Annotated in this window: 103 protein-coding genes, 2 tRNA genes and 1 pseudogene (2 of these 106 cut by a window edge); 55 read left to right on the top strand and 51 right to left on the bottom strand. The window is 65.1% G+C overall.

Annotation, left to right across the window (positions count from 1 at the left end):
• From IEY49_RS07950 to IEY49_RS07910, 9 genes are all read left to right on the top strand, one after another.
• Positions 1-974 carry the 3' portion of a DNA double-strand break repair nuclease NurA gene (locus IEY49_RS07950; RefSeq protein ID WP_189006374.1) on the top strand. The gene continues 73 nt to the left of window position 1, outside the view, so 974 of the gene's 1,047 nt are visible here — the last part of the coding sequence; the start codon falls outside the window, past its left edge; its stop codon occupies positions 972-974.
• Between the two features lie 41 nt (positions 975-1,015).
• Entirely contained in the window at positions 1,016-2,788 is a 1,773-nt protein-coding gene (locus IEY49_RS07945) for an ATP-binding protein (RefSeq protein ID WP_189006581.1), read from the top strand.
• Between the two features lie 5 nt (positions 2,789-2,793).
• Positions 2,794-3,291 carry an ATP-binding protein gene (locus IEY49_RS07940; RefSeq protein ID WP_189006371.1) on the top strand — a complete coding sequence of 166 codons (498 nt, stop codon included), beginning with the start codon at positions 2,794-2,796 and terminating at the stop codon, positions 3,289-3,291.
• A gap of 26 nt (positions 3,292-3,317) precedes the next feature.
• Entirely contained in the window at positions 3,318-4,283 is a 966-nt protein-coding gene (locus IEY49_RS07935) for an RluA family pseudouridine synthase (RefSeq protein WP_189006368.1), read from the top strand.
• Positions 4,284-4,698: 415 nt separating this feature from the next.
• The gene (locus tag IEY49_RS07930; RefSeq protein ID WP_189006365.1) at positions 4,699-6,507 is read left to right on the top strand and encodes a DEAD/DEAH box RNA helicase; all 1,809 of its coding nucleotides are present in this window, start codon (positions 4,699-4,701) and stop codon (positions 6,505-6,507) included.
• A 254-nt stretch (positions 6,508-6,761) separates the two neighbouring features.
• Complete coding sequence (ilvB, locus tag IEY49_RS07925; protein WP_189006362.1) at positions 6,762-8,510, top strand: biosynthetic-type acetolactate synthase large subunit; 1,749 nt, start codon at positions 6,762-6,764, stop codon at positions 8,508-8,510.
• The gene (ilvN, locus tag IEY49_RS07920) at positions 8,507-9,106 is read left to right on the top strand and encodes an acetolactate synthase small subunit (RefSeq protein WP_189006359.1); all 600 of its coding nucleotides are present in this window, start codon (positions 8,507-8,509) and stop codon (positions 9,104-9,106) included. The genes ilvB and ilvN overlap by 4 nt, the downstream gene beginning before the upstream one ends.
• A 66-nt stretch (positions 9,107-9,172) precedes the next feature.
• Positions 9,173-10,183: a ketol-acid reductoisomerase gene (gene ilvC / locus IEY49_RS07915; protein ID WP_189006343.1), complete on the top strand. Its 1,011-nt coding sequence runs from the start codon at positions 9,173-9,175 to the stop codon at positions 10,181-10,183.
• A 211-nt stretch (positions 10,184-10,394) separates the two neighbouring features.
• Positions 10,395-10,991 carry a hypothetical protein gene (locus tag IEY49_RS07910; protein WP_189006340.1) on the top strand — a complete coding sequence of 199 codons (597 nt, stop codon included), beginning with the start codon at positions 10,395-10,397 and terminating at the stop codon, positions 10,989-10,991.
• Positions 10,992-11,160: 169 nt separating this feature from the next.
• On the opposite strand, the gene IEY49_RS21400 is transcribed toward IEY49_RS07910, so the two are convergent.
• From IEY49_RS21400 to IEY49_RS07895, 3 genes are all read right to left on the bottom strand, one after another.
• Entirely contained in the window at positions 11,161-12,669 is a 1,509-nt protein-coding gene (locus tag IEY49_RS21400) for a sensor histidine kinase (protein WP_229780695.1), read from the bottom strand.
• A gap of 27 nt (positions 12,670-12,696) precedes the next feature.
• Positions 12,697-13,821, bottom strand: a complete 1,125-nt coding sequence (locus IEY49_RS07900) for an acyl-CoA dehydrogenase family protein (protein WP_268239016.1) — start codon at positions 13,819-13,821, stop codon at positions 12,697-12,699.
• Positions 13,822-14,123: 302 nt separating this feature from the next.
• On the bottom strand, positions 14,124-16,589 hold the full coding sequence (locus tag IEY49_RS07895) for an EAL domain-containing protein (RefSeq protein WP_189006337.1): 2,466 nt from the start codon (positions 16,587-16,589) through the stop codon (positions 14,124-14,126).
• Positions 16,590-16,979: 390 nt separating this feature from the next.
• Here IEY49_RS07895 and IEY49_RS07890 point away from each other — a divergent pair, with 390 nt between their 5' ends.
• From IEY49_RS07890 to IEY49_RS07875, 4 genes are all read left to right on the top strand, one after another.
• On the top strand, positions 16,980-18,524 hold the full coding sequence (locus tag IEY49_RS07890; RefSeq protein ID WP_189006335.1) for a 2-isopropylmalate synthase: 1,545 nt from the start codon (positions 16,980-16,982) through the stop codon (positions 18,522-18,524).
• 216 nt (positions 18,525-18,740) lie between these two features.
• Positions 18,741-19,232, top strand: a complete 492-nt coding sequence (locus IEY49_RS07885) for a hypothetical protein (RefSeq protein ID WP_189006333.1) — start codon at positions 18,741-18,743, stop codon at positions 19,230-19,232.
• Positions 19,233-19,256: 24 nt separating this feature from the next.
• Positions 19,257-19,559 carry an antibiotic biosynthesis monooxygenase family protein gene (locus IEY49_RS07880; RefSeq protein ID WP_189006330.1) on the top strand — a complete coding sequence of 101 codons (303 nt, stop codon included), beginning with the start codon at positions 19,257-19,259 and terminating at the stop codon, positions 19,557-19,559.
• A gap of 44 nt (positions 19,560-19,603) precedes the next feature.
• Positions 19,604-19,960 carry a hypothetical protein gene (locus tag IEY49_RS07875; RefSeq protein WP_308424646.1) on the top strand — a complete coding sequence of 119 codons (357 nt, stop codon included), beginning with the start codon at positions 19,604-19,606 and terminating at the stop codon, positions 19,958-19,960.
• Positions 19,961-20,131: 171 nt separating this feature from the next.
• Here the strand turns inward: IEY49_RS07875 and IEY49_RS07870 are convergent, their stop codons facing one another.
• The 7 genes from IEY49_RS07870 to IEY49_RS07840 form a co-directional block, all read right to left on the bottom strand.
• Positions 20,132-21,829, bottom strand: coding sequence for a VanW family protein (locus IEY49_RS07870; protein WP_189006324.1), 1,698 nt, complete (start codon positions 21,827-21,829; stop codon positions 20,132-20,134).
• Between the two features lie 153 nt (positions 21,830-21,982).
• Entirely contained in the window at positions 21,983-23,224 is a 1,242-nt protein-coding gene (locus tag IEY49_RS07865) for an aspartate aminotransferase family protein (protein WP_189006321.1), read from the bottom strand.
• Positions 23,221-24,159, bottom strand: a complete 939-nt coding sequence (locus IEY49_RS07860) for a DMT family transporter (protein ID WP_189006318.1) — start codon at positions 24,157-24,159, stop codon at positions 23,221-23,223. The genes IEY49_RS07865 and IEY49_RS07860 overlap by 4 nt, the downstream gene beginning before the upstream one ends.
• The gene (locus tag IEY49_RS07855) at positions 24,156-24,797 is read right to left on the bottom strand and encodes a pyridoxamine 5'-phosphate oxidase family protein (RefSeq protein ID WP_189006315.1); all 642 of its coding nucleotides are present in this window, start codon (positions 24,795-24,797) and stop codon (positions 24,156-24,158) included. Before IEY49_RS07855 ends, IEY49_RS07860 begins: the two co-directional genes overlap by 4 nt.
• Positions 24,794-25,375 (bottom strand): YfiT family bacillithiol transferase, encoded by a 582-nt coding sequence (locus IEY49_RS07850; RefSeq protein ID WP_189006312.1) that lies wholly within the window; start codon positions 25,373-25,375, stop codon positions 24,794-24,796. The genes IEY49_RS07855 and IEY49_RS07850 overlap by 4 nt, the downstream gene beginning before the upstream one ends.
• Complete coding sequence (locus tag IEY49_RS07845) at positions 25,372-25,812, bottom strand: GNAT family N-acetyltransferase (RefSeq protein ID WP_189006309.1); 441 nt, start codon at positions 25,810-25,812, stop codon at positions 25,372-25,374. Before IEY49_RS07845 ends, IEY49_RS07850 begins: the two co-directional genes overlap by 4 nt.
• A complete protein-coding gene (locus IEY49_RS07840) occupies positions 25,809-26,162 on the bottom strand; it encodes a cupin domain-containing protein (protein WP_189006306.1) in 354 nt (117 codons plus the stop codon). The genes IEY49_RS07845 and IEY49_RS07840 overlap by 4 nt, the downstream gene beginning before the upstream one ends.
• A gap of 20 nt (positions 26,163-26,182) precedes the next feature.
• Between IEY49_RS07840 and pdxR the strand changes: the two genes are divergently transcribed.
• Genes pdxR through IEY49_RS07820 form a run of 4 tightly spaced genes read left to right on the top strand, consistent with a single transcriptional unit; the run spans position 26,183 to position 30,082 of the window.
• Positions 26,183-27,670, top strand: coding sequence for a MocR-like pyridoxine biosynthesis transcription factor PdxR (pdxR, locus tag IEY49_RS07835; protein ID WP_189006303.1), 1,488 nt, complete (start codon positions 26,183-26,185; stop codon positions 27,668-27,670).
• A complete protein-coding gene (locus tag IEY49_RS07830; RefSeq protein ID WP_189006300.1) occupies positions 27,667-28,083 on the top strand; it encodes a hypothetical protein in 417 nt (138 codons plus the stop codon). The genes pdxR and IEY49_RS07830 overlap by 4 nt, the downstream gene beginning before the upstream one ends.
• Positions 28,083-29,252 carry a glutathionylspermidine synthase family protein gene (locus IEY49_RS07825; RefSeq protein ID WP_189006297.1) on the top strand — a complete coding sequence of 390 codons (1,170 nt, stop codon included), beginning with the start codon at positions 28,083-28,085 and terminating at the stop codon, positions 29,250-29,252. Before IEY49_RS07830 ends, IEY49_RS07825 begins: the two co-directional genes overlap by 1 nt.
• Positions 29,249-30,082, top strand: coding sequence for an ion transporter (locus IEY49_RS07820; protein WP_189006293.1), 834 nt, complete (start codon positions 29,249-29,251; stop codon positions 30,080-30,082). Before IEY49_RS07825 ends, IEY49_RS07820 begins: the two co-directional genes overlap by 4 nt.
• Positions 30,083-30,180: 98 nt before the next feature.
• Here IEY49_RS07820 and IEY49_RS07815 read toward each other — a convergent pair whose 3' ends face one another.
• The 3 genes from IEY49_RS07815 to IEY49_RS07805 form a co-directional block, all read right to left on the bottom strand.
• On the bottom strand, positions 30,181-30,753 hold the full coding sequence (locus IEY49_RS07815) for a cob(I)yrinic acid a,c-diamide adenosyltransferase (RefSeq protein WP_189006290.1): 573 nt from the start codon (positions 30,751-30,753) through the stop codon (positions 30,181-30,183).
• A 78-nt stretch (positions 30,754-30,831) separates the two neighbouring features.
• Complete coding sequence (gene malQ, locus IEY49_RS07810; protein WP_189006287.1) at positions 30,832-32,337, bottom strand: 4-alpha-glucanotransferase; 1,506 nt, start codon at positions 32,335-32,337, stop codon at positions 30,832-30,834.
• A 115-nt stretch (positions 32,338-32,452) separates the two neighbouring features.
• The gene (locus tag IEY49_RS07805; protein ID WP_229780693.1) at positions 32,453-33,595 is read right to left on the bottom strand and encodes an N-acetylmuramoyl-L-alanine amidase family protein; all 1,143 of its coding nucleotides are present in this window, start codon (positions 33,593-33,595) and stop codon (positions 32,453-32,455) included.
• 159 nt (positions 33,596-33,754) lie between these two features.
• Between IEY49_RS07805 and IEY49_RS07800 the strand changes: the two genes are divergently transcribed.
• Positions 33,755-34,423, top strand: a complete 669-nt coding sequence (locus IEY49_RS07800) for a hypothetical protein (RefSeq protein ID WP_189006284.1) — start codon at positions 33,755-33,757, stop codon at positions 34,421-34,423.
• A 71-nt stretch (positions 34,424-34,494) separates the two neighbouring features.
• On the opposite strand, the gene IEY49_RS07795 is transcribed toward IEY49_RS07800, so the two are convergent.
• Entirely contained in the window at positions 34,495-34,962 is a 468-nt protein-coding gene (locus IEY49_RS07795; protein WP_189006280.1) for an Rrf2 family transcriptional regulator, read from the bottom strand.
• Positions 34,963-35,030: 68 nt separating this feature from the next.
• Positions 35,031-35,885 (bottom strand): DUF1028 domain-containing protein, encoded by an 855-nt coding sequence (locus tag IEY49_RS07790; protein WP_189006277.1) that lies wholly within the window; start codon positions 35,883-35,885, stop codon positions 35,031-35,033.
• Positions 35,886-36,080: 195 nt separating this feature from the next.
• On the opposite strand from IEY49_RS07790, the gene pyrF reads away from it, so the two are divergent.
• The 3 genes from pyrF to IEY49_RS07775 all read left to right on the top strand — a co-directional run bounded on the left by pyrF (position 36,081) and on the right by IEY49_RS07775 (position 39,087).
• On the top strand, positions 36,081-36,887 hold the full coding sequence (gene pyrF / locus IEY49_RS07785) for an orotidine-5'-phosphate decarboxylase (protein WP_189006274.1): 807 nt from the start codon (positions 36,081-36,083) through the stop codon (positions 36,885-36,887).
• 101 nt (positions 36,888-36,988) lie between these two features.
• Positions 36,989-38,185 carry a branched-chain amino acid ABC transporter substrate-binding protein gene (locus IEY49_RS07780; protein ID WP_189006271.1) on the top strand — a complete coding sequence of 399 codons (1,197 nt, stop codon included), beginning with the start codon at positions 36,989-36,991 and terminating at the stop codon, positions 38,183-38,185.
• A gap of 212 nt (positions 38,186-38,397) precedes the next feature.
• The gene (locus IEY49_RS07775) at positions 38,398-39,087 is read left to right on the top strand and encodes an HAD family hydrolase (protein WP_189006268.1); all 690 of its coding nucleotides are present in this window, start codon (positions 38,398-38,400) and stop codon (positions 39,085-39,087) included.
• Positions 39,088-39,475: 388 nt separating this feature from the next.
• Here the strand turns inward: IEY49_RS07775 and ppsA are convergent, their stop codons facing one another.
• Positions 39,476-41,851, bottom strand: coding sequence for a pyruvate, water dikinase (gene ppsA, locus IEY49_RS07770; protein ID WP_189006265.1), 2,376 nt, complete (start codon positions 41,849-41,851; stop codon positions 39,476-39,478).
• Positions 41,852-41,980: 129 nt separating this feature from the next.
• Between ppsA and IEY49_RS07765 the strand changes: the two genes are divergently transcribed.
• Positions 41,981-42,796: a pyruvate, water dikinase regulatory protein gene (locus tag IEY49_RS07765; protein WP_189006262.1), complete on the top strand. Its 816-nt coding sequence runs from the start codon at positions 41,981-41,983 to the stop codon at positions 42,794-42,796.
• Positions 42,797-42,806: 10 nt separating this feature from the next.
• Here IEY49_RS07765 and pgi read toward each other — a convergent pair whose 3' ends face one another.
• Positions 42,807-44,441, bottom strand: a complete 1,635-nt coding sequence (gene pgi / locus IEY49_RS07760; protein WP_189006259.1) for a glucose-6-phosphate isomerase — start codon at positions 44,439-44,441, stop codon at positions 42,807-42,809.
• 239 nt (positions 44,442-44,680) lie between these two features.
• On the opposite strand from pgi, the gene IEY49_RS07755 reads away from it, so the two are divergent.
• Both IEY49_RS07755 and IEY49_RS07750 read left to right on the top strand, forming a co-directional pair.
• A complete protein-coding gene (locus tag IEY49_RS07755) occupies positions 44,681-45,958 on the top strand; it encodes a thiolase family protein (RefSeq protein ID WP_189006256.1) in 1,278 nt (425 codons plus the stop codon).
• 61 nt (positions 45,959-46,019) lie between these two features.
• Entirely contained in the window at positions 46,020-47,390 is a 1,371-nt protein-coding gene (locus IEY49_RS07750; protein WP_189006253.1) for a 3-oxoacid CoA-transferase, read from the top strand.
• A gap of 173 nt (positions 47,391-47,563) precedes the next feature.
• Here the strand turns inward: IEY49_RS07750 and IEY49_RS07745 are convergent, their stop codons facing one another.
• Positions 47,564-48,205 (bottom strand): TetR family transcriptional regulator, encoded by a 642-nt coding sequence (locus tag IEY49_RS07745; RefSeq protein ID WP_189006250.1) that lies wholly within the window; start codon positions 48,203-48,205, stop codon positions 47,564-47,566.
• Positions 48,206-48,428: 223 nt separating this feature from the next.
• Here IEY49_RS07745 and hpf point away from each other — a divergent pair, with 223 nt between their 5' ends.
• The 3 genes from hpf (at position 48,429) to IEY49_RS07730 (ending at position 50,619) form a co-directional block, all read left to right on the top strand.
• Entirely contained in the window at positions 48,429-48,995 is a 567-nt protein-coding gene (gene hpf / locus IEY49_RS07740) for a ribosome hibernation-promoting factor, HPF/YfiA family (RefSeq protein WP_189006247.1), read from the top strand.
• Between the two features lie 152 nt (positions 48,996-49,147).
• Positions 49,148-50,242: a butyrate kinase gene (locus tag IEY49_RS07735; RefSeq protein ID WP_189006244.1), complete on the top strand. Its 1,095-nt coding sequence runs from the start codon at positions 49,148-49,150 to the stop codon at positions 50,240-50,242.
• A gap of 2 nt (positions 50,243-50,244) precedes the next feature.
• Positions 50,245-50,619: a hypothetical protein gene (locus IEY49_RS07730; protein ID WP_189006241.1), complete on the top strand. Its 375-nt coding sequence runs from the start codon at positions 50,245-50,247 to the stop codon at positions 50,617-50,619.
• Here IEY49_RS07730 and IEY49_RS07725 read toward each other — a convergent pair.
• On the bottom strand, positions 50,591-51,364 hold the full coding sequence (locus IEY49_RS07725; protein ID WP_189006238.1) for a class I SAM-dependent methyltransferase: 774 nt from the start codon (positions 51,362-51,364) through the stop codon (positions 50,591-50,593). The two genes, IEY49_RS07730 and IEY49_RS07725, sit on opposite strands and share 29 nt — an antisense overlap.
• 216 nt (positions 51,365-51,580) lie before the next feature.
• Between IEY49_RS07725 and tsaD the strand changes: the two genes are divergently transcribed.
• From tsaD to IEY49_RS07710, 3 genes are all read left to right on the top strand, one after another.
• Entirely contained in the window at positions 51,581-52,609 is a 1,029-nt protein-coding gene (gene tsaD / locus IEY49_RS07720; protein WP_189006570.1) for a tRNA (adenosine(37)-N6)-threonylcarbamoyltransferase complex transferase subunit TsaD, read from the top strand.
• Between the two features lie 83 nt (positions 52,610-52,692).
• Positions 52,693-55,302, top strand: coding sequence for a preprotein translocase subunit SecA (gene secA, locus IEY49_RS07715; protein WP_189006235.1), 2,610 nt, complete (start codon positions 52,693-52,695; stop codon positions 55,300-55,302).
• Positions 55,303-55,425: 123 nt separating this feature from the next.
• A complete protein-coding gene (locus tag IEY49_RS07710) occupies positions 55,426-56,613 on the top strand; it encodes a cysteine desulfurase-like protein (RefSeq protein WP_189006219.1) in 1,188 nt (395 codons plus the stop codon).
• A 114-nt stretch (positions 56,614-56,727) separates the two neighbouring features.
• Here IEY49_RS07710 and IEY49_RS07705 read toward each other — a convergent pair whose 3' ends face one another.
• On the bottom strand, positions 56,728-57,933 hold the full coding sequence (locus IEY49_RS07705) for a 23S rRNA (cytosine(2499)-C(5))-methyltransferase (protein WP_189006216.1): 1,206 nt from the start codon (positions 57,931-57,933) through the stop codon (positions 56,728-56,730).
• A 77-nt stretch (positions 57,934-58,010) separates the two neighbouring features.
• On the opposite strand from IEY49_RS07705, the gene IEY49_RS07700 reads away from it, so the two are divergent.
• The gene (locus IEY49_RS07700; RefSeq protein WP_189006213.1) at positions 58,011-58,925 is read left to right on the top strand and encodes an Ig-like domain-containing protein; all 915 of its coding nucleotides are present in this window, start codon (positions 58,011-58,013) and stop codon (positions 58,923-58,925) included.
• Positions 58,926-59,001: 76 nt separating this feature from the next.
• Here the strand turns inward: IEY49_RS07700 and IEY49_RS07695 are convergent, their stop codons facing one another.
• From IEY49_RS07695 to IEY49_RS07685, 3 genes are read right to left on the bottom strand one after another with little or no spacing between them, the layout of a single operon-like run.
• Entirely contained in the window at positions 59,002-60,198 is a 1,197-nt protein-coding gene (locus tag IEY49_RS07695) for a thiolase family protein (protein ID WP_189006210.1), read from the bottom strand.
• The gene (locus IEY49_RS07690; RefSeq protein ID WP_229780692.1) at positions 60,191-61,393 is read right to left on the bottom strand and encodes an alpha/beta hydrolase family protein; all 1,203 of its coding nucleotides are present in this window, start codon (positions 61,391-61,393) and stop codon (positions 60,191-60,193) included. Before IEY49_RS07690 ends, IEY49_RS07695 begins: the two co-directional genes overlap by 8 nt.
• A 17-nt stretch (positions 61,394-61,410) precedes the next feature.
• Positions 61,411-63,771 carry a 3-hydroxyacyl-CoA dehydrogenase/enoyl-CoA hydratase family protein gene (locus IEY49_RS07685; protein WP_189006204.1) on the bottom strand — a complete coding sequence of 787 codons (2,361 nt, stop codon included), beginning with the start codon at positions 63,769-63,771 and terminating at the stop codon, positions 61,411-61,413.
• A gap of 278 nt (positions 63,772-64,049) precedes the next feature.
• Here IEY49_RS07685 and IEY49_RS07680 point away from each other — a divergent pair, with 278 nt between their 5' ends.
• From IEY49_RS07680 to IEY49_RS07670, 3 genes are read left to right on the top strand one after another with little or no spacing between them, the layout of a single operon-like run.
• Positions 64,050-64,451 (top strand): hypothetical protein, encoded by a 402-nt coding sequence (locus IEY49_RS07680; RefSeq protein ID WP_189006202.1) that lies wholly within the window; start codon positions 64,050-64,052, stop codon positions 64,449-64,451.
• The gene (locus IEY49_RS07675) at positions 64,451-65,209 is read left to right on the top strand and encodes an SRPBCC family protein (protein ID WP_189006199.1); all 759 of its coding nucleotides are present in this window, start codon (positions 64,451-64,453) and stop codon (positions 65,207-65,209) included. The genes IEY49_RS07680 and IEY49_RS07675 overlap by 1 nt, the downstream gene beginning before the upstream one ends.
• Positions 65,206-66,408, top strand: a complete 1,203-nt coding sequence (locus IEY49_RS07670; protein WP_189006196.1) for a zinc-dependent alcohol dehydrogenase — start codon at positions 65,206-65,208, stop codon at positions 66,406-66,408. The genes IEY49_RS07675 and IEY49_RS07670 overlap by 4 nt, the downstream gene beginning before the upstream one ends.
• Before the next feature lie 265 nt (positions 66,409-66,673).
• Here the strand turns inward: IEY49_RS07670 and IEY49_RS07665 are convergent, their stop codons facing one another.
• From IEY49_RS07665 to IEY49_RS07640, 6 genes are all read right to left on the bottom strand, one after another.
• Positions 66,674-67,516, bottom strand: coding sequence for a DUF4384 domain-containing protein (locus IEY49_RS07665; protein ID WP_189006193.1), 843 nt, complete (start codon positions 67,514-67,516; stop codon positions 66,674-66,676).
• Positions 67,517-67,983: 467 nt separating this feature from the next.
• Positions 67,984-68,928, bottom strand: a complete 945-nt coding sequence (locus IEY49_RS07660; RefSeq protein WP_189006190.1) for a ferritin-like domain-containing protein — start codon at positions 68,926-68,928, stop codon at positions 67,984-67,986.
• Positions 68,929-68,994: 66 nt separating this feature from the next.
• The gene (locus IEY49_RS07655) at positions 68,995-69,939 is read right to left on the bottom strand and encodes a ferritin-like domain-containing protein (protein ID WP_189006187.1); all 945 of its coding nucleotides are present in this window, start codon (positions 69,937-69,939) and stop codon (positions 68,995-68,997) included.
• Positions 69,940-70,257: 318 nt separating this feature from the next.
• Positions 70,258-70,509, bottom strand: coding sequence for a hypothetical protein (locus IEY49_RS07650; RefSeq protein WP_189006184.1), 252 nt, complete (start codon positions 70,507-70,509; stop codon positions 70,258-70,260).
• Positions 70,510-70,618: 109 nt separating this feature from the next.
• Positions 70,619-71,851 (bottom strand): DUF790 family protein, encoded by a 1,233-nt coding sequence (locus tag IEY49_RS07645; protein ID WP_189006181.1) that lies wholly within the window; start codon positions 71,849-71,851, stop codon positions 70,619-70,621.
• Complete coding sequence (locus IEY49_RS07640) at positions 71,838-73,241, bottom strand: DEAD/DEAH box helicase family protein (protein WP_189006179.1); 1,404 nt, start codon at positions 73,239-73,241, stop codon at positions 71,838-71,840. The genes IEY49_RS07645 and IEY49_RS07640 overlap by 14 nt, the downstream gene beginning before the upstream one ends.
• Before the next feature lie 435 nt (positions 73,242-73,676).
• On the opposite strand from IEY49_RS07640, the gene IEY49_RS07635 reads away from it, so the two are divergent.
• Entirely contained in the window at positions 73,677-74,063 is a 387-nt protein-coding gene (locus IEY49_RS07635) for a hypothetical protein (protein WP_189006177.1), read from the top strand.
• Between the two features lie 730 nt (positions 74,064-74,793).
• Here the strand turns inward: IEY49_RS07635 and IEY49_RS07630 are convergent.
• Entirely contained in the window at positions 74,794-75,276 is a 483-nt protein-coding gene (locus IEY49_RS07630) for a site-specific integrase (protein ID WP_189006174.1), read from the bottom strand.
• Between the two features lie 84 nt (positions 75,277-75,360).
• Here IEY49_RS07630 and IEY49_RS07625 point away from each other — a divergent pair, with 84 nt between their 5' ends.
• Positions 75,361-75,903 (top strand): M23 family metallopeptidase, encoded by a 543-nt coding sequence (locus IEY49_RS07625; protein ID WP_189006171.1) that lies wholly within the window; start codon positions 75,361-75,363, stop codon positions 75,901-75,903.
• 12 nt (positions 75,904-75,915) lie between these two features.
• Here the strand turns inward: IEY49_RS07625 and IEY49_RS07620 are convergent, their stop codons facing one another.
• The gene (locus IEY49_RS07620) at positions 75,916-76,125 is read right to left on the bottom strand and encodes a hypothetical protein (protein ID WP_189006168.1); all 210 of its coding nucleotides are present in this window, start codon (positions 76,123-76,125) and stop codon (positions 75,916-75,918) included.
• Positions 76,126-76,296: 171 nt separating this feature from the next.
• A complete protein-coding gene (locus IEY49_RS07615; protein WP_189006165.1) occupies positions 76,297-76,527 on the bottom strand; it encodes a hypothetical protein in 231 nt (76 codons plus the stop codon).
• A gap of 82 nt (positions 76,528-76,609) precedes the next feature.
• Here IEY49_RS07615 and IEY49_RS07610 point away from each other — a divergent pair, with 82 nt between their 5' ends.
• From IEY49_RS07610 to IEY49_RS07605, 3 genes are all read left to right on the top strand, one after another.
• Positions 76,610-77,143 (top strand): hypothetical protein, encoded by a 534-nt coding sequence (locus IEY49_RS07610; protein ID WP_189006162.1) that lies wholly within the window; start codon positions 76,610-76,612, stop codon positions 77,141-77,143.
• A gap of 104 nt (positions 77,144-77,247) precedes the next feature.
• Complete coding sequence (locus tag IEY49_RS21875; RefSeq protein ID WP_373291875.1) at positions 77,248-77,481, top strand: ubiquitination-like system serine protease family protein; 234 nt, start codon at positions 77,248-77,250, stop codon at positions 77,479-77,481.
• 506 nt (positions 77,482-77,987) lie between these two features.
• A complete protein-coding gene (locus IEY49_RS07605; RefSeq protein WP_189006159.1) occupies positions 77,988-79,322 on the top strand; it encodes an NPCBM/NEW2 domain-containing protein in 1,335 nt (444 codons plus the stop codon).
• 179 nt (positions 79,323-79,501) lie between these two features.
• Here IEY49_RS07605 and IEY49_RS07600 read toward each other — a convergent pair whose 3' ends face one another.
• The 3 genes from IEY49_RS07600 to IEY49_RS07590 form a co-directional block, all read right to left on the bottom strand.
• Entirely contained in the window at positions 79,502-79,726 is a 225-nt protein-coding gene (locus IEY49_RS07600) for a hypothetical protein (protein ID WP_189006156.1), read from the bottom strand.
• A 130-nt stretch (positions 79,727-79,856) separates the two neighbouring features.
• Positions 79,857-79,931: transfer RNA gene (locus tag IEY49_RS07595), tRNA-Val, on the bottom strand.
• A 6-nt stretch (positions 79,932-79,937) separates the two neighbouring features.
• A tRNA-Ile gene (locus tag IEY49_RS07590) sits at positions 79,938-80,013 on the bottom strand.
• Between the two features lie 82 nt (positions 80,014-80,095).
• Here IEY49_RS07590 and IEY49_RS07585 point away from each other — a divergent pair.
• Entirely contained in the window at positions 80,096-81,436 is a 1,341-nt protein-coding gene (locus IEY49_RS07585) for a glycogen synthase (protein ID WP_189006154.1), read from the top strand.
• Between the two features lie 3 nt (positions 81,437-81,439).
• Here the strand turns inward: IEY49_RS07585 and IEY49_RS07580 are convergent, their stop codons facing one another.
• From IEY49_RS07580 to IEY49_RS07560, 6 genes are all read right to left on the bottom strand, one after another.
• Positions 81,440-82,144: an alpha/beta fold hydrolase gene (locus tag IEY49_RS07580; protein WP_189006151.1), complete on the bottom strand. Its 705-nt coding sequence runs from the start codon at positions 82,142-82,144 to the stop codon at positions 81,440-81,442.
• 223 nt (positions 82,145-82,367) lie between these two features.
• Complete coding sequence (locus IEY49_RS07575) at positions 82,368-82,859, bottom strand: alpha/beta hydrolase (RefSeq protein WP_189006148.1); 492 nt, start codon at positions 82,857-82,859, stop codon at positions 82,368-82,370.
• A 73-nt stretch (positions 82,860-82,932) separates the two neighbouring features.
• Positions 82,933-83,829 carry a VOC family protein gene (locus IEY49_RS07570; RefSeq protein WP_189006145.1) on the bottom strand — a complete coding sequence of 299 codons (897 nt, stop codon included), beginning with the start codon at positions 83,827-83,829 and terminating at the stop codon, positions 82,933-82,935.
• A 72-nt stretch (positions 83,830-83,901) separates the two neighbouring features.
• Positions 83,902-84,333 carry a DoxX family protein gene (locus IEY49_RS07565; protein WP_189006143.1) on the bottom strand — a complete coding sequence of 144 codons (432 nt, stop codon included), beginning with the start codon at positions 84,331-84,333 and terminating at the stop codon, positions 83,902-83,904.
• An 88-nt stretch (positions 84,334-84,421) separates the two neighbouring features.
• Complete coding sequence (locus tag IEY49_RS21655; RefSeq protein ID WP_268239011.1) at positions 84,422-84,547, bottom strand: hypothetical protein; 126 nt, start codon at positions 84,545-84,547, stop codon at positions 84,422-84,424.
• Positions 84,531-84,887: a MarR family winged helix-turn-helix transcriptional regulator gene (locus tag IEY49_RS07560; protein ID WP_229780691.1), complete on the bottom strand. Its 357-nt coding sequence runs from the start codon at positions 84,885-84,887 to the stop codon at positions 84,531-84,533. Before IEY49_RS07560 ends, IEY49_RS21655 begins: the two co-directional genes overlap by 17 nt.
• Positions 84,888-85,047: 160 nt before the next feature.
• Here IEY49_RS07560 and IEY49_RS07555 point away from each other — a divergent pair, with 160 nt between their 5' ends.
• The 4 genes and pseudogenes from IEY49_RS07555 to IEY49_RS07540 form a co-directional block, all read left to right on the top strand.
• Entirely contained in the window at positions 85,048-85,869 is an 822-nt protein-coding gene (locus IEY49_RS07555; RefSeq protein ID WP_189006140.1) for a hypothetical protein, read from the top strand.
• Between the two features lie 35 nt (positions 85,870-85,904).
• Complete coding sequence (locus IEY49_RS07550; RefSeq protein ID WP_189006137.1) at positions 85,905-86,663, top strand: RNA methyltransferase; 759 nt, start codon at positions 85,905-85,907, stop codon at positions 86,661-86,663.
• A 70-nt stretch (positions 86,664-86,733) separates the two neighbouring features.
• Positions 86,734-88,470, top strand: a complete 1,737-nt coding sequence (locus IEY49_RS07545) for a GAF domain-containing sensor histidine kinase (RefSeq protein ID WP_373291870.1) — start codon at positions 86,734-86,736, stop codon at positions 88,468-88,470.
• A gap of 434 nt (positions 88,471-88,904) precedes the next feature.
• Positions 88,905-90,113, top strand: a pseudogene (locus IEY49_RS07540) (S8 family peptidase); the annotation flags it as partial.
• Positions 90,114-90,338: 225 nt separating this feature from the next.
• Here the strand turns inward: IEY49_RS07540 and apaG are convergent.
• Positions 90,339-90,746, bottom strand: coding sequence for a Co2+/Mg2+ efflux facilitator ApaG/CorD (apaG, locus tag IEY49_RS07535; protein WP_189006131.1), 408 nt, complete (start codon positions 90,744-90,746; stop codon positions 90,339-90,341).
• A 59-nt stretch (positions 90,747-90,805) separates the two neighbouring features.
• Between apaG and IEY49_RS07530 the strand changes: the two genes are divergently transcribed.
• On the top strand, positions 90,806-91,855 hold the full coding sequence (locus IEY49_RS07530; protein WP_189006128.1) for a M20/M25/M40 family metallo-hydrolase: 1,050 nt from the start codon (positions 90,806-90,808) through the stop codon (positions 91,853-91,855).
• A 55-nt stretch (positions 91,856-91,910) separates the two neighbouring features.
• Here IEY49_RS07530 and dusA read toward each other — a convergent pair whose 3' ends face one another.
• A complete protein-coding gene (gene dusA, locus IEY49_RS07525) occupies positions 91,911-92,951 on the bottom strand; it encodes a tRNA dihydrouridine(20/20a) synthase DusA (protein ID WP_189006126.1) in 1,041 nt (346 codons plus the stop codon).
• A 585-nt stretch (positions 92,952-93,536) separates the two neighbouring features.
• Here dusA and IEY49_RS07520 point away from each other — a divergent pair.
• Positions 93,537-93,869, top strand: a complete 333-nt coding sequence (locus tag IEY49_RS07520) for a hypothetical protein (protein ID WP_189006124.1) — start codon at positions 93,537-93,539, stop codon at positions 93,867-93,869.
• On the opposite strand, the gene IEY49_RS07515 is transcribed toward IEY49_RS07520, so the two are convergent.
• Positions 93,858-94,076, bottom strand: a complete 219-nt coding sequence (locus IEY49_RS07515; RefSeq protein ID WP_189006122.1) for a hypothetical protein — start codon at positions 94,074-94,076, stop codon at positions 93,858-93,860. The genes IEY49_RS07520 and IEY49_RS07515 overlap by 12 nt on opposite strands.
• 442 nt (positions 94,077-94,518) lie before the next feature.
• Here IEY49_RS07515 and IEY49_RS07510 point away from each other — a divergent pair, with 442 nt between their 5' ends.
• The 3 genes from IEY49_RS07510 to IEY49_RS07500 all read left to right on the top strand — a co-directional run bounded on the left by IEY49_RS07510 (position 94,519) and on the right by IEY49_RS07500 (position 98,149).
• Entirely contained in the window at positions 94,519-96,846 is a 2,328-nt protein-coding gene (locus IEY49_RS07510; RefSeq protein WP_189006120.1) for a LuxR C-terminal-related transcriptional regulator, read from the top strand.
• A gap of 459 nt (positions 96,847-97,305) precedes the next feature.
• The gene (locus IEY49_RS07505; protein WP_189006118.1) at positions 97,306-97,515 is read left to right on the top strand and encodes a hypothetical protein; all 210 of its coding nucleotides are present in this window, start codon (positions 97,306-97,308) and stop codon (positions 97,513-97,515) included.
• Positions 97,516-97,756: 241 nt separating this feature from the next.
• Positions 97,757-98,149, top strand: coding sequence for an ester cyclase (locus tag IEY49_RS07500; protein ID WP_189006116.1), 393 nt, complete (start codon positions 97,757-97,759; stop codon positions 98,147-98,149).
• A 238-nt stretch (positions 98,150-98,387) separates the two neighbouring features.
• Here IEY49_RS07500 and IEY49_RS07495 read toward each other — a convergent pair whose 3' ends face one another.
• Together IEY49_RS07495 and IEY49_RS07490 are read right to left on the bottom strand one after the other, a co-directional pair.
• On the bottom strand, positions 98,388-100,547 hold the full coding sequence (locus IEY49_RS07495) for a HelD family protein (protein WP_308424645.1): 2,160 nt from the start codon (positions 100,545-100,547) through the stop codon (positions 98,388-98,390).
• A 90-nt stretch (positions 100,548-100,637) separates the two neighbouring features.
• Complete coding sequence (locus tag IEY49_RS07490) at positions 100,638-101,870, bottom strand: glucose-1-phosphate adenylyltransferase family protein (protein WP_189006114.1); 1,233 nt, start codon at positions 101,868-101,870, stop codon at positions 100,638-100,640.
• Between the two features lie 430 nt (positions 101,871-102,300).
• Between IEY49_RS07490 and IEY49_RS07485 the strand changes: the two genes are divergently transcribed.
• Entirely contained in the window at positions 102,301-103,815 is a 1,515-nt protein-coding gene (locus tag IEY49_RS07485; protein WP_189006111.1) for a glycine--tRNA ligase, read from the top strand.
• Positions 103,816-104,117: 302 nt separating this feature from the next.
• Here the strand turns inward: IEY49_RS07485 and IEY49_RS07480 are convergent, their stop codons facing one another.
• Complete coding sequence (locus IEY49_RS07480; protein ID WP_229780690.1) at positions 104,118-105,557, bottom strand: alpha/beta hydrolase; 1,440 nt, start codon at positions 105,555-105,557, stop codon at positions 104,118-104,120.
• A 315-nt stretch (positions 105,558-105,872) separates the two neighbouring features.
• On the opposite strand from IEY49_RS07480, the gene IEY49_RS07475 reads away from it, so the two are divergent.
• Together IEY49_RS07475 and IEY49_RS07470 are read left to right on the top strand one after the other, a co-directional pair.
• Positions 105,873-106,190 carry a PadR family transcriptional regulator gene (locus IEY49_RS07475; RefSeq protein ID WP_189006109.1) on the top strand — a complete coding sequence of 106 codons (318 nt, stop codon included), beginning with the start codon at positions 105,873-105,875 and terminating at the stop codon, positions 106,188-106,190.
• A gap of 5 nt (positions 106,191-106,195) precedes the next feature.
• Complete coding sequence (locus IEY49_RS07470; protein WP_189006107.1) at positions 106,196-107,353, top strand: permease prefix domain 1-containing protein; 1,158 nt, start codon at positions 106,196-106,198, stop codon at positions 107,351-107,353.
• A gap of 416 nt (positions 107,354-107,769) precedes the next feature.
• Here the strand turns inward: IEY49_RS07470 and IEY49_RS07465 are convergent, their stop codons facing one another.
• The 3 genes from IEY49_RS07465 to IEY49_RS07455 all read right to left on the bottom strand — a co-directional run bounded on the left by IEY49_RS07465 (position 107,770) and on the right by IEY49_RS07455 (position 109,763).
• Positions 107,770-108,555, bottom strand: a complete 786-nt coding sequence (locus IEY49_RS07465) for a hypothetical protein (protein WP_189006105.1) — start codon at positions 108,553-108,555, stop codon at positions 107,770-107,772.
• Between the two features lie 61 nt (positions 108,556-108,616).
• Positions 108,617-109,174, bottom strand: coding sequence for a mismatch-specific DNA-glycosylase (locus IEY49_RS07460; RefSeq protein ID WP_189006103.1), 558 nt, complete (start codon positions 109,172-109,174; stop codon positions 108,617-108,619).
• Complete coding sequence (locus IEY49_RS07455) at positions 109,167-109,763, bottom strand: sulfite oxidase-like oxidoreductase (protein WP_189006101.1); 597 nt, start codon at positions 109,761-109,763, stop codon at positions 109,167-109,169. Before IEY49_RS07455 ends, IEY49_RS07460 begins: the two co-directional genes overlap by 8 nt.
• Positions 109,764-109,980: 217 nt before the next feature.
• On the opposite strand from IEY49_RS07455, the gene IEY49_RS07450 reads away from it, so the two are divergent.
• The gene (locus IEY49_RS07450) at positions 109,981-110,901 is read left to right on the top strand and encodes a DUF4032 domain-containing protein (protein ID WP_189006099.1); all 921 of its coding nucleotides are present in this window, start codon (positions 109,981-109,983) and stop codon (positions 110,899-110,901) included.
• A gap of 54 nt (positions 110,902-110,955) precedes the next feature.
• Here IEY49_RS07450 and IEY49_RS07445 read toward each other — a convergent pair whose 3' ends face one another.
• Positions 110,956-112,314, bottom strand: coding sequence for a M17 family metallopeptidase (locus IEY49_RS07445; RefSeq protein ID WP_229780689.1), 1,359 nt, complete (start codon positions 112,312-112,314; stop codon positions 110,956-110,958).
• 79 nt (positions 112,315-112,393) lie between these two features.
• On the opposite strand from IEY49_RS07445, the gene IEY49_RS07440 reads away from it, so the two are divergent.
• Complete coding sequence (locus IEY49_RS07440) at positions 112,394-112,726, top strand: Asp23/Gls24 family envelope stress response protein (protein ID WP_189006097.1); 333 nt, start codon at positions 112,394-112,396, stop codon at positions 112,724-112,726.
• A 34-nt stretch (positions 112,727-112,760) separates the two neighbouring features.
• Positions 112,761-113,970: the 5' portion of a DAK2 domain-containing protein gene (gene fakA / locus IEY49_RS07435; RefSeq protein ID WP_189006554.1), read on the top strand. It continues 353 nt past the right edge of the window; the window shows 1,210 of its 1,563 coding nt (coding positions 1-1,210); its start codon is at positions 112,761-112,763; its stop codon lies beyond the right edge, outside the window.

Raw genomic sequence — 113,970 nt, 5'->3', positions numbered from 1 at the left:
TCGGAGGCGTGCTGATTGATATCGAGACCCCGCGCTGGGCCGCCATTCCCGCCCGCCCCCTGCCCGAGCAGCTGCGCACGGTCTACGTGGTGGACGGCAAGCGGCGCATGGAATCGCGCGTGTTTATCGAGGATGACCAGGGTACGGCCGGACTGGGCGCTTTTGGCGCATATGTGGTCGGTGCGGTACGGCTGTGCCCCCACGGGTCCAGGCAGGCCGAACTGATGGATGTCCGGGCACGCCGCGTGCTGGCCCATCCTCCGGGGCTGCGCCTGGACCCCTGCTCGCTGTCGCCGCGTGACCCGCACACCGGTCAGCTGCAGTACACGCCGGTCGAGACCGACAGTGCCGAACCGCTCGCACCCCTGCACAAGCTGCAGAGCGTCATGCTGCACGAGGAACAGCAGCTGTCCCACGGGCTGGCCTCGCAGGTTCCCTTCGATGAGATGGACGACCGCGAGACCTTGAGCGCCCTGACCCTGCAGGACGGCACGCTGCGCCGGGGCGGAGCAAAATACAGCGGCGCGGTCGTGGGTTATGTCAAGACCATGCAGACGCAATACCTCGGGGCCGACCGGGTGGGGTTGCTGAGTGCCCTGAAGCCCGGCGAGCGCACCCCGATCATGCACCTGAAGTCCGAAACCGGCAAAACCACCCGCTTTACCTGGTATGTGCGGCTGTGCGAGGCGTCCTTCTACCAGCACCCCATGAGTGGCGTGATGCGCCTGGAGATGTACGCCCCGGAAGAACCCGACTTCCTGCCGCCAATTGTCCGGGCCGTGGCCAACCTGTCGGGCACGCTGCTGTGCCGCCTGGGAAGCACGGCCCACAAGGACCCGCGCGCGCCGCAGAACCTGATTCCCACGGCGGCCCTGGAGCTGGCCATGGGCCGGGCCATGGGCAGTCCGGAACTGGTCACCCGGCGCATCCGCGCGCACATCGCCCAGCAGCTGGGCCATGAGGTGCTGGCGTGAGTGCGTCCTTCCCCGGCGGCACGGGCCCGGCCCGCATCGGCATGGTGCTGGGCACCGAGGACGCCACGCCAGTCTCGTTCTGGTTCGCGGTGCTTTCCGGCGCCAGCGTGCAGATGGACGACCTCGTGGCGGTCCGCACCACCAAGCCAGACGGCTCCCCGGTGCACTTCTACGGCATCGTGGACCATGTCCGCACCCGACATGAGGGTGTGAGCTTCGACAGCGACGTGCAGGACGTGGTGGCCGGGCTGCTGCCGGCCAGCGTGAGCTACGCCGCCCGGGTGCTGGTCACGCGCGTGGATCCGGAGGACTTTATTCCGCCCCAGCCCGGCGATGAGGTGCGCCATGCCCAGGGTGAGAGCCTGCGCCTGGCCCTCAGCGCCGACAAGATGGACTACGCCTTTGCCGGCGGACTGCTGGCCGACGGCCAGGTATTGCCCATCAACTATCAGTTCGTCAACGGGGAAAGCGGCGGGCACATCAACATCAGCGGCATCTCAGGTGTGGCGACCAAGACCAGCTACGCGCTGTTTCTGCTGCACAGCATCTTCCGGGGGGGTGTGCTCAACCAGCGTGGAGAAGGACACAACACCCGCGCCCTGATCTTCAACGTCAAGGGTGAGGATCTGCTGTTTCTGGACCAGCCCAACCGCCGCGTGGCCGAGAAGGAAGGCGGGGTGCAGGGCCGCAAGGGCTGGGCCCAGGGCCGCTATTCCCGTCTGGACCTGCCGGTCGAGCCCTTCAGGGACGTGCAGTTCCTGGCGCCGCCCAGGGGCGGGACGGGCGACGCCATCGTGCCGGACGTGGAACAGCGTTCCGAGGGCGTCCTGCCTTTCGTGTTCACCCTGCGCGAATTCTGCGCCGGACGCATGTTGCCCTACGTGTTCTCGGATGCGGGCAGCAGCCTGAACCTGGGTTTCGTGATCGGCAATATCGAGGAGAAGCTGGCCCGTCTGGCCGCCGGCGACAGTGTTCCCTATCTGACCGTTGACGACTGGCAGCCTGAGCCCGACGTTCTGATTGACGAGGACGTGCGCTTCGACGAGATGGGCAAGACCCGCCTCCAGACCTTCTCCCAGCTGATCTCATACCTGGAATACAAGCTGCTGGAACAGAACGACGGCGAGGGCGATCCGAAGTGGGTCCTGAAACAGAACCAGGGCACCCTGCGCGCCTTCGTGCGGCGGCTGCGCGGCGTGCAGAAGCACCTCTCGCCGCTGGTGCGCGGGGATCTGAATGCCGCGCAGGCCGAGCGTTACCGCCCCGACATCCTGCGCCGCGGCGTGCAGACCAGTGTCGTGGATCTGCACAAACTGGGGGCACATGCACAGGGCTTCGTGGTCGGCGTGCTGCTGCGTAACCTGTTTGAGCACAAGGAGCGCTATGGCCGTCAGGACACTGTTTTCGTGGTCCTGGACGAGCTGAACAAATATGCCCCGCGTGAGGGCGCCAGTCCAATCAAGGATGTGCTGCTCGACATCGCCGAGCGCGGCCGCTCACTGGGCATCATCCTGATCGGCGCGCAGCAGACGGCCAGCGAGGTCGAACGGCGCATCGTCAGCAACTCGGCCATCCGGGTGGTCGGGCGGCTGGATCTGGCGGAGGCTGAGCGGCCCGAATACCGCTTCCTGCCGCAGAGTTTCCGGGGCCGCGCCGGAATTCTGCAACCCGGCACCATGCTGGTCAGCCAGCCGGACGTGCCCAATCCGGTGCTGATCAACTACCCCTTCCCCGCCTGGGCCACCCGACGTGACGAGGTAGACGACGTGGGCGGCCGCGCGGTCGAGGAGATTGGCGAGGACTGGCTGAGGTGAGCGGCATGGCCAGCATTTTGATTACCGGCATGTCTGGCAGCGGCAAGTCGACCCTGATCGGCGAACTCGCGGCCCGTGGACTGCGGGCCATCGACACTGACAGTGACGAGTGGAGCGAGTGGTCTGAAGACGAAGAGGGCAGCCCGGACTGGGTGTGGCGCGAGAACCAGATGCGGGCGCTGCTTGACCGGCAGAGGGCAGGTCCCCTCTTCGTGTGCGGCTGCAAGACCAATCAGGGCAGGTTCTATGACCACTTCGATCACGTGGTGCTGTTGAGCGCACCTCTGCCGGTCCTCCTCCAGCGGATCGCTCAACGGACCGGCAATCCCTATGGCAAGAGTCCGGAGGAGCGCGCCCTGATCCTGGAACACGTCGCGGTGGTCGAACCGCTGCTGCGCGCCAGTGCTGATATCGAGCTGGACTCCTCGGTGTATTCCGTGGACGAGCTGGCAGACCGGCTGGTGGCTTTGGGCTCCCAAGAACAGGCACACCGCCGCCTCTAACTGTCCGGAGCAGTACACTTCCTGCCGTGTCGTCCCTGCTCAGCTTTAGCGCCACAACGGGTCGTCTGGACGCCGTGCTGGCTGCGTTGTCCGGCGCCAGCCGCTCCCAGGTGGCCGGCTGGATCGCGGGCGGGCATGTGCAGGTAGAAGGCCAGCCTGTCACCAAGGCAAGCCTGAAACTGCGCGGAGGCGAGCGGCTCGACGTTACTCCTCCCCCGCTGCCGGACGCCCGCGTGGAGGCAGAGGACCTGCCCCTGGACGTGATCTACGAAGACGACCACCTGATTGCTGTGAACAAGCCGCCGGGCATGGTGACCCACCCTGCTCCAGGGGTACTCAGCGGCACCCTGGTCAACGCCCTGCTGGGCCGCATGCCGCTGCCCGAGCAGCCGGACTTCGATGGCGACTCAGGCTACCGCCCTGGCATCGTGCACCGGCTGGACAAGGACACCAGCGGCGTGATCGTGGTGGCCAAAACGGTCGAGGCGCACGCCCGGCTGGCCGCCTCGTTCAAGGACCGGGAGACGAGCAAGACCTATCTGGCCATTGCCGCCGGACAGTGGCGCGCCGACGGCCCGGTGCGGGTAGATGCACCGATCGGCCGGCATCCGGTGCAGCGGCAGAAGATGACAGTCGGCGGCGCGCACCCCCGTGAGGCGCAGACCCTCTTAACACCCCTGGCAGCGCACCCTGACGGTCACGGCCGCACACTGGCACTGGTCCGCGCCCAGCCCCGCACAGGCCGCACCCATCAGATCCGGGTTCACCTGGCCCACCTCGGCAGCCCGATTCTGGGAGACCCGGTTTACGGCCGCCCCAGTGAAACCATGCCCCGGCACGCCCTGCACGCACATTTCCTGACCATTCCTCATCCATTGACTGGCAGTATGCTTCACCTGCACGCCCCGGCTCCCGACGACCTGCTGAGTGCCTGGATTGCCCTGGGGGGATCCATGCCCGCTGCCATGGAGGAGGAGCCCCGGTCAGAGTAGGACTCCGACAAGCTGCGCCCAGGCCACAAACAGAGCTATGAACAATTCCCTCAGCCGACCATGGACCCAGGCGGTTGGGGCCGTGGTGTTCCCTGGCCCTTTTTGGTCCTGGCCTTGCCGACTCGGGCTGATTGGAACCTGCCAGCCTGGGAAATCCCAACGCTTGCAGGTTCGCTCCGGGTCAGCGCCACCACGCTGAGAACTTCGGCGCTGCTGGTGGATCTCCATTCCAGAGAGTCGGACTCACGCTGCAGTTCTGCACTTGCAAACTCAGGTCCAATGGTGTATTATTTCTATTCGTGCGCCCTGCGGGAAAGACCCGCAAGGCTGGAGAGTGCCCCCTCACTCAAGGACGAGCTTTCAAGGATTGAAGGCGTTTGGAGTTCTACAGGGGACTTTCCCGAAAGGACTACAAATGAACTTTGATCAACTGATTGCGCCCGAACTCGCGGCGCGTCTCGCCGAACGTGGTATCACCGAAGCCAGCCCCATCCAGGTTGAAAGCCTCCCCCTGACCCTTGCGGGCCGGGACATGATTGGCCGCGCCCGTACGGGCACAGGCAAGACGCTGGCCTTCGCCCTGCCGATTATTCAGAAGCTTGAACCCAGCCGTGAACGTGCACGTCCCCCCCGCGCCATCGTGGTCGCCCCGACCCGCGAACTGGCCAAGCAGGTTGCTGAGGAATTCAGCAAGAGCGGCGTAGGTCTGACCACCGTGACTGTTTATGGTGGGGCCAGCTACGCGCCGCAGGAGAATGCCTTGCGCCGTGGCGTGGACGTGGTCGTGGGTACTCCCGGCCGTCTGATCGACCACCTGGAACGCGGCAACCTGGACCTCAGCGCCGTGGAATTTGCAGTGCTCGACGAGGCCGACGAGATGCTCAGCGTGGGCTTTGCCGACGCCATTGAGACGATCCTTCAGAAGACCCCCGACAGTCGTCAGACCATGCTGTTCAGTGCCACGCTGAACAATGACATTAACCGTCTGTCCCGTAACTACCTGCGCGAGCCGGTCATCGTGGACATGGTGGGCGAAGGCAAGAGCCAGGCTGCCCAGACGGTTGAGCACCTCAAGGTCAAGGTGGGCCGCAGCCGCACCCGCGTGCTGGCTGATCTGCTGACCATCTACAACCCCGAAAAAGCCATCGTATTCACGCGGACCAAGCGCGAGGCCGACGAACTGGCCAACGAACTGATCCACCGCGGCCTGGAAGCCGAGGCGCTGCACGGCGACCTCGCCCAGAGCCAGCGTGAGCGCGCCCTGGGTGCCTTCCGCAGCGGCCGGGTAGGCGTGCTGGTCGCCACCGACGTGGCCGCGCGCGGCCTGGACATTCCCGAAGTCGACCTGGTGGTGCAGTACCACCTGCCCCAGGACCCGGAAAGCTACGTGCACCGCTCTGGCCGTACTGGCCGCGCCGGGCGCACCGGCACCGCGATCATCATGTACGGTGACCGCGAGAACCGTGAAGTGATGGGGCTGGAGCGCATCACCGGCGTGCGTTTCATCGAGCGCCCCCTGCCTACCCCCAAGGAAGTGCAGGCGGCAAGTGCCAAGACCAGCGCCGACATGGTGCGCAAGGTGGACAGTGGTGTGGCCGCTAGCTTCCAGGCCGAAGCCGAGCGTCTGTTCAGCGAACTGGGCCTCGAAGCCCTGACGCGGGCCCTGGCCAAGATCAGTGGTGTCACCGAGCCCACCAAGGCCGCCAGCCTGCTCAGCGGTGAGGAAGGTCTGACCACCCTGATCCTGCACGGCGAGCGCATGAGCATCGCGCGCACCGTGGCCCTACTGGCGCGTGCCGGCGATGTGGATACCCGCCGTCTGGGCAAGGTCCGTCAGTGGCGCGGCGGCACCGTGGCCGACGTTCCCAGCGAGTTCGTACAGAAGCTGATGGCCGCCAACCCCCTCGAAGGCGAGATCCAGATCGAGGTGGCCCAGGAACTGCCCGAACTGTTCGAGCAGGCTGTCCGTGAGCGCCGTGAAGGTGGCTACCAGGGCGGCGGAAACCGTGGCTACCGTGACGAGGGTGGCTACCGTGGTGGTAACCGCAGCGGCGGACAGGGTGGTCAGGGCCAGGGACGCTGGAGCCGTGGCGAGCGTGGTGACGCCGGTCGTGGTGACAGCCGTGGCGGTAACCGCAGCGGCGGTCAGGGCGGCCGCAGCCAGGGCACCCAGGGCCAGGGCCGCACCCGCGACGATTTCAGTGACCGCGAATTCCGCGGCTGAGTCATAATTCTGATCTTCCCCCCGTCCTTGGCGGGGGCTTTTTCATTCTCCGGACGCGGGGCACAGGCGGGCCCTTGTGCCCCTCCTATCTAGACGCAAATGTCAGTCTTTGCACTACAGCCCCTAAGGTGGACCCATGAGTGCGAACCTTGTGGTCGTAATTCTTAGCATCGGGGGAGTCCGAGGCTAGGCGTTAGCGCCGCGCACGCACCCCCCGCCCAAAGTGGCGGGGGTTTTTCATAGGGAGGGCACAGATGGGGCAGACGAGTGGGCCAGATGACGGCCGCGGGAACATGACGGGTGCAGGAGCGCTTTGGGCGACGCTGGCCAACCATGGCATCACCACGGTATTCGGCTACCCCGGCGGGGCGATCATGCCGGTGTATGACGCGCTGACCTTCTACCCGGAGGTCCGCCATGTGCTGGCGCGCCACGAGCAGGGCGCCATTCACGCTGCAGAAGGCTGGGCCAAGGCCACCGGCGAGATCGGGGTCTGTATTGCCACCTCGGGGCCCGGGGCCACCAATCTGGTGACGGGTCTGGCCGACGCCATGCTTGACAGCGTGCCGCTGCTGGCCATCACGGGCAACGTCGCCCGGCACCTGATGGGCACTGATGCCTTCCAGGAAGCGGACATCACCGGCATCACCCTGCCCATCACCAAGCACAACTACGTGGTCCGCGAGGTCGAAGACCTGCCCCGTGTGATTGCCGAGGCCATCCGGATTGCCCGTAGTGGCCGCCCGGGACCCGTGCTGGTAGACATTCCCAAGGACATCCAGCTGGCCCCCTATGCCGGTGAGATTCCCGCGCCCCACGCCCGCCCTGAGGCTCCCCGGCCACTTCCCGAAGTGGTGGCCCGCGCCCAGGACATGCTGCGTGGTGCCCAGCGCCCGGTGATGATGCTGGGCGGCGGTACAGTGGACGCTGCGCCTGAACTGACGGCTCTGGCGCGCGCCTGGGACATTCCGGTGATCACCACCCTGATGGGCCTGGGGTCGTTTCCGTCCAGCGATCCACTGTGGCTAGGCATGCCAGGCATGCACGGCAGCGTGGCCGCCAACCGCGCCATCAGCGAGGCGGACGTGCTGCTGGGTGTGGGACTGCGCTTTGATGACCGGGTGACTGGTCGGGTGAACGGTTTTGCCCCGAAAGCCAGCATTATTCATGTGGAACTCGATGCGGCCGAAATCGGCAAGATCGTGCGCACGCACCTGCCGGTGCGCTCCGACGCCCGCGAAGCTGCGCTGGCCCTGATGGACGGCGCACAGAAACTCGAACGCCCCGAGTGGCGCGCCCAGATCGAGGAATGGAAATCTCGCACTGTCACGCCCGAGCACTGGGGTGCGGGTTATGCGGTCAAGGCCGTGGTCGACCGGCTGGGCCCGGACGACATCCTGAGCAGCGACGTGGGGCAGCACCAGATGCTGGCCGCGCAGCTGGTCCGCTTTGAAAAGCCGCGCCGCTGGATCAATTCCGGTGGGCTGGGCACCATGGGCTTCGGCTTTCCGGCCGCCATCGGGGCGGGCATGGCCGAACCCAACGTGCGCAGCGTGGTCATCGCTGGCGACGGCGGGTTTCAGATGACCCTGCAGGAACTGGCCACGCTGAAGATGTACGACATTCGCAACGTCAAGATCTGCATCATCAACAACAGCTTCCTGGGCATGGTGCGCCAGTGGCAGGAACTGTTTCACGAGAAGCGCTACAGCGAGGTCTGGCTGGGCGACAGCAACCCGGATTTCGTGAAGCTGGCCGAGGCCTATGGCGTGCCCGGCTACCGCGCCAGCAGTGCTGAAGAGCTGTCAGGTGCCATCGACGCGTGGCTGAATGACCCACGCAGCGCCCTGCTGGAGGTCGTGGTGCCCAACGAGCATGGAGTCTTCCCGATGGTGCCAGCAGGTGCGGCCCTGTTCGAGATGATCGAGACCGAGCCGCCGCGTGTGACCGAGTCTGCCGGGCAGACAGCAGTTCAGGATGCCGAGGAGGCGAAGCGAGCATGAGCGAGTATTCCCAGCCGCAGGACCACCTGATCTCTATTCTGGTACGCGACGAGCCGCGCGTCCTGACACGGATCACCGCGCTGTTCGGGCGGCGTGGCTACAACATCCGCAGCCTCAGCGTGGGCAACACCGAGCACCCGGGGGTGAGCCGCATGACCATCGTGGTCAGCGGGGACCGCGGGGTGGTGGAGCAGGCCATCAAGCAGCTGGAGAAGCTGCACGACGTGGTGCGCATCATCGACCACGGCCTGGAAAAGTACGTGGACCGCGAGATGGTCCTGGTCAAGGTCAGCCTCACGCCCGAAAGCCGGGTAGAGGTCCGCCAGATCGCCGAGGACTTCCGTAGCCGCATCGTGGATGTGGGCCGCCACGCCCTGACCTTTGAGGTCACCGGAGACGAAGGCAAGATCACGGCCTTTATCGAGCAGATGCGCCCCTTCGGCATTCTGGAGACCATGCGCACCGGCCGGGTGGCGCTGACGCGTGGCAGTAACGCCGACATTCCGGGCCAGGTGTACTCCGGGGATTCGGCTGCGCTGACTCCGGCCGTTGAACCGCGTGAAGAAAAGGCCAGAGGCGTGCCCAACCTGTTTTAAAAGCCCACGGCGCTCCCCTCTAGCCGACAATCTCACTGAAATCACTTTCCTGTAGGAGAATCCAGCATGGCCGCAAAAATGTTCTATGACCGCGACGTTTCCCTCTCCCCCATCGAGAACAAACTGATTGCCATTATCGGGTACGGGTCCCAGGCACACGCCCACGCCCAGAACCTGCGCGACACCGGCCTGAACGTTGTGGTGGGGCTGCGAGAAGGCAGCGCCAGCCGTGCCAAGGCCGAGCAGGCCGGGCTGCGGGTGGCCAGCATCGAGGACGCCACCCGCGAGGCCGACGTGGTTATGCTGCTGATTCCCGACGAGAACCAGCCCAGGGTGTATGAAGAAAACATCGCCCCGCACCTGACCGAGGGCAAGGCGCTGGCCTTCGGTCACGGTTTCAACGTCCATTTCGGGCGTATCAAGCCGCCCACGGGCGTGGATGTGTTTCTGGTGGCGCCCAAGGGCCCCGGGCACATGCTGCGCCGCGTGTACGCCGACGGCGCCGGCATGCCTGGCATCTTCGCCGTGGCGCAGGACGCGAGCGGGCAGGCACGAGACATCGCGCTGGCCTACGCGCGTGGTATCGGCTGCACCCGCGCGGGCGTGCTGGAAACCACCTTCAAGGAAGAGACCGAAACCGACCTGTTCGGCGAGCAGAGCGTGCTGTGCGGCGGGGTGACCAACCTGATCCAGGCCGGCTTCGAGACCCTGGTGGAGGCCGGGTACCAGCCGGAAATCGCCTACTTCGAGACGCTGCACGAGGTCAAGCTGATCGTGGACCTGATCTACGAAAAGGGCTTTGAAGGCATGCGCCACAGCATTTCCAACACCGCCGAGTTCGGTGACTACGTGACCGGGCCGCGCATGGTCACCGAGCAGACCAAGGCCGAGATGAAAAACGTGCTGTCGGACATTCAGACCGGCAAATTCGCCGAGCGCTTTATTCAGGACGCGGAGAACGGTTTCCCGTTCATGAACGAGCAGCGCGGCAAGATGCGTGACCATCAGCTGGAAACGGTCGGCAAGGAACTGCGCGACATGATGCCGTTTATTTCCAAGAAGGAACTGGAAGTCTGACGCAAGGCCAGCAGCCTGTGCCGCAGCTGGGTCGGAGGCAGTGGTAACGCTGCCTCCTCTTTTGCTGTCCTGAGTTCCAGGCATTCACGGCTGCCGGGGAGGACTCCAGCTGAAATCTTCCTTGCAGCGCGGCAGTGCTGGGCTATGGTTTCGTGCGCAGCTCGGAGCTTGATCACAAGCCCGGCTGAAACCAAACCATCGGAGGAAAGCCATGCCCACCCTGTCTTCACGTCCGTCTTCTCTCCTGGCTTCGCTCACGCTGGGAACACTGTGCATCAGTGCCCTGTGCCTCGGCTCATCCGGGTACGCTGCCCCTGCCACACCCGGCAAGGCCCACCAGCTGGCTGTGCTCAAGGTCGGCGCGCTGGCCCGCGCCACGGTCAGCGACGCCGCACTGGCCTCGTCGCAGCCTCAGGCACAGGTGGTGACCCTGAAAGCCGATTACCTGTACAAGCGCGACGTCAACATGAAGGTCTATGACCTGGACACATTCCTGAAGGCGCGGATTCCCAACATCCAGACGCTTGCCGACCAGGGCGCGCGGGTCATGTTCTGGTGCAAGGACGGCTACGCGCCCACCGCCAGGCTGAGTGATCTGCTGGGTCAGGGAGGTCTGATTGCCGTTGCCGACGCCGACGCCCCAGCCGGCGTCCGCTGGTCTCCTGCCCCGTACAAAAACGTGGTTCTCGGCGAGGACGCCATTGACCGCTATCTGGTGTGGCGCACGCAATCGTTCCCGGCCAAGCCTCAGCCGTGGGGGCTGGACACGATCTATATTCTTCCGGCGCAGACGGCTTCAACCCAGTAGCCCTGTCACGACTGTTCGGGAGTGCCATGGTTCCGGACTTCATGCTCGGGCCAGAGACACCGCAGCCCTGCTGTGACCTGGAGCCGCCAGAAGCGTTGCCGCCTGGCGGCCCCATTCTGCGGATTGATGCCTGCCGGGCTGCGGTGCGAAGTTCAGGCTCTCTGCCGGTTCAGCCTGAAACCGCTACCGCTTCAGCAGACCCCACCGCCGGTAACGTAAACCAGAAGGTACTGCCCTTACCAGGAATACTCTCGACGCCGATGCTGCCTCCATGCGCCTCGACGATCTTGCGGCAGATCGCCAGCCCCAGACCGGTACCCTCGTATACTTCCCGGCCATGCAGCCGCTGGAACATCACGAAGATCCGGTCGGAGTACTGCGGCTCGATGCCAATGCCGTTGTCGTGGATACGGAAGCGCCACCACTCGCCCTCGGATATGGCAGTGACCCGTACTTCCGGGGGCACTCCCGGCCGCTGGAACTTCAGTGCGTTGCTGATCAGATTCTGGAACAGCTGGGCCAGTTGCGGGGCGTCACCAGTAATGGCTGGCAGCGGCCCCACCTCCACCCGCGCACCGGAGACTGCAATGCGGTCTGCCAGCCGGGCCAGGGCCTCCTGCACAGGTTCGCCGGTATCCACCAGACGCGGGGGTGGCCGCTCGGCATTCAGGCGTGAAAAGGCCAGCAGATCATCAATCAGGGCTTTCATGCGGGCGCTGCCGTCCTGAACAAAGTGGAGGTAGTGTCTCGCACGGGCGTCAAGCTGGTCACCCGACCGGGCCATAAACAGCTCCGTAAAGCTGGTGATGGTGCGCAGCGGCTCCTGCAGGTCATGGCTGGCGATGTAGGCAAAACGCTCAAGTTCCGCGTTAGAACGCTGCAGGGCCAGGGCCTGTTGTTCCAGAGCCAGGGTCCGCTGCGCGACGCGGGCCTCGAGTGTGGCGTTCAGGGCTCGCAATTCTTCCTGAGCTGCCTCCCGGGCTTCCTCAGCGTGGACGTAGGGGGTGATGTCCTCAAGCAGCACCAGCTGTCCCACCGTCTGTCCAGGGCGGCTCATGGCGCTGACGTGCGCACGCAGGACCCGGCGCGCTCCGCTACCGAGGCCATGCTCCAGCCGGACCGCCTGCCCACCGGAAGATGGCAGGCCCGGCAGCAGTTCCCTCAGTGCCAGCCCTGGGTGCAGCCCCGGCAGGAGACGGCTTGCCGCCGGGTTCCAGCTTTCCACCTGCCCTGATCCGTTCAGGGTCACGACACCCAACGGCGCCTGATCCAGCAGGTGCTCCAGGAAGGGTGCGGGTGCCGGCAACGCAGGAGGGGCCAGCTGGGCATTGGTGCGCGCCACCAGCCGCCCAAGCTGCCGCCGGGTCCGGGTGCGCTGGGCCGCCTGCTGCGCGGCCTGGCTCAGGTCCGCGTCCGGCGACAGGGCAACCCACTGCACATCTGAACCAATCTGCGGCGTGAACATCAGCTGCCGCATCAGCGCGTCCCGACTGGCGTCATCACCGACCAGCAGCACGGCTATGGACCGGTCCGCGGCATGTACCCGCTGCACCGCGCGCAGGGCGCTGCCATCCTGCCCGCCGATCAGGGCAGCTTCCACCTGTCCAGCCCACTGCCGCGCCATGATGGTCAGTTCATCCAGGCTGGCCGCCCAGGTCAGCTCCGGAGCTGCGGTCATGGCGAAACCGTAGGCAAGGATCAAGGCCTACTCTCCAAGCAGCGGCTGTCCCAGCAGAACTCGGCCGGTCCAGATACGCAGCAGATCGGTGGTCGGCGACATCACCGGCGCGGCCCGCACATCCCGCAGATGCCGCTCCATGTCGTTGCCGTCACGGTAGCTGATGCCACCCATCAGGCCCATCGCGTCGTTCACGACCTGAACAGCCGTATCGGCAACTGCCGACTTACTCGACAGCAGGGCAGGCAGGGCGCTGCTGTCGCCCGCGTCCCCGGCCCGGCCCGCCGCGTAAGCCAGCTGACGGGTGCGTTCCAGCGTCTCCCACAGGGCACCGACACGGTGTTGCAGCACGCTTTCCTGGGCGGCCGTACGACCACTGTGGGTGTACGAGCGCTGGCGCAGGTGAGTGATGGCCGCGTTCAGGGCCGCGTCGGCCACACCCAGATAGGTACCGGTCATGGCCATCAGGAAGTACGGCGCAACGACATTGAAGACGTACCAGATCTGGTCACCGACAGCGCCCAGCAGCTGCGTCTGAGGAACATTGACCCCCTCCAGGTGCAGCGTCCGGGCCGAGTTGCCGCGCATACCCAGTCCAGACCAGGGTTCACCCCAGGTCATGCCCTCCGTGCCCTCAGGCAGCACGAAGCAGGAGAAGTCTCCCAGGTCCGCGCTGTCCGAACGTGCCGACACCACGTACGAGTCGGCATGGGCGCCGTTGGTCACAAACACCTTGGTGCCGGTGGCGCGGAACGACCCGTCCGGGGCCGGGTCCAGCTGAAGCTGAGGGTAATAGAAATGCGCGCCGGTGCCGGGCTCACTGAGCGCCAGCGTCGTCAGGTGACGGCCTGCCACGATGGGCTCCAGGTACTGGGTGCGCTGCCACGGTGTGACCTTGGCCGCGATGACCGCCGCTCCGACATGATGCATGCCGAAGGTGATGGCCGTCGAGGCGCACTCGCGGCCCAGGATCTCGCATAGCCGCGTCAGGGTATGCAGGCCATGGCCCAGCCCCCCGTGTTCAACCGGAACGACCAGGCCACCCAGACCCGCAGACTGCAGGGCCCGCAGACCGTGCTCCGGCCAGACTGCTTCCTGATCAACCTGCGCCGCGTGGTCCCGGACCACTCCGGCGGCAAGCTCGCGGGTCAGGCCCAGAACGGTGTCCTGGTTCAGGGGCAGAACAGCCGAGGTCAGAAGCCGCTCTCTGCGCCCTGGCCTCGGCTGCCAGCAAAGGCCATTTTCAGAGCCTCCCGGAGCAGCAAGACATCATCACACGCCGGCGCAGGCGGGGCGCTCTTGACTGAGGAATCCGCATATTGGAGCGGAAAAGACGCTGTGACAGGCACAACCGTACTGTAGCACCGGCCCTTCCGACCCATGCCTTAGCCATCCTGAAGCCTCCTTTGCAGGGTGGGGTAAGGAGTGGATCATCGGCCCGCGCCACTCCGGAATCAGAGCACGGACGGCATGGCCACAGCCTGAAGCCTCTCGGCGGACTCGCCGAGCCACAGTTCCGTTTCGGCCGGCGCCACCGGACGGGCCAGCAGGTATCCCTGTACCTGATCACAGTTCAGCCTCCGCAGTTCGCGGAGCTGACTGGCATTCTCGACGCCCTCAGCCACGATCTGCCACCCGGACTCCCGGGCGACAGCAACCATGGCGCGGACCAGCGGCCGGGTCGAGCGCCCGCCCAGCCCCGGCTCCACCAGACCGGTAATAAGTGAGCGGTCGATTTTCAGGATCTGTGCAGGCATCCGGAACAGCCGGCTCATGCTGGAATAGCCGGTACCAAAGTCGTCGATGGCGATCCGCAGCCCGGCTTCCAGCAGCGCCTCGTACTGCTGCAGGCCCTCATCGTCCATGACCGCGCTTTCGGTCACTTCCAGGTCCAGGGCACTTGGGGGAAGGCCGTGGGCGCGCAGCGTCTGCTCGACAAACGCCACGAAGTCCGGCTGGGTGATCTGGCGCGGTGCCACGTTCACACTGACCCGCAGCTCCGGCCAGCGCTGGCGCCACAGCCTGATCTGCCGGCACGCCTCGTTCAGCACCCACGCACCCAGGTGCAGGATCAGGTCACTTTCCTCGGCCAGCGGCACGAAGCGGCCGGGCGGCAGCAGACCCAGCGTGGGGTGCTGCCAGCGGACCAGGGCCTCGACCGCCACGGGCAAGAGCGTCCCGGCCCTGACAATCGGCTGGTAATGCAGCCGCAGCTGATCACTGCTGATGGCCGCCCGCAGGTCCTGCTCAAAATCCAGCCGCTCGGCGGCGGCGGCACTCAGGGCCGGTTCGAAGCGGCGCACGCTGCGCCGGTCCCGCTTGGCCAGATACATGGCCAGATCGGCGTTTTTCTGAAGGGTGGTGACATCGGTACCGTCCTGCGGAAACAGCGCGATGCCAATTGAGGCGGTCACGATCAGCTGTCGTCCGGCCAGTTCCACCGGGGCACTCAGGGCGTCGAGGATGCGCCGGGCCGCACGCTCGGCGGCCTCATGCTCCTGAACGTTGCGCAGCAGCACCGTGAATTCGTCCCCGCCCTGCCGGGCCACCAGGTCACCGTCGCGCACGCACTGGCGCAGGCGCTGGGCCACCTGCACCAGCAGGGCGTCACCGACCGGGTGCCCCAGCGTGTCGTTGACCTGCTTGAAATGGTCCAGGTCGATAAACAGCACGCCCATGGTGTCCTGCGTTCCCTGCACGGCGGCCTGCAGCATGGACTCGAAAGCCGCGCGGTTCATCAGGCTGGTCAGTGCGTCGTGACCAGCCTGGTAAGCCAGACGCTCCTGGGCCTGCTGAAGGGCCTCATTGGCATGGGCCAGTTCGATGTTGCGCAGACGCTCCTCGGCGGTGCGGTGCTCCAGGCGTTCGAGCTGCAACTGTGCGGCCAGAACCTGCGTCTTGTGCTCCAGCACGTCAGCATGCAGCGAGCGCTCGATAGCCTCGTGCTGACGGGAGTGCCATAGCGCCTGCCGGTACTCGCCCCGGGCCTCCAGAACGGCAGACAGGGCCTGATGGGCCTCATTCTCGCGTTTGGTGGTTTTAAGGGTCTGGGCCAATTCCAGGGCGTCCTGAACGCACCTGTGTGCCTCGTCCTGCTGGCCCAGCGCCGTCAGAACCCGCCCGCGCGTGAGCAGCAGCTCGCACAGGTTTTCCCGTTCGCCGAGTTCCTCGGACGCCGCAATGCCCTGGGCACTCAGCGTCAGGGACTCGTCCAGCCGCCCGAGTTGCAGCAGGTTGGCAGAAATGTTGGCCAGCAGCAGGCACTCATGCTGACGGTAGCCCGCCTGCCGGGCCTGCTGCAGGGTGGCTTCGTTCAGCCGCAGGGATTCCTCGTAGCGCCCCAGTTCGTGGTGATCAATGGCCGCGTTGATGGAGGCACTGGAGGTCAGCACCGGGTGCCCGATACGCACGGCGATCTCCAGCGCGTCAAGGTGATGCCTGAGGGCGTGGTCATATTCCTTGAGGTCGATATACAGGTTGCCGATATTGTTCAGCGTGCGGGCCCGCCCCAGGTCATCGTGAACAGACTGCACCAGTTTGAGGCAGCGCAGGTGCTGTTCGAGGGCCTGGCCGTAGTTGCCGGTTACTGCGCTGGTGATGGCCAGCCCGTTCAGGCAGCGGGCCACCACGGTCGTCAGCTCAAGTGCCTCAGCGCGCGCTGCGCTCTCTTCAAAGGCAGCGCGCGCCTCCTGGTAGTTTCCCAGGAAGTAATTGGCGTAGCCCGTCAGCATCTGAGCCCGGATGTCACCGGCCACATATCCCACGCGCCGCGCAAGCACGCCAGCCTCGGTCGCCAGCACCTGCGCCCGGTGCATGGAAGATGTCAGCACAGCGTCCGCCTGATCGTTCAGGGCATCGACCTGGGCCCATTCGGGTGGCATGGTGGAAGGGTCGGCCGGGTGGCCGGGTGTGCTCGACATGGACAGTCTCCCGGAATAAGCGTGAAAACAGCCGGCCTGGGGCTCTGGCTTCGGATCTGCCCTCACCCTAGAGCAACGTCCATAACAGTTTTCTGAAGGACCGTGCCGGACCACAACGGCCCTGGCCGTTAACGTTTCTGCTGAGCATCCGCGCCAGCACACGTCCGACCAGCTGTACTGGGCCAAGGCGTGCAGACAACCTGAGTGCCCCGAATACCACGCGAGGGTACAGTTGGCGCATGTTCGCTTTCGGTCTTCTTCTTGGCGTTCCTCCGGTGGAGTGAGCGGCTGAAGAAGATCTGGCCAGACCCCCCCGGAGGAACCCCCTCCGGGGCTTTTTCTTTGCCGCCCTCTTTCACCCTGCTGCATCCCGACAAGGAGCGCCCTGCCATGACCCAGCCTGAACCCTCCCGCATCCGCATTTTCGACACGACCCTGCGTGACGGTGAGCAGTCGCCCGGTGTGGCCCTGGACCACAGCCAGAAGCTGGAAATCGCGCATCAGCTCGCGCGCCTGGGTGTGGACGTGATCGAGGCCGGCTTTCCTATCGCCAGCCCAGGCGACCTGGAAGGGGTGTCACGGATTGCGCGGGAGGTGCGCGGGCCGATCATTACCGGTCTGGCGCGTGCCAACCGGGCTGATATCGAAGCGGCGGCGCGGGCGGTCGAACTGGCCGAGAAACCCCGGATTCATACCTTCATTGCCACCAGCCCAATCCACATGGCCAAGAAACTGAATCTGGAACCGGACGCAGTGATAGAGCGGGCGATCGAGGCGGTCCAGCTGGCGCGCTCCTTCGTGGATGACGTCGAATTCAGCGCCGAGGACGCCACCCGCAGCGACTGGGCTTTCCTGGCCCGTATCTTCAGGGCCGCCGTGGACGCTGGCGCCACCACCATCAATGTGCCCGACACGGTGGGCTACACCACCCCCCGCGAAATGCGTGAGCTGTTCGCGTTCCTGAAAGGTGAGCTGCCCGCCCATGTGATCCTGTCGGCCCACTGTCACGACGACCTGGGTCTGGCCGTGGCCAACTCCATCGCGGCGGTCGAGGGCGGCGCCCGGCAGATCGAATGCACCATCAACGGCATCGGGGAGCGGGCGGGCAACGCCAGCCTGGAAGAGCTGGTCATGGCGTTCCACACCCGGCGTGACGCCTACCCGTTTGAGAGCGGCGTGCGCACCCGCGAGCTGTACCGCGCCAGCCGGATGGTCAGCCGCCTGAGCGGCATGCCGGTGCAGCCCAACAAGGCCATCGTGGGAGACAACGCCTTTGCCCACGAGTCCGGCATCCACCAGGACGGCGTAATCAAGGCGCGCGAGACCTACGAGATCATGAACGCCGAACTGGTCGGGCGCGAGGCAGCCGTGCTGGTCATGGGCAAGCACTCTGGCCGCGCCGCCTTCCGCAAGGCCCTGACCGACCTGGGTTACGAGGTGGACGAGGACCGCGTCAAGTCGCTGTTTGCGCGCTTCAAGGACCTGGCCGACCGCAAGGGCCAGATCCACGCCGACGACCTGCGGGCACTGGTGGAAAGCCGCAGCGACGTGCCGCAGACCTTCGTGCTGGAGGGCTTCCAGATCACGTCCGGCATGAACATGACGCCCGTCGCCTTCGTGCGCCTGGCGACCCCCGACGGTCCGGTGGACGCGACCGCCCACGGCGACGGTCCGGTGGAAGCCGCCTTCCAGGCCATCAGCAAGATCACCGGCCTGAACCCCACGCTGGAAAGCTACCGGATTCAGGCGGTGACCTCGGGCGGCGACGCCCTGGGCGAGGTCGCCATCGGAGCGCGGTACGGCGAGACCAGCCTGCACTCCACCGGCGTGGCCACCGACATCGTGGAAGCCAGTGCCCGCGCCTGGATTCGCGTGATGAACCAGATCGTGGCCGGCATGGGCAAGGCGCGCACGGTGACAGCCACCAGCATCTGAAGACCAGGGGAAGGGTCAGCCGCCTGGGCATCAGGCTGACTCGTGCTGCCCAGCAGCCTCACCCCATTCCGAACCTGCTTCCCTGCGGCCAGCTGTGCAAACTCGCCACGCGGACGGGCGCTGGGCGACTATGCTCGTGCATGCGCTCCTGTCTGTGCTCCTGCCTGGGGTGCGCAAGCCGGTCCCGGGTCCCCGGGGCGGTTTCAAGGAGAGTGTATGGTGACCCGCTGGCCCTGCCTGCCGCTTTTCTTGTGCGGTATGGCGCTGATTTCATGTTCGCCCAGTTCAAGAATCGTCAATTTGCATCTGGCCGGGGACCGGGGCAAAACCGAGTCCCGTTTTATCAAGGTCGCCGCTATGGCTGGCCCCCGTGTCCTGTTTGCACAGACCTACAGCTGTGACCACAAAGACTGCTGGCCAACCGCCGAAAACGTATCGGAGCTTCAGTCCCTTTACGGCCCGGCGGCGTTTTCGACCCAGGATATGACCGCGGTCCAACTCAAAAGACAGGTCAACCATCAGTCGGTGTTGCGCTGGAAAGGGCCTGTCCGCGGAGGGCCAGTGGTCGTCAGGGCCGCCCTGTATTCCGGCAAGTACACAGAGATCAGCCGGGCCGAGCAGACCATGAACTCAGGCCTGGTTACCTTGTGGACCACCCGGTTTCGCGTCGAGGAAAAAGGCTCAGGAATTGAGATCTCTTCCCGCTGAGCGCGTTCTCCGGAGGGCTTCATCATGATTCTTGAAATTGCCCTGCTGACCATTCGTCCCGGTGAGGCCGCCGCCTTTGAGACCGCGTTCCGGGAAGCGCAGCGGATTATTCAGAGCATGCCCGGCTACATCCGACACGAGCTCCAGCGGTGCCTGGAAGATGACCGCCGCTACGCCCTGCTGGTGTGGTGGGAAACCCTGGAGGCCCACACAGAAGGATTTCGCGGCAGCCCCGAATATCAGCAGTGGCGCGCGCTGCTGCATCACTTCTATGACCCGTTCCCCACGGTCAAGCACTTTGTTCCGGTCGCCGGTGTGCCTGCCTGACCTTATTCCGGGCTGCCACATGAAAAGATGACCCCGTGAATTCCATGTTGTTACGGACCGCACTGATCACTGGCCTCGTGATCGGCGCGCTGAATATCGTGTTTGCCGGCGTGCAGTATGGGTTTGACACGCTGCCGGTGTGGTTTTACCTGGCGCAGCTGCTGCTGATTCCGGCGATGATTCTCCCCATGCGGTTTTTCCCTCAGGCCGCCATGACGCGCGATTTCGGCCGGCGGGCGGCCCTGTTCGGGCTGGGCTGGGCGGTGCCGTATGCCATCTACAAATTTGCCGGAGATGTCCTGAGCCCCACCTTCAATCCGGCCGCCTCCCTGATCTCCTATCTGGTCATGGTGCTGGTATTTGCCGTGCTGTTCGCGACCATTCGCAAACCTCAGAGCTGAAGCTCAAGCCTAAGGCCGGGCCCTGAAATATGGGGGCCCGGTCCCGCTGTGAGCGCTTGTTCCGCATGAGTTCAGCCCTTGACCTGGACGACATGGCCAGACACGCGGGCAGCCCCACGCAGCTTGCTTTCGCTCCGCCGCCGCGAGGCACGGGTCCAGGCAGGCGGCGGATCAGCCGCGCGGGCCGGTCTCGTACACTGCGCGCCAGGGTCGGTAGTTGGTGGTCACCCGGTCGGTACGTGCAGTGCCCTCATCCTTGATGGTCCGGGTAATGTACAGGTTGAAACCGTCCTGGGCCCAGTCCACCTGTCGCACGGCCCCGGCACGCATACGCGGATTGAACACGTACTGCGCCGGCGGATGCGGCACTCGCGCCAGGATGGTCGCGGGGCTGACGATGACCCTGCGCGTCTGCTTGATGCCCCAGACCTCCACCTCGAGCACGCTCTTGCCGGGGTGGTTGATGGTCTTGATCAGCAACGGCCCGCCAGTGTCGTTTTTCATCTTGAGGTCGACCCCAGGGTCATACACGGCTGCCTCAAAACCGATCTGCGGTTCGTAGTACCCCACGCGGTAGGAGTGCTGGTTGCGCTCGACCACGGGCAGGCCCGCCTGGTACAGAGCCCGGAAGACCGTGGTGCTGACCTGACACACCCCACCGCCCAGACCATCCACGGTGCGGCCCCCACTGATAATCAGCCCTCCCACAAAGCCGTTTTCCGGGGTGATGCTGCCCAGGGCGCCCAGGAAGCTGAAGGTCTCCCCTTTAGCCACGACAGAACCGTGGATCTTGGCTGCGGCGTTGGCCACGTTGACCCGGCGCGCGGGGCTGCTGCCGTAGTAGGTGCTGCGGCCCACCGTGATCAGCTCCAGCTTCTTGGGATCGGGCAGGGCAGCCAGGGTCAGGGTCGGCTTGCTGACCTTGCTGGCAAATATTACGTCCTTGTGCGCCGAGTCCAGCACGGCCTTGCGGAACGCGGCGTAGGAGACGGGCCGGTCGGTCACCACGCCCGCCTGCTCCTTGACCTTTACAAATTCCTTGCCCCTGAGGGCAAAGCGGGCGTTGCGTGCCGGCTGGTCCACGTGGTTCGTCAGGACACCGAAAGCGGCCTTGAGGGCCTTGTCGTCAGGGACGATCCCGTTTTCCCGCACCCAGTACAGGTTGGCCACCTGCAACGCTGTCAGTGCACCGCTGCGCTCGGTGCCGTCCAGTCTGGCTGTGAACGGTCGCATCAGGGCATTGCCCTGGACCACGTGGGGCTGCAGGTCCGCGGCGGTGACTTTGGCCTTCAACGCGCGAACGGGAACTTTCAGCGCACTGAGGGTTGGCGAGGCCACGTAGGTTTTCACGGCGCTGGTCACTTCCACCTGCGCCCCAGTGCGCTCGGGCCTGACCACGTACTTCAGGCTGGTCTTGTCGAACACGATGCTGGCGTCGCGCGGCTGCCTATCCATATCAGCCGTCAGGAGCCTGAGGGTCGCCGTGGCCTTCGCCGGGTCCACCTGGGCCACCAGCGGCAGGTCCTGCATGCTGCTCTGGCCCAGCAGGTCCTGAACGCGTTCCACCATCCCGCGCTCGGCAGTGGCTTTCTCAGCTGCCGCGACACTGGTTTCGGTATCGGCCCGCCAGCCCAGCAGGTCGGCGCCCACGGTCCAGGTGTTGCTGCCGGCACTGACGGTGACCTCGGGCGGGGTGACGCTGCGGGCTCCCAGCGCCGCGATGGCCTGCTCGCGTGTCAGCCCGCCGACCTCTACCCCGGCCACACGCAGACCCGGCGCGAGTTTTCCAGTGGGCTGCGAAGCCGCACCCAATGCCAGCGCGCCTCCCAGCAATGCCACAGCCGCTACCCCTGCCACCCAGACCTTCATCGGCTACAGCGTAGGGAATCCACAAGGGCCTCATTTGAAGGTTTGGCACAGTCGGCCCTCATAAGGGCAGTTCATGAAGGGTGATGTCAGGAACACAGCAAAGCGCCCCGGCCTGGAATTACCGGAACAGGGACGCTTACAGTTGTGCGGTCTTCAGCGGGCCGGCTGACCAGGAGCCTGGGCGGCCAGTTCCGCCTGACGGTCCGCGCGCGGGTTGACATTTTCCAGCACCCGCGCAAACGAGGTCACCACCTGATCAATCTGCTCCCGGCTGATGGTCAGCGGCGGCAGGAAACGCACCACCAGCGGCGTGGCGGGCAGTGTCAGTACCCCCTCGTCGTGTTCCAGGGCAGTGATGTAGGGCGCGCTCTTTTCCTTGAGTTCCACGCCGATCATCAGGCCCAGGCCACGCACCTCGCGGATCTTGGGCGAGCCGATGGCGCGCAGTTTCTCCATGAAGTACGCGCCCTTCTCGCGGGCCTGCTCGGCCATGCCCTCGCGCTTCATGGCGCGCAGGGCCGCCACGCCGGCCGCCATGGCCAGCGGGTTGCCTCCGAAGGTCGAGCCGTGGCCCCCGGCGGGCATCCGGTCGGCCACCGCAGCGGTCATGGCGAAGGCGCCTACCGGCACGCCACCCGCCATGGCCTTGGCCAGCGTGATGCCGTCCGGGATCACGCCGTAGTGCTCACAGCCGAACATCTTGCCGGTGCGGCCGAAGCCGGTCTGGATCTCGTCGATGATCAGCAGGGCGCCGCGCTCCTTGGTAATCCGGCGGGCTTCCTGCACAAATTCCAGGCTGGCCGGGCGCACGCCGCCCTCACCCTGCACCACTTCCAGAATAACGGCGGCCGTCTCGTCAGTCACAGCGGCGCGCAGTTCGTCCAGGTTGCCGTAGGTGATGAAGTCCACGTGGCGGTTGTCCACGGCCTCGCCGAAGGGCTCACGGTACTTGGGCTCCCAGGTGAAGGCCAGCGCACCCAGGCTGCGGCCGGCAAACCCGCGTTTGACCGCCACGAAACGCTGACGGCCCGTGCCGGTAATGGCAAACTTCTTGGCCGCTTCCATGGCCTCGGTGCCGCTGTTACACAGAAACACCCGGTCCAGGCCCTGAGGCAGCACACTGACCAGTTCCGTCAGGAACTCGGCGCGGCGGTCGTTGGGAAGCGTCTGGGCCAGCACCATCAGCTTTGCGGCCTGCTCCTGCACGGCGCGCACCACATCCGGGTGGCTGTGCCCCACGTTGGCCACGCCGGCCCCGACCATGCAGTCGATATAGGCGCGGCCCTGCTCGTCCCACACCACGGCGCCCTGTCCGCGGGTAATGACCACCTGATGCTTGTTGAACACCCCGCTGTCGTACTTCAGTTCGGCATCCAGCCATTTGCTCTGCGTCATGCTTGCTTCCTCCTCTGCTCTGGGCCCAGTGTAGGACGCTCCCGCGCCGGCAATGTGGAGCTGCCTTGCTGTGTGCCTGCCGACCGGCGCGGCATGTTCAGCAGCAGCAATCCCGACAGCACCACCGCCACGCCCAGCAGCGACAGCAGACCGATCGCCTCGCCGGCCACCGCGCCCCAGAACAGGCCCCACAGGGGCAGCACATACGTGACCGCCACCACCTGCGTGGGCGAGACCCGCGCGAGCAGGCCGTAATACAGCAGGTAGGCGACGCCGCTGCCAAAGACCCCGAGCACCAGCATGGACCCCAGCGCGGTTAGGGTTACCGGCCCCGGCTGTGGCCCCAGCAGCGCAACCGGCGCGAGCATCAGGGACGACAGCGTGAGCTGTGTGGTTGCTAGTCCAACCGGGTTCAGGCCGCCCAGCGTGCGTTTGGCGATGGAGGTGGCCACCGCGTAGCCCAGACTGGCGGCCAGCAGGATCAGGACCCCGAACAGGGTGGCGTGCCCGCCACTGATTCCGCCGGAAACGGTCATGGCCACACCGGCCAGCCCGATCATCACCCCGCCGATCACCCGTCCTGTGACCTGGGCGTCTCGCGCACCGAGTGCGATCAGCAGGGAAAATAGTGGCGTCGTGGCGTTCAGGATGGCCGCGATGTTACTGCTGACTGTCTGCTCGCCCCAGGCAAAGAAGGTCCAGGGCAGCACGTTGTTGAACACGGCCACCAGCAGCAGCGGCTTCCACAGGTGCGCCGGCGGCAGGGAATGCCGGCCCCAGCGCAGCGCGGCCCACAGCACCAGGGCACCGAATACGGAACGCAGCAGCGCCACCCACACCGGCGGGAAGACCTCACCGACCAGCTTGATCAGCAGGAACGAGACGCCCCACACCACCGAAAGAATGAACATTTCAAGCACGTCACGCCGCGTCATGGTGCCACCGTAGCGTCAGCGGAGGACTGAGACGGAGTGCTGGGCCGCGGCCTTGCCTGATCCGGCGAAAGCGGCGGCCAGCTCTCGTCCTGAAGAGCCGTTTCCGTCCAGTTTTCCTTGCCGCTCCAGCGTTCGACAGCCAGCGAGTAGACCGAGGTCCGTGCCAGATCGCTGTCCAGGATGGGGCGCATTTCCTGGCCTGGCCGCAGGTCGGGAAAGGCCCGCACGCACAGCACGCTCAGGGCGGCGCGCATCTGGGCCGGGTCAGTCAGGAGCCGGGCGGTGCCGAACGCAATCACGCTGCGGTACTGCACGGTCAGTTCCAGCGGTGAGTTGCTGGGCAGAAACGAGCCGGTTTCCGACACCTCGAACGTGGCCGGGTGACCCTGAACGGTGTTGGCGCGCAGGCGACCGACTATATTCGTGTGGTACACGATGTCGTGCTCCTGCGGGCGATAGGCGTAGGCCAGCGGCGTGATAAAGGGAAACGCCTGCCCGTCCTCACCCTGCCACAGGGTGGCCACGCGGCCGATGCGCCCGCGCAGCAGCAGGGCCTCGATCCAGGCCTCTTCCTGGCGGTTCTGGGGACGGCGGCTGACCGATGGGTCGCGCCGACGGGGATCGTAATGGCTGCTCACCAGCCTTTCCTCTGGCGCAGGCCCAGAATGTGGGCGGTGTGGTGCTGTCCGTGCCAGATGTACACAGCCAGCCACCGGGCCAGACGGACACGACCCTGTTCATCGGCCTGAAAGGCCTGTGCCCAGGCCGCCGGGGGCCTGCCCGCACGGCCTGCCAGATCCGGGTGAACAAAACAGCGCTCCCAGCCGGGCCCGTCAACCGACGAATACAGCTCAGCCCAGCGCGCGTGCAGTCCAGCCAGCAGGTCGAGGCTGGGCTGGACCGGCAGCCGGCTGTCGGGCAGTTCGGCCCAGGTGTCCACGTCCCAGGGTCTGATCACCGGCTCAGGTTCGGTCAGCGCCAGCTTCGTGCGGACATAGGCGTGCAGGTGACTGTCAGCCACATGATGAATCAGGGTCCGAACAGTCCAGCCTCCCTCGCGGTACGGCGTGTCCAGCTGCGTGTCGCCGAGCCCGGCCACGGCGCCGCTCAGTTCGGCAGGGAAGCTACGCAGCGCCGCAATGGCGGCAGACCGCTGCTCAGGCAGAGCCGGCGAGGACGCTGGCGCCGCTCCGATGGGGTAGCTCAGGTCGTTCATGGCAGCCTCTTTTCAAGGTCGTGACAGGTGATGCCCATGCTGTGGCGCAGGTACTGACGGTGCACCGTAAACCGGGCCTCCCCCACGCCAGAATCGAGGTGCAGCGCTTCGCTGCCCAGCCGCCGGGCTTCGGCGTCCAGCCAGACCAGCAGCCGCCCGGCGTGGCCTCGCCCACGGAACCGGGGCAGGGTGGACAGATCGTCCAGGTACAGGGTTCTGCCACCGGCCAGCGTGGTCATGGTGCGGTAGCCGGCCACCGTGACCGCCGGCCCATCCTCGTCTTCAAACACTCCGACCAGCCGGTAGCCTTCTGCGGCGAGCTGGCCCAGGTGCCGTGAAAGTGCCTCTGCGCTGGCCGTAGCCGGAGACCCGGGACGCGGCTCGCGCAGCGCCGCAAGGCCGAGTGCCGTGTCATGCACCTGAACCGGCCGGATCATTCGGGCCACACCTGGCCCAGCACCCTTCTGCTCCCGGGCTGCTCGCCTCCGGACGGACCATAGAACACCACCCACACTTCCAGGTCCTCGGAGAATGCCTCGAACCGGTGTTCGGCGCCGGCTGCGGCATACAGCAGGTCACCCGGCCCGAACGTCTGAACCTGCCCCGCACAGCGAAAGGTGCCGCTGCCGCTGATCACCACATACAGCTCGTCCTGGGCATGAGGCTGCTGGGGATCGTGGCCGCGCGGCCGGTAGAGTTCTAGACGCAGCGAACCGCGATGAAAAACCTCCAGAAATCCGGGAATCGGCGCCGCCTCGCGGGCCCGGGCAAGAGAAACCAGATGCATGCCCCTACACTAGAGAGACAATGGCCTCCCAGAAAGCTCCACTTTCAGGCAATTCAATCAGTCCACTTTCCGAACTGCCTTTTGGGGTGCTGCTGTGCCGGAGTGGCCCTGAGCCGATGCATGCGCAGCTGGCAAAGCAGGTGCGTGAGGCCGTGCTGTCCGGAACCCTGCCTGCCGGCACCCGGCTGCCAGGATCGCGGCGCCTGGCGCTTCACCTGGGCGTAACGCGTGGCGTGGTGGCCGACGCCTACGCCGCCCTGGTGGCCGACGGCACCCTGGCAGCCACGGTCGGCAGCGGTACCCGGGTGCCAGGCGGAGCGGCCCGGCCGCAAGCTGCGTTACAAAGGGCCCCGGCGTGGTTTACCCCTCCGGCGCCCGCCCCGGTGGACGGCCCGCCGGGGCAGCCCGGCGTGCACTTTCAGGTCGGCGTGGCCACCACCGCCACCCTGGACCAGCGCGTCTGGCGGAAGGCCTGGGCTGACGCGGCACGCCAGCCGGTCAGCGGCGACTACGCCGATCCGCAGGGAGAAGCGGACCTGCGGGCAGCACTGTGCGCCTGGACCGGGCGCTCAAGGGGGCTGTCCACCACGGCAGAACACGTGCTGGTCACCGCCGGCACCCTGCAGGCGCTGAACCTGATCGTGCGGGCGCTGCTGCCGCCCGGCTCAGCTGTCCTGATGGAAAATCCGGGCTACCGCGCCGCGCGTCAGGTGATGCTGGATGCCGGTCACCACGTACAGCCGCTCAGTGTAGATGAGGACGGGGCCGTGGTCACAGCACAGACCCCCCCGGCCCGGCTGGTCTATGTCACGCCCAGCCACCAGTTTCCGCTGGGCGTGCGCATGAGCCTGCCCCGGCGCCTGGCCCTGCTGGAGTGGGCCGAGCGCCACGACGCCCTGATTGTCGAGGACGATTACGACGGCGAATTCCGCTACGGCGCCCCCCCCCTGCCGCCACTGGCCAGCCTGGACCGCTCCGGACGGGTGCTGTACCTGGGCACGCTGAGCAAGGCCCTGACTCCGGCGGTGCGCACGGGCTTCCTGCTGGCCCAGGGCGCCCTGATGCCGGCGCTGGTCCGCGCACGGCTGCTGCTCGACGGCGGGCATCCGCTGCCTGTGCAGCGGGCCCTGACCCACTTGCTTATCCGCGGCGAGGTGGACCGGCATGTGCGCCGCACCCGGCGCTGGCACGCCCAGGTACGTGGCGCCCTGACCCGCGAACTTGTCGGGCTCGCCCCCCTGGCGCATCTGGGCGGTATCGAGGCGGGGCTGCATCTGTGTCTGCATCTGGCACCGGGGCTGGACGCAGGCGCACTGACCGACCGGCTGGCCAGCCGGGGAATCTTTGTTTCCACCCTGGCCTCCCATACCTTCGCCGGCCCGGAGGCTCAGGCCCTGCTGCTGGGCTACGCCGGACTGACGGCGGCGCAGGCCCGCGCCGGCAGCCAGGAGATCGCCCGGATGGTCCGTGCAACTCCTGGCTGCCCCGCCCCGTATGAGCAGGCATGAGAAAGAGTTTCCATCTTCCCCTGCTCTCGGCCCTGCCGGTTCTCCTGGTCGCCTGTGGCGGTGACGACGATGACCTGAGCCGCTACAACCGGGTGCAGTACGCCAGTTACCAGCAGTGCATGACGGCCAACCAGGCCTATATCCAGCAGGGCCTGGAAAACCCCTGCGCCGAGGAAGACGACGATCTGGACCTGTACAAGAAGAAAAAGACGTACTTCGGGCCGTATCTGCTGTACACCGGCAGCGGCACCCGCTTCGTGGGATACACGTCCTCGGGTGGAATTTCGTCACGGGGTCTGACCTACGACAGCAAAAAAGGCACCTACGGCAGCTTCAAGGCGCCGGTCAGCCGGGGCGGCCTGACCTCCAGCGCCCGCGCCGGCGCCTCGGGCACCCTGAGCGGAGGCGGCTGATGCAGCGCCTGTCGTTTCCCCCCCGCCCCGACTGGGAGTCCCGCCTCCAGCAGGTCGGCTTTACCTGGTATGCCCCCACCCCCGAGCATCCGGTGCCCTACTGGGGCGAGGACGTGGCCTACGCCTTCACACCGCAGCAGATCGCAGCGCTGCAACGTGACGCCCAGGAACTGACCCGGCTGGTGCTGGACGCCACCGGCCACGCGATCGAACATGGCCGCCTGAATGAGCTCGGAATACCGGCCTTCCTGCACGCGGCAGTACGTGAGTCGTGGGACCGCGACGACCCGACACTGTACATGCGGCTGGACCTCGCCTACGACGGCCAGGGCCGCCCGAAACTGCTGGAGGTCAATGCCCAGACGCCGACCAGTCTGCTGGAAGCCTCGGTATGCCAGTGGCAGTGGCTCGAAGACCGGCTGGAGGCCGGGCAGCTCCCGCCTGGCACCACACAGTGGAACACCATCCACGAAGGCCTGCTGGAACAGTGGGCGCACCTGCGGGAGGCTCGTGGCATCACCCAGGCGCACTTCAGTGCCGCGCGCAGCGACGAGGACATTGCGACCGTCACCTACCTCAGAGACCTGGCCCAGACCCAGGGCGTCTCCGGATCGTTCCTGCTGGCCGAGGAGATCGGCACCCGCCCTGAGGACCCCTGGCTGCTGGACACCTGGAGCCTGCCGATCCGGAACCTGATGTGGCTGTGGCCGTTCGAGTTTGCCTGGGAAGGCCGTGACGCCGCCCATCTGGCCGCCACCCAGACACGCTTTCTGGAGCCGCTGTGGAAGGCCGTGACGGGCAGCAAGGGCCTGCTGGCGCTGCTGCACGAGCTTCACCCCGGCCATGAGCTGATCCTGCCGGCCACCCTGAAGCCCGGGACGCTGGGAGCGCAGGTGGTCCGCAAACCTCTCTTTTCGCGTGAAGGCCAGAACGTGACGCTGCCGGGCGGAACCAGCACGCCAGGGGACTATGCCGACCTGCCCATGGTCGAGCAGGCCTACATCGACCTGCCGGTCTTCGAGGCGGCCGACGGTCCGCGCTATCCGGTGCTGGGCGTGTGGGTCGCCGGTGACGAGGTCTGTGGTCTGGGCCTGCGTGAGGGACGGGGCCGGGTTACCGACAACCGGGCCACCTTTGCTCCCCATGTGGTCCGCGAAGAGGGGCCATGAGCAGCCCGCCTCTGTCCGCCCCCTTCCGCGCCCGGCTGTACGCGTTTCTGGACCCGGGCGACGGCATGCATATGGGCGAGCGGCTGTTCAACGCGCTGCTGGCCATACTGATCGTGTCGAACGTGGCCGTGACCATCATGAGCACGGTGCCCGGAGTGTACGAGGTATACGGCCCCTTGATCCGCGCCTTCGACCTGAGCTGCGCGGTGGTGTTCGGGCTGGAGTACGCCGCCCGGCTGTATGTCACTCCGCTGCGGCCCGGCTACGAGGACGGCTGGCGGGGCATGCTGCGCTACGCCCTGACGCCGCTGCCCCTGATCGACCTGCTGGTGATCGTGTCATTGCTGCTGCCGGGCAGCGCCGCCCTGGCCAGCCTGCGTGGCCTGCGGCTGCTGAAGCTGCTGTCGCTGCTGAAGCTGGGCCGCTACTCGGACTCGCTGCAGCTGATCGGGCGGGTGGTGCGGCGCCGGGCCGGTGAGCTGTTTACGACCGTGCTGATCGTGGTGGTGCTGGTGTTCATTGCCGCCAGCCTGCTGTATCAGGTCGAGTCGAGCGCCGGCACCAAGGGCTTTGAAAGCATCCCGCAGGCGCTGTGGTGGTCGGTGGTCACGCTGACCACCACTGGCTACGGCGACGTGTACCCGCAGACCTCGCTGGGCAAGGCCGCCGCCGGCATGATCATGCTGTTCGGGGTGGGCATGGTCGCGCTGCCCGCCGGCATGATCGCCAGTGGTTTTGCCGAGGAACTTTCACGTCTGCGCATGCAGGAAGAAGCGGTGCCCGAATCCCGCACCCGCTTCTGCCCACACTGCGGTGAGCGCCTGCACTGAAACCCGGAGTTCCTGGAGACTGGAGAACAGAGCTCCGCCCCTGAAAACCGTTCTGGCTTCAGGGGCGGAGCTTTCATGCTGTGGGTCCAGGCTGCGCTTCAGCGCCGGCCCTTCACGGCCCACTGCTCCTCCTGTAACCCGGCCACGTGGTTGGCGGCGCGCGCCATGGCGAACAGCAGGTCCGAGACCCGGTTCAGGTAGATCTGCACCTGCTCGTTGGCCTCCTCCTCGTGCAGCAGTCGGATAACTTCGCGTTCGGCCCGCCGCGCCACTGCCCGGGCGAGGTGCAACGCAGAGGCCGTCAAGGTACCGCTGGGATGAACGAAATTGCGGATGGGGGGCGCGCCGTCCGCATAGCGGTCGATCATCGCCTCGATAAACGCCACGTCCTGCGCATCCATGCGGCTGAGGTTCTTCTCGTACGGCGTCCCGGTCCGGGTGGCCAGGTCCGCGCCCACGTCAAACAGGGCGTTTTGCAGGTACTCCAGATCCGCGTCCAGGGCCGCATGCGGCTGATGGCTGCGGCCATTGTGCGCCCGTGCCAGACCTATGGCGCTGTTAAGTTCATCCACAGTGCCGTAGGCCTCCACGCGAATGTGCGCCTTGCTCACTCGGTCCGCCCCGTACAGCCCCGTCTGGCCACCGTCCCCGGTCTTGGTGTAAAGCTTCATGGCTTCAGGGTAGTGGGTCACAAGGCAGAGGGACGCAGAATCGATTCTGCGTCCCTCTGCCCGCTTTCCTGTCCGGTGTTAGAGGCGGCCAGTCCGTTCGGTCAGGTCACGCAGGCCCTGGGCCAGCTCCGGGTGCAGGGCCGCAGCACGGTAACGCCAGGTCCAGTTGTGCTCGCCGGTGGTCCCCGGCAGGTTCATGCGCGCCTCGGTGCCCAGGTTCATGATGTCCTGCAGGGGCACGACTGCCAGCTTCGCGCGGCTCTCGAAGGCCAGCCGCGTCAGCTGAGAGGCAAAGCTGTCCTCGGTCGGGTCGCTGCTGGTGTAGGTGCGGAAGTTGTGCTTCTCCTGCTCGTCGGCATTCCTCCACCAGCCCCGGGTCGTGTCGTTGTCGTGGGTGCCGGTGTACACTACTTGGTTCTCGCGCAGGTTGTGAGGCAGGAAGTCGTTGACACTGAAGTCCCCGCCGCCAAAGGCAAACTGCAGCACGGCCATGCCCGGGAAACCAAAATCATCACGCAGTTTTTCCACGTCCGGTGTAATCACGCCCAGGTCCTCGGCGATGATCGGCAACTCGCCCAGGGCTTCACGCACGGCGGCAAACATTTCGTGCCCAAGCGCGGGCACCCAGCGCCCATGCACCGCCGTCTCGGCCGGAAAGGGAATTTCCCAGTAGCCGGCAAAGCCCCGGAAGTGGTCAATGCGGATCACGTCGTACAGCTTCAGGCTGCCCTGAAACCGCTCGATCCACCACTGGAAACCGTTCTGGCGCATGGCGTCCCAGTTGTACAGCGGGTTGCCCCACAGCTGCCCGGTCTCGCTGAAGTAGTCCGGCGGCACGCCGGCGACCACGGTAGGCTGCCCCTGGTCGTCGAAGTAGAACTGCTCGCGGTTGGCCCAGGCGTCACTGCTGTCCATGGCCACGAAAATCGGAATATCCCCGATCACCTGAACACCCTTGCCGCGCGCGTACTCCCGGATGGCGGTCCACTGGCGGAAAAACAGGAACTGAACGAACCGCACGCGCTCCAGGGACTCCCCCAGGCTACTCCGCGCCGTGGCCAGGGCCTCGGGCTGACGGTCGCGCACCGCAGCCGGCCAGGCGTTCCAGGGGAGGCCTCCATAGGTGTCCTTGAGGGCCGTGAACAGGGCGTAATCATCGAGCCAGCCGGCCTCGGCCCGGGTAAACGCCTCGAAATCCGCGCGCAGGTGTCCTGCCTGCCCACCCACAAACGCCGCACAGGCGCGCTCCAGCATCTGGTTGCGCCACACGTACTGCTGGCCGAAATCCACCTTGTCGGGGTTGAAGGCCGGCAGCGCCGCGAAGTCCGCGTCACCGAGCAGACCCTCCTCGCGCAGGGTGGTCAGGTCGATCAGGTAGGGGTTGCCCGCGAAGGCACTGAAGGCCTGGTAGGGGCTGTCGCCGTAGCCGGTGGGACCCAGCGGCATCACCTGCCAGTAATGCTGTCCGGCGGCAGCCAGCCAGTCGATGAAATGCCGGGCCTGCGTTCCCAGCTCGCCAATGCCGTAAGGGCCAGGAAGGCTGGTGGGGTGCAGCAGGACGCCGCTGGAGCGTGAAATGGTCATGGGAGGGGCCTCCGGGATGAGAGCGGGCGACCGTTGACGTCACCCAGTTTTGGAAATGATTCCAGTTGGCGCCCAGGATAGTACACCAGCCCCTCATCCGCGCCGGGTCCGGCCCTTACTTGGTATTCAGGAAGTCCAGAATGGCCCGTGCCAGGGCCTGGGAGATCCGCTCGCGGTAGGCTGCCTGCGCCAGTTTGGGACCCTCCACCGGACTGCTGCCAAAACCGACTTCGACCAGAATGGCCGGAGTGGTCGGGTTGCTGATCACGTAGAAAGCGTCGGTCTGCACGCCACGGTTCACCGCACCGGTGGCGGCGATCAGGCGGGACTGGACCTTATGGGCCAGATCCCGGCTAAACGCGATCTTGGCCTGGGCCAGGATGTCCCCCAGCATGTTCTGGGCACTGGTGGACGCCTGCCGGGTCAGGACCTCCCCCACCGTGCCTCCGCCGTTTTCCAGCACCGCGAGGCTGCGGTTGCGCCCGGCGAGCGGCTGACCGAAGTAGAAGGTCTCGATGCCCTGCGCCCCGGGGCCGGCGGCATTGACGTGAATGCTGACAAAGGCACTGACCGTGCCGTTCTTGGCCAGACGCGAGCGGGCTTCGAGGTCCTGGGCCTTGTTGGCGCTCAGGTGACGGTCGGACTCGCGAGCCATCACGACGTCCACGCCATGCTTGACCAGTTCAGCGCGGGTGCGCAGGGCGATATCAAGGGTCACCTCCTCTTCCGAGGTCCAGCGGCTCTGTGCCCCGGGGTCTCTGCCGCCGTGTCCGGCGTCGAGCACCACCCGCGGACGCACGGCTGGCTGTGCGGCTGGAGGGGCGGGCGTCGTGCTGGCAGGCCGGGCCACCGCGGCCGGGGTGCGCGCGCCCGCTGCAGGCTGGGGACGCGGCGTGGCCGGCACTTTCGAGGCTGCGGCGCTGGTCGGCACATCGATCACCAGCCGGGCCTTCTGGGCTCCGCTGGCCGGCAGCACCGAGGCCCTGGCCTGACTGTGACCCTTGGCCAGCGTGACCGTCACGGTTTTCCCCGCCACCGCGTAGGCCGTGACCCCTGAAGCACTCAGTGGGCCCTGATCGGCCTTAAGCGGCACACTGAGCTGCACGGTGATGCTCTGTCCCTGCACTTTCACATTAGATGTAGAGGTGGCGGGGAGATCGAAGACCAGCCGCGTGAACCCGTCATGCGATCCGACGCGGGGCGCGGCGTGGGCGCCCGGCGCAAGCAGGGCGCCGGTCAGCAGCGTACACAGCAGCATTCGGGACACCGGAGACCGGAGACAGGACTTTGTAGACGCGTTCACTGCCCAGAAGTGTACCCTCCGCCCCTGGACCACAGGATGAAAAATTCGTCGGCTGAACCGAAGCTGACCGGAGCCCTCACGCCGCTCAGTGCACCGCCCGCTAGGGTGCAGGACATGAGCAAGCCACCCTTGTCCCGCCGCACCTCCATGCTGGCCGCCCTGACCACCCTGAGCCTCCTGGGGCTGTCTGCCGTAGGACCGGCGCAGGCCGTCAACTTTGGCGGCCTGAACATTACTCCCCGGGGTGCCCAGAACCTGAACCTGGAAACCGGCGCCACCGACCTGCCTCAGGGCGGCACCGCCACCGATGCCCGAAGTGGCATGAAGCTCACGGCCGCCCGCATGCAGATCCGCCCCGGCCAGACGCTGAGTGCCCAGGACGCGACCATCACCACCCGGCAGGGCAGTACCCTGCACGCCGCGCAGGTCGTCTATGACCTGAAGGGCGGCACGGTGGTGGCCTCGGGAGGCGCCACGTACCGAGATTCGCGCTTTGGCGGACTGGGTGCCCCTGCAATGGCCCTGTATGTCAAATCCGGCTTCGTGACTGCTGGCGGCGGCATCAAGGCCCAGAGCCCGGCCCTGACCGCTTCGGGCATGGTGTTCGATCCGTCCACCATGCAGGTCCTGCTGACCGGCCCTGCCAGTGTGACGCAGGGGTCCGTGCGGGCCAGTGCTCCGGCCGGCGGACGGCTGGTGCTGGTGTTTGCCGGCAACCGCCTGCTGCGCGCCGCCACCCCCGACAACGCTACCCTGGCGCGGTTCCGTCCTTATCTGAAGTAATACTCGTTTCCTTAGAACTCAGTAGAGCCGCCGGACAGCAGTCATCCGGCGGCTTTCTGTGTACGCCGGAATCAGGCGTTGGGCTTGAGCAGATGGTTCAGGCAGTGACCATAACTCACGCCCTGACGGGCATCCACCACCAGGTCGGCCACGCTGAATTCCTGCAGCACGCCCAGCATCGCGTCGCGCATGCGCCGGTACACGCTGGCGCGGGCGTGACATCGGTCCTCTTCCACACACGGCTCGTGCCAGTTCAGGCTGATACAAGACAGCGGCGCCACCGGTCCGTCAATGGCGCGCACGACCTCACACAGGCTGATCAGCTGGGGCTTGCGGGCCAGCGCGTATCCACCGCCGATACCTTTCTTGCTTTTCACGACGCCCTTGGCAGTCAGCGCGGCCAGAATACGTACCAGATAGGGACGGTGCACGCCGGTCGCGTCACTGATCTCCTCGCTGGAGATCCAGCTGCCTTCAGCCTGGGTGCCCAGGAACCCCAGAGCCTGAAAGGCGTAGACATCGGTCGCTGAGAGCCGCATGCGCGGCAGTCTAGCGTGCCCGGCCTGCGCCCGACGTGCTCCAGCACCCGGTCCGGTGGGACCAGGGGTCAGTCCGGATAACGCTCGCGCAGGTAGGCCACGGCCACCGGATCAAACTGTCCTCCCGGCACCCAGCGCTCTTCGAGGTTCTCGGTGCCGTACAGCGCCCAGGCAGCTGCCTCGGTGGCCTCGTCCCATTCCCCTGGCGGCAGGGCCGGCGCGTAACCCTGGCGGACCAGCAGCCCTCGCAGCCAGCGCAGTTCGGCCTCGTCTGGACGGCGAGTCGTTTCAGGACGGCCGAACAGCAGATCATGCACGTCCAGCAATCGCGCCAGCTCCGTGCAGGGATCAGGGTGGTCGTCGGCCCGCAGGTTGACCCAGTCGTCGGTCAGGCCGCCGTAGCCGCGCCCCGGGCCCGCACACAGCAGCGCCGCCGACTGCCGGCCCCGTCGGTCCCCACCTGCCTGATCCCCGGCCTGAAGGGCAGCAAACAGGCGGCGCGGCAGTGGGGTTCCGGCCGCTTCCAGCCAGGCACGGTGGATGGCCTGCACCACCTCGGGGCCGGTCAGGATATTGCCCTGGATCGCCACATCCGGCTCGGCTATGCCGCCGGCCCAGGCGTGGCAGCCCTGACCTGTGAAAGTTGCGCTGCGGCCGTCGGCCCCCACCAGTCCGAACTGCCGCTGCACGATGCCGGCGTCCTCGGCCTGAAAGCGGGCGCTGACTTCCTGAGGCGCGAGCCCGCCGGACAGCAGCGCCAGCCCGTCCGGACCGAAGTTGGGATTCACGTAGCTCTGGGTGGCGACGGCGCCCACCCCGCCACGGACAAACGGGACCAGCGCCCCCACCGCCAGAAACTTGCTGGCCACCGCCACGCCCAGGTCACCGGTCTGCGGATCACGCCCCACAATGGAGAAGGTCATACCCGGAGGGTACGGCATAAGGTGCACCGAAAGCAGCGCCGGGCAGGGGCGTTTTCATGGCTGGTGTCCTGTTACTCCGGCCAGGGCGTGCTCCGGAAGCTGCGTTCTCCTCACATCTGGCCAGCAGGCGGGAGCTGCCGTCTCAGCGGATTCCAGCGCCCGAGGAGCGGCGCGCGCCGTGTTAGCCTCGCTGGGATGACCTTCGCGCACGCCGTCACGGACCGCACCCGCCGCCTCCAGACCCGTCTGTGCGTGGGGCTCGATCCCCGCCTGGACGCCTACCGCGACGCAGCCCATCTGCGCGAACATACCCTGGATATGCTGGAGGCGACCGCGCCCTATGCCGCCTGTGTCAAGCCACAGCTGGCCTTTTACGAGGCCATGGGCCTGAGCGGCATGAAGCTGCTTGAGGAGGTCTGCGCCGCGGCGCGCACGCTGGGCCTGCCGGTGCTGCTGGACGGCAAACGTGGAGACATCGGCAGCACGGCACAGGCTTATGCCCAGGGCTGGCTGAGCGGGCCGCATGCCGGTTCGGCGCTGACGGTCAATCCCTTTCTGGGCTTTGAGACCTTGACGCCCTTCGTGGACACGGCCCTTGCCAATGGAGGCGCCGTGTTCATCCTGGTCAAGACCAGCAATCCCGGGCAGACCGACCTGCAGGGCAGCGGCGTCAGCGAGCGGGTGGCCGACGAGGTCAGGCGGCTGAACGCCGGGGAACCTGAAGGCGAATATGCCAGTGTGGGTGCGGTCGTGGGCGCCACCCATCCGGAGGATCTGGCTGCCTTCCGCGCCCTGATGCCGCGCGCCCTGCTGCTGTTGCCCGGGCTGGGAGCTCAGGGAGCCCGCGCTTCAGACCTCAGCGGCGCCTTTCATGCCGGCGGTACCGGTGCCCTGGCCAGTGCGAGTCGCGGCGTGCAATACGCCCAGGGACTGGACGTGCAGGCCAGCGTCACTGCCGCACGAGGCTTCCGGGATGAACTGAATACCGCGCTGACCACTTAAAAACCGCGTGTTTCCGGGCACATTCAGATCGCCGTGAAGTCTTTCACACTTAATGACCGGCCCGTCAGGTCCGTGCCAGAGTCGGCCGGGTACAGTGCCTCATGAACAAAGAAAGCCGTGCACGCGCCCTGGGCGCCCTGGTTCTATTTCCGCTTCTGCTCGGCTCTGCTGGAGCAGCAACCATCAAGGTGGCCTCGGTCAGCCCGCTGTCGGGCAGCCTCGCGCCTATCGGGACCGAAGTGCGCCGCGGCGCAGAGCTCGCCGTTCAGGAGCAGGTCCGTGCGTTCAAGGCGCTTGGGCACGATCTGGTGTTCATGCCTATGGACGATCAGGCCAATGCCGCCCAGGGCACCCAGATCGGCAAGACCCTGGTGGCAGACCGCGCCGTACTGGGTGTCGTAGGCGCCCTGAACTCGAGCGTGACCAACACTCTGGCGGCCGCGACCGCTGCGGCCAACCTTGCCGTGATCTCTCCGGCCAGCACCAACGATCTGCTGACCAGCAACAAGTGGAAGAACTTCAGCCGGGTGGTCGCGCCTGACAGCGCCCAGGCCGTCGCTGCCGCCCAGTATCTCCAGAGTGAGGTCGGTGCCAAGACAGTGTTTGTGGTGTCCGACAACACCGCCTACGGCAACGGTCTGTCCAAGGTGCTGCAGACCAACCTCAAGCGCCAGAACATCGGGCTGGCCGGCTACGTGGGCGCCTCCAGCGACGAGCAGATCGCCGGAGCCGTCAAGCGCATCAAGACCCTCAACCCCGACGTGGTCTACTTCGGTGGCACCGACGACGTGGGTTCCAAACTGCTCAAGGCTGTCCGCGCGGCCGGCATCAAGGCCCTGTTCATGGGCGGCGACGGTCTGGATTCTCCCAGCTTCATTCAGCGCAGCGGAATCGACGCTGCCGGCGTGGTCTTCAGCACCGGCTTCGGCCCTGTAACTGTGTTTTCCGGCGCTCCGGCCTTTACCCAGAGGTACCAGGCTGCCTACAAGTCCAAACCCAACGGTGTGTCGGTCTATGCCTACGACGCCATGAACGTCATGCTTGAAGCCATCAAGAGCTCTCTGCGTCCCGGCGCAGCCCTGCCCAGCCGCGCTCAGGTGACCACGGCCGTGCGCCGCCAGAACTTCCCGGCCTGCTTCGACGGCGCCGCCGGCAAGTGCAGCATCGTGTCCGGCGCAATGGGCTTCGACAACACCGGCGAGCGTCAGCGTTCACGCGTATTCATCATGAAACTCGACAACGTGCTGCAGGGTCAGGTGGCCAAGGTCCAGACGGTCACCGCCGAAAGCCTCAAGTAACTTCTCCCATCCACTGAAGAAGCGCTCCTGTTCCCGGAGCGCTTCTTCTACTGATCTTCATGGCCAAGAGCCTATGGCGGGGTACGTAGGCCCATCCATCGGGGATGGGACGGCTCGTGTGTCTGCGGCCCCAGCGTAAGTGTCCAGCCATGGCCAGCTGCGGCCTGAGGCATTTCCGACGAACGGCGACCACGCTCCGGCTAGACTCAGACGTGCTTCCCGTACGTGCCGTGATTCTTGACCTGGATGACACCCTGTTCGATGACACGGCCTGCACCCATGCGGGCCTCGCGGCGCTGGCTGCCGAGCATGACATCCGGCACTGGACCCCCGAGTGCCTGTTTGCCCGGCATGCCGAACATATCCGCGCCATAGACCCCCTGCTGTTCCGTGGCGAGGTGGACGCCCACGGCGCCCGTGTCCTTCGCATGACCCGTCTGCTGACGGACCTGGAGGTGCCGAACCCCGACGGCGAGACGGCCACGCGAACTTACCGCTCCGCTTACCGGGCGGCCTGGGCCCTGCTGGAGGGTGCTGTGGACCTGCTGCACGAACTCCAGGCCCGGGGCCTACGCACGGCGGTCCTGACCAACTACGTGCGACAGGTCCAACTGGAAAAGCTGACCCACTTCGGGCTGGACAAGCTGGTGGACGTCACCCTGTGTATTGAAGACGTCCCGGCGCCCAAGCCGGATATCCGCGCTTATCACGCAGCCTGCACCGCCCTGGGCGTTGTCCCGGCCGAGACAGTCATGGTCGGCGACTCCTGGGAAAACGACGTGGAAGGTGCGCGCCGGGCTGGACTGCGCGCGGTGTGGATTAACCGGCAGGGCCGGCCCGCGCCGTGCCCAGCGGTCACTCAGGTCAGCGCTCTGGCGAACGTCACCAGTCTGCTGGGCTGAGCAGGACTCAGAGCCGCAGAGGCCGGAGCAGCGAGTGTATCAGCCGGTTTCCCACAGTGACGCTCCTCCGCCGGCGCAGCTTCTCCTCACTGCCTGCCTGAGGGACAGGAGCGTCATTCAGGTACGTATTGTTCTGAAGAGGCATGTTACCGGGCCCAGCCTGCCCGGTTCCGTTCCCTGATCAGAGCTTCCGGAGACTGCCGTAAAGGTCCGGGAAGGTGCGCCCACAGGCGAACCCCTTGGTGCGCCTAACCCGCCAATTTGGGCTGTGCGCCTGTAAAGGGATGTGCTGGCTCGGCAGGGCGTCCGAACAAAGCTGAACCGCGCCGTACTCCTGCGTTCGGCGCGGTTCAGACGCGAGTTCCGGACCCCGACGGGCCCAGATTGCTCAGGCAGTAGCGGTGGCGCGCTCCTCGGCGCCCTCACCAGCCAGATGCAGCCAGGTGGTCAGCACCGAGTCGGGGTTGAGGCTCACCGAGTCGATGCCCTGCTCCATCAGCCACTGGGCGAGCGCGGGGTGGTCGCTGGGTCCCTGACCGCAGATGCCCACGTACTTGCCTGCACGTTTGGCAGCCGCAATGGCCTGGGCCATCAGGGCCAGCACCGCCTCGTTCTGCTCGTCGAACAGATCGGCGACCAGCCCGGAGTCGCGGTCCAGTGCCAGGGTCAGCTGCGTCAGGTCGTTGCTGCCGATGGAAAAGCCGTCGAAGTGCTCCAAGAACTGGTCAGCCAGGATGGCGTTGCTGGGAATTTCGCACATCATGATGATCTGCAGCCCGTTCTCGCCGCGTTTCAGGCCGTTGCGGGCCAGGATCTCGATGATCTGGGCCGCCTCGGCGACCGTGCGCACGAAGGGGATCATCACCTGCACGTTGGTCAGGCCCATCTCGTCGCGCACGGACTTGATGGCCTCGCATTCCAGTGCGAACGCGGCCGCGAAATCGGCACTCCGGTAGCGGCTGGCCCCCCGGAAACCGATCATGGGGTTTTCTTCCATGGGTTCGTAAGCCGGTCCGCCGATCAGGTGAGCGTATTCGTTGCTTTTGAAGTCGCTCAGGCGCACGATGACAGGCTTGGGCGCGAAGGCGGCCGCAATGCTGGCCACGCCTTCGGCCAGCTTCTCGCGGAAGAAGTCGCGGGGGGAGGCATAACCGGCCGTCTTCTGCCGTATCTGCTCCCTCACGTCGTCAGGCACGTTGGGATAGTCCAGCAGGGCGCGGGGATGAATCCCGATCACGTTCGAGATCACGAACTCCACGCGCGCCAGACCCACGCCCTCATTGGGCAGTGCGGCGAAGGAAAAGGCCCGGTCGGGCGAGGCCACGTTCATCATGATCTTCATGCCGACCTCGGGCATGGCGTCAAGTTCCACGCGGTTGACGTGGAAGTCCAGGCGGCCCGCATACACGTAGCCGGTGTCGCCCTCCGCGCAGCTCACCGTGACCTCCTGCCCGCTTCTGAGTTCACGGGTGGCGCTGCCCGACCCCACCACAGCCGGAATACCCAGTTCCCGCGCGATGATCGCGGCGTGGCAGGTGCGGCCCCCGCGGTTGGTCACAATCGCGCTGGCGCGTTTCATGACCGGTTCCCAGTCAGGGTCGGTCATGTCAGCCACCAGAATGTCACCGTCCTGCACGCTGTCCATCTGGGAGATGTCGGTGACGACCCGCACCACGCCGGCCCCGATGCGGCTGCCCACGGCGCGGCCTTCAATCAGCACCTCACCCTGTCCGGTCAGCTCGAAGCGTTCCAGGGTACGCCCGGCGCGGCTCTGCACGGTCTCCGGCCGGGCCTGCAGGATGTAGATCTGACCGTCGCGGCCATCCTTACCCCATTCGATGTCCATCGGGCGGCCGTAGTGGTTTTCGATGGTGACGCACTGGCGGGCCAGTTCGGTCAGGTCCTCGTCGGTCAGGGAAAAGGCCGCCCGCTCGGCTTCCTCGACGTCCACCGTCTGCACGCCCTGTCCCTCGGCGTAGATCATCTTCTTCTGCTTGCTGCCCAGGGTGCGGCGCAGCACGGCCCGGTGGCCAGCCTGCAGCGCCGGCTTGTACACGAAGAACTCGTCGGGGTTCACCGCGCCCTGCACGACCATTTCACCCAGACCGTAGGCCGAGGTCACGAACACCGCGTCCCGGAAGCCACTTTCGGTGTCCAGGGTAAAGGCCACGCCCGAGACACCCAGGTCGGTGCGGACCATGCGCTGCACGCCAGCCGACAGCGCCACGTCAGCGTGCGCAAAGCCGTGATGCACGCGGTAGGAAATGGCGCGGTCGTTGTACAGGCTGGCAAACACCAGCCGCACATGGTGCAGCACCTGCTCGACGCCGCGCACGTTCAGGAAGGTTTCCTGCTGCCCGGCAAAACTCGCCTCAGGCAGGTCCTCGGCTGTGGCACTCGAACGCACCGCCACGTCCGGCTCGACTCCGCCCGCGCTCAGGCCCGCGTAGCCTTCACGGATGGCCTGCTCCAGCGCAGCCGGCAGGGTGGCCTGTTCCACCCAGCCGCGGATCTCGCGACCAGCCGCGACCAGAGCATTGACGTCACTCACGTCCAGCGCAGACAGCCGGGCGTTGATCTTTTCCTCGATCTGGTTTTCCTGCAAGAACAGACGGAAGGCGTCGGCGGTGGTTGCAAAGCCCCCTGGAACGCGCACGCCGGCATTTGCCAGGCCCTGGATCATTTCCCCGATGCTGGCGTTCTTGCCGCCAACAATTTCCACGTCGGTCATCCTTAGTGTTTCAAACGGGCGAATCATGTCCATGTGTTTTCTCCGTAGTCATGGGATTTCCCTCTGTACTGGCCAGGGGGGTTAGTGTGTTCAGGCCCGCGTAGTCTACCCGACAATCCCACTCACCCGACTTAAGCCGCTCTGAACATGTCACCCTGAAGCATGACCGTACCGGCCGCCCGCACCGTCCTGATCGTGTCCGACCACACCGGCCTGACCGCCGAGAACATCGCCCGGGCCCTGCTGGCCCACTTCCCTGGTCACCCGCTGCGGTACGTGCGCCGTCCATTCACGGCGGACGTCCAGGCCGCGCGCGACGTGGCTGCGGAGGTACGTGACCTGGCCGAGCGCGGCGAGCGGCCGCTGGTGTTCACGACCATCACGCGCCCCGAGGTGCTGCAGGAACTGCAAAGTGCCTCGGCCCAGGTCTTTGACCTGCTGACCCCGGGTCTAGACGTACTGGAGCAGGAATTCAGGCAGCCGGCCGCGCGGCATATCGGTGGGCATCACGACATGCACGACCCCGGCGAATATCTGGGCCGCATGGAGGCACTGGACTTCGCGCTGGCCACCGACGACGGCATCGGGGAGCGCCAGTACGACCTCTCGGACGTGATTCTGGTGGGCGTCTCGCGGGCGGGAAAGACACCTACCAGCCTGTTTCTGGCCCTCCAGCACGGCGTGCGTGCCAGCAATTACCCGCTGGCTGAGGATGATTTCGAGCGTGAGGGCCTGCCCGCGCCGCTGGCCAGACACCGGGGCAAACTGCACGGTCTCACCATCGACCCCCGGCGGCTGCACGCCATCCGCACGCAGCGCAAGCCTGGCAGCCACTACGCCAGCCTGGAACAGTGTGAGTTCGAGGTCCGGCGTGCCGAGCGCCTCTTTCAGCGCCACGGCCTGCCGGTCCGCGACACGACCAGTGCCAGCGTCGAGGAGATTGCCGCGGGCATTCTGAACTCGCTGCGGCGGGGCTGAGCGCCAGGGGTCAGCGCCGCGCGCGGTAGCGGCGGATCAGCGCATTGGTGCTGCTGTCGTGGCTCAGCTCGGGCTCGTCGGTGCCCAGTTCCTTCACGATTCTCCCGGCCAGCACCTTGCCGAGTTCCACGCCCCACTGGTCAAAGGAATTCACGTCCCAGATCACGCCCTGCACAAAGACCTTGTGCTCGTACAGTGCAGTCAATGCCCCCAGCGTGCGGGGCGTCAGCCGGTCGGCCAGCAGGGTGCTGGTGGGGCGGTTCCCCTCGAAGACGCGGTGTGGGGCCAGCCCGGCGTCCACACCCTCGGTCAGCACTTCATCCAGGGTCTTGCCGAAGGCCAGGGCCTCGGTCTGCGCGAACACGTTGGCCATCAGCAGGTCGTGATGGGGCGCGCCCCCGGGGAGGGGCAGAGGATTGAGCGTCTGGGCAAAGGCGATGAAATCGCAGGGAATCAGCTTGGTGCCCTGGTGGATCAGCTGGTAGAAGGCATGCTGACCGTTCGTGCCCGGCTGGCCCCAGACCACCGGGCCGGTCTGGTAGGCGACCTCCTGACCGCCTAGGGTCACGTGCTTGCCATTGCTTTCCATGTCCAGCTGCTGCAGGTAGGCCGGGAAGTAGGCCAGGTACTGATCGTAGGGCAGCACCGCCAGAGTCTCCGCCCCAAAGAAGTTGTTGTACCAGACACCCAGCAGACCCATCAGCACCGGCAGATTGGCTTCCAGCGGCGCAGTGCGGAAGTGTTCGTCCATGTCGTGAAAGCCCGAGAGCAGTTCCTGGAAGCCGTCCGGGCCGATGGCCAGCATCAAGCTCAGGCCGATGGCGCTGTCCATCGAGTAGCGGCCGCCCACCCAGTCCCAGAAACCGAACATGTTGGCGGTGTCGATGCCGAATTTTTGCACGGCCTCAGCGTTGGTGGACACCGCCACGAAGTGCCGCGCCACCGCCGCCTCGTCGCCCAGTGTTGAGAGCAGCCATGCCCGGGCGCTCTGCGCGTTGGCCATGGTTTCCTGGGTCGTGAAGGTCTTGCTGGACACGATAAACAGCGTCTCTTCCGCCTCCAGGTCGCGGGTCTTCTCGACCAGATCCGTGCCGTCCACGTTGGACACGAAGCGCACGGTCAGGTCGCGCTGCGCATAGTATTTGAGCGCCTCGTAGGCCATCACCGGACCCAGGTCACTGCCGCCAATGCCGATGTTCACGATGGCGCGGATAGGTCTACCCGTGTGCCCGAGCCAGCCGCCACTGCGCACCTGCCGGGCGAACGCGCTCATACGGTCCAGAACCTCATGCACATCGGGCACCACGTTGCGGCCGTCGACCAGCACCTCCGTGCCACGTGGCATGCGCAGGGCCGTGTGCAGCACCGCACGTCCCTCGGTGACGTTGATCTTTTCGCCGCCGAACATCGCGTCTCGCCTCTCCGGCAGGCCCCGGGCACGTGCCAGGGCCAGCAGCAGTTCCAGCGTTTCACCAGTTACGCGGTGCTTGCTGTAGTCCAGGTAGAGGCCGGCCCCTTCGGCAGTCAGACGCTCACCACGCTGGGGATCGGCAGCGAAGAGGTCGCGCAGATGCGTGCTTTTCACGGTCTCGAAATGGGCTTGCAGGGCCTGCCAGGCCGGGGTCTCGGTCAGTGCGGCGCTCATGTGCCGAGAATAGTGTCCGCTTCTACCATCACGCTGCAGCATGTGTAAAACGCCAAGCGGAGTGCGGGTCCAGGCCTCCGGTTTTTCAGCGTGCGCCCTGCAAAGCCTTCTCACTTCTCAGCTGGCAGGCGCACATAGCGCAGCAGTGGGGCTCCCGCCCTTCCCATTCGTGCCGCGGCGCGCTTGAATACGTGAACCTCTTCAGCATTTCTTCAAAATCACCGCCCCCAGGAGCTCCCATGACCAAAGTTCAAGACCTGCAAGACCACGATGTCGTGATCGTTTCCGCTGTCCGCTCCCCGATTGGTGCCATTCGGGGTGGGCTCTCGGGCGTGCGCCCGGATGATCTGGCTGGCACGGTGATTCGCGAAGCTGTCAACCGCGCCGGTGTCCCCGAGGACGGGATCGAGGAAGTCATCTTCGGCTGCGCCAACCAGGCCGGCGAGGACAACCGCAACGTGGCCCGCATGGCCGCCGTGCTCGCGGGCCTGCCCGAAAGCGTGGCCGGCGTCACCGTCAACCGGCTGTGCGCCAGTGGCCTGAACGCGGTGAACATGGCCGCGCGCGCCATCCGGACCGGCGAAGGGGACATCTACGTGGCAGGTGGCGTGGAGAGCATGACCCGCGCGCCCCTCTCGATGCCCAAAGGCGGCCAGCCCTTCGCCAATGGCAATGTCACGGTCTACGACACCACGCTGGGGTGGCGGTATCCCAACCCCGCCATGGAGGCCAGATTCCCGCTGGAAGCCATGGGCGAGACGGCTGAGAACATCGTCGAGCGCAGCCGTGACGGGGCCTATTCTGGCGGAGAGATCAGCCGCGCCGACCAGGATGCCTTCGCGCTGGAGTCGCAGCGCCGCGCCGTGGACGCCCTGAACCGCGGGGCATTCAAAAGCGAGATCGTCCCGATTGAGGTCAAGGGCAAAAAGGGCACCACGCTGTTTGACACCGACGAGCATCCCCGCTACAAGCGCGACGGCGACACCTTCACGCTGGCCACCGACGAGGCGACGCTGACCGGCCTGAAACCTGCCTTCCGCAAGGGTGGCAGTGTCACGGCCGGCAATGCCAGCGGACTGAATGACGGCGCCGCCGCCCTGGTACTGATGAGTGCGGGGAAAGCCCGCGAACTGGGGGTCAGGCCGCTGGCCCGCTGGGTGGGTTCGGCGGCGGCAGGGGTCGAGGCCCGGGTCATGGGCCTGGGGCCCATTCCAGCCACCCGCAAGGTGCTCGAACGCACGGGGCTGAAGATCGAGGACCTCGACCTGATCGAACTGAACGAGGCCTTTGCTGCCCAGGCTCTGGCCTGTATCCGCGAACTGGGCCTGGACCAGACGAAGGTAAACGTCAACGGCGGCGCCATCGCCCTGGGCCACCCGCTGGGCATGAGCGGCGCGCGGCTGGTCACCACCCTGGTCCACGAGCTTGAGCGCCGTGGAGGCCGCTATGGTCTGGCCACGCTGTGCGTCGGCGTCGGACAGGGCGAGGCTGCCATCATCGAGCGGGTCGAGGCATGAGAGGAATCGGGCTGGGCACTGCCCCTCGCACTCCTATGCAGCCCACCGGATGGGTGCAGCTATGAAGCTGCTGCCCGTCCTGGGCGTGGAAGAGGCCGCGCGGCTGGTGAAAGACGGCCAGACACTGCTGGTCGGCGGCTTCGGCATGACCGGCAACCCGGTGCATCTGACCCACGCGCTGGCTGAACTGGGCACGCGGGGCCTGACCTACGTGGCCAACAACGTGGGCGAACCTGGCATGGGCGGCGGGCGACTGCTGCGGAATGGACAGATCCGCAAAGCGGTGGGCAGTTTCTTTACCAGCAACCCCGAGGCCGTGGCTGCCTATCAGGCCGGCACCATGGAAGTCCAGCTGATCCCGCAAGGCACCCTGGCTGAGGCGATCCGGGCCGGGGGCGCCGGCATCGGCGCCTTTTACACCCCGACCGCAGCCGGCACGGTCGTGGCGGGTGACGCTGACGTGCGGACCCTGAATGGTCAGGAGATGATCTTCGTGCCGGCCATCCGGGGTGACGTGGCGTTTATTCGTGCGTGGCGGGCTGACCGGGCTGGAAATCTGCAGTACCGGCTGACCGAGCAGAACTTCAACCGGGCCATGGCCACCGCCGCTGACCTGGTGATCGTGGAGGCCGAGGAAATCGTCGAGGTGGGGCAGATTCCACCGGATCAGGTGCACACGCCCGGCCTGTACGTGGACTATCTGGTGCAGGCCACCCTGACCGAGGCGGACCTGGGGTCCAGCGCCAGTGTCAAAGGCAGCAGCCGCCGGGTGGACGACGCGCGCATGCACATGGCGCGCCGCGCCCTGCAGGAACTATGCCCCGGAAACGTGGTGAACCTGGGCATCGGCATTCCCACGCTGGTGGCGGACCTGATCACACCGGAACACGGCGTTAACCTGCACACCGAAAACGGCATGCTGGGTGTGGGCCCGGCCCCCGACGACGGCGGCGCGATGCACTACCCGGTGAACGCCGGTAAGGTGCCGGTCACCGCGCTGCCCGGTGCCAGTTACTTCGACAGTGCCGACAGTTTCGGCATGATCCGCGGCGGGCATGTGGACGTGGCCGTGATCGGCGGCCTGCAGGTGGACGGTCAGGGCAATCTGGCCAACTGGGCGGTCCCGGGCAAGCCCCTGCTGGGCGTAGGCGGCGCCATGGATCTGGCCAGTGGCGCCCGGAAGCTCATTGTCACGATGACCCATACCGACCCGGACGGCACCCCCAAGATCGTGCCGGAGTGCACCCTGCCGCTGACCGCCCGCGGCGCCGTGGACATGGTGATTACCGACAAGGCCGTGTTCGAATTTCTGGACGGACAGCTGACCCTCACCGGGCTGATGCCTGGAGCGACCCTGGACGAGGTACGTGCCGGTACCGGCGCATCATTTACTGAACGGCTCACCCCGCAAAGTCAGATCGTGGGGGTCTGAAGCCGGATCGGCATCACAGAAGCCAGAGCGGGAGTGCGCCGGCAGGAAGCTTCAACACCGCGATGTTAACCAGACCGTCTGGACATGCCTGGAGAATTCTTCTCTGGACAGAAGTCTGAACGTGGAGCAGGACAGTCCCTTCAGAGTTTCAGGGACTGTCCTGCTCCACGTCATCAGCGGTCAGGTTCACGCAGCGTCAGCTGATGGCCCGGAGCCAGGGCGCCGTGCAGCAGCAGGCTGAAACGGTCCTGCCAGTCGCGCAGAACCTCACGCTGGTCCCGGTGACCGCCGTGCAGCAGGGCCAGCAGACAGGCGTCCACCAGCAGGGCGCTGAGCATGGTCGTGTCGACGTCCGGACGCAGGTGGCCCTGATGACGCATGGCAATCAGCACGGGCTCGACCAGGGCAGCCAGAGTGACGGCTGTTTTCAGCCCGGCCTGGGGATCAGGTTCGTCAGCGGGCAGGCGCGCACCCAGGACCGCCTGCCCCACCGCGCCGACCAGATGCTGATAGCGCACGCCCAGGTCGGCCATGCGAACGGTCATGCTTTCCCACACCTGCTGGGGGTTGGCCCCGGCATTCAGACGCTGCAGGGCGTCCTCGCGGCTGGCCTGCACAGCCTTTTCGAAGTGCGCCAGCAGCATGTGAATTTTGCTGGGAAAGTACCGGTACAGGTTGGTCCGGCTCACATACGCTGCGCGGGCAATGTCCTGTGCGCTGGTGCCTTCCAGACCGCTGCGGGCAAACAGTTCAAAGGCCGCGCGGGCTATGCGGTCGCGCCGGTCCTTGTCCTGTTCCTCGCGGTCAACTTTCATTTCAGTGCTTAGCGTAGCGTGTCATCAGTGTGCCGCGCGGTAAGCAGGTCACCACTTTCGCGCCGGAGCCCACCCGCTGAAGCTATTGTTCCGCCCCTTACCATAGCGCCGCACGTGAGTGTGTGCTGTGAGCTTCTCTCGTGACACGTCCATGACCAGAAGCCTAGAGTGAGGTCCCGGAACCAAACCCAACTTCCGGGAGTTTCCTAGAGAGGTGAAAGCCGTGCGGATTTATAAGCTGTCAGGCCGGAACGTCGAAGTGAGCGACGCCATGCGCGATTACGTTCAAGAGAAGCTCACGCGGCTGGACCGCTACAACGACCAGATCACCGACGCGCGCGTGACCCTGACCGTACGCGATGTGCGCGATGCAGGAAGGCGCAACCGGGTCGAGGTTCAGCTGAATGTCCCCAACGGCATCATCCGTGCCGAGGAACACCACTCGGACATGTATGCCGCGATTGATAAAGCCAGTGACGTGCTCGAAAGGCAGCTGCGCAAGTTCAAGACCAAGTATATGAAGCAGCGCCACGAGGCCGCCCCCCAGCCGGGCCCTGGTCCCGCCGAGGCCGATGTCAACGCCGGGCTCGACGATGTCAGCGAATTTGCGCCCGAAATCGTGCGGCAGAAACGCTTCGACATGCGCCCCATGAGCCCCGAGGACGCCGTAACGCAGATGGAAGCGCTGGGCCATGACTTCTACGTGTTCATGAATATGGGTTCGAATGCCTGCGGCGTCGTCTACCGCCGCAAGGACGGCCATTACGGCCTGATCGAACCTTCGGCCTGAGGCCTCATACCCCGGCCGACAGAAATGGACCGCTGACTGCCGGGACCTGGTGACAGCAGGGGCACTTCCATACCCCTGCTGGTCATACATCTGGCTTTTCCAAATGCAGGGTGCATCTGGCAATTGGCTGGAATCTGCTACGCTGCGGCGTTGTGATCGCGTACGTGATCAATCCCGGAACCAGTGGCATCAAGCTCGCCTGCGCGACGCTTGAGCCCAGTGACAACCCTGCCCTGCCCGGCAAGCTCAGGGTTCAGCTGGACCGAACCGAGCTGCCACTGGCGCAGCCTCCCTGTGTGGCTGACCTGCCGAAGCTTTCGCAGGCAATTGCCGAGATCACGGCAGGCTGGCCGGTGCCCCACGCCATTGTGGGGCGCGGCGGCATGATCGGACGGGTAGGGGCCGGAACCTACCGGGTCACTCCGGAACTGGCGCAGTACGCCGTTCAGGGTCAGGGTGGCGCGTCGGTCATGAACCTGGGCGGCCCGCTGGCCCTGGCCCTTGCGGAAACTCGCGGTGTCCCGGCGTTTATCGTTGATCCCCAGAGCCTGGATGAGCTGCTGCCCGAAGCCCGTGAAACCGGCGTGATGGGGGTTCGCCGCCACGCCGAATTCCACGCCCTGAACGCCCGGGTCACCGCACGGCGCGCCGCCCATGAGGTCGGCAAGCGGCTGCGCGAGGCGCGCGTGGTGGTGGCCCATCTGGGCGCCACGACCAGCGTCACCGCCTTTGATCAGGGCCGCGCGGTGGACTCGACCGGGACAGGCTCGGACGGAGGTCCGCTGGGTGCTATGCAAAGCGGCCCGCTCCCGACCCGTGCCCTGCTGGACCTACTGTATGAAGTCGGCCAGGAGCGGACGCTGCATCTGCTTTCAGGAGAAGGAGGCTTCCTGGCCCTGACCGGCAGTGCCAACCTCAAGGATCTGGAAATGCGCGAGGTCGAAGACCCTCAGGTGCAGGCTGCCGCCGCTGCCTTTGTCCACCAGGCCTGCAAGGCCATCGGGGAGCAGACGGGGGCGCTGTCAGGACGACCTGATGCGATCGTCATTACCGGCGGCATTGCCCGGTGGGACGCCCTGATGGACCGGATCGAGCGCCGGATTGCCTGGATAGCCCCAGTGCTGATCATTCCCGGCGAACTGGAACTTGAGGCCCTGGCCGAAGGGGCGGGGCGCGTGCTACTGGGCCTTGAATCTGCCCGCGAGTGGACACCGCCGTCGGCCCCACGACCGCTCACCGGGGCGTAGCAATGGCGCGCCGCCGCCCCAGTGCCCGTGCGCCTGAGCCGCTGCGGGCCACCAGCATGTGGCGGGTAGATCAGGTGTTTCTGACCCGCCGTGGGGTGCGTGTCGAAGTGACCTGCTCGATGGTCAACGACCAGGGCGGACTGCGCAATCTAGCGGTCACCGCGCCCACGAACGATCCAGTGCAGGCGGTGCGTCACGCAGCGCGCTTTATCGCCGGGCGCGGCAACGTGAGCAGCGCCCGGCAGGCCCGGGTGCGCTGGGCACGCGAACAGACCACCACCCTGCAGGATGAACTGGTCCGCGATCACCAGCTGGAAGACGAATTTCTGGATGAGTTCGAAGAAACGCTCAGCGCCGTGCGCGACCAGCAGCGCTGAGGCTCGGCTCCCGCTGAAGCAGAACTGTAAACGTCATGCACTCTCCCAGAGACGCCTCCGGGCGGTAGACGCCGGCCTGTGGATCATAGTCGCCACCAGGCCAGACATCGGTCAGGACGAGACCCGTTCCCGAGAGCAGCAGTTGCAGATCAGCCGGGCTATAGCAGCGCAGCGACTGGGTCAGGGCCTCTTCCCCATGTGGCATGTAGGTATCGGTCATGCGGCAGCCCTGCGCGTCAAAGCCGTACACCTGGGTGTAACCGGGGTGCTGGCGGGCAAAGCCGGCGTGGTATGCCCAGTACCACGGCGTATAGATGTCGATAAACGCCGTGGCCCCTGGCCGCAGCCAGCCGGCGACCCGGGAGAGCAACCGGCGCTGATCATCGTCACTGCCAATCCCGAATCCGTCCCAGTAGCACACAGACTCAAAGGTGCCAGGAAAGTCGACCGTGTAGAAATCACCCGTCACGACCTGCACGGAGACACTGTTGCGCGCCGCCAGCGACCGGGTGTACTCCCCTGCCCCGGCCCACAGGTCTAGCGCGGTGACCTGATGGCCCTGCCGCGCGGCGCTGACCGCAAACTGTCCGCCGCCTGCTCCCAGCTCCAGCAGCGTGCCCACGTGTTTCAGATGATGCGTGATCCGCGCGGCCAGCGCGGCGTGATGAGGATGGATTTCCTGGAGGTGGCAACCCGTGAGGCGGTCCTGCAGGGCGTAAAAGGTGTGACTCCAGTGTTGTGTCATGTAGGCCTCCAGTGGCCAGAAGAACGTTGCCCACCGTGTGGGCCTTAACGTGGACTGGAGGGTTAGCGCAAACGCATGAGGCAGGTGACTCCTGGGAAAGTGTGCGCAGCGTACCGGTCCATGGCGGTCTCAGACATCGGCCAGCTGGCCTACGAGCCGGACGGCAACACACGCTGCACGGTCGGCTCTGCCCGGCCCTGGTACACTCCCCGGCGGATGAAGGACCCAGCGACACAGACAGGCACGTTCATTCTGGGCATCGACACCTCGTGTGACGACACCGGGGTGGGCGTGGTAGAGCTCGCAGCAAATGGGCAGGTTCACGTCCGGGCCAACCGGGTGTGGTCCCAGACGGTGCACGCCCAGTACGGCGGCGTGATGCCCGAACTCGCCAGCCGCGAGCACGTCGAACGCATCGACAGCGTTATGGGCCAGGCGCTCGCGGAGGCGGGCCTGAATGTCACGGACCTGGGCGCCGTGGCCGCCACTTCCGGACCCGGGCTGGTCGGCGCGCTGCTGGTCGGGCTGATGTACGGCAAGGGTGTGGCTCAGGCGCTGGACGTGCCGTTCTACGCTGCCCACCACCTAGAGGGCCACATCTTCGCGGCGGCCACGGAAGCCGAGTTGCGCGCGCCCTACCTGGCCCTGGTGGTCTCGGGCGGGCACACCCACCTCTTCGATGTCCCCCAGGACGGCGAGTACGTTCTGGTAGGTGCCACCCGGGACGACGCCGCGGGCGAGGCCTTTGACAAGATCGCGCGCCTTGCCGGGCTGGGCTACCCGGGCGGCCCGGCCATCAGCGAGGCGGCGTTGCTGGGCAACCCCGACGCGGTTGCGTTCAAGGAACCCCTCCAGGGCCAGAAGGGTTTTGACTTCAGCTTCAGCGGCCTGAAGACAGCGGCGCTGCTGGCCCACAAGGCCGGGGCCCGGCCTGAGGACCTTGCCGCCGGCTTCGAGCGGGCGGCGGTGCGGACGCTGGTCAGGACCACGGTGCGGGCGGCGCAGGCCTGCGGACGGCAGACCGTGGTCGTTTCGGGCGGGGTCGCCGCCAACCGGGCGCTGCGTGAGGCGTTCGCGCAGACCGGGCTCCGTGTGGTGTTTCCTGGCAAGGGACTGAACACCGACAATGGGGCCATGATCGCGCTGGCCGGGGCAGCTGCCATCGCTGCCGGGCGACCCCCAGGCACGTTGGGCGAGAGCGCCACGGCGTACGCCCCGCTTGCCACCCCTCCGGCCCCACCCTGAGCCATCCAGACTCAACTCTTTTTCGTGCGTCTCACTGAAATCGGGTGGGTGTCTTCAGACTCGCGGCGTATACTTGAGCCTATATGTTTCGTGTTCTGAACAAAGTCTTTGACAACAACCAGCGTGACGTGCAGCGCATCACCAAAACGGTGGTGGACCCGGTCAACGCGCTGGAACAGGAAACCATGCAGATCGAGGATCTTGCTGCGGCTTTTCTCGACCTGCGCCGCCGTGTCCAGGAGGGCGGTGAGTCCCTCGACGACGTGCTGGTCCCGGCCTTTGCCCTGATCCGTGAAGCCGGGCGGCGCTCGATCGGCAAGCGCCACTACGACGTGCAGCTCATCGGCGGCGCCGCGCTGCACCAGGGCCGGATCGCGGAGATGCGCACCGGGGAAGGCAAAACGCTGGTGGCGACCCTGGCGCTGGCGCTCAATGCGCTCGAAGGCCGCGGCTGTCATCTGGTGACCGTCAACGACTACCTCGCCCGGGTGGGCATGGAGGAAATGGGCCTGCTCTACCGCACGCTGGGCCTGACCGTAGGCCTGGCCAGCCGCGAAATGCAGCCGCATGAGAAGCAGGCCGCCTACGCCTGTGACATCACCTATGTCACCAACTCGGAGCTGGGCTTCGACTACCTCCGCGACAACATGGCCCAGAGCCGCGAAGCGCTGGCCATGCGCGCCGAGCATCCGCTGAACTACGCCATCGTGGACGAGGTGGACTCGATCCTGATCGACGAGGCCCGCACCCCGCTGATCATCTCGGGTGCCGCCGAGAAGGCCACCGACCTGTACTACGTCTACGCCAAGCTGATCCGCCGCCTGCAGAAGGGTGAGCCAGCTGAGCCGGGTGTGCGCACCGAGCCTACCGGGGACTACACCATCGACGAGAAGGGCAAGCAGGTGCATATCACCGAAGCCGGCATCAGCAAGATCGAGCGGCTGCTGAGCATTCCCGACCTGTACAGCCCCGAGAACATGGACAAGGCGCACATGATCACCCAGGCGATCCGTGCCAAGGAGCTGTACCACCGCGAGAAGGACTACATCATCAACGCGGAGGGCGAGGTCATCATCATCGACGAGTTCACCGGGCGCAGCATGCCGGGGCGCCGCTACGGCGAGGGTCTGCACCAGGCGATCGAGGCCAAGGAAGGGGTCAAGATCGAGAACGAGAACCAGACGCTGGCGACCATCACGTATCAGAACTTCTTCCGCCTGTACAACAAGTTCGCGGGCATGACCGGCACGGCCAAGACCGAGGAAAAGGAATTCCTGGACATCTACGGCAGCGACGTGCTGGTGATTCCGACCAACCGCTCGGTGCTGCGCAAGGACAGCGAGGATCTGGTCTACCGCACCAAGATGGGCAAGTACGCGGCGGTGGTGCAGGAAGTGGCGGAAATGCACGCCACCGGCCGCCCGGTCCTGATCGGCACGGCCAGCATCGTGACCAGCGAGCAGCTCAGCGACCTGCTGACCCAGGCCGGCATCCGCCACAGCGTGCTGAACGCCAAGTTCGAGGCGCAGGAAGCCAGCATCGTGGCGCAGGCCGGGCGCTCGGGCACCGTGACCATCGCCACCAACATGGCAGGCCGCGGCACCGACATCATGCTGGGCGGGAACGCCGAATTTATCCTGGGTGAGAGCATCGAGCAGCACCTGGGCATCAGCCGCTTTGCGCCGGAGGCCGAGAACTTCATCAAAGCGATCAGCCGCCAGGACCCGGCCGCCGAGATGCTGGGCATGCAGATTCCGGGCATGACCCCGGACTTTATCCGGCAGGCCCAGCAGCTTCAGACCGACACCATCGCCGACCGCGCCCGCGTGCAGGAACTGGGCGGGCTGCACATCATCGGCACCGAGCGTCACGAGTCGCGCCGCATCGACAACCAGCTGCGTGGGCGCGCCGGCCGTCAGGGCGACCCGGGCAGCAGCCGCTTCTACGTCAGCTTCGAGGACGACCTGATGCGCCTGTTCGCCAATGACCGCGTGGTGGCCATGATGGACCGCCTGGGCATGGACGACACGCAGCCTATCGAGGCCAAGATGGTCACCGGGGCCATCGAGAAGGCCCAGGCCCGCGTGGAGGACCGCAACTTCTCCACCCGCAAGCAGCTGCTGGAGTTCGATAACGTGATGAGCAAGCAGCGCGACACCATCTACGCCCAGCGCCGTGAAGTGCTGCTCGGCCCGGACGAGGACGTCGAGGAATCGACCGAGGGCATGATCGCGGACTTTGTGGATATGCAGCTGGCCATCCATGCGCCCGCAGACCAGAGCCCCGACTCCTGGGACATGGAAGGCTTGCAGGCCGCAGTGGTCGACGCCGTGCCCCAGCTGGAAGGCTTTGACTTCGAGAGTCTGCGTAATGGCAGCCCCGCCGAAGCGCAGGATCGCCTGCTGAGCGCTGTAGCCGACGCTTTCGACAGCAGGCGCGAAGAGCTGAGTCCCACCATGCTCAACTCGCTGGCACGCTATGTGCTGCTGCAGGTGGTCGATCAGCACTGGAAGGAGCACCTGCACGGTATGGACGTGCTGCGTCAGGGCATCGGGCTGCGCGGCTACGGTCAGCGTGACCCGTTTACCGAATACAAGTTCGAGGCCACGAACATGTTCAATGAGATGATCGACAACCTCAAGAACGACGTGACCAAGTTTATTTTCCGAATGCAGTTCGGCCAGACGGCCTGAAGAGGATCCGCCTCCGGCCAGTGGCCAGGAAGTGGCCAGAACAGCAGACAGAAGGCGGGGTGTAAAGCTCCGCCTTCTGTCTTGTCGCCAGGTCCTCCCGCGTCCGGCACTATCCTGCGCTGCGTGAACCTCACCCAGATCCGCGCGCAGTTTCCCTCTCTGGCCACTGGCCGGGCCTACCTGGACAACGCGGCCGGCTCGCTGCTGCCCCAGCGCGCCATTGACGCTGTTACTGCGCACCTGACCCGCTATGGGGCCACCAACGGTCTGCCCGGGCACCAGCCGGGCCGCGAGGTGCTGAACGTCAAGCACCGGGCCCGTGAGGCGACGGCTCTGTTTTTCAACGGCCAGCCTGAAGATGTGGTGCTGGGACCCAGCGCCACCGCACTGGCGTTCCGGATGGCGACGGCCTTCACCCGGCTGTGGGGCCCGGGGGATGAGGTCATCGTATCGGGGCTGGAGCACGAGGCCAACGCCAGTCCGTGGCGCGACCTGCAGCGTTCCGGGGTCACGGTGAAAGTCTGGCATGCCCGCACACCGCACCTGAAGCCTCACCTGGAGGACCTGCAGGCGTTACTGTCCCCCCGAACGCGCCTGGTGGCCGTGACTACCGCCAGCAACGTCCTGGGCGGGCTGGTAGACATTCCGGCGGTCACCACACTGGCGCGCTCTGTTGGTGCCTGGACCTTCGTGGACGCCGTACAGAGCGCGCCACACGAGTTCCCGAACGTGCAGGCCTGGGGTGCGGACTTCGTGACCTTCAGCATGTACAAGGTCTTTGGTCCACACCTGGGGGCCCTGTGGGTGCGGCCCGAGTTGCGCGCCGGCCTGCCCTGGCCGAAGCTTACCTTCTTCCCGGAAGGCGACGTTCACGGTCTGGAACACGGTAGCGCGCCGTTTGAACTGCTGGCCGGCTGGCTGGGCACGCTGGATTATCTGCGCGAACTGGGCGGTGCGGGCACCCTGAGCCGCGAGGCGCTGGAGGCTGCCGGTGCCTGTATCCGTGAACTGGAGAAGCCGGTGGCCGAGCAGTTGCTGCACGGACTGGTGGCCCTGCCCCACGTCACGGTCTACGGTGCCCAGGACATGCAGAACCGCATTGGCACGGTCGCGTTCCGGGTGGACGGCGAGACGCCTGAGCACACAGCCGCACGCCTCAGCGAGCAGGGCATCGACCTGTCAGCCGGGCATTTCTATGCGGTGCAGCCGTTGACCGACCTGGGCCTGTATCCACAGGGAGTGGCGCGTGCCAGCATCGCCCACTACACCAGTACCGAAGAAATAGACAGGCTGCTGGTGGCCCTGCGGTAAACCCAGCAGACAGGGCACAGAGCGCAGGGGCAGGACAGGTCGTTGGTCCCTGTTGTCCTGCCCCTGCGCATTTGCCTGTCCGGCTCCGGGGCGCAGTGGCTTCCTTCGGCTGTTTCAGTCGAACTGAAGGTAGATGGCTTTCAGGTACTCGGCTTCGGCAAAGGTGGCGTGATGGTCAGGAGCATGCCGGGTCATGCGCAGTTCTTTCCACTTGCGGCCACTGCGCCCCGCCACCTCACGCACAGCCGTCCAGAATTCATCCGCACTGACATGCGCGCTGCACGATGCGCTCACCAGGATGCCCCCGCGGGCCAGGCGCCGGATGCCGTCCGCCGACAGCTTGGCGTAAGCGCGGATGGCACCGGCCCGTTCTGCCTCCCGGCGCGCCAGGCTGGGCGGGTCCAGAATGACCAGGTCAAAGTCCCGCCGTGTCTGCGTGAGCCACTCGAAGACGTCGGCCTGCACCGTCTCGTGGTGGGTCCCCAGCGCAGGATTCAGCGCAAAATTCCGCCCGGCACTGTGCAGGGCGTGGGCGCTGATATCCAGGCTGACCACTTCCGGAGCCCCACCACGCGCCGCGTACAGTGAAAACCCACCGCTGAACGAAAAGGCGTTCAGGACGCGTCGACCCCGACTCAGGTCCTGCACCCGCCGGCGGTTCTCGCGCTGGTCCAGAAAGAACCCTGTTTTCTGCCCACGGAGCACATCAGCCTCGAAGGCGATGCCCGACTCGTGGAAGATCACCGGGTTGTTGCCGAGGTCGCCAGTCAGGAGCTGCCCGTCGGACAGACCGGCCTCGCGGGCCCGCTCCTGGATGTTGCGGCTCAGGCGCAGAACAGTCGTGAAGTCCGGGCAGCGCATGGTCAGCAGCTCCAGCAGCCGGTTCAGGTGGGAAAACCAGGCGGCGGTGTACAGCTTGATCACCAGCACCCGCGCGTAACGGTCAATAACCAGTCCCGGCCAGCCGTCGGATTCACCATTGATCAGGCGGTAGCCGTCAGTGTCCCCTACGGCGCCGACGGGACCGAACAGCGGTTCGCGACGCAGAAATGAGGTGTCCAGCCTTGCTTCCCACCAGGCGTCGTCAATCGTGACCGGGCTGCCGGCATGCAGTACCCGCAGCCGGAGCGGTGAGTGCGGATCATACAGGCCTATGGCCAGAAAGCGGTCGCGGCGGTCGTACACCACGGCCAGTTCGCCGGCTTCACCCTCCCGGTTCTGCTCACGCACACTGGATTCGTACACCCAGGGGTGACCGGCGCGCAGATGGTTCTCGGCGGCAGCGGTCACGCGCAGGCGCAGGCGGGGAGCAGCAGACATAAAGGGTAGGGTAGCGCAGCAACGGCAGCCTCAATTGAGGCACGACTGCGAACCATCAGCTGTTAGATTCACTGAAGATGAAGAAACTTTATCTCCCTCTCCTGACCTGCTCACTCTTCTTGACTGCCTGTCCTGGAACGCCCACACCTGAGGCGGACACGGTAGCACCCCAGGTCACCCTCACCGCCACCGCGCCCACAGTTCCTGGGCAGGTCACACTCTTTGCTACAGCGACCGACCCTGGCGGAGTGACCAAGGTGGAGTTCTATCAGGGTTCCGCCCTGATAGACACCGACTCCGAAGCGCCGTACAGCACAGATAAATTTGCCGTCGACCAGCGCAACAACGGCAGCGTTACCTTTACCGTCAAGGCTTTTGACAGCGCGGGAAACATAGGCATGACCGCGACCACTGTGGCTGTGAACGTGACGTCCCTGTACCAGGGTCAGTACTACTGGTTCATGTTTTCCAACCCCAACGATATCGAGGGAAGTGTGATTGCCGAGGGCATGGCCATTTATGGCGACCAGTTCATTAATGGCCGTGGCAAACTCATGGCGTCCGGTATGTACGCAAAAATCAGTCCAGTCCCAGAGCTGGAAGGCGACGCGAGCCTCGGGCCTGTGGAAGACGCCGGCAAGACGTACCTCAGCACACTGTTTTTCCATGACTCGGCTGGTACCCCGCTGTACTTCTGGGGAGACGATTTTGACGGGGCCTTCAGCGACCTTGGCGGAGACCCTGGCCTGGTGGGTGAAGCTTCTCTGTTCAAGACGGATGGTACCGTTGCCGCTGAAGGCTACTACGGCATGGTCCGGTTGACCAGTGATCCTTACGCGAGCCTGACCGCCAGTGGAATCACGACCCAGGCCCTCTCCCCCGCAGAGCGGCAAAAGGTGCTGTCCAGCGCTGCCCTCCCCCTCAGCCTGAAAGCTCAGGGAACCCCACGGGTGCGAAGCGCTGCCAGATTGGCCCAGCAGTTGCGCCGGTAAGCTGACAGATAGGCAGATAAAGGAGAGGCGCCACATGCGGGCGCCTCTCCTTACTACTGATCATCAAGTGTCCTGCTCAACCCCCGTTCTGCTCGTCCTGTCCGTAGACCTCGATCACGCCGGCCGCGCCCATGCCGCCGCCAATGCACATGGTGATCAGGGCCTTGCCCCCACCACGGCGCTGCAGTTCGTAGATCGCGGTGGTGGTCAGCTTGGCGCCGCTGCATCCCAGTGGATGCCCCAGGGCAATGGCGCCACCGTTGACGTTCATGATGTCCTCGTTGAGGCCTAGTTCACGGGCCACCGCGAGGCTCTGCGCGGCAAAGGCCTCGTTCAGCTCGATCAGATCGATGTCTTCCAGGGTCAGCCCGGTCTGCGACAGCACCTTGGGCACAGCCTTGACGGGGCCGATGCCCATCAGTTCAGGCTCCACGCCGGCGACCGCGAAGCCCAGGAATCTGGCCAGGGGCTTCACGCCCAGTTCCTGCGCCTTTTCACCGCTCATGATCAGCACGGCAGCGGCGCCGTCACTGAAGGGGCTGCTGTTGGCTGCGCTCACCGAGCCGGTCTGCTTGAAGGCCGGGCGGACCTTGGCCATGTCTTCCAGGTTGGCGTCGCGGCGGATCAGCTCGTCTTTGTCGAAGTTGATGGTCTCGGACTTCAGCTTGGTGCCCTTAAGCTTGTCCACGCGCACCGGCACCGGGATGATCTCGGCGTCGAACTTGCCCGAATCCTGGGCGGCGGCGGCACGCTGGTGACTGCGGAAGGCAAAGGCATCCTGGTCCTCGCGGCTGACACCGTACTTGGCAGCCACGTTCTCGGCGGTCAGACCCATGCCGATATACGCGCCGGGGCGGTCATCGACCAGGTCCGGGTTGGGGCTGGGGTTGTGGCCGGTCATGGGCACGAAGCTCATGGATTCCACGCCCCCGGCGAGCATCACGTCCGCCTGGCCGGTCTGGATGGCGGCCGCCGCCATAGCGATGGTCTGCAGGCCGCTGGAGCAGAAGCGGTTGATGGTTACGCCGCCCACGCTGTCGGGCATGCCGGCCCGCAGCGCGGCCATCCGGGCCACGTTGAGGCCCTGCTCCGCCTCGGGAATGGCGCAGCCCAGGTACACGTCCTCGACGACCGAGACGTCCACCCCGGCGCGCCGGACGGCTTCGTTCAGGACCAGGGCGGCCAGATCGTCCGGGCGGGTATTGGCGAGCGTGCCTTTCACGCCGCGTCCAACGGGCGTGCGAACGGCAGAAACAATCACAGCGTCACGCATGGGGTTCTCCTTGGGGAAGGCCGGGCAGGACCCGGCGAATGAAGTGTTCGAGCGTCTGCTCGTAGTGGGCTGGATTGATGTTCCAGCAGCGGATGTGCTTGGCACCTTCCACGCGGTGGTACTCGACGAGATCGGGCCGCGCCGCCGCGAGCGCGTCAGATTGACTGACCGGAATGGTACGGTCGCGCGTGCCGTGCCACAGGAGAATCGGCACGTTGAAGCGCCCTGCAGCGGCGAGCTGATTCACCGTGTCGAAGTCCTGTCCGCTGCGGCGGGTCACGACGTACTGCACGAAGGTGCTGACATGCCGCGCCATGAAGGCAGGCATCCCGAAGCGCCGGGCCTGCCAGGTGATGGTCCGGCGCCAGTCCAGTGCCGGGCAGTCGAGCAGCACGCCGGTAACCGGGAGCGGGAACGGCTGGAACCGGTCGCGCAGCACACTCAGGACGATGTTGCCGCCCATCGAGAAACCGTAGAGCACGGCGCGGCGATACCCGGCTGCTTTCGCCCAGTGCAGGGCGACCAGCACGTCCTCGGCTTCCTCGTCGCCCAGGGTCAGGTAGCCCCTGCCACTGCGGGGAGCGCCGTGGGCATTGCGGAAGGTCACGAACAGCGACCCCGCTCCGGTGCGTTGCAGCGCGCGCAGGCTGCGCAGACCCTGCGCCCGCTGACCGCCGTGACCGTGCACCACGATCACCAGGGCGTCCCGCTCGCCCGATACCGGAGGAACGTGCCACGCGGGCATGGGGCCGGCTGGGCTGACGACCTCCGTATTTTCAAAGGCCACCCCCAGCTGTGCCGGCGTGCCGTTGTACACGAAGGTGGACACCCACGCCACCGAGCCGTTAGGCAGCACCCCACGTTCTTCCTGGATAGGGCGGAACGCCAGCGTGCCCTTCACTTTCGCCTCGCCCAGTACGGCGTGGCCGCGGTTGGGGCGGATAGGCACGATCCCCACCACTCCCCGCGACAGCGTTTCCGGGGAGGCTGGTAGCCACACGGTATTGCCGCGCCGGCCCACCGGAGCGAAGGTGCCTTTCACCCAGCGGGTCTGGGAGCGCAGCGTGATCTCCGCGCCGACGAAGGCAGCGGTCAGCAGCAGCGCTCCGTACCCGAGGGCGCCCCACATCGCCAGGCGGCGCTTCGGGGTGGCTTTCAGGCGGTCGAGGGGGGTGATGGTGGGAATCTGGGACATGGGGATCATTGTTCCGCTCAGTTGCGCAGCGGCTTGCCGGTCTTGAGCATGTGTTCGATACGTTTCTGGGTGCCTTTCTTGCCCAGCAGGGTCAGGAAGGCCTCGCGCTCCAGGTCCAGCAGGTGCTGCTCGCTGACCTTCGCGGTGCGGTTGTTGCCCACGCCGCCCGAGAGCACCCGGGCCAGTTCGTTGCTGACCACCAGGTCGTACTCGGTGACATAGCCGCCTTCCTTCATGCCGTACAGGGCACTCTTGACGGCCCCGATGGCAGCGTCACCCATCACGGGGATGTCGGTGCGGGGGGTGGGCTGCACGTAGTCGGCCGCCAGGGCCAGCACCTGACGCTTGGCCTCCTCCAGCAGATGGTTTTTATTCATGACCACGACGTCGTGGTCGTGCAGGAAGCCCAGCTTACGGGCCTCCAGGGCGCTGGTGGACACCTTGGCCGTGCCAATCAGCTCGAAGGCACGCTGCACGGCCGGCAGAAGCGCGGCGCCCTGCTGCTGCCCGGGCTGCTGCTGGTCGGTGAAGCGCATCAGCATTTCCTTGGTGCCGCCGCCGCCGGGAATCAGCCCCACCCCGACCTCCACCAGGCCCATGTACGTTTCGGCGCTGGCCACGATGCGGTCGGCGTGAAGGCTGAACTCGCAGCCACCGCCCAGCGCCAGACCGAAGGGAGCGGCCACGGTGGGGTGAGGGCTGAAACGCAGGCTGGTGGTGACCTGCTGGAACTGCTTGATCTGGTCGTCGAGCTCGTCCCACTCGTCGGCCTGCGCCTGGGCCAGGACCAGCGGCAGGTTAGCCCCCGCGCTGAAATTCTCACCCTGGTTGCCGATCACCAGACCCGCGTAGCCAAGCTGCTGCACCGCCTTGTGGCCTTCCTGGATCATACGCAGCTGATCCTCGCCCAGAGCATTCATCTTGGCGTGCCATTCGACCAGCAGCACGCCGTCGCCCAGGTCCACCAGGCTGGCGCCGGGTTTTTTCTTGATCACGGAGGTGGCGTCCTTCTTCAGGTCCGTCAGGATGAAATAGGGCGCCTGATATGGGGTGGGTTGGCCGGCAGGCGTCACGGTCTCATTGCCCTGATAGAACGACGCCCGTCCACTGTCCTTCATGGCCTGCAGCAGCGGGGGCAGCGTGCGGCCCTCGGCTTCCAGGTTCGAGATGACCTGCTGCACGCCCACGGTATCCATGGTCTCGAAGGGACCCTGCTCCCAGCCGAAGCCCCACTTGAGGGCGTTGTCGATGTCCTGCAGGCGGTCGCTGACGTGACCGGCCATCTTGGAGGCGTACCAGAAGCCGTCGTTCATGACGCCGCGCAGGAAGTCTCCTTCCTTGCCCTCGGCACCGTAGAGGCTCCTGATGCGCTCGGCCAGCGGGCGGCCCTTGACGGCTTCCACGGCCGCGACCTTGACCTTGCCCTGGTCCTCGTACTCGAAGGTGTGAAGGTTCAGGTTCAGGATCTTCGTCTTGCCATCCGGGCCCTTGGTCTTCTTATAGAAGCCGCTGCCGGTCTTGTCCCCCAGGAACTTCTTTTCCTCGACCAGGGTGCGGAAGGCCGGCGTGAGGGTGAAGTCCTCGTCCTCGGGCGTGGCTTTTCCGAGGTCGCTGGCCACGTGGGAGATGATGTCCAGCCCCGAGAGGTCAGCCGTGCGGAAGGTCGCGGAGTTGGCGCGCCCCAGCACCGGCCCGGTGAGCTGGTCGGCCTCGGCAGGGGTCAGTCCACTCTTTTTCAGGTGGGCCATGGCGCGCATGATGCCGTACACGCCGATGCGGTTGGCCACAAAGCCCGGAACGTCGTTGGCGATCACGATGCCCTTGCCGAGGGTCTTCTCGCCGAATTCACTGAAGGCGGTCAGGACCTCGGGGGCGGTCTTCGGCGTCGGGATCACTTCCAGCAGATGCAGGTAGCGGGGCGGATTGAAGAAGTGCGCGCCCACGAAACGCCGCTGGAAGTCCTCGCTGCGGCCCTCGATCTGCAGGTGCATGGGAATACCGCTGGAGTTGGAGCTGATGATCGCGCCGGGCTTGGCGACCTTCTCGACCCTTTCCCACAGGTCGCGTTTGGCGTCGAGCTTCTCGATGATCGCTTCTAGAATCCAGTCGGCGTCCTTCAATTTCTTCAGGTCGTCCTCGAGGTTGCCGACTTCGATCAGCCCTGCGCGGCTCGCGTCCATAAAGGCAGCGGGCCGGGCTTTCAGTGCGCGCTGCACGCCCTGCCTGGCCAGGAAATTGCGGTCGGGGTTGTCCGGCAGCACGATGTCGAGCAGCAGGACCGGAATGCCCGCGTTGGCCAGCTGGGCGGCGATGGCAGCGCCCATCACGCCGGCACCGATCACGGCAGCGCGGTGAATCTTGTAAGGCTGATTTTTCATGCGACCTCCGGGGTAAAGCTCCGCAAAATTGGACTAAGTGCAATTTTAGAGGCCGGTGTGCCGCTTGTCCACCAGCCAGCAAGAAGAACGGGGGTAGTTCTCCGGAGCAGTTCTCCGGAGCAGTTCTCCTCCCCGCCTGGCAGATGAAGTCCAGCTTCAGGCCGAAACACCCTCCGGTGGCGCAAGTGTGAAGTGGACTTAGGGCCCCTCACAGGGTCGTGTCCTTCCGGGTCGCCACTCTGGAAAAGGCAAAAGAGCACCGACAAAGGAGGGAAGACATGAACGCAGAGCAGGTAGCACGAGGCCTCGGCTGGCTCAGTATCGGCCTGGGCGCCGTGGAACTCGCAGCCCCCGGGAAGCTGACCCGTTTCCTGGGTGTCCAGGACCAGTCCACCCTTGTCCGGGCGTACGGACTGCGCGAAGTTCTGGCTGGCGTGGGCATCCTGGCGCAGCCTTCAGCGGTAGCCTTCTGGGTCTGGTCGCGGGTCGCGGGCGATGTCCTGGACCTGGGGACCCTGGGCCTGGCCCAGCCGGAGAATCCAAATGGCCGCAAGCGTACCGCCAACACCCTGGCGGCCCTGACCGCCATCACGGTGGTGGACGTGCTGTGTGCCCGGGCCCTGAGCCATCCTGAACCGCCGTCTGTAAAAGACCGGCTGCTGCGAAGGGGGAACCGCTGATGCCCGACCACGAGACTAGCGTGCGTGACCTGAGCCCGCAGAACTCCAGCCCCGGCGAGCGCCTGCTGGTCGGTGCCCTGGGACTGGGGCTGATCGTGCTGAGCGTGGGGCGTCCCGGACAGGCCGGAGCCCTTGTGGCCACCGGTGGGGCGCTGCTGCTGGCGGGCGCCGCGATGGGACGCGGGGTCGGAGACGCCATGGTGGGTATCCACCGGACCAAGGATGACGCCATTGCCGTCGAGCGGGGCATTACCATCGGCGTGGAGCCCGATCAGCTGTATGTCTTCTGGCGCAACTTCGAAAACCTTCCGCAGTTCATGGACCACCTGGAATCCGTAGAAGTACAGGACACCGAGGGCAACCGCTCGCACTGGGTCGCCAAGGCGCCTGCCGGCACCCACGTCAAATGGGACGCCGAGGTGACCGAGGACGTGGCCGGTAAGCGCATCGCCTGGCGTTCCCTGGAAGGGTCGCAAATCTGGACCGAGGGGCACGTGGAGTTCCGGCCCGCACCGGGAGACCGGGGCACCGAGGTGCATGTCGCGCTGAAATACCGCCCGCCCGGCGGCACGATGGGCGCGACCATCGCCCGGCTGATGGGCGAGGAACCCGCCGTGCAGGTCGGTGAGGACCTGCGGCGCCTGAAACGCATGATGGAACTGGGCCAACAGCCCACCACCGAAGGGCAATCCAGCGCCCGCAAGGGTGCCGTGAAAAAAGCGGAGGCCAAGATGTACGACAACCGGAGAACCTCATGAAGGCGCTGGTCTGGCAGGGCATCAACAAGGTTGCGGTAGAGCGCGTGCCCGACCCCGAGATCCTTCAGCCCACCGACGCCATCGTGCGGGTGACGTCCACCGCCATCTGTGGTTCGGACCTGCACCTCCTCGACGGCTACGTGCCCAGCATGGTCCACGGTGACATCCTGGGCCACGAGTTCATGGGCGAGGTCGTGGACGTCGGCGCCGACGTCCGCAAGATCAAGGTCGGCGACCGCGTCATCGTGCCCTTCCCTATCGCCTGTGGCAAGTGCTGGTACTGCCAGAAGGGCCTGACCTCGCTGTGCGACAATTCCAACCCCAATCCCCGGCTGGCCGAGACGATGTGGGGCCATGCGTCATCCGGCATCTATGGCTACTCGCACATTACCGGTGGCTATGCTGGCGGACAGGCGCAGTTCGTGCGCACGGTGTTCGCCGACGCCAACCTGTATAAGGTCCCGCAGGGCCTCAGCGACGATCAGGTGCTGTTCCTGACCGACATCCTGCCTACCGGCTACATGGCGGCCGAGAATTGCAACATCCAGGAAGGGGATGTCGTGGCGGTATTCGGCGCCGGGCCAGTCGGACAGTTCTGCATCCGTAGCGCGTTCCTGCTCGGCGCCGGACGCGTGATTGCCATCGACCGCTTCCCTGAGCGTCTGGAGCTGGCACGCCGCGCGGGAGCAGAGACCATCAACTACGAGGAAGACGAGGTCTTCGAGCGGCTCAAGGTTATGACCGCCGGCCGTGGTCCGGACAGTGTCATGGACGCGGTGGGCCTGGAAGCGCATGGCACCGGGTTTCTCGGTGTGGCCGACGCTGTCAAACAGACCACCCGTGTCCTGGAAAGCGAGCGGCCGCACGCACTGCGCGCCGCACTGATGGCCTGCCGCAAGGGGGGCACGGTGAGCGTGCCTGGCGTGTACGGTGGTCTGGGCGACAAGATTCCGCTGGGCGCGTTCATGAACAAGGGTCTGACCATGAAAACCGGGCAGACCCACGTGCACCGCTACCTGGATATCCTGACTGACCACATCGTGCGCGGCGACATTGACCCCACGCAGGTCATCACCCACCGCATGAGCCTGGACGAAGCGCCCCATGCCTACCACATCTTCAAGCACAAGCACGATGGATGTATCAAGTGCGTGCTGGACCCCTGGGCCGATCCCAAGGATCATGCTCCGGTGAAGTAAAAGCTTTTCCCGATTACAAGCCACAGATGGGTCGCCAGAAACAGGGAAGTTGTGTTGTTCTGCGGCCCTGTTCTTTGGTCTCGATGTGAGAGGCCAGCATTCCGTTTATTTGGCTGGGGAGTTTTCCAACTCGAATTCAATTCAGATCGAATTAACTGAGCCTATATAACTCCATGACGCCCAACATCAAACTGGCAGCCTGATTCACGGGCTGCCAGTTTTATTGCGCTGCGACTTGCCAACTCCGGGGCCGTAGGCCCCGGCCTTATTCCTTGCGGGTCACGACCACGTCATAGGTTGTGGTGCCCGGGCGCTGCTTGACCGTCAGGTTGGCAGTGGATTCGTCAGCCATAGAAAACTTGCCTACGATCTGCTGGCGCGTGGTCGTTGTCTCGTCTGCTTCGTAGCCAATTGCCTTGAGCTGATTGGCATAGAACTCGTAGACGCGGTTTAGGCCCAAGGCCGACTTGAACGAGGATTTCCAGGTAGCGGTCGTCGTGGCCACTGGCACAGGCGGCGTTGCGACCTTAGCCGAGATCTGGTACTGCGCCACGTCCGTGACCCAGTCTTTCGAGGGCAGTGGCTTGACGATGATGGACAGTGCCTGGGCCAGTCCGTTCTGTCCGCCACGAACCGTTACAGTAGCAAAGCCGGTGGTTTGGTCTTCCTTGAACTGAGCAATGTCCTCAAGATCCAGCTCGGTCTTGCTGGCAACCGCAAGCACCTTATTCAGGCCCGCCGGTCCAGCAATGTCGAAGGTAAACTTGTCTTCCTTGCTGGGGAAGCTCTTGGTCGTATTTGCCTTGATAAAGTTGGCGCCACTCGTGAACTTGTTCGGGAGAATCAGATCGACATTGCCTTTCTGATCTACATTGAACAGGTAAACGTAGGCATCCTGTGTCGTCTTCACATTCAGCGTCATGCGGTCGCCCGCAACGTAGGTCGGCGTTTTCGTCCCAGTCGGATCTTTGGCGGTCCAGACACTAACCTTAAGTGGCGACGCCACAGGATTGACGATAATGCTCTGCGTCGTGATTTTGGGTGAGGTCTGGGCTAAAGCCACCGAAGCGCCTGCTGCAAGACCGAGGGTCATCAGAATGTGTTTCATGGTTTCACAGTGACACACGCAATATGACTGAATCTGAAAAACTCCTAATGGTCTTAAGAGGTTATCTGGCTTCGACTTTTAAGGTGCCTGCTCAGAGCAACAGGACAAAAAAATGGAAAACGGACGCCCGGTCAATGCTGATCGCTAACAATCAGCAGGCAGCCTGTACAGGCTGCCACGCTTGTCAGAGCTGTATTGCGGCGGACGAGAGCTTTATAGGGCCCTGGGATCTCCTCGACTCTCCTCGCCCCTCTCTGCTGTCAGCTCCAGAGTCAGGCAGTGTGTCGGCACGCCCGAAGCGGCGCATAGTTCCGAGCGTCACAACGGGTTCGTGGGCTATGACGCCTGTCCTGCTCCTGTTCGCCACGACACAAATAGGTCCAGGCAGTAGAGACATGGTGTGCCTCCAGCCCGGACCTCAGCAGGTTTTATTCCAGCCGGGGCATACTCCGCCCACGTCAGTCGCCTTAGCGGATCACTCCGTTGACCCCGGCCGGGAAGAACCCGCCTCTGGGTGCCCCGGGAGCCAGGTACACGATGTTCAGCACCTCGCGCGGCAGGCGGCTGAAGGCCACAGCATTCGCGTCGGACAGCACGATATTCGCGTCGCCCGGACGGATCGGCTCCGTGATGCCTTGGTCCTTGTCCCGCGGGCCATCGGCCAGATCCCGGAAGTCACTGATGGCCTTGGTCACCGCCGCGACGGTCAGACCAGCTGCCGCTTCCTCGTTACGGCGGTCGTACAGCATGCTGCGAATGGCTCCGGCGTGGTAGCCCTCGACTGCCAGGATGCCGGCCGCCTGCTCCAGCACTCCCCCTGGACGGTCATCATTGATCAGTGGAGAGGCGCCCTTATAGGCACTTACGCCGACGTCTTCAAAAATGTATGCGCCGTGCAGGAAGAAAAGATCGTTCAGGAAGGGGTTGAAGCCCTGAATCCGGCCCGCACTGGCAGCCCGCGCCGCCATTTCGAAAGCTCCTCCGAGGTCCAGAGCCGGCCGCGCCACAGGCGTTCCACCCAGTGCCGTAATGGTTTGAATCAAAAATTTGACGTGGGCGATCTCATCGGTGGCCAGTTCGTTGGCGAAATCACGGATGTCACCAGACTGAAACGGAACCGGCCTGAAATTGGCGGGAAGGCGGATCTCAGCATTGCCGCCCAGGGCCTGAATCTCGGCCAGACGCCCGGTGGCCGCGGCATAGAAGGCGCCTTCCAGGTATTCCAGGTTCAGGGCGAAGTTCAGGACAGCGGCGTCGACGCTCGCAGCAGGCATCCCGGCCAGACTGGACAGGTTGAGCAGGCCCGGCGCGCAGGACGTGACAGTGGCGCCCAGGCCCAGCAGGCCGAGGGTCCGCAGCACCTGACGGCGGGACGGGGATTCGGAAGGGGTCGGTGTGGCGACTTGGGTCATGAAGTACCTCCGGACAGGGGTGACAGGAGCAGGGGAAAGCAGCGAATGGGCGGGGTAAGGGCGGCCCTACCGGAGCCTGCCGTTGATCCCACTGGGGTAGAACCCACCCGCTTCGGCACCTGCACGCTGATATACGATGTTCAGTACTTCGCGCGGCACACGGCTGAAAACCACACCGTTGGCATCGGTCGGAACGATGTTTGATTCCCCGGGCCGGGGTGGCTGGGCAATGCCCTGGTCCTTGTCGCCGGGACCGTCAAGCGTGTCGCGCAGGTCGCTGATGGCCTGCGACATGGCGGCCACGGTGAACTCGGGGGCCACTGTCAGGCCACGGCGCTTGTACAGCTGGAAGCGTGCCGCGCCCATGTGGTAGCTCTCGACCGCCAGAATGCCGGCCGCCTGTTCGAGCACGCCGCCCGGCTTGCGGTCGTGAATCAGTGGCGAGGCACCCTTGTAGGCGGTGACGCCCACGTCTTCCAGGGTGTGGCCGGCCAGCAGGAAGGAGACCTCATCGGCGAACGGATTGAAGTTGGCGACCTTACCTCCCGTGGCCGCGGCCACGGCGGCGGTAAAGGCCGGACCGGCGTCCACCTCCGGCCGGGGAATGGGGGTGCCGCCCAGCGCCCGGATGGTGGCGATCAGAAAGCGCACGTGCGCCAGCTCGTTGGTGGCCAGCTCATTGGCAAAGTCACGGATTTCAGCGGACTGAAAATTCATGGGTGTCAATCCGGTCACGCCAGCAGGCAGGCGGATCGGGGCGTTGCCGCCCAAGCCCTGCATTTCGGCCAGACGTCCGGTGGCGGCCAGATAGAATGCCGTCTCCAGGTATTCCAGGTTCAGTGCGAAGTTCAAGACGTCCACGTCAATGTTGGGCTTGTCCCGCCGCGCCGTGAAGCTGGGCGCACAGCCCACCAGGGCGACGCCTGCTCCGGCGAGGCCCACGCCGCGCAGGAACTGACGCCGTGTGCTGCTGGCCTGCGTGAGGTCTGAATTTCCCTGTGATACGTCCATACCGTCCTCCAGGTGGAAAAGCCCGTCTCAGGCTGCGAAGTGTCTGGTTGCCAACCATGCCGCTACGACCCGGCGACCACATGCATGCACAGAGGCCCCAGAAAGGGGCTTCCTGGCAGAACACGGCGAGAGGCTCCGGGCTGAAACTTTGCTACTTCAGCCACCGTATGGGATGGGCCGGTTGTGCACAACGGGAGACCATTCATCTGCTGTTGAGCCCTGCTTCAGCGGCCGATCACGAATTGTTACCGAATAACACTTCAGTGCTTGTGAGGTAGAGAAGGAACAGCTATTCAGAACCGTTTTCCTGGAGGCAGTTCAGGGAGTACGAACTCCCCACAACACCTCACCCAGCGAAAGAAAGAACAGGCTGGAGGCCAGCAGCGCAATCGGAAAAAGCATGAAGGCCTGAAGCTTGAGAACCTTGATGCGCTGATCTGCCCAGGTCCATAGAAACAGGCACAATCCGCCGGTCATCACCGCCGCGACCAGGCAGTACCAGAAGGGCAGCTGAGCGGTCAGGGGGTTCTCGATTGAACTGAACTCATGGCAGGGCTCCTCGGGCGGCATTCCGGACAGGGGGCGCTGAACGCCGTCAGCCGGGTCCGGCCCTAATCTAGCGGGATTGTGATCGCTTATGGAATTACATTGGCTCCGCCAGAATTTCAGCCCTACCGGCTCAGGAGGTGACCCGCGCCACACGCTCGGCCACGGAGAGCACTTCCTTGGGGTGCAGCACGCCTTTAAACCACACCACCCGGTCTCCAAAGTCACTGGGGTCGACGCCGGCCTTTTCCAGGTTCAGCCGCTCGGATACGCAGACGATGACGTCGGTGCGCTCGGCCTTGCGGAGCAGCTCGAATTTTTTGCGCAGGTATTCCGGGCGCCAGTACCCTACGATTTCCACCAGCACACTCCGTTGGCCGTCAACCAGCCGGAAGTCCGGCAGAATGACCCCGCCCGGCACCGGCACAAGATCGACCTCGCGTTCCAGGGTCCAGGTCGTCTCAGTTTTGACAAAGCGCTCGGCGAAGCCGGACTCCAGGGCCGAATCATGTTCCTCGGGCGGCTTGTAGTGGCTGACATAGCCATCCTCACTGGTGAGCTGGAAAGACCATTCGTCGTCCCCTGGATCGACCCAGGCCAGATCCTTGCGGGGTTTGAGGGCCGCGCTCAGGTCCCACTTCGTGACATGCAGCAGGGCCGGCAGAAATTTCGCCATAGCCAGCCCATAGCGGGTCGTGCCTCCGAACAGCGAGGTCGGACCGTCGAGCGTCAGCGTAAAGCCGAAGTTCGCATCTCCCTCGACCGTGACCATCAGGCCAAAGAACTTAAGGTATTTCAGCAGCTGCTTGTAGCGGGCCGGCTCGTTGCGCCGCGCCGTGATCACCAGCTCATAGGCGCGGTACAGCATGCCCTGCGCCTGGGCCAGATCAAAGCGGTGAATCAGCTCCAGGGGTGCCGGCGGGTCAAACGCGACCAGGGTCTGCTGATCCGGCAGGTCCGCGTACAGGCTGGCCTGCACCTCTGCGGGTGAAAGCGCGTGGTCCTGCGACAGGCTTCTGGCTGCCTGCTCCAGAATCAGCGTGGTGCCTTTGCGGCTGGGTACCTGCGCCTGGGCCAGCTCGAACACCCTGGAGCGCACCTGGACCGGTTCTATGGTTCCGCCGGCCTCAAAGGCGCTCATGTTGGTCAGCAGGTGTGCCAGACCACGCAGGACCTTGAAATCCTGCCGGCCCGCTTCCAGGGTACGCAGATCGTCATCGAGTTCCCAGCGGCGCCGGCCGATATTGGCCTCAAACGTCTCGATGAGGGTCTGCGCGAGCCCCAGGTTGGCAGTGGTGGGTTTGAGGCGCCGGGGCTCGACGATGCCGGCCTTGACGCGGAACATCAGCAATTCAGTGGGGAGCATTCAGGTCCCCATAGTCGATGTCACTCCCTGCCTGCCCAGGCTTCCACTGCCCCCGGCGCTGCTGGCTGACGCGTTCCTCGCTGGTGCCCTCGGTGATCACCTCATACAGCACCGCCGTCTTGCCTTCGGCCTTGCGCAGAATTCGGCCCAGCCGCTGGATATGCTCGCGCTCGGTCGCCGTGCCGGACAGCACGACCGCCACACTGGCCTCCGGCACGTCTACGCCCTCGTTGAGCACGCGGCTGGTCACCAGGATGCGGTAGGCCCCGCTCCGGAACTTCTCCAGCAGACCGTGCCGCTCCTTGACCGGCGTCTGGTGCGTAATCGCCGGAATCAGGAATTCACGACTGATCCGGTAGACGGTGGCGTTGTCGTCGGTGAAGATCAGGGTCCGCTCGGCCGGATGGTTGGCCAGGATCTCTTCGAGCACGCGCAGTTTGCCCTCAGTGCCGTAAGCCAGGCTGCGGGCCTCGCGGTGGGCCAGCATGGCCGTGCGGCCCTGGGGGGTGCCGCTGTTCATCACGAACTGCTTCCAGCCCTCCAGGGTTCCCAGCCGGATGCCTGCGCGGCGCAGGAAGTCGTTGCGGGTCCGAATGCACTCGTCGTAGCGCCGCTGCTCGTTCTGACTCAGCCGCACCCGGATCACGACTTCCCGGTAGTCCGCCAGGGTATCTCCGGCAAGGTCCTCAGGAGCGACCTGATACACCACAGGTCCGATCAGGCCGTCCAGATCCCGTTCCCGGCCATCACTGCGCCTGGGCGTCGCGGTCAGGCCCAGGCGGTAGGGGGCCAGGCCCATCTGCGCGATGACCCGGGTGTAGTCACTGGGCAGGTGGTGGGCTTCATCGAAGATCTGCAGGGCGTAGCGGCCGGCCAGCGTCTCGGCATGAATGGCTGCAGAATCGTAGGTACTGACCAGCAGCGGCGTTTCATCGTGGCTGCCACCACCCAGCAGCCCCACCTGCGCGTCCGGAAACGCCGCAATCAGCCCCGCATACCACTGCTGCAGCAGATCCAGGGTCGGCACGCAGATCAGGGCCGAACGCGGCGTATCCCGCAGGGCCAGCTGGGCTACCAGGGTCTTCCCGGCTCCGGTCGGCAGCACGACCACGCCGCGCCGGCCGGCCTTCTTCCAGGCCTGAAGCGCCTGCGTCTGATGCGCGTAGGGGGTCACGTCCCGGGCATATCCGAGTTCAAGTTTTGAAAAACCGGCCGCGTCATCCCGGAAAGACAATCCGGCCTCCCGTAAGCCCTCCACGATCTCGCGGTACGCCTGCCCCGGTGCACGCCAGGACTGACTGCGCGCGTCCCAGGTAAAGTGGTCCATCACGGCGTCAGGCACGCCATGCATCACGAGCGTGCCCCGGTCGAGCCGCAGGGTGGGGGCCATCTGGGAATATGCTAGCGACCATAAAAAACGGCATGGAGGCGGTGGACACGGTTTGCAGTGACGGTGCAGAAGTCCGTGTCGAGCCTTGAGAGCGGCTGCGCCTGGGCCGGGGGTGGTTGAGCCTATCCCGTACCAGGCAACTCACCTTCTGATGCAGGCCAGCTCAACACACTGTACCGGGCGCCGATTAGTTCCTTGCAGCGGCCCGGATGCTCCTCCACATCTCCGCAGTCTTCCCTCTGCAGACGGCCGGTTTTTCGAGCTCCAGGCCCCGAGTTTTTACCGGAGCCTGCATCGAACATGATGGGCAGGTCATCCCCACACCAGAGTGTGTACATCAGAGGACGCCAAAGTTCTCTGTATGTCTTTCTTCTATTCTTCTGATGTTGCGGTAAGCCATAGCTTGTGGGCGTGTGCTCAGATAAGGAGTTACAAATGAAAAAAGCCCTTGCGATGTTTGCGGTCGCCCTACTTTCGATGGCTTCTGCGGCATGCCCTGCGAAACCCGGGTACGCTGCCAATGGTCTGGTGAAACTCCCGGCTGGCGTGAATCTGACGTGCGAGGGCGCCGTTTATCGTGAGTTCAAATCGCTGGTAACCGGTGAAGGCTGGGGCGAGGTTCTGTACGTACCACGCACCAGTCAGGGCGCCGCCAGCCTGACCAAGATCGTGAAGATGATCACGGCCAAGGGCTATAAGGAAATTTCACGGAAGAAAACTGAACAGATGCTGATTATCCGGTTTAAGAAAAACAATGTCGTTCTGACTTCGATCCGGTCTGAAGACCGTGAAGCGATGTATATGGTGCTGACCGGGAAGTAATCCAGGAAGGTCAGCCCTGGTTGACAAGCCCTGGATACGACGGCTGAACGTCCGCATAAACGAACCAGGGTCCCGCAGAAAGTACTGTGGGACCCTGCTCAGGAGAAGGGTGTTCCGGAGAAGGTGGGAATTTTAGCGTCTTGCCGACACGCAGGTATTGGCTGAGCTGTAACCGTCGACGTTGAGAGTGCACGATCGGCTGACCGCTGATCTTCTGCATTCATGTTGCTCTTTTCTGGCCATTCAGGGGAGCAGGTTCAGGTGCACAGGTTGAAAAGGCAGCTAGAAAAAGGAGTTGGCACCATAACGGCTCCGAAAGTTCACTGCGCCGTCTTGGTGCGGCCGAAGTGAATCTTATTGGTCGCGCAGGTTAGGACAGGCGCTGGGGTTTCCATAACACTGACGTCCGAATCGACGCAGGTTCATTGTTGGTGCTGTTTCCCGAGACTGCCGTAAAAGGGTCGCAGTCAAGGCAGCCACATGATGCCGTACTCACCCAGGACCTTCTCGAATAAAACGAAAAACTCCGTACAAGACGGAATTTGTTTAGTGGGCGGTATAGGACTTGAAGCTACGACCTCTCGTGTGTGAAATAACATCCACCCCCCTCACCCACAGCCGCCCAGGGTCATACACCGTCACCTAGCGCGCCTTTCCCCCTCTCCCTGTTCACTCAAGGTCGCTCGGAGCCACCTTCGGTTGCAGAAACGGTTGTAAAACCTGTGGTACTTCAACCTCTACTCCCGCTGTCCCCGAGTAGCTGATCCAACGTCAGGGCGGCCTTCTCGCGGTGCGAGGCGTACACGTGCGCGTACGTGTCCAGCGTGAAACTCGGTCGGCTGTGGCCCAGGCAGTCAGCCAGATGCCGCACGTCAATCCCATTCGCGATCAACATGGTCGCGTGGATGTGCCTGAGCGCGTGCAACGTGATGGGCGGCAGACCACTCTCCTTGATCACAGCCTTCCAGTCCCGGTCCAGGTTGCTGGGCGAGATCGGCGTGTCGTCGACCGTCCCGAAGATCAGGCCCTGACCGCCCCAGGTCTCCGGGGCGCTGCAGCCTTCCTCCAGAAAGTAAATCTTCCGGCGCTCAATCAGCACCCGTAGGGTGTCCTCGTTCACGGGAATCTGCCGCCAGCCTTTCTCGGTCTTGGGTTCGTTGAAGGTCAGCTCGCCGCGCCGCATGCCGGTCGTGAAGGCCAGCTGCCTGGACATCGGTTACCTGAAAGCCACGGGCTCACAGCACGAATCGGTCGACTGAACGCCCTTACTGGTGGCGACACCGACCTGGGCGACCCAGTGCACGCTGCAGAGGGCAGGACCGTCACCGCTTCCTTCTGGCATAAGGAAATTGGTGCCATCGTCCTGATTGAGCACCCCGACGGCAGCGAGGCGCATTACTGGCATCTGCGGGACATCCATGTGCGGAAAGGCCAGTACGTCAACGCTGGTGACCTGATCGGCCAGATCGGCAAGGGTGGGCGCGGTCAGTGGTTCGCTTATCTGCACTTCGGTGTTCGCAAGAAGGCTGGCCAGTTGCCGGCTGATTACTGGCCCAGTACGCACATCAAAGACCCGGTGAAGTGTGCCGAGTTCATCCGGGAGCATTACTACGATCTCCTGGCCTGGCTGGAAGCGAGGAACGCGAAAAAGCGGATTGAGGACCTGCAGGCCCAGAGGGGCGAACCAACACGCGTGCTGATGAATGAACAGGAGATCACCGGCCAGCTTGTACAGTTCCCGGCCAACGGCGTGACTGTGAATGCCCGGACGAACCTGGTGCACGTGTACGTAAACGACCCTCACTCGAACGGCGTTCCTTCACTGCCGCCCGGCAAGTAAGGCCAGGTGGCATCAATCGTTTGAAGTCGCTTCCTGAGCCGACTGTTCGCGTAGTTGGTGGGAAATTTCCTTAATGCGGACCAGCAAGGCGGCCTGTTCATCCAGAAATACCGGCGGATGCTGTCGGAGTTGTTTGAGTTGGTCCATGGAGTGCTCATCACCCAGGCTTCTGGCAAGCCTGTATGTGCTCGCCCAGATCCGTGTGATCAGCTCATCCAGCATCCCAGCAGCATGCCTTCTGGCATCTGACCCGCTATAGCCCCCTTCTTCACTGGGCTAAAGGTTGGTCGCATCCAGCCGTAGGGTCTGCTCAACGGCCCTACGATCGCTCCTCATTTTCCAGTCAATCTCGCCAGGTGCTGCGGGGTGGCAAACGCGACAGCCAGCAACGAGTTACAAGCGCCTGTGGATCGGCTTGGGTTGCCCATAGTCCGCTTTCACACGTGCGCTGAGCGCCTGATTGATCGAAGAAAACTCTTTGATCACGGATTGACGCTCATCCGGAGTTTCAGGAGCAGGACCAGCCTGCAAGCTCCGTAAGCGGGCCATCATCTCGTGATCGTCAAGGTCCCGCGCCAGCTTCAAGGCCAGCTCCATGGCTTGTTTCAGGAGTGATGGCGGCATCCTCCATCTTACGGCGTTTATCCGTTGCCTTTGGCCCTCTCCCGGCCCCGCTTCGGTGGGGCCGCGCCCTTAGGAGTTCACCATGACCCAGCAGCCCCATGCCACCCGCGCCGACATCGAAGCCATTTTGAAAGCCCGTCGCCTGGCGTCCGTTGAGGCGGTCAGCATTCCTGCGCTGCCACCTATGAAGACCGATGAACCCAAGATGGTCACCGCGCAGGTCGAATCGTCCCTCACCGAGCTGACGATCACTCAGCCGGCCACCCTGCCAGTCGTGGTCGTCGCGCCTGAACCGAAGGTGGATGACCTGAATGTCGAGGAAATGTTGGAAGATCACCTGCCGATCCTGATTGCCGACGTCATCGAGATCGCTGCGCCACCGTTCCGGTTCGAGGAGGTCGTCAAGCTCGGTCAGTCCGTGTCCGAGGCGGTCAAGATCGGACTGCCCCAGGTACAGAAGCTCGAAGCCCGCGTACTGGTGGTCGCGACCGCACGGTACGTCTGGCGGAAGTACGGTACGCCGCCGAGCATCTGCCTGCCGCGGCTAAGCCTTTCGCCGGGGTCCTGGAGTCGTTCATGGTTTCCGGCATCGAGGCGGCGTACCAGTTTGCCGTGAAGCGCAAGAAGTGACGTGACCGACGTCAACCAACCCGCACCGGCGTAAAAGCCGTACTTCCTGCAGACTTTGCGGATGTCTGGGAGAAGTCCGAACCGGACTTGATGCATGCCTATGTCATAGGGGAAGAGAGGAAGCACAGCAGCTACTTTGTGTGTTGCCCAGGGTGCTCGCAGGTCCTGACCCTGAACACGCAGAATGAAGCCACCAAGCCCCGCTGGACGGAGACTGGCTCGCTAGAGGAAGGCACACTGACCATCCGGGCAAGCATTTGGCACACCCCTGATGGTTGCGGCTGGTATAGCTGGCTCAATCAAGGCATCTTCACGAGTGTCTGACTACTGGACAACTCAGGCGTTTAGCTACCCTTAAAGTTTGCTTATTTAGCAAACATTTCAACTACATTCAAGAAATGGTAATCGTCTATACCGCAGTGCTTGTTGGCCTCAGCCTTCTCGCTTTGTGGTTGTATGTCACCACCCCGGAACGGTTACCCGCACCGCGCCTACGGTCAGCTCCAAAGTATCCAAGAAGGAAGGCACCTCCCGCGTCTTCATGGGAGAGACGGACGCTGATTCGGATGCAAGTTGATCATGCCATTTGAACGAACGTTGACAATCAGCCAGGAGTAGTCCAAAGCCCCACTCCGACCTAATGCCGGGATGGGGCATTTTTTGGTGTGGGAGGATGTCAGCTGTTCGGACGCTTTTCTTTAGGGATCTCCAGTGCAGTTCGGATGCGCAGTCGGATGTTCATGCGGTGGGTTGCCTAGACGGGTCAAGCTGACCCTAGCCACTCTTTCAGTCTGACCCCGCCCCTCACCCCGTGGCCAGAGGTTACACCCATGCCCGCACGCCATCCCGTCCTGCTCAGCACCGCCCTGACCCTCCTGCTCGCCGCCTGCGGTCAACAGCAGGCCGAGCAACCTGCCGAAGTCGATCCCTACGCCAACGGCGCGAATTACCCCTGGTCCTACATCGCCCCTGAAGGCCGCCTCACCACCCTGAGCCTCACCCCCGGCGAGAACAACCTGTACTTCGAACCCATCCTGGCCGCCTCCAACGGCTGGGGTCCCGTCGAGATCGACCGCAGCAACGGCGAACAGGCCGCAGGGGATGGCAGAACACTCTCCATCAACGGGAAGACGTATACCCGCGGGTACGGTGTTCATGCGGGCAGTGAACTACGCTTCAGCCTGAAAGGGACCGGAGCGAACTGCACCCGGTTCACCGCGGATGTCGGGGTAGACGATGAAGTCGGCAAGAAAGGCAAGGTCATCTTCCAGGTGTTCCTGGACGGCGTCAAGGCGTACGACAGCGGGACGATGAAAGGCAAGGACCCGGCCAGACTGGTGGACCTGGACATCACTGGGAAACAGGAACTGAGGCTGGTGGTGACGGACGCTGGGAACGGCATCAACTACGACCATGCTGACTGGGCGCAACCCAAGATCTTCTGCGTGGCCACCACGCCCCCCACGACCCCGAACGTGCAGATGAGCCTGGATCCGCAGGAACTGCTGCTCTTTCACAAGCACAGCGCGAACCTGAAGGCGACCTTCTCGTCAAACGTGAACCTGGGCGGCCCGCTGGATCTTCGCCTGGAAAAGGCCGGCACCTACGGTCTGGATCTGCAACTGGTGACCACCCAAGTGGACTTCAGCGGTCCCGGGACCGCGACACGCGACATTACCATCGCTGCACCCAACGGGTTCACCAACAGGAGTGAGGATTATCGCGCCCCGTACCGGCTGATCGCCAGCCGCAATGGGCAGGACGTGGCGAGCGCGCTGGTAACGATTGACGTGAGGCGCCTGGCCATCACAACACGCTTCGAGCCGGCCTCCTTAAGTGGCCGGGGTGGAGAGACAAAGCGAGTGACGGTCGTCGTGACCATTGATCCTCCTCTCGACGGACCAGTGGGACTTGGCGTGTCCTTCGGATCGCCTGGCATGTGGACGACCAGCATTGCCCAGATCGTGAACATCAGTCCAAGCCGGGGCGATGGTGGGACCATGATGGCCGACATGGACATCCTGTTTATCGACAATCCTGGGATTCCGGATACCGCCCTTGTCAGAACCTTCTTTATGGAGGTGTATGTGGAAGGCATCAGGGGATACCGGACGGCGGGCTACGAGAACCGGTTTGTGTCTCTGGAACTGAGACTCATTCGCTGACCCGTATCAGAACAACTTCAATCCGGGCCACAGTGCAATCGCTGTGGTCCGGGTCATGCTTTTAAGACCTCCTCACTTCAGGTGAGCCGTCAGACTGCCCAGCTTCCATTTTGGGAATGGCTTCTAGCGCCTTGACCCAGCCCACTACTGCGTGTCTGACCGTCAACTTGTTCCTTTCTTCAGGCCATTGCAGCAGATTCATCAACCTGCACCCGGTACTCCAACGGGTATTTCTCCACAACCCAGTCCTGCTCACGGCGGGTCCAGACCAGCAACTGGCCTGCCGCAGTCCCACATGCGGTTCGGGCTGCAGCTGCTGACGCGTAAGGACCGAGGTGCCGCACGATCTCCCCTGTCTGCGTATGAACCACAGTGACGTAGACCTTGGGCGTGTGACAGGGCATCCCGGGAGCCTATCAGCACCATCATCCAGCGATTTCAGCCATCGGTTGCAAAGTCGGTTGTGAGGCCCCGTAACCACTCTTTGTAGCACGAATAACAAAAGGAAAAACCTCGTCTCAGACGAGGCTTAATTGGTGGGCGGTATAGGACTTGAACCTACGACCTCTCGCGTGTGAAGCGAATGCTCTACCACTGAGCTAACCGCCCTGATATTGGTGGGCCCTGCCGGATTTGAACCGGCAACCAATCGGTTATGAGCCGACTGCTCTGACCGTTGAGCTAAGAGCCCTGCCAGAAGCAGACCCAACTCTTGGGCGAGGGGAAGTGTATCAATGCGCCCGGGGGTTGTCAAACCGGCGTATTGTCGCGGTATGCGTGTGCTGCATGTGACGTCGGAGGTCTTTCCGTTCTCGCGTTCAGGAGGGTTGGGCGACGTTCTGGGTGCGCTGCCTGCGGTACAGGGCCTACTTGGCGCCCAGGTCAGCGTGCTCTCTCCCTGGTATGGGTCGCTGGCCGGCACGCCTGAGCAGATCTGGGCCGGCGACGTGGCGGCCGTCGGCCCGGTCCGGGTCGGCGAGATCCGGCAGGATGGCGTGCGCTTTCTGTTCCTGGGCCTGCCGGAGTTCGAGCGCGAAGGGCTGTACCACCCGGACGATGTGTGGCGCTTCTGCGCCTTCGGCCGGACAGCGCTGCCGGTGCTGCGTGCCCTGAACGAAATTCCCGACGTGCTGCACGGCCACGACTGGCAGGCCGGTCTGGTGGTCGCCCACGCCCATGAGGCCGGTTGGCGCAGCGTGTACACTGTGCACAACCTGCAGTATCAGGGCCGCTGGAATCTGGCCGAGGCGCGGAACTGGAGCGGCCTGGGCCCGGAATGGCTGACCCATGAGGGCGCCGAATTTTACGGCGACCTGAACCTGATGAAGGCCGGGTTGATCGCTGCGGATCACGTGACCACGGTCAGCCCCCAGTACGCCCGGGAAATCACGACCCAGCAGTACGGCGAAGGACTCGAAGGGGTGCTGCTGCGCCTGACGCTAGAAGGCCGGCTCAGTGGCATCATCAACGGTCTGGACCAGGAGCGCTGGAACCCGCGCACGGACCCGGATGTGCCGGTCTACAGCGATCTGGCTGGCAAGGCCGCCGCCACGCAGGCGCTGCGTACCGAATTCGGTCTGGATCAGGCCCCGATTCTGGGAATCGTCAGCCGACTGGCCGACCAGAAAGGCATGGACCTGCTGATCGAGGCCCTGCCCCGGCTAGTCCACGACTGGAATGTGGTGGTCCTGGGCGGCGGCGACCCCCTGCTGACCGCAGCCCTGGAGGGCTGGGCCCAGCACCCCCATGTCAGCTTCGCGCAGGGCATGAACGAGGCCCTGGCCCACCGGATCTACGCTGGCTCAGACGCCTTTGCCATGCCCAGCCGCTTTGAGCCTTGCGGGCTGTCGCAGATGATTGCCATGCGCTACGGCACCCTGCCGGTGGTGCGCGAAACGGGTGGGCTGGTGGACACGGTTCCGCCAGACGTGGGCTTCCGCTTTGGGCCGGCCACACCTCAGGCATTGGTCGAGGCCTGCCAGGAGGCGCACGCCGCATTCGAGGACCGCACCGGCTGGGCCGAACGCGTCGCGCGTGGGATGGCCCTGGATTTCAGCTGGGACGGCCCGGCGCGTGACTATCTTGCCCTGTACGAGCGGGTGCTGAAGGCCTGAGCGTCAGGATGTCAAAAATTGGATCAGCGCGGCGTTAAATGCCGCCGGCTGATCGAGGTTGGACAGGTGCGCCGCCCCAGGCAGAACCCTGAGCTCACCGCGCCCGGCCTGCGCGATCTCCTGGGCACGGTCGGGAGGGGTGATCTGGTCATCGCTCCCGACCAGCACCAGCAGGGGGACCTGGAGGGCTTCCAGGGTCTGCCGCTGGTCCTGCCGCGCGGCCATGGCACGTAGGGCCCCGGCGATGCCTGGGCGGGAGGCCGCGCCGATCATCGGCTTGATCCGTTCAAACGTTGCCGGGGCATGCTCGTCACGGGCCAGCTCCAGCAGGAACTCAGGACCCTCGCGCAGGACACGCTCGGCCTGGGCAAGGCGGTCAGCCTGCTTTTCGGGTGGGTCGGCGCGGCAGGTGGTGTCGGCCAGGACCGCATGGCTGAAGCGCCCCGGAGCCTGGGCCAGCATTTCCAGGGCAAGGTAGCCGCCCATGCTGAGTCCAACCAGCGCCAGCGGCTCGTCCGGCAGGGTCTGAAGCAGCTCGCGGGCCGTGTCTTGCAGGCTGGTCATCTGGCCGTCACGGCCTCCAAAGCCCGGCAGGTCAGGCTTCAGGACCCGCAGCCCGGCGTCTCCCAGGGCCCTGGCCTGTTCGTCCCACATGGAGGCGGACAGTGGGTACGCGTGCAGCATCAGGACAGTCGAGGGTCGTGGCATGGCTGCAGGCTAGGAGATCGGGCGGCCCCATGGCCTTGAGCCTCCCTTCAGGCCGGCTGGAGGAAAGAAAAACCCACCTGGAGGTCGCTGGCCGGACGCGCGCGTCCCGAGCCTGTGAACCTCCGAGGAGGACCGCGAGATTACAGCCTGACACCCCGCCAGACATTCACATCCTCCAGTTCCTGGGTACTGATCTCGTGGCCCATGTTGTATTCACGACAGCTCAGCTGCACGCCAAGTTCAGTCGGCAGGGCCTGACGGGCGCGCCCATGATGAATGCCCCGCTTGAAATCCCCGGTGCCGTGCGCCACGAAGACCGGTAGCTGATCCCGCCTGCCGGGGGCTGAAAGTACGGCCGGACTTCGGGCAGGATGCGGCTGCTGAGTATCACCAGCCCCACCACCAGATCGGGTCTGGACAGCGCGACACTCGCACGGATGATCGCCCCCTGCGAATAGCCAAGCTCGAACACCCTGCCGGGGTCAAGATCATGCTGCCGCACCAGCACCAGCAGAAAATTAATCAGGATCTGACGGCTGGCCTCTGCCTCGTGCAGCACGATCACGGGCTCCGGCAGGAATGGCACGCGGAAAAAGCCGTAGGAGCCGGAGCGGATTTCAGGGGAGCACACACTGATCATCGTCAGGCGCGGAACTGGCCTGGGCGCCAGGGCCAGCAGGCTGGTCTCGTCGACGCCTGCGCCATGCAACAGCACCAGAGCCGGGCAGGCCCCCGGCTCTGAGGTGGGTGAACAGTGGTGGTCAGCTCCGCTCCTCCGCGCCTGGCCGTCACCCGCCGCCTGTTCCTGTGAAGTTCCCTACCGCAAAGCTCAGGCGGTTCGCCGACGGGTCACGCACCTCGAGACCGTCAGCCCTCTGCGTAAAAGCTACGCCGGCCGCCTGCAGCCGCTGCGCTAGATGCTCCAGATCGGAAGCGGCAAGCAGCTGAAGGTGCATGCCCTCCAGCCGGGCGCTGCCTTCCGGGGCGGGCGCCCCTCCTTCGCTCTGCCAGGTATTCAGGCCAAGGTGATGGTGGTACCCACCGACTGAGATGAACAGGGCGCCGGGCCAGCGGGCCACGACGTCAAAACCCAGCACCTGCCGGTAAAAAGATTCCGTGGCGGCAAGGTCGCCCACGCGCAGGTGAACATGGCCCATTACGGTGCCGTCAGGTAGCCCGTCGAACGGCCGCTCGGCCCCGGGCTCCGAAAGCAGCCCCGGAATATCGATAGGATCGCTGGCCATCCGGACCTGATCCAGGTCCCACTGCCACTCGCTGCGGGGGCGGTCGCGGTAGACCTCGATGCCATGACCATCCGGGTCACTGAGATAAAAAGCCTCGCTGACCAGATGGTCGCTCTGCCCAACGCGCAGGCCCAGCTTGGCGACGTGCCGCACCCAGCGGCCCAGGTCGGCGCGGGTGGGCAGCAGCACCGCGAAGTGATACAGGCCGCTTGAGCCTGCAGGCGCAGGTCGCGCTCCGGGGCGGCCGGTGAGTTGTAGCAGCGGCAGGGCACCAGCACCGAGCGTGGCCGTTCCGGGCTGCTGTTCAAGGACCGCCATGCCCAGCACCTGCTGGTAAAAGGCGACGCTTCGTTCCAGGTCACTCACACTGAGGTCGACTGGGCCCAGGGTCAGCTGTTTGGGAAGGCGATCAGGAGGAAGGGAAAGCTGAGGCTGCGTCATATGGCGGACCTCCGGTGCACGGGGCGGGACGAGTTGAGCGTTCTTCCCTGGGCGTGGGGCAGTGACGGCAGGTTACTGGTGACGGGCGAGCACGTGGTCCAGAGCGTAGCGGCCCGCGCCACTCAGCGCGAGGGCCACCGTTGCCGCCACCAGGGCGAGGGGGAATTCCATGCCGCCCGCGCCCAGAAAGCCGGCGGGCAGGTGCACAAGTACCAGGGCACTCAGCATTACCAGGGCCAGCAGCCCTGCGACAGGCCGGGTCAGGAGCCCGGCGACCAGGGCCACACCACCCAGAAGTTCCAGCGTGGCCACCAGAGGCGCGACCAGCCCGGGAAGCGGTACGCCCATCTGGGTAAAGGCCTGCGTGGTTCCAGGCAAGGTGTAAAGAAAGAATTTCTGGAAGCCGTGGGCGATAAAGATCGCGCCAATCGCCACCCGCAGCAGCGCCAGTGCGAGGTCGATACGGTGGGCAGTCGGAAGGGAAGCAGTGGTCCGGGTGGTCATGGGTGTCTCCTTGCTTGAGATGATTGTCGAGGGAACGATTGCTGTTTGAACAGATAGTTCAGCGAAGTGAGCCTTCAAGAATGAATATCTATACCTGGCCTGGAGCAGACGCCTCGGCCAGAAGGTCCAGCAGCTGTTGCAGGCGCTGCGCACCCAGGTGACCGAACTGACGGTGATGCAGTTCTTCCAGGGGATCGTCAAGCTCCCCAACCACACGCAGGCCCTTCCCGGAGATACGGGTGGACCACGCGCCGGTCGTGATCGCTGCGCAAACGCTCAACCAGCTCCTGTTTTTCCATACGGTCAAGCAGCCGGGTGACATCGGGGTCCTTGTTGATCAGCCGCGCGCCAATCTCCCCACAGGTCAGGCCCTGCTCGCCGGAACCGCGCAGAATGCGCAACACGTTGAACTGGGTGATGCTGAGCCCCGCGGCTTTCAGCATCACCTCTGACTCGTCACGCATGCGCGTGGCCAGAAGTTGCAACGCCAGATACTCCTCGTGCTCCAGGCGGGTAGAAGAGCTGGACTGTTGGGGAACCGAAGGCGTGGGCATGACAGGTCTCCTGAGGATCAGATCGAGCTGGGTACAGCTTACTCGTGATCACGACTATTGTCAAGAGGAATATCTCTCCTGATGTAGTCCTGGGAGTGAAGGCGTCTCTGCCGGCGCCGCAATACTCCTGTTCCTCCAAGGCCCCTGCTAGGCTCCGGGAGTGACGTTCACCCTCTCCCCTGTCCGTCCCGAGGAGCTTCCTCCCGTCTTTGCCGCCCTGTACGGCGCGCCTCAGGAGGCAGTGGCCTGGATGGCAGATGAACTTGAAGCCGCCTGGATCGCCCACGGAGAAGAAGGCGAGGTCTTGGGAGCGGTGGGGCTGCGTCCCAGCCCGGCTCACGGCTCGGAGGTGGTGGGCGGGGCGCTGTTCGGCCTGCACGCCCTGCAGGTCGCCTCGGCCCTGGCCCTGCAGGCCCGGCAGGACGGGGGGCCGGTCTACGCTTTCGCGGACGGCGGCATGCTGAGTGCCCGGGCGCTGGAGGCCGCTGGTTACCGCGAGGTGGCTGCCTACCGCCTGCTGGCCGGCCCCACCCCACAGGAAGCTGCTGCGCTGCCCGGCGGCCTGACGCTGCACTCCCTGTCCGAGGTGCCGGATATCGCCATCCGCCTGGACGCCCTGGGCACGTACGAGGACCGGATCGGTCACCACGCCGTGATCCCTCAGGCGGCTGCGGACGACGCCGGTGGCTTTGACCCCACCCTCAGCCTGATTGCGCTGGACGAACAGGGCCACGCCGCCGGAATCTGCCGCGCCGCGCCGGAAGAAGGGTACGTGCGCATCGACGCGCCAGGGGTTCGTCAGGACCTGCGCGCGACCAGCCTGCGTGCGGCGCTGCTGCTGGGGGTCTGCGCTTTGGCCCGCGACCGGGGCTTCGAGCACGTCAGCGTCGAGAGCTGGGGAGACACGGCAGAGGAACTGGCCGCAGATCTGCAGCTGGGACTGGGCGTGGAAATTGAAAATCCCATCTACGCTGCAGGCTGATGGCTCCTGGCGCCGGGCAGGATAGGATCAGGTACGTGAATCTCGCGGTGGTCCTGGTCTCTCCGAAAACGCCCGGCAATGTGGGGGCAGCAGCGCGCGCCATGCTGAACATGGGGGCCAGCGATCTGCGTATCGTGGCCCCACGCTGCGACTATCTGGATTCGCAGGCGCTGGCCATGGCTGTGCACGCCGCCGACCTGCTGCGGGGCGCCCGGGTGTTTCCCACGCTGCGCGAGGCCCTGAGCGACCGCGACCTCAGCGTGGGAACCAGCGCCCGCCTGCGCGCCGACCTGCCCGCCCCGCGGCATCCTGCGCTGGTCCGGCCGCTGGTACGGCAGGCGGCGGCGCCCGCCCTGGTGTTCGGCCCCGAGGAAACCGGCCTGATCAACAGCGACCTGGAGCAGTGCCAGGTCACGGTCCGCATTCCGACCGGTGACTACGCCAGCCTGAACCTCTCGCAGGCCGTGCTGCTGGTCTGCTACGAGTTCCTGCAGGGTCAGGACGAACCCCCGCCGATCAGCCGCAAGACCGCCACCCGTGAGGAAATGGAAGCCATGTATGGCCACCTTCAGGAAACCATGCACCTGATCGGCTACACCGACGCGGTGCGGGCCCGGCACACCCTGCGCCTGTGGCGCGCCCTGCTGGACCGCGGCCTGATGAGCAGCGCGGAGAGCCGACTGTTCCGCGGCTTTCTGCGGCAGGTCAGGTGGAAGGTGGAAGACGCCGCTGCGCGGGGCACCACGGCGGCGCGCTCCGGGGCTGCCGACGCCGCACCTGCACACGAGGACTGAAGCAGGTGTCCGTGTCCACGCTGTGAGAGGTGTGACGGCGCTGATGAGCCGCGCTCCGTATGCTGGGGGGGTGCCCGAGTCCCCTGCCCTGCCCGCCGCGTTGCCCGTCACGCCCCCGCCTGCCCCGGCGGGAGGCCAGCTGTCGGACCGCGTGCGGCTGGTGCGCAATGTCCTGCCGCCCCTGATTCTGCTGGTGGTCGTGGTGGTCGAGGCCCTGATCCTGCAGTTGCGGGACCAGACCCTGGAGATCTGGGCGCACCTGCTTTTTTACGGCCTTCTGGGGCCTGCCGTGACGTTTTTCAGTGTGGAATGGATCGCGGAGGGCACCCGCGCCCGGGAACGCGCCGAGCGGGAACTGCGGGTGCTGTATGGGCAACTCTCCGCCTCGCATGAGCGGCTGCGGGCCGTGCAGGAACTGATGCGTGACCTGACCGACGCCCCCGACATGGGCGCGGTGGTGGAAGTGGCGGCGCGCGGCGCGGTGCGCGTGACCGGCGCGACCCACGCCACCCTGAGCGTCCCGGGAGGGCTGAGCGGCACCGCACGCGGCCAGACGCTGCTGGCCACCCCTGGGGCCGAGCTGCACCCCCTGACGGTCAGCATTCCCGGGGGCGGCGCCCTGGCACTACATTTCGAGCTGCCGCCCGCCCCGGAGACCGAAGCGCTGGCCCACGCCCTGGCGGCCGAGGTGGCCAATGGAGTCGAGGCCGCGCGTCAGCGCACCCTGGACCTGATGACGCTCTACAGCGTGGACCAGAGCATCCGTGCCGAGCGCAACATGCGCCGGCTACTTTCCAGGGTCACCCGCATCATGGCCGAGCGGCTGGGCACTGAGGCCCGCGCGGTGTATCTGAGCGACCAGGACGGCGTCCTGCGGCTGGAGTACGCCCAGGACCGCCGGGGTGAGTCCGGCGGCGGCAACCCGGCACCCACCTTCGCGCAGCGCGTGGCCAGTGCTGGCACGCCGCTGCTGGCCGAAGGCACCGAGGCGTCGGAGGTGTTTCCCGAAGCCCAGCGCGTCCTGGGGCTGCCCATGCGCGACGAGGACGGACTGGTCGGCGTCCTGATGCTCGGAGACGGCCAGAACCAGGCGTTTGACGAGGCGCGGGTCCCGCTGCTGGCCCTGATGGCAGGGCAGGCCACCCTCGCAGTGCGCAACGCACGTGCCCACGTGTATTCCGAGGAACTGGCCATCAGCGACGAGCGCGCCCGGATCGCCCGTGAAATTCACGACAGCGTGGCGCAGTCGCTGGCTTTTGCGGCGCTGAAGCTGGACATCGTCACCCGCCAGATGCACCGCGACCCCGTGCAGGCCGAGGCGGAGGTCCGTGCAGCCTCCGCGTTGCTGCGCGAGCAGATCCGCGAGGTCAGGCGCAGCATCTTTGCGCTGCGTCCTATTGATCTGGAACGCTACGGCCTGCTGGAAACCGTGCGCCGTTATGTCGAGGACTTCGGCGAGCAGAACAGCCTCAGAGCCACCCTGACCGTGACCGGAGACGTTCATCTGTCGCCCAGCGACGAGGCGGTGGTCTTCCGGCTGCTTCAGGAGAGCCTCAACAACGTGGCCAAACACGCCCAGGCCAGCGAGGTACGGGTCAGCCTCCACGGCGGAGCCCACCTGACCCTGCGGGTTCAGGACAACGGCGTGGGCTTCAACCTTGAGCAGATCAGCGGCCGGGTCAGCAGCGCTGGCGGGCTGGGCCTGCTGCAGATGCGCGAAAGGGTCGAAGCGCGCGGGGGCCATTACCGGGTCCTGTCCTCGCCGGACCACGGCACGCTGGTCGAAGCCGAGATGCCCCAGGCCTGATTTTCCTATCTGGCTGCTTCCAGCCGAATCCGTGTCCTGAGCCCGACCAGAGCTCTATGCCTGGCAGCCTTCCAGGTAGAGAAGCTCAGCCACTTCCTTGACACGCTGCTGATCTGTCACAGATGGCTGGACCGTCGCCGCCTTCACCGGAACTTCACACCCAGCCCGGCAGCGCCTACTTCACCCGGCCTGACAAAGCTCTTGCATTGCTCTGGATAAATAGAAAGACCAGGGAAGGGTCCTCACTGTCTTCAAACGCTGACTTAACATTTGCAATTAACATCCGCCGTAACATTTTCATGTGAATGGAAATTTTGTCACTTTTCGGATGCCTAGACAACAAGAAATTGAATCTTTTCTCATGCGTGCTACAACCACCCAGTCGGCAAAACATAGTTCCACATGAAGTTTCTGCATCCCACCCGGAGGTTCAGATGAAGACACCTATTGTTTTGAGCACGATTGGACTCAGCCTGCTGTTGGCCGCCTGCGGACAGCCCAGCACCCCCAGCGCCAGCACCCCCAGTGAGGCCTCCCAGGCCAGCACCGCCACCCCCATCCTGGGCACCAGCAACCCCGAAGCCATCCCGGGGCAATACATCGTCGTGTTCCACGACGACGCAGCCAGCCTCAGCGCCCAGGATGCAGGTGGCCTGATCAGCAGCCTGAAGCTCGACCCGCAGGGCGTCACGGTGCAGCACATCTACAGCCAGGCCCTCAGCGGCTTTGCGGCCAAGCTCAGCGCCCAGAACCTGGCAGCGCTGCAGGCTGACCCGCGCGTCAAGTACATCGAGCAGGACGGCATGATGCACGCCACCGCCACCCAGAACTACGCCACATGGGGCCTGGACCGCATCGACCAACGCAGCCTGCCCCTGAGCGGCACCTACACGTACAGCACCACCGCCAGCGGTGTAAAGGTGTACATCATCGACACCGGCATCAACACCTCGCACACCGACTTCGGCGGGCGTGCGGTGTGGGGGACCAACACCACCGGCGACGGCAACAACACTGACTGCCAGGGACACGGTACCCACGTGGCCGGCACGGTAGGCGCAAACACCTGGGGCGTGGCCAAGGCCACCCGCCTGATCGCGGTCAAGGTGCTGAACTGCAGCGGATCCGGCACCAACTCCGGCGTGATCGCCGGTGTGAACTGGGCAGTGAGCAACAAGGGCAGCTCGACCGCCGTGGCCAATATGAGCCTGGGTGGCGGCTACAGCCAGGCAGTCAATGACGCCGTCAACAGTGCAGCCAGCAAGAACTTGGTGATGGTGGTCGCCGCCGGCAACGAGAACCAGAACGCCTGCAACGTCTCCCCTGCCAGCGCCGCCAACGCCATCACGGTCGGCAGCACCACCAACACCGACGCCCGCAGCAGCTTCTCGAACTACGGGTCCTGCCTGGATATTTTCGCGCCGGGCAGCAACATCAAGAGCACCTGGATCGGCAGCACCACCGCCACCAACACCATCAGCGGAACCAGCATGGCCTCCCCGCACGTGGCAGGTGCCGCCGCGATCCGCATCGCCAAGGGCAACACGACCACCAGCTCGGTCACCGGCGCCATCATCAACAACGCCACCACCGGCAAGGTCACCAGCGCCGGCACCGGCAGCCCCAACCGCCTGCTGTACTCCTTCTGAACAGCGCATTTTTAAGATAGAGAGGGCCCGAATAACGGGCCCTCTCTGTTTGGTTGGTACATGGCCTGGGACCGCCGGTAGCCGCAGAGGCAAGTCGGGAAAAACAGGACTGTGCCCGCCCCTCAAACCAGCTGGACGTAGACCACAGAGAGCCCTGATCACCTGCCTTCCCGCTGAAGCTGTTCCGAGATGTTCGATAACCGGGTCAGAATCCCCTGTTCAGTTCAGGACCCGCCGTCCAGGCACGTCCAGTACAAAGGCAGGAATGGGTACCTGTGCGCGGACGTCCCAGGCGTCCTGCATCACGTAATGCCCGCTCATGCGCCCCGGCGTGGCTTCCAGGGTCACAAAGGAATCGTAGACAAAAGCGCCCCCGGGTGGCAGCACCGGCTGCTCTCCGACCACGCCCTCGCCGTCCACGCTGGTGTGGCGTCCCGTGGCGTCCAGGATGTCCCAGTGCCGGGCAAGCAGCTTCCAGGTCTGGTCGCTGTGGTTTTCAATCCGAATGACATAGGTGAACACCTGACGGCCCTCACGGCTTCGCGGGCCCAGATGCTGGACCTCCACATTGACGCGAATGTCGGGTTCAGGACTGTCCGGCTCAGGGACGTCGGGAAACTGGGTCATGCGGCCAGTTTACGGGCAGGCTGCACGGGCGCAAGTCAGCCGGCAGTAGACTCGGGCGAATGAGCGAAATCAACCAGGACTTTCTGTTTGCCCTGCTGCGCGAGGCCGCACCCAGCGGTTTCGAGCGCCGGGCCGCCGACGTGTGGCTCAAAGAAGCCGCCACCTTTGCCCGGACCAGTGAGGACCACTACGGCAACGTATACGCCGAACTGGGCCCGGAGGGTGCCCCGGCGATTATCCTGACCGGCCACCTGGACGAGATCGGCCTGATGGTCAGCCACGTGAACGACCAGGGCTTCCTGCATGTGCTGCCGCTGGGCGGCTGGGACCCGCAGGTGCTGGTCGGTCAGCGTGTGCGCCTGCTTGCCCCGGAGGGTGACCTGATCGGGGTGATCGGCAAAAAAGCCATTCACGTGATGGATGAGGACGACCGTAGCAAAGCCAGCAAGCTTGAGGATCTGTGGATTGACGTAGATATGACGGCCGAGGACGCCCGAAATCGCATTCCGGTAGGCACGGTCGCGGTGATTGAACAACCGACTGTGATGGTCGGGAACAAGATCGTCAGCCGGGCGCTGGACAACCGGGTGGGCGGATTCATTGTGCTCGAAGCCCTGCGCGCGCTCAAAGACGTGGACCTGAAGCACCGCATCGTGGCAGTGGGCACCAGCCAGGAGGAGATCGGCTCGTACGGCAGCAAGACCGCCGCCCACCGGATGCGGCCTATCGCCGGCGTGGCGGTGGATGTCACGCACGAGACGACCCAGCCTGGCGTGAAGGCCGAGAAGTACGGCGTGGTGCCGTTTGGCAGCGGCGCGAACCTCACGGTGGGCGCCATGGTCAGCCCGGTGATTTTCCGGCAGATGAAAGAAGCTGCCGAGCGCGAGGGTATTCCCTACAGCGTCTCGGCCAGCCCCCGCCTGACTTTCACGGACGCGGACACCATGATGCTCTCGCGTGAAGGTGTGCCCGGGGCCGTGGTCAGCATTCCCAACCGCTACATGCACAGCCCCAACGAGATGGTCGATGCCAGAGATGTCAAAGCCTGCATTGACATTATCGTGGCGTGGGTACGCGGCCTGGAGGAAGGCAGCAGTTTCCTGCGGTAAAGCCAGGAGCAGGCAGAAGGGCGCCCGTCATGGATGACTGGCGCCCTTCTTGCGCTCAGGCCGGTTGAGCTTCTGTCAGGACCGCCCCTGCGTCTAGGACCTCGTCAGGTACGCCCTCCAGCGCTGCCCGCACGACCTCCAACCCGGTGCCCTCGCGGTGGCCCTGTTCCGACAGGGTGCGTTTCCAGTGGCGTGCTCCAGGCTGACCGGCAAACAGACCCAGGGTGTGCTTCATCATGCGGTTCAGGGGTTGGCCAGCAGACAGCTGCCCCGCGACGTAGGGCAGGAACGCTTCGATGGCCCCGCGGCGGGTGACCGGAACGCCTGACTCCCCAAAAATGTCCTGATCTGCCGTGGCCAATAGGAATGGGGTCTGGTAGGCGGCGCGGCCGATCATGACGCCGTCTGCCCAGCTCAGCGCGCGCCGGGTCTGCGCCAGGTCCAGTACGCCGCCGTTGAGGACCACTGTCAGGTGCGGGAAGTCGGCCTTGAGCTGCTCGACCACCTCATACCGCAGCGGCGGAATTTCCCGGTTCTCCTTGGGAGACAGGCCTGAAAGCCAGGCCTTGCGGGCGTGCACGATGAAGGTCTGGCAACCCGCAGCCTCCACTGTCCGCACAAAGTGGGTCAGGTGCTCGTAGCTGTCAAGATCGTCAATACCGATACGGTGCTTGACCGTCACCGGCAGGCCGGTGGCGCCGCGCATGGCCTCCACCGCGCGGGCCACCACGTCCGGCGCACCCATCAGGCAGGCACCGAACGAGCCGCTGCTGACCCGGTCACTGGGGCAGCCACAATTGAGGTTGACCTCGTCGTAGCCGTAGTCCTCGGCCATGCGGGTGCACTCAGCCAGGGCTGCTGGGTCACTGCCGCCCAGTTGCAGGGCCACCGGGTGCTCTACACGGTCAAATCCCAGGTGGCGATCGCGGTCGCCGTGCAGAATGGCGCCGGTGGTGACCATCTCGGTGTACAGCAGCGTGCGGCGGGTAAGGGTGCGGTGAAACACCCGGCAGTGCCGGTCCGTCCAGTCCATCATGGGCGCCACACTCAGCCGGTGAGGGGGCAGGGTCCGGGAGGGGCGGGAGGCGGCAGACATAGACTCGGCAGTTTACGGCACAGGTCTGGTGCCACACCAGCGACAGACACCCCAATCGCAACAGAGACCGCACGGCACAAGACGCTGGCGGTCTGGGCCGGTTCAGCTCATGGGTTACCCTGGCTTCCTCGCGCCAGCGCCGGGCACGGGCTTCCTGTTCGGCCAGAAGTAATCGCGTCAGTGATTCGTCCATCGCCGCAGCCTGAGGCCAGGCTGCTGGAAATGCACGCACGACATTCAAGCAGCAGAATGTCAGACTGGCCTCATGCCCGCTGCACCCCCGACCGCCGCAACGGTCACCTCGTCGGCGCTGGCAGCGTTTCTGCTCAGTCCCGCTTCTCAACCGTTGATCAGTGCTTTCCTAGGTCAGGAATGCACCGTCAGCGACGCGGCGGCGTTGACTGGGGTCAGCGTCAACACCACGTCCAAACGGGTGCAGCGTCTGCTGGCTCTCGGTTTCCTTGTTCATGGACAAGGGACCCGGCGGGCCGGACGTCAGGTGCCCACTTACCATTCGGCTGCCGCCAGCTATTTCATTCCCTACGATCTCGCCCCCACGATACGCAGGAGGCCCAGCAGGAAGAATTGGAGTGGGCCGGCGCTGCCGAGTTCGCCCGCAATGTGGCGCGGGCCCGGTTGAGGGCCACGAGTAGTTACGGGCGTCACATGCAGCGCCGCAACGACGGCGCAGTGGATTTCCTCTCCGCGCTGGGTCCAGGTCAGTTGCTGCCCCCGGACCATCCCGAACTGGGTCCGTTGTTTACCCTGTGTGAGCCGGAAATCTGGTTCAGTGCTGACGATGCCCGGGCCCTGGAACAGGAACTCCGGGAACTGTACAGCCGTTATGGTCAGCGCCAGGGTCCCCGCCCCTACCTGCTGAAGCTAGGCATTGTCGAAAAGGTGTCGTCAGCGATCTGAAGTCTGGGTCCCGGCATCGAACGTCGTGCCACTTCCATCCCGGTCCAGGGTGTCGCCCTGCGGGACCTCGCTGCCCTGTCCGGCCTGGTCCCCTGCCGTGTCGATACCGGTACGAACGTACTGTTCAGCATCCCCGGCGCGCTCGCTCATGTTATTGCCGGCGTCCTCGGGCAGGCCGCCCTGACGGTCTTTGGGATCGTGGGTCATAGCGACACTTTCGGGCGCCAGCCGGTGCGGGTGGTGAGGGAACGATGGAGCTTCACTGGCCAATGGGTCTTAGTAAGGCAGGAAACGGGCTGCCATGCGGATAAAAGACCAGGAACCCATTCGGATGGCCCAGGGCGAGCCGTTCACTTGGTCCCGCAGACCTGAAATGCAGGAAAAACTGGAATAAGGACGATCGCTGCGAAAGCCACATCCCCAACGCTGGAACGGAAGCCAGACCGGAACAGCACCTCCACTCCACGAGAAGCAGCGCCGTGCGACAACACTCGCAGAAGCAAACGTGTAATCCAGAAGTGTGCATTCTGCCTGCTCTGCTGCGGGGCGCTGTGGGTCCCTTCTGGCCGGGCCGAACCCTGAATCCGTGACAGAACCCAGCCGGAATGCGTATTAGTTCACAGCGAGCCGGCAGGGTTTACACTCGCTTATGGAAACCGTGAAAGCGGCGTCCCATCCTCCGGCCGTTTCCCTGTATGGCCGGACGCGTGAGCTGCAATCCATCCTGCTGATGTTGCGCAGCGGCACGCGGATCGTGACCCTCCGTGGCCCTGGAGGCATCGGCAAAACGGCCCTGGCCTGCCTTGTGGCGCATCAGGTCCAGGCTGAATACGACGACGTTTTCTTCGTCGATCTGTCTGCTGTCCGGGAGCCACAACAGGTTCTTGGAACCGTGGCGGCCACCTTGCCTGCCCCAGAGCGCCTGGAGACCGCGCTCTCCACCCTTGCACGGGCTGTGGGGGGGCGGCGGGTCCTGCTGATTCTGGATAATTTCGAACAGGTGCTGGGGGCTGCAGGCGACCTGCCTGAGTTGCTGGCCAGAGCGGAGAGCCTGCAGCTGCTGGTCACCAGCCGGGCCGCACTGGGCCTGCATGATGAGTCCGAATACCCTCTGGAGCCACTGCCTCTCCCTGCACGCGGCAAGCCGCTGGAGGACAGCCCGGCAGTAGCCCTGTTCGTTCACCGGGCCCGGGCCGTCCAGCCGGAATTCACGCTGTCGGACGAGAACGCCCGGGACGTGGTTGCCCTGGTCAAGGCGCTTGAGGGTGTACCGCTGGCCATCGAGCTGGCCGCTGCGCGGCTGCGGAGCTTCACGCTGCGCGACCTCAGAAGCAGGCTCGATCATCCCCTGGCCTTTCTGAAAGCCGACTTCCGTGACCGTCCGGAGCGGCTGCGTTCTCTGCGGGCCGCCGTGCAGTGGAGTTACGACCTGCTGAGCCAGGAGGACCGGGAGGTTCTGGAATGCTGCGCCCTGTTCAAGGGCAGCTTCACCCCGGAGGCCCTGGTGGTGGTATGGGGCGGCCCGGACGTGTTGGACAGGGCCGAAGCGCTGCTGGAACAGAGTTTCCTGCAGCGGGTCTCCGGCCCGGCCACCCGCTGGAAGATGCTGCAGCCCCTGAGGGAGCTTGCTCTGGAGCACCTGGCTTCAAGCAGCCGCGCCGACGCCTGGCGCGAGCGGCACTCGCGGCACTACCTTTCGGTGCTGCCACAGCCCGGCCATGGAGCGCCGGGCACGCCCGAGGACGTCCGCGAGCGGTACCTCCCGGATTACCTCAATATGCGCGCCGGTCTGGTCTGGGCGATCAACCATCAGCAGGCTGAACTGTCATTGCGGTATCTCGGGGGCATCCACCTGATCTGGGTTCCCTTCGGCTACTTTCAGGAAGGTCTGCAACTGTGCCGGCGCGTTCTGGAACTCCCGGCGGACCAGCACAGGCATCTGCGGCCCAGAGCGCTGCACACCATGATGGAATGCCTGCTTCCCACCGGCGACACCGAAGCCTTCACCAGCTGCGCGCGGGAGCTGCTGGAGGTGAGCTTGGAGCAGAGAAACGTACTGCAGGAGTTGTACGGTCACCTGGGGCTGGCCATTGGTGAGCACTGGCGGGGCCACAATGCCGAATCTGTGCGCACGAATCAGAACCTGATCCGGCGGTGCAGCGAACTGCTGGCCCTGCCCCCGGGGAAGCGGCCAGCGGCCATCACGGACGCCCTGCTGCATCAGGTGTGCAACAACGCGCTGAACAATGCCACCTTCGGCCTGCTTGAACTGGGCGAGTATGAACTGGCTCTCCAGTACGCCAATGACAGCCTTGCCAAAGCCCGGCAAGCCGGTATCTCCACCCATCTGGCCCACCACGACATCGTCGGCAATGCCCTGTGCCACCTGGGGCACTACCGTGAAGCGGCCGAGGCTTATCTTGTTAGCCTGAAATTTGCGCTGGAAAAAGAGTTCCCGCCCCTGATTTCCATCAATGCCAGGGGGCTTGCGCTGGTCATGATGAGGGTCGGCCGACCCGAACTGGCTGTCCGGTTTTTTGGCGCTGGCTGGCGAATGGGACCTGCTGGCGCGGGACGTTATATGGAAGCGTTGTACAGCCGCGCCACCGCTGAGTTGCGCGAGCAGCTGGGCAAGAAATCCTTTGAAAGTGAGTGGAATGCGGGTCAGCATCTGCCCCTGACCACCCTCGGGGACGCCGCGTTCGCATTCGCACGTTCCCTGCAGACGGCGCCTGAGAGGAAAGCAGACCCATTCAGCGCTGTCCCGGAAACGCCTGCACCCGCCGAGCTGACCGGCCGTGAGCTGGAAGTTCTGGCCCTGCTGGTTCAGGGACACCCCGACCGGCGGATTGCCAAGCTCCTGAACATCAGTCCCGGAACCGTCAGCAAGCATGTCGGGAGCATGCTGGGCAAACTGGGGCTGCGCAACCGCGTGGAGCTTGCCCGCTGGGCCATCGAACGCCATATGTACGAGTGACCTGACCCATAGGGAACCACCGTGCTTCGTGGCCTGAACCCGTGTGGAAGGCAGGCATCTGCGGAACAGGCCGGAGCAGGATGCTTCCCGCTGCCGGAAAGACAGGTCCGTCTTCCAGCAGAACCGGTGACCTGCAGCCCCGGCGCAGGAAGCGGGCAAGCTGTGTGCTCCGATAGGCAGCTCTGGAATGCCGCTCGGCTGCGCACGGCAACGCAGCGTCATGCGACCGTTTTCGGCGTGCAGTTCGGCTGGGACAGGATCTCAGCAATAGCGAAAGTTCTGGCCAGACGTCACCCCCCCAATTCTGTCAGGGGTCACATCTCCCTACCCCCCCGAGCACTGGCGATGCCCCGAAGGAGGCCGTCCGACTACCGTATGGCATCGGACCAGCCAGGAGCCGTCCTGATGGTCGCGGTCCGCCCCGCGTTCTGAGCTCTCACCCGCACAAGGAGTGTCTGTATGCGCGCCGAATTCGACCCGACCCTGAACGGTGGCCTGGACAAACTGAACCGCTATCACCGCGAGGCCGCTACCGAAGCGGCGCTCAGGGCAGGGACTGTTCGGCAGACCATCAGCCTGTCGGTGCGGGTGCGTGCGGCCGTGCGTCAGATCCGTCAGCTGCTTCATCTGCCGGTGGCTGCGGCCCCTACCATGGACAACTCCGGGTGACGGTCCTGCGTGGGCCTGCCTGTCCCAGGCTGCCCGGCCAACTTTGACCCATACGCGCAGGCCTGGCCCCCATGGCTCGGTACAGCGGGCCAGCTGCCAGTGCCGGTGCAGAAAAGGGGCGTTGGCTCTGGCTCATGGACCGAATGCAAGGAAGACGTGATGGTTCCGGCACCACTTGCCGGATGCGTAGAGCGCCACACGGACGGCAACGTTCCGCGGCGGCCAGACGAGGAGAACCCGGATGACAGGAACATTGGAGCAGACCCAATCCATGGCCACCAGAGAATTCATGGGACGGTACGCGCAGGCGTTGCAGGGGCCGAAAACCCCGGAACGGCTCAACGAACTGATTGCGGACGACACGCTTCTCAGGCACATCGCAGAAGCCGAAGCGGCACTTCCCGGATACACCATTGATGTGGAAGATCTGGTCATCGAGGGTAGCAAGGCTGTGCTGCGCGGTCGACTTTGCGGCGTGCAACGCGGCGAGTTTCATGGCGTACCACCGACCGGACGGGAGGTGAATGTGCCGATCTTCGTGATGTATGACGTGCAGAACGGCCGAATCACGCGGCACTGGATGATGCTCGATACCCTGGCCATGATGCAGCAGCTTGGTGTGGTCAGCGCATAGGGCGGCCAGCTGGACGCTCAGCAGCTGCGGCCGTCCAGTGGTCAGCTGACCAGACCTGCAGTCAACAAGGGCAGTCTGCAAGGCCAGGACACCGCGTTGACTTTCCCTTCGCAGGGTCCCGGCTTACTGATCTGAGCGTAAGTCGGTAGCATTCCTGACGCCGAAAGTATCCCTCTGAAGGGCGCTTTCTGGCCGTCGCCGTTACGGATCAACGCACAGATCAGTAACTAAGCCTGACTCAGGCGATCAGCGGGTGCAGCTGGCCAGCGCTGACCAGCGCCAGCCAGTGCAACGCGCGGCTGGCCGAGACATACAGCAGCCGGCGTTCGTACTCGGTGCTGTCGTCATAGGTTTCGGTGTCGGCGCTGGCCACGATGGCCGCGCTGAATTCCAGGCCCTTGGCCAGGTTCACCGGCAGGATGACCAGTCCGCCCTTGAAGCGGTGCTCCTGGGTGGTGATGGGTTGCGCGTCGGTATCAAAGTCGCGCAGGGCCTCGCTGAGCCGTTCGGCGTCCAGGCCCCGGCGGGTCACGATGGCGATGTTGGTGTGCCCGGCCGCCTGCGCGTCCTTGACTGCCCGTGCGATCAGTTCGAGTTCATTGCCCCCCTGGTAGCGCTGCACCTCGGCACCGTCGCGGTCCACTCCCTGCACGTCGGCAGCGCGGTTGTAGGTGCTGGCAATGCGGGCACCCAGTTCGGTGATCTGCCGGGTGGAGCGGTAGGTGCGGCTCAGGGTCAGGGTCTGCGCCCCAGGCAGCACCCCACGCACGGCGTCCCAGGTATTGGGACCCTTGTAGCCGTGCATGCCCTGGTTCATGTCGCCCAGCGCCGTCAGGTGACCCTGGCGGGTGGCGCGGCCCAGCAGCGCGTACAGCAGTGGACTGTAGTCCTGCGCCTCGTCCAGTACCACATGGTCGAAGGGCTCCAGGGTACGGCCCACGGCCCGCCCGATTCCGCCCATGAAGGCCTGCATGGCCAGCATAAGCGGCAGCTCGGTCACGTCGGCGTGCGCGCGGCGCGGCGTAGGAATGCCGCTGAGGGGATCGGTCTGCAGCAACTGAATCTCACGCCCGGTCAGCAGGCTGCTGGCTTTCAGGGCCTCGGGACTGCTCAGCAGGCGCCGGGTCTCGGTCACGGGTGTGGTGCTCGCGAAGACCCGGCCCAGCAGTGTGGTCAGCGGGGTGGACAGCTGGCGCAGCACCCCCGTCTGGTGCTCTTCAGGTACGCGCAGCGCCTCCAGGGCACGTTCCTCGACCTCCCGGCGGAATGCGGCCCGGTATCCGTCCAGCGAGTCCTGGGCAAACACCGTGCGCAGAATCTCCAGCAGCGCCGCCTCGTCCAGGCTGAAGGTCACCAGGCCGCGCCCGGGCACCTCCAGTGCCTCGCTCAGCGCGTGCCCCCGCAGCGCCCCAATCCACTTGTGCCACAGATGGGTGCGGACCACATCCAGCATGCGCGCGTCGCCCAGCAGCTTGGCCTTGCGCCAGGCCAGCGCCCGGCGCGTGTTGTCGCGGTCGGTCAGCAGCAGGGTCAGCGTGCGGTCGGTAACCTCCAGCTTTTCCAGCCCCAGCAACCCCACCGCCCAGCTTTCCGGGGTGGTGACATTCACGCTGTCCAGTCCCAGTTCCGGCAGGATGCGCGCGGCATAGGCCGCCAGCACCCGGTTGGGCATCAGCACCATGCAGGCCTCAGGCCGGGCGCGGTGCACGCCACGTTCGGCATTGGTCATCCAGGCCAGGCGGTGAAAGCCGATGGTGGTTTTCCCCGAGCCCGCCGCCCCCTGAATAATCACCGGCGTGCCGGCCGGGAAGCGCATGGCCTCGTTCTGCTCGGGCTGCAGGGTCTCGACCACATCGCGCATGCCGGCAGTCGAACCCTCGTTGAGGCGCCGCAGCAGCACTTCCTCGCGCCCGCCGGTGTCACCGCCCTGCTCGTCGTCATACAGGTCCGTGACGCGCAGCAGCCGCTTTTGCATCACGTCGAGCTGCCGGCGGCGCCGGATGGTGCCCTTGCCGCCACGGCGGGGTGTCCAGGTCAGCTCCTGGGTGTAGAACAGGCTGCCCACCTCGCTGTCCCAGCCCACCACATGGTGCGGCCCCTTCACGTCCTGAAAAGCATGTTTGCCGACGTACAGGGTCTGCTCGCGGCCACCCACCCGCACCTTCAGGCTTCCGAAGTAGGGATGGTGCACGTGTGGTGAGAGCATCGCAGCGTGCTCACCGGCCTCGTCCGCCATGATCACACTGGTTTCTAGGTCGGCGCCGGCATTGCGCTCCCGGTCCTCCCAGAACTCGATCTGTCGCAGCATGGCCGCGACAGTGCCGCTCAGGTGGGCGGCTTCCAGGTCGAATTCGGGGTGGTTTTCAATTTGCGGGCGGCGGGGTGAAGCAGCGGGCATCCGCCCAGCATAACGCCCTAGGCGTACAAGAGGCACATCGTTACGCCGGGCACGGTATAGGGTGAGGCACAGCGTTATTCCGGCACGGTGTTATTCAGGTTCGACCGTGGTCCGGTCCTCCTGCCCAGCCTTCACACGGCGGTGTGGGGGCACATGCAGGCCAGCACTGACCCGGGCACCCGACTGCACCTGGGCATGCGCGCCAATCACGGTCAGGTTCCCTGTGCCCCCCACCTGGGCATCGACCTGTACGGTGGCGTGCTGATCGACGATGGCACGGGTCACACGGGCCCCGGCCCGCACCACCGCTCCTGGCTGCAGGATGCTGTCGGTCACCGCCGCGCCGCGCTCGATGACCGCGTTGGGCGCCACCACACTGCGCACCACCTGGCCTGAGACCACCGAGCCGCCGCACACGAAGCTGTCCGACACCTCCGCACCCTTCTCAATGTGGGCCGGGGGCCGGGTAATGCTCGCGGTAATCACCGGCCAGTCCGGGGAATCGAGGTCAAACCCGCGACCATCGAGAAAATCACGGTGTGCCCCGTGGTAGGCCTCGATGGTCCCGACGTCCATCCAGTAGCCGCTCAGGGGGAAGGTGTGCGCGTCACCACGCCCGACCAGCGCGGGGAGAAGTTCCTCGCCGTAGTCGCCCAGGGTCTGTCCGCCTTTTTGCAACGCGGCCAAGGTGTCCAGCAGGACCTCCGGGTTGTAAACAAAGACTTCGGCGGTCACCGTGCGGCCCAGCGGCTGTTCGGGCTTGTACGCAAATTTCCTGACCCGGCCGTCGGCACCCGCCTGCACGTTGCCGAAGCGGGTGGCCTCCTCTGCCGTCTTCAGTTCGGTGGTCACCATGGTGACACTGGCCCCGGCCTTCACGTGGGCCTCGATCACCTCGCCATAGTCCAGGCGGTACACGTGGTCGGCGCTCAGGACCAGCAGCACGTCCGGAGCAAACTGCCGGATCAAGGGGGCGTGCTGGGCCAGGGCGTGCGCGTTGCCGTGCGCGAACTCGCCGTCCTCGTTTTCCGGGCTCGAAAAAGGGGGCATCACGACCAGCCCGCCCCGGGTGCGGTCCAGGTCCCACGGACGGCCACCCGACAGGTGATCATTCAGGCTGTGCGGCAGGTACTGCTCGATGACCCAGACGTCCTGCACACCGCTGTTGACCAGATTGCTCAGCGTGAAATCGATCAGGCGATAGGTGCCCAGAAATGGCACTGCCGGCTTGGCGCGTTCATCGGTCAGCGGTGAGAGCCGGCTGCCCCGACCTCCCGCAAGCACGATGGCGAGAACCTTCTGACCAGCAATACGAGTAGCCACGCCGGCAGTGTTTCTCAAGGGTCCACCAGCCGGGTGAGGGGACCAGGAGCAGCACTTTAGGAGCGGTCAACACAAGACCCCTTCCGGTCTATCCAAGGGTTGTTCCGCCTGCCATGGAGGGGCCATGATCAGTGGACTCAGCCCCGTCCGGCTTGACCCTCTCCCCCATCACACGCCACACTGGGCGGCAGGCGTTGATCCGCAGGAGTACCGCAGCAACGTGTCCATGAGCGAGCCCGTGACGGTGAGAGTCGGGCGGACGGCAGCGCGGGAAGGGCGGCGGGGAGCTGAAACACGCACAAAAGGGCCAGCGTTCGCAGACAGTGGACACTGGAACTGGGGTGGAACCGCGTAGCACTGTCTGCGTCCCCAGACGAGCCGGGAAAGGCCGTCTGGGGGCGTTCCTTTACCGGTCAGAAAAGGAGACGGTATGCCCGCACAATCCATGGAAGAACTGGTCAGCCTGTGCAAACGCCGCGGCTTTATTTTTCAGGGCTCGGAGATTTACGGCGGCCTGCAGGGCTTCTACGATTACGGCCCCCTGGGCGTGGAACTGAAGAACAACATCAAAGCCGCGTGGTGGCGCAGCAACGTCTACGAGCGTGACGACATGGAAGGCCTGGACGCCAGCATCATCATGCACCGGCTGGTGCTGCGCCACTCCGGCCACGAGGCGACCTTCAGCGACCCGATGGTCGACAACAAGAAGAACAACAAACGCTACCGCCTCGACCACCTGGTCAAGGATCAGAAAGCCGACGTGATGGCCAGGGTGACCGAACTGATGGGCCAGAGCGCCGAGAATTTCCCGGCCCTGGTGGCCGCGCTGAACGCCAATCCGGCGCAGGCCAGCACTGCGCTGCGCGAGGCCGGTGTGCGCGATCCCTTCAGCGGCGAGGTGGGCGAGTGGACCGAGCCCAAGCCCTTCAACATGATGTTCAAGACGACCATCGGTCCGGTGGCCGACGAGGACAGCTACGGCTACCTGCGCCCCGAGACCGCCCAGGGCATCTTTACCAACTTCAAGAACGTGGTGGACTCCACCAGCCGCCGCCTGCCCTTCGGCATCGCGCAGATCGGCAAGGCATTTCGCAACGAGATCACGCCGCGCAACTTCATCTTCCGGGTGCGCGAGCTTGAGCAGATGGAAATCGAGTTCTTCTGCGTGCCCGGCACCGACGAGCAGTGGCACGAGCACTGGCTGGAAAAGCGCCTGAGCTGGTGGGAAGCCCAGGGCGTGCCGCGCAGCAAGATCGAGATTCTGGACGTGCCCAAAGAGGACCTAGCGCACTACTCCAAGCGGACCTACGACCTGATGTACGACTACCCCACCCTGGGCCACGAGGAGATCGAGGGAATCGCCAACCGCAGCGACTACGACCTGGGCTCCCACACCAAGGCGCAGGGCGAGCTGGGACTGGTGGCAAAGGTCGAGGAAAACGCGGACTCAGTGGCCAAGCTGACCATTCCGCACCCCGACACCAACAAGCCGGTGGTGCCCTTCGTGATCGAGCCGTCCGCCGGAGTGGACCGCGCCATGCTGGCCGTGCTCAGCGAGGCCTTCACCAAGGAGACATTGGAGAACGGCTCCGAGCGCATCGTGCTCAAGCTCAGGCCGCACCTGGCGCCCATCAAGGTGGCGGTAATTCCGCTGGCCCGTAACCGCGAGGAAATCACCAGCGTGGCCAGGGCCATCAAGGGCGAGTTGCAGGGCCTGGGCCTGGGCCGGGTGCTGTACGAGGACAGCGGCAACATCGGCAAGGCCTACCGCCGCCATGATGAAGTCGGGACCCCCTACTGCGTCACGGTGGACTTCGACACGGTCGGCAAGGGCGAAGATCCGGTCCTGACCGACACGGTGACCGTGCGCGACCGCGACACCCTGGCCCAGGAGCGCGTGAAGATCAGCGAACTGAGCAGCTGGATTCAGGCCAAGCTGCGATAACAGACTCACCCCTGGTGGCCAGTCTTCCCAGGACTGGCCACCAACTTTTTCTTCAGGCTTTTGCATATGGCGCGGATAGGCGACCTCCGGTGTAAAGCTGCTTAGAAACTGGAGTGCACTTCCGGGGGCCCGCTGTTCTCCCGTTGCCCGAGCCGACTGGCCGCCTTCCGATGACAGTGGTGGCTCCGGGTGAAACCTGAGGACCCAGTGTTCCTGGGGTCGCTCGACTCAAGCGAAATCAGGTCCAGGGCTGTAGACCGGCACAGCTGATCTTTCGACTGTTTCTGTCAGTTTCGGCTCTGTCAGTTCCGGGCTGAGGGAAAGCGGGCCATCCAGTCCAGCACCCAGCGGGCCACGTGCTCACGCTTGGCCGTCACGATATCCAGATGGGCCGCGCCGGACAGCGTGTGGACCGTGGTCTGGCCCAGCACCTGAGCGCCGTAACGCCAGTAGTCAGCCGCCTTGGTCACCCCTTCCCCGGCGGCAATGCCCAGTACCGGGGTGGTGACCGACGCGGTATGCCACACGCGCATAGCCTCGTGGGGGGTCCCGCGGGTATCCAGGCTGGCCGCACTGACGTCCAGCGTCAGCCGCTGGGGGAAATACCATTCGGTCATGTCGCTCAGCGGGGTCCAGAAGCGGTTCACAAAGTCCTGGGCGTCCGTGGGAGCCTGCGCATCACTGCGCCAGCCGATGGGAATGCGCGAAATCCGCGGGCCCACGATGGTCTGGGTGTCCTCCTCGGCACCCAGCAGCCGAGGCAGCGGGTTCGGCTCCTCCTGAGTGTTGGTGGCCTTCCCGGTCTGCACGGCCAGAAACGGCAGCAGGGCGTAGCGTTGCTCGATCTGCAGCATGGCGGCCGCCAGATTGGTCGCATTCAGGGCGGTCAGGCCGCCGTCGGGAGCAGGCTCCCGGGGGGCCAGCTGGGCCAGCCGCGCCTGCGCGTTGCCCCGGATGGCCCGCTGGGGACTGTAATAAAAGGTGTTGACGTAGGGCAGACGGCCAATCGTGTCCAGGCCGGCAATCGGGCCCAGGGTGCCCCAGAAGCCGCGGCGATACTCCTGGGTACTGACCAGCTTGCCGTTGAGCAGGTTAGGTGTGCCGTCCAGCATCACCAGTCCACGCACGTCCTGGTAGCCCGGCTGACCATCAAAGTCGTAGGCGGCATACAGCCCGGCCAGACTGGCGCCCATGGAATGCCCACCGATGTAGACCTCCGGCGTGATGGAACGGGCTTCCAGCACCGCCACCCGCCAGTCGCGCAGCGTGGTGTCCAGTCCCCAGTCGCGCATGAACCCCAGCTGCGATGCCGGACGCACCGGCAACCCACTGCGCACGATGGCTTCCAGTTCGGCTTTTCCTGTCTGCGCCAGGGCCGCATGGTCTTCGAGCAGATTGCCCCGGCGGTCCACGGCCCAGACCGCCACACCTGGATCCAGTGCCACGATCTGGCGTGCAAGGCGGTCGAAACTGCCCGCCCCGCCCAGGTATCCGGGCATCAGCAGCAGAATGGTTCGGGGACGTTCGGCTCCGTAGCGGACAGTAATGCTGGCATTTAACGCGGGTGGTGTACCCGGAACGGTCACGCCCGGTCTCACCTGACGAACTGCCGGGACCCCGGTCAATACGGCCTCACTGACAGTGCTGGCAGCCGCAGGAGTGGTCTGATCCTGCGTCTGTGCCCGCGCACCTGTGCCCAGCCACAGAGACAGGGCCAGCATCAGACAGGCAGACACACGCATGCCCTGATGCTAGGTCTCCTGTTCCCAGGGCTGCCCAGAGCGTCCCTGAGGGCTCGGCTCATGCACAGGACCGCAAGCGCGTGTTAACGACTAAAAGTCGGTCTATACGCCTTTTCCTGGGGTAAGGAATGAACAGGCCTGGGTATGCCCGAGATCTGAGTGACCCAGAATGGATGCTCCCGGAACCCTTCTGATCGCCTCTTACCGATTTGTCCTTGCATTCCCTACTACTCTGGCAGACTATGTAGACAGACTAAGCTTGGTTAGGTCGGCAACGCCACGGGACGCCTGGCGCCGACGACCTCAGGAGAACGCATGAACCCAGACCAGCTCCGCGGCAACCTCGACCTGATTCTGCTCAGCGTGCTTGAACGCGACGCTCTGTACGGCTTCCGCATCATTCAGGAAGTCAAGGCCCGGTCGGACGGGTATTTCGACTTCAAGGAAGGCAGCCTCTACCCGGCCCTGCACCGCCTGACCGTCGAGGGCCTGCTGACCACCGAGGAGCGTGAGGTCGGTCGCAACGGTAAACCCCGCAAGTATTACCTGCTCAGTGCGCGGGGCCGCGAAGCCCTGGAGCGCAAGCGGGCAGAGTGGCAGGCCTTCAAGGGCGCCCTTGACCGGCTGGCCTGATGTCCATGCCTGATTCCTCGCCAGAACTCCGCCGTTACCTCGCCCGCGCCACGCGGGGGCTATGGGGCAAGCGCCGTGAAGAAGTGTATGCAGAACTTGAAGAACACGTCCTGGAACGTGCCGATCACCTGATGGTCTTCGGCGTTCCTCAACAAGAAGCCCTCTCACGTGCTCTGAGTGAACTCGGCCCCCCGGGGCGCCTGAGCGCAGGAATGAACCAGGTGTATCTGATGCCGAAACTGATCCAGATGTCCGCCCTGTCCGCCCTGACCGCTGTGCTGGTTTCGCTGAGCCTCAGCCTCTTAGCGGAGGGGAATGCCCAGGTCGCGATTGCCAATCTGCCCATGCCGCCCAGCTGCGCCGTATCCAGCAAGGGCATGAAAAGCAATGCGATGACTGAGATCGTCAGTCAGAAAGGCAACGTGTACTGCTACCGGTTCCGTAACGCGAAACCGATGACGTACCTCGACCTGAATAGTCTTGAGCAGACCCTCAAACCCATGGGCGTCACGGTGAGCCGTGAGGGCAAGCAAACGCTCCTGAAGTTCCCAGGGGCGACCGGCACGGCCCAGCTCAAGGCGAATACCGTCCGCGGGAATGACCGCTATGCCAGGCTCGAAGAACTCCCGTACCATTTCTCTGGCACCGGGCTGCCGGTGACCCTGACTGGCTGGACCAACCCGACCGTGCAGGTCGGAGAAACGAAATTTAAGCTGGGCACACCCGGCTCAAGTGTTCCGGGTTCCCTGATCTACCAGAACGTCATGCTCGACATCGGCCGGGATCTGAAGATCACGGGGAAGGGCGTCACCTTGTCTGCTCGCGCCTGGAGGGATTCGTCGAGCGCCCGTTACTTTACCCATACAGTACAGGTAGATGCCCCTGAGGGCACGGTCGTCGGCATCTTCTCCCGGGATGAGCGGGGTAGTGCCCTGATCGATGAAGCACCGGTGGACGGTAAAGGGCAAGTCCAGCTGTTTTCTTCACGGGAGAAACTGCGGTACGTGACGGACCCGGGCAAACTCACGCCGTACCTTTCCAGCGGTCAGGGACAGGCTCTTCTGGTGCGCCTGACTGGACTGATCGTTGCTCCGAGCGAGAAGCAGAATGACAAGTACACTGTGATCCAGCCAAAAACGGCCACCAGTAGCGGCGTCCGGTAAGTACGGCTCTGAGCCCTGTCCGAAGAAGACGGTGAAAAGCATAGTCGGTATGTAACATCCCCTCCTATGCCTTTCGAAATACGAAACGGGTCTGTATGCAGGCCCGTTTATGTATGGCTGGTCGGTGCCTGGATTCGATCGGCTGACAGGCCGATGCTCCAGGTTAGGACGTCCCAGGCCGACAAGAGGAGCAACAGAGGCTCCGGACGTTCCTACTGCGCATTGCTCGTTGTGTCGCGCCGCAGTACGAAAAGATACTTCGCCAGGTCCGATTCCCACCCCTGGTCTACACACCCCAGAATATCTGTCGAAAGGGTGGGTTTCGACCGGGCGGGGCGAGTAGATTTTGACAAGCAGGGCGCAGAATGGAGTTGCCGAGAGCAGAGCCTCAGCTTGGCGTCATCTGGAGAGCTGCTCTATTTCTCGTCGCGGCGGGCGTCAGGATCGTACTTGTCCTGCAGGTACCGCCCGTGGGCACGCAATATCCGTCCCTGAGCTTCACCACGCACCTGAACCACCCTCTGCATGCGACCCTCGATCAGGCGCAGCTGATCCAGCAGTTCACGGTCGGTGCGCTCGTCTCTGGGCGCCGACTGGTAGGCCCGCATCAGTTCAGGCAGGTCCTCGCGCGCCGCCTGCCGGGCGTCGAACACGTCGCGCTCCAAAGTGGTGTCCTCAGCGGTCAGCCGCAGCGCATCGCGGGTGGCCAGCACGGTGGTCTGGAAAGCCGCGCGAGCGGGTGCAGGCAGCGCGCGCTGATGGGCGCGCAGGGTCGAGAGCAGCTGTGCCTCGTCCTGTGGCAGGTCTATGGGGGCTCCACCGGAGACCTGGGGTTCGGTGCGGATCAGCTGCCTGGCGCGTCGGGTGGCCCATAGCGCGCCCAGCAGGCCCAGCAGCAGCGTCAGGGCCAGCAACCATCCCGCCACGTCGTTGCCCTGCAGGACCCCAAAACCCAGCAGCACCACCGCCAGTCCCACGACGCCGGCCCCCAGCAGGCTGATCAGCACCAGAACGAACAGGCCCGCTGCACGCCGGCTCAGGTTCCGGCCGCGTTCCAGGTGCCAGGCCGGGCCGCGTGGCCTCAGCCAGGGGTCAGGCTGAGCCAGGCGGGGCAGCCCAGGGGCAGAGGAACGGAGCAGGCCTCGCACCATACGGGAACCGGTGCGGGCCGCCTTGAAACCAGCACGAACACGCGGCGCCATACACTCCAGGGTACGACCCGTGCATGAAGTTCGTTTCCGGCTGAACTTCAGCCGGGGGTACTCAGCCCCGGAGCTCGTGAAAGCGCTGGCCCAGGGCCTGCCACGGAGCGAGCTGAAAATGGTTGTGGCCCAGCGGACTGGTACTGGGCAGCACCCAGACCTCGGCGTCTTCCAGTGGCTGGACCTGGGGGCCGTAGGGCAGCTTCCCCGTCGGGACTCCCAGCGTTTCAGACGCACCACGCTTGCTGGTAAAGGCCACGAGCTGCGGGCTGTAACGGCGGATCTTGGCACGCAGTTCATGGGGGGCCCAGGCCTCACCGGGCAGCGCAGCGTCCACGCCACTGTGCCGCTTGGCCACGTCAGTCAGCCCGATGCCGAAGGTCGGGAGCAGCCTGTATTCCTGAGGTGCAAGTTGCCGGGGCGTCAGCCCTACCTCGTGCAGAGTGCGCCAGAACTTGTTCTCAGGATTGGCGTAGTAGGCCTGCGCCCGGGCACTGATGCGGCTGGGGGCGGTACCCACCAGCACCAGCGCCAGGCCTTCTTGCAACACGTCCGGGACCAGATACTCGCCACTGCCGGTCAGGTCAGGGACAGGCACCTCGAACAGCGGGTCAGTCATCGTCGTAGCGCTGCTCCTGAAAGGGATCGCCGCGCATGTGGTAGCCGTTGCGCTCCCAGAAACCCGGACGGTCGCTGTCCATGAATTCCAGCCCCGAAAGCCACTTGGCACTTTTCCAGAAAAACAGGTGCGGCACCACCAGCCTCAGAGGGCCGCCATGCTCGGGTTCCAGCGGCTGACCGTCGAAGGTGTGGGCCAGCAGGTTTTCCGGCCGCGCAAAGTCCTCTAGGGACAGGTTGGTGGTGTAGCCTCCTGCGCTGTGGACCATCACATGGCTGGCCCCGGGCTGCAGGTCCAGCAGAGCAAGCAGGTCGGTGACACGCACGCCGGTCCAGGTCGTGTCCAGCTTGCTCCAGTGGGTAACGCAGTGGATGTCATAGGTCAGGGTCGTCTGGGGCAGGGCCAGCAGGTCCTCCCAGCTGAAGGTGCGTTCGCTGGCCAGCCCAAAGATCCGGACCTGGGCTTCTGACGCCGGGAAGTGCTGCGTCGGGCCATAGGTCAGCACCGGGAAACGCGTGGTCAGGGTCTGCCCGGGCGGAATCCGGCCGCCCATGTCGTTTTCGGGCTTTTTAAAGAATTTGCCAAGCATACCCTCCACTACACACCTGCACCGCCCGCCAGAAGGTATGTGCCGGCCCAGCGTGCCTTTAGCTTTCTGATCCCCTCAGCGAGCCCGCCGCCGGGGACAGGTGTCCGTCACCCTGCTGCCCTGATGGTGTAAGATAGACACGAAGGCCGGGGTCCTCTATCCCCCGTCGCCGAAACCCCGGCTCTCCGCCTGCAGAGGCGTCAAGGAGAGTCCGTACATGCAAGTCCACGATCAGGCCCGACATGAAGTTGAACGCGCACGTCACCTCAGTGACCTGCGGGATCTGCTGGCCCTTGTGCGTCGCCAGCCCAACGAACTGCTTCCCTTCGACTGGGTACGCCACCTGTGCCCGGAAAGCGAGCGCGCCCTGGGCGTGCAGACCATTCTGGTCGAGGACATCATCGGGTCGGTGGACCGCTACCGCGAGTTCGACCGGCATTACCTGCCCAAGGAGCCTCACCTCGACGAGCGCTGGATCGGCGTTCGGGCCGCGCAGCTTCAAGGTCGGGAACTCCCGCCCATTCAGGTCTACAAGGTGGGCGACAAGTACTTCGTCAAGGACGGCAACCACCGCACCAGCGTGGCGCGGCGGCAGGGACAGAAATATATTGATGCGGACGTGATCGAACTCAGCGTGGCCTTCGCCCCCGACCAGAACGACACCCTGCGCGACCTGATCATCAAGGGCGAGTACGCCCGGTTTCTGAAAAACACGGGGTTACCGCAGCTTGTTCCCCACCACCGGTCGATCTGCTTTACCACTCCTGGCCGCTACGAAAAGCTGCTGGAGCATATCCGCACCCGCCAGTACTTCATGGACCGCAAGCCAGAGCGCGCCGGAATGCCGCCGGTCACCTGGGAAGAAGCGGTGGAAAGCTGGTACCGGCGGCTGTACCTGCGGGTGGTCGAGAACCTGGAAGCCCACGACGTCATGCGGCGTTTCCCCGGGCGCACCGAGGCTGACCTGTACCTGTGGATCATGGACCACCGCTACTTCCTGAGCCAGAAAGGCGGCCATGACGTGGGCAGTGAGGAAGCCACCATGGATTTCAGCGCGCGCCACGCGCCGCCGGTTTACAAGCGGGTGGGTCAGCGGGTCAGGATGCTGCTGCGCGGACAGTTGGAGCCAGCCATGTAAGAAGGAGGGAGAGCGCTGACCACACGCTCTCCCTCCCTGCCGTGAACCCGTGAATTACTGAGGCTGGCCCAGCACATATTCGACCAGGGTACCCACGCCCCAGCCCGTCGCCACACCTTCCTTTTCCGCGTTTCCGGCGATGTCCAGGTGAGCCCAGGGCCGCGTGACGAACTGCGAGAGAAACAGCGCCGCCTTGATGCTCGCGCCGGCCGGGTTCAAGTCGCTGTTTTTCAGGTCGGCCACGGTGTTTTTTTGGTAGGACTTCAGGTAGGGCGCATGCAGGGGCAGTTCCCAGATGTGCTCGCCGGCCTCCTGCGCAGCGGCGCGCAGGCGGTCGGCCAGGTCGCGGTCACTGGCAAACACTGCGGCAATGTCATTGCCCAGCGCACTGATCTTCACGCCGGTCAGGGTGGCCACGTCCACCAGTTCGGTGGCGCCCTCGTCGCAGGCCACGGCCAGCGCGTCACCCAGCACCAGACGGCCTTCTGCGTCGGTGCTCACGATCTCCACGGTCTTGCCGTTGGCCGCGCGGTAGACGTCGCCCGGGCGCATGGCCTGGGGGCCGACCATGTTCTCGGCCGCCGCCACATAGGCGCGCACCTCCACGCCCTGAGGCACGCGGTCTTTCAGGCCGGCCAGGGCCCGCATGGCCCCCAGCACCGCCGCGGCGCCGCCCATATCGTTTTTCATGCCGTACATGCCCTGGGTGGTCTTGATGGAGTAGCCGCCCGTGTCGAAGGTGATGCCCTTGCCCACCAGTGCCACGACGCGGGTCACGTCTCCACGCGCCGGCAGGGTCACACGGATCAGCCGGGGGCCGGTCACGCTGCCCGCTGCCACGGCCGCCAGCAGTCCCATGCCGCGCGCCTCTATTTCTGAACCGTCCCAGACGTCCACGTCGAGCCCGAACGCTTCCAGGCGACGGGCCTCACGCGCCAGGGTCTGCGGGTTGATGACGTTGGCCGGCGCACTGACCAGTTCCCGGGTCAGGGTGAGGCCCGCGCCCAGGGCCTCGACCGCCGCCTGAGCCTCTGCACTCAGGCCGGTCATCTGAAGGGTGGGGATTTGAGCCTTCTCCGCGTCATCGCCCTTGAAGCGGGCGTCCTGCCAGCCAGCCGCCAGCGCGGCGCTCGCCAGAGCCTGGGCCTGATCCGTGGCCGCGACCCGGACGGCTGTGGCCTTGAGCTCCCCGGCCAGTTTGGCAATGGCAGCGCCCAGTTCGCGCGCCTCCGTGGCGTCCGTCGGGGGCAGCGCCAGGGCTTCGTCTCCCTGGGCCGTCCGCGCGACCAGCCGCACCTCACCGGGCTTCAGGCCCCGGGTCAGACGCTCGGAAAACGCCTCGCCTGAAAACACCACTGACAGTTCTGAGTGCTCCACGTCGCCGTGAAGCTCCGTTCCAGCATGAAGTTGCATGGTCTGCAGTAAAGCATGAAGGCGCCGGGCACCGGCTGTCCGGAGACCGGCAGACCCGTCACCTATACTCCGGGGTATTGTGAGTGGCTCTATACAGATTACAGAGGCAGCTCTGGCCTCCCTGATTGGCCTGACGGCCCATGAGATTCCGGGCGTGGTCGGTATGGCTCCGGCGAACCTGAAAGAGGGGCTTTCGCGCGTGCTGGGCCGCGCCAACGCCAGTGACGGCGTGGTGATCGGCAAGGACAACGGGAGGTTCACGGCGGACCTCTATATCGTCGCGGCCTACGGGGTCAGCATTCCGACGGTGGCGCGCAACATCACCGACCGCGTCGAGCACGTGGTACGCAGTCAGGCCGGCATCGAACTGGCCGCGACGCGTGTCCACGCGGTGGGGGTTCAGCGTGTCTGACGCCCAGGCCCTTAAACCCGCCGACCTGGCCCGCATGCTGCGCTACGCCACCGACTGGCTGGCGGTCTACCGCGAACAGGTCAACGCCCTGAACGTCTACCCGGTGCCCGACGGGGACACCGGCACCAACATGCACCTGACCATGCAGTCGGTGCGCCGCGAGCTCGACACCTGCGACGAGAACAGCATGCCGGGCGTGGCCCGAGCCATCAGCTACGGCGCGCTGCTGGGCGCACGCGGCAACAGCGGCGTCATTCTGTCGCAGCTGCTCAAAGGCTTTGCTGAGGCCATCCGCGACGCCCGGGAGATCGACGGGGCCCTGCTGAGTCGGGCGTTTCAGGCTGCGCAGAAAACCGGCTACGGCGCCGTGATGAAGCCGGTGGAAGGCACCATTCTGACTGTGGCCCGTGGCGTGGCCGAGGGGGCCCAGCAGGGGGGCACACCCGCAGAGGTCCTTGAACATGCCTTGATCCGTGGCCAGGACCTGCTGGACCAGACGCCCGAGATGTTGCCGGCCCTCAAGCAGGCCGGGGTAATCGACAGCGGCGGCCAGGGCTACCTGTACATCGTCCAGGGCATGCTCGCGCAGCTGCGTGGCGATGCACTCCCGCCGGCCCCGGAAATCACCAGCTACGCCCAGCAGCAGTTCGAGAACGAGGAGTTCGGCTTCTGCACCGAGTTCCTGATGAGTGACGCCACCAAGCCGATCGAGGAGATCCGCGAGTTGGTCAGTCCGTTCGGAGACAGCCTGCTGGTGGTCGGCGCCGAGGGGTATGTCAAGGGCCACATCCACACCAACGAGCCTGATCAGCTGCTGGCCACCGTGGGCCGTCATGGCCGCATGCTGAAAACCAAGGTCGAGGACATGAGCGAGCAGCACACCGAGATCCTGGGGATGGCGGGAGCTGCCGCCCGTGCCGAGGAGGAGATCGCTCCGTCAGGGCTGGTGGCGGTGGCCAGCGGTTACGGCCTGGTCAAGCTGTTCCGCTCGCTGGGCGCGCGCATCGTCTCGGGTGGGCAGACTGCCAACCCCAGCGTGCAGGACATCGTGGACGCGGTGAAGTCGGTCAGCGCCGAGAAGGTCGTGATCCTGCCCAACAACAAGAACGTCCTGATGGCCGCCGAGAAGGCCATGGAACTGATGGACGGGCGCGCCGTGGTCATTCCCACCCGCACCCTGGGACAGGGCATCGGCGCGGCGCTGGCCTTCAGCCCCGAGACGCCGGCCGAGGACCTGCGGGAGG

Origin of the sequence: Deinococcus malanensis (assembly GCF_014647655.1) — a bacterium.
GTDB lineage: Bacteria > Deinococcota > Deinococci > Deinococcales > Deinococcaceae > Deinococcus > Deinococcus malanensis.
This window is presented reverse-complemented; position numbering and strand designations above follow the sequence as displayed.

Coding starts and splice junctions, on each gene's coding strand:
- IEY49_RS07825 (WP_189006297.1), top strand. CDS start 28,083: ATGCAGCGCCTGTCGTTTCCCCCCCGCCCCGACTGGGAGTCCCGCCTC.
- pyrF (WP_189006274.1), top strand. CDS start 36,081: ATGACCTTCGCGCACGCCGTCACGGACCGCACCCGCCGCCTCCAGACC.
- IEY49_RS07480 (WP_229780690.1), bottom strand. CDS start 105,557: ATGCGTGTGTCTGCCTGTCTGATGCTGGCCCTGTCTCTGTGGCTGGGC.
- IEY49_RS07745 (WP_189006250.1), bottom strand. CDS start 48,205: ATGAAAGTTGACCGCGAGGAACAGGACAAGGACCGGCGCGACCGCATA.
- IEY49_RS07945 (WP_189006581.1), top strand. CDS start 1,016: ATGGTGCTGGGCACCGAGGACGCCACGCCAGTCTCGTTCTGGTTCGCG.
- apaG (WP_189006131.1), bottom strand. CDS start 90,746: ATGACCCAGTTTCCCGACGTCCCTGAGCCGGACAGTCCTGAACCCGAC.
- IEY49_RS07470 (WP_189006107.1), top strand. CDS start 106,196: ATGCCTGATTCCTCGCCAGAACTCCGCCGTTACCTCGCCCGCGCCACG.
- IEY49_RS07485 (WP_189006111.1), top strand. CDS start 102,301: ATGCCCGCACAATCCATGGAAGAACTGGTCAGCCTGTGCAAACGCCGC.
- IEY49_RS07705 (WP_189006216.1), bottom strand. CDS start 57,933: ATGTCTGCTGCTCCCCGCCTGCGCCTGCGCGTGACCGCTGCCGCCGAG.
- IEY49_RS07800 (WP_189006284.1), top strand. CDS start 33,755: ATGAGCAAGCCACCCTTGTCCCGCCGCACCTCCATGCTGGCCGCCCTG.
- IEY49_RS07840 (WP_189006306.1), bottom strand. CDS start 26,162: ATGCATCTGGTTTCTCTTGCCCGGGCCCGCGAGGCGGCGCCGATTCCC.
- IEY49_RS07570 (WP_189006145.1), bottom strand. CDS start 83,829: ATGACGCAGCCTCAGCTTTCCCTTCCTCCTGATCGCCTTCCCAAACAG.
- IEY49_RS07690 (WP_229780692.1), bottom strand. CDS start 61,393: ATGTCCCAGATTCCCACCATCACCCCCCTCGACCGCCTGAAAGCCACC.
- IEY49_RS07860 (WP_189006318.1), bottom strand. CDS start 24,159: ATGACGCGGCGTGACGTGCTTGAAATGTTCATTCTTTCGGTGGTGTGG.
- IEY49_RS07460 (WP_189006103.1), bottom strand. CDS start 109,174: ATGACTGACCCGCTGTTCGAGGTGCCTGTCCCTGACCTGACCGGCAGT.
- IEY49_RS07700 (WP_189006213.1), top strand. CDS start 58,011: ATGAAGAAACTTTATCTCCCTCTCCTGACCTGCTCACTCTTCTTGACT.
- IEY49_RS07850 (WP_189006312.1), bottom strand. CDS start 25,375: ATGAACGACCTGAGCTACCCCATCGGAGCGGCGCCAGCGTCCTCGCCG.
- IEY49_RS07620 (WP_189006168.1), bottom strand. CDS start 76,125: ATGCTGGATGAGCTGATCACACGGATCTGGGCGAGCACATACAGGCTT.
- IEY49_RS07475 (WP_189006109.1), top strand. CDS start 105,873: ATGAACCCAGACCAGCTCCGCGGCAACCTCGACCTGATTCTGCTCAGC.
- IEY49_RS07890 (WP_189006335.1), top strand. CDS start 16,980: ATGACCCAGCCTGAACCCTCCCGCATCCGCATTTTCGACACGACCCTG.
- IEY49_RS07605 (WP_189006159.1), top strand. CDS start 77,988: ATGCCCGCACGCCATCCCGTCCTGCTCAGCACCGCCCTGACCCTCCTG.
- malQ (WP_189006287.1), bottom strand. CDS start 32,337: ATGACCATTTCACGCTCCAGCGGCGTCCTGCTGCACCCCACCAGCCTT.
- IEY49_RS07630 (WP_189006174.1), bottom strand. CDS start 75,276: ATGTCCAGGCAGCTGGCCTTCACGACCGGCATGCGGCGCGGCGAGCTG.
- IEY49_RS07455 (WP_189006101.1), bottom strand. CDS start 109,763: ATGCTTGGCAAATTCTTTAAAAAGCCCGAAAACGACATGGGCGGCCGG.
- IEY49_RS07790 (WP_189006277.1), bottom strand. CDS start 35,885: ATGACCTTCTCCATTGTGGGGCGTGATCCGCAGACCGGTGACCTGGGC.
- IEY49_RS07865 (WP_189006321.1), bottom strand. CDS start 23,224: ATGACGCAGAGCAAATGGCTGGATGCCGAACTGAAGTACGACAGCGGG.
- IEY49_RS07465 (WP_189006105.1), bottom strand. CDS start 108,555: ATGGCGCCGCGTGTTCGTGCTGGTTTCAAGGCGGCCCGCACCGGTTCC.
- IEY49_RS07910 (WP_189006340.1), top strand. CDS start 10,395: ATGCCCACCCTGTCTTCACGTCCGTCTTCTCTCCTGGCTTCGCTCACG.
- IEY49_RS07940 (WP_189006371.1), top strand. CDS start 2,794: ATGGCCAGCATTTTGATTACCGGCATGTCTGGCAGCGGCAAGTCGACC.
- IEY49_RS07560 (WP_229780691.1), bottom strand. CDS start 84,887: ATGCCCACGCCTTCGGTTCCCCAACAGTCCAGCTCTTCTACCCGCCTG.
- ilvB (WP_189006362.1), top strand. CDS start 6,762: ATGGGGCAGACGAGTGGGCCAGATGACGGCCGCGGGAACATGACGGGT.
- IEY49_RS07495 (WP_308424645.1), bottom strand. CDS start 100,547: ATGCCCGCTGCTTCACCCCGCCGCCCGCAAATTGAAAACCACCCCGAA.
- IEY49_RS07670 (WP_189006196.1), top strand. CDS start 65,206: ATGAAGGCGCTGGTCTGGCAGGGCATCAACAAGGTTGCGGTAGAGCGC.
- IEY49_RS07725 (WP_189006238.1), bottom strand. CDS start 51,364: ATGACACAACACTGGAGTCACACCTTTTACGCCCTGCAGGACCGCCTC.
- IEY49_RS07660 (WP_189006190.1), bottom strand. CDS start 68,928: ATGACCCAAGTCGCCACACCGACCCCTTCCGAATCCCCGTCCCGCCGT.
- IEY49_RS07930 (WP_189006365.1), top strand. CDS start 4,699: ATGAACTTTGATCAACTGATTGCGCCCGAACTCGCGGCGCGTCTCGCC.
- ilvC (WP_189006343.1), top strand. CDS start 9,173: ATGGCCGCAAAAATGTTCTATGACCGCGACGTTTCCCTCTCCCCCATC.
- IEY49_RS07895 (WP_189006337.1), bottom strand. CDS start 16,589: ATGTCGAGCACACCCGGCCACCCGGCCGACCCTTCCACCATGCCACCC.
- dusA (WP_189006126.1), bottom strand. CDS start 92,951: ATGTCTGCCGCCTCCCGCCCCTCCCGGACCCTGCCCCCTCACCGGCTG.
- IEY49_RS07685 (WP_189006204.1), bottom strand. CDS start 63,771: ATGAAAAATCAGCCTTACAAGATTCACCGCGCTGCCGTGATCGGTGCC.
- IEY49_RS07675 (WP_189006199.1), top strand. CDS start 64,451: ATGCCCGACCACGAGACTAGCGTGCGTGACCTGAGCCCGCAGAACTCC.
- pgi (WP_189006259.1), bottom strand. CDS start 44,441: ATGAGCGCCGCACTGACCGAGACCCCGGCCTGGCAGGCCCTGCAAGCC.
- IEY49_RS07875 (WP_308424646.1), top strand. CDS start 19,604: ATGTTGTTACGGACCGCACTGATCACTGGCCTCGTGATCGGCGCGCTG.
- IEY49_RS07635 (WP_189006177.1), top strand. CDS start 73,677: ATGAAAAAAGCCCTTGCGATGTTTGCGGTCGCCCTACTTTCGATGGCT.
- IEY49_RS07885 (WP_189006333.1), top strand. CDS start 18,741: ATGGTGACCCGCTGGCCCTGCCTGCCGCTTTTCTTGTGCGGTATGGCG.
- IEY49_RS07585 (WP_189006154.1), top strand. CDS start 80,096: ATGCGTGTGCTGCATGTGACGTCGGAGGTCTTTCCGTTCTCGCGTTCA.
- IEY49_RS07445 (WP_229780689.1), bottom strand. CDS start 112,314: ATGCAACTTCATGCTGGAACGGAGCTTCACGGCGACGTGGAGCACTCA.
- tsaD (WP_189006570.1), top strand. CDS start 51,581: ATGAAGGACCCAGCGACACAGACAGGCACGTTCATTCTGGGCATCGAC.
- IEY49_RS07730 (WP_189006241.1), top strand. CDS start 50,245: ATGGCGCGCCGCCGCCCCAGTGCCCGTGCGCCTGAGCCGCTGCGGGCC.
- IEY49_RS07755 (WP_189006256.1), top strand. CDS start 44,681: ATGACCAAAGTTCAAGACCTGCAAGACCACGATGTCGTGATCGTTTCC.
- IEY49_RS07820 (WP_189006293.1), top strand. CDS start 29,249: ATGAGCAGCCCGCCTCTGTCCGCCCCCTTCCGCGCCCGGCTGTACGCG.
- IEY49_RS07795 (WP_189006280.1), bottom strand. CDS start 34,962: ATGCGGCTCTCAGCGACCGATGTCTACGCCTTTCAGGCTCTGGGGTTC.
- IEY49_RS07665 (WP_189006193.1), bottom strand. CDS start 67,516: ATGAAACACATTCTGATGACCCTCGGTCTTGCAGCAGGCGCTTCGGTG.
- IEY49_RS07580 (WP_189006151.1), bottom strand. CDS start 82,144: ATGCCACGACCCTCGACTGTCCTGATGCTGCACGCGTACCCACTGTCC.
- IEY49_RS07450 (WP_189006099.1), top strand. CDS start 109,981: ATGCAAGTCCACGATCAGGCCCGACATGAAGTTGAACGCGCACGTCAC.
- pdxR (WP_189006303.1), top strand. CDS start 26,183: ATGGCCTCCCAGAAAGCTCCACTTTCAGGCAATTCAATCAGTCCACTT.
- IEY49_RS07615 (WP_189006165.1), bottom strand. CDS start 76,527: ATGCCGCCATCACTCCTGAAACAAGCCATGGAGCTGGCCTTGAAGCTG.
- ppsA (WP_189006265.1), bottom strand. CDS start 41,851: ATGGACATGATTCGCCCGTTTGAAACACTAAGGATGACCGACGTGGAA.
- IEY49_RS07610 (WP_189006162.1), top strand. CDS start 76,610: ATGACCCAGCAGCCCCATGCCACCCGCGCCGACATCGAAGCCATTTTG.
- secA (WP_189006235.1), top strand. CDS start 52,693: ATGTTTCGTGTTCTGAACAAAGTCTTTGACAACAACCAGCGTGACGTG.
- IEY49_RS07600 (WP_189006156.1), bottom strand. CDS start 79,726: ATGCCCTGTCACACGCCCAAGGTCTACGTCACTGTGGTTCATACGCAG.
- IEY49_RS07530 (WP_189006128.1), top strand. CDS start 90,806: ATGAGCGAAATCAACCAGGACTTTCTGTTTGCCCTGCTGCGCGAGGCC.
- IEY49_RS07680 (WP_189006202.1), top strand. CDS start 64,050: ATGAACGCAGAGCAGGTAGCACGAGGCCTCGGCTGGCTCAGTATCGGC.
- IEY49_RS07750 (WP_189006253.1), top strand. CDS start 46,020: ATGAAGCTGCTGCCCGTCCTGGGCGTGGAAGAGGCCGCGCGGCTGGTG.
- IEY49_RS21875 (WP_373291875.1), top strand. CDS start 77,248: ATGCATGCCTATGTCATAGGGGAAGAGAGGAAGCACAGCAGCTACTTT.
- IEY49_RS07565 (WP_189006143.1), bottom strand. CDS start 84,333: ATGACCACCCGGACCACTGCTTCCCTTCCGACTGCCCACCGTATCGAC.
- IEY49_RS07830 (WP_189006300.1), top strand. CDS start 27,667: ATGAGAAAGAGTTTCCATCTTCCCCTGCTCTCGGCCCTGCCGGTTCTC.
- IEY49_RS21400 (WP_229780695.1), bottom strand. CDS start 12,669: ATGACCGCAGCTCCGGAGCTGACCTGGGCGGCCAGCCTGGATGAACTG.
- IEY49_RS07780 (WP_189006271.1), top strand. CDS start 36,989: ATGAACAAAGAAAGCCGTGCACGCGCCCTGGGCGCCCTGGTTCTATTT.
- IEY49_RS07655 (WP_189006187.1), bottom strand. CDS start 69,939: ATGGACGTATCACAGGGAAATTCAGACCTCACGCAGGCCAGCAGCACA.
- IEY49_RS07815 (WP_189006290.1), bottom strand. CDS start 30,753: ATGAAGCTTTACACCAAGACCGGGGACGGTGGCCAGACGGGGCTGTAC.
- ilvN (WP_189006359.1), top strand. CDS start 8,507: ATGAGCGAGTATTCCCAGCCGCAGGACCACCTGATCTCTATTCTGGTA.
- IEY49_RS07695 (WP_189006210.1), bottom strand. CDS start 60,198: ATGCGTGACGCTGTGATTGTTTCTGCCGTTCGCACGCCCGTTGGACGC.
- IEY49_RS07650 (WP_189006184.1), bottom strand. CDS start 70,509: ATGCCGCCCGAGGAGCCCTGCCATGAGTTCAGTTCAATCGAGAACCCC.
- IEY49_RS07870 (WP_189006324.1), bottom strand. CDS start 21,829: ATGAAGGTCTGGGTGGCAGGGGTAGCGGCTGTGGCATTGCTGGGAGGC.
- IEY49_RS07640 (WP_189006179.1), bottom strand. CDS start 73,241: ATGGCCCCCACCCTGCGGCTCGACCGGGGCACGCTCGTGATGCATGGC.
- IEY49_RS07805 (WP_229780693.1), bottom strand. CDS start 33,595: ATGCTGCTGTGTACGCTGCTGACCGGCGCCCTGCTTGCGCCGGGCGCC.
- IEY49_RS07645 (WP_189006181.1), bottom strand. CDS start 71,851: ATGCTCCCCACTGAATTGCTGATGTTCCGCGTCAAGGCCGGCATCGTC.
- IEY49_RS07505 (WP_189006118.1), top strand. CDS start 97,306: ATGCGCGCCGAATTCGACCCGACCCTGAACGGTGGCCTGGACAAACTG.
- IEY49_RS07845 (WP_189006309.1), bottom strand. CDS start 25,812: ATGATCCGGCCGGTTCAGGTGCATGACACGGCACTCGGCCTTGCGGCG.
- IEY49_RS07880 (WP_189006330.1), top strand. CDS start 19,257: ATGATTCTTGAAATTGCCCTGCTGACCATTCGTCCCGGTGAGGCCGCC.
- IEY49_RS07500 (WP_189006116.1), top strand. CDS start 97,757: ATGACAGGAACATTGGAGCAGACCCAATCCATGGCCACCAGAGAATTC.
- IEY49_RS07515 (WP_189006122.1), bottom strand. CDS start 94,076: ATGACCCACGATCCCAAAGACCGTCAGGGCGGCCTGCCCGAGGACGCC.
- IEY49_RS07510 (WP_189006120.1), top strand. CDS start 94,519: ATGGAAACCGTGAAAGCGGCGTCCCATCCTCCGGCCGTTTCCCTGTAT.
- IEY49_RS07765 (WP_189006262.1), top strand. CDS start 41,981: ATGACCGTACCGGCCGCCCGCACCGTCCTGATCGTGTCCGACCACACC.